This is a genomic window from Kitasatospora sp. NPDC051853 (genome assembly GCF_044452665.1).
Taxonomy (GTDB): domain Bacteria; phylum Actinomycetota; class Actinomycetes; order Streptomycetales; family Streptomycetaceae; genus Kitasatospora.
In genome coordinates this window covers 208822-324164 of sequence record NZ_JBITBY010000001.1, presented here as the reverse complement: position 1 = coordinate 324164, position 115343 = coordinate 208822, and the positions used below count along the sequence as shown (strand labels likewise).

Annotated in this window: 102 protein-coding genes, 2 pseudogenes and 1 riboswitch (1 of these 105 running past the window's edge); of the genes and pseudogenes, 68 read left to right on the top strand and 36 right to left on the bottom strand. The window is 73.5% G+C overall.

The window, feature by feature from the left end:
* Positions 1–1843: the 3' portion of a SpoIIE family protein phosphatase gene (locus ACIA8O_RS01515; RefSeq protein WP_396291457.1), read on the top strand. Its footprint begins 788 nt before the window's first position; only the last 1843 of its 2631 coding nucleotides appear in the window; its start codon lies beyond the left edge, outside the window; it ends in the stop codon at positions 1841–1843.
* A 13-nt stretch (positions 1844–1856) separates the two neighbouring features.
* Here ACIA8O_RS01515 and ACIA8O_RS01510 read toward each other — a convergent pair whose 3' ends face one another.
* A complete protein-coding gene (locus ACIA8O_RS01510) occupies positions 1857–2102 on the bottom strand; it encodes a cupredoxin domain-containing protein (RefSeq protein ID WP_396291456.1) in 246 nt (81 codons plus the stop codon).
* Between ACIA8O_RS01510 and ACIA8O_RS01505 the strand changes: the two genes are divergently transcribed.
* Positions 2095–2340 (top strand): hypothetical protein, encoded by a 246-nt coding sequence (locus tag ACIA8O_RS01505; protein ID WP_396291455.1) that lies wholly within the window; start codon positions 2095–2097, stop codon positions 2338–2340. The genes ACIA8O_RS01510 and ACIA8O_RS01505 overlap by 8 nt on opposite strands.
* A gap of 235 nt (positions 2341–2575) precedes the next feature.
* Here the strand turns inward: ACIA8O_RS01505 and ACIA8O_RS01500 are convergent, their stop codons facing one another.
* From ACIA8O_RS01500 to ACIA8O_RS01455, 10 genes are all read right to left on the bottom strand, one after another.
* Positions 2576–4435: a hypothetical protein gene (locus ACIA8O_RS01500; RefSeq protein WP_396291454.1), complete on the bottom strand. Its 1860-nt coding sequence runs from the start codon at positions 4433–4435 to the stop codon at positions 2576–2578.
* 334 nt (positions 4436–4769) lie between these two features.
* On the bottom strand, positions 4770–6155 hold the full coding sequence (locus ACIA8O_RS01495; RefSeq protein WP_396291453.1) for a hypothetical protein: 1386 nt from the start codon (positions 6153–6155) through the stop codon (positions 4770–4772).
* 38 nt (positions 6156–6193) lie between these two features.
* Positions 6194–6326, bottom strand: a riboswitch (cyclic di-AMP (ydaO/yuaA leader).
* Between the two features lie 200 nt (positions 6327–6526).
* Entirely contained in the window at positions 6527–6961 is a 435-nt protein-coding gene (locus ACIA8O_RS01490) for a GNAT family N-acetyltransferase (protein WP_396291452.1), read from the bottom strand.
* A 7-nt stretch (positions 6962–6968) separates the two neighbouring features.
* On the bottom strand, positions 6969–7607 hold the full coding sequence (locus tag ACIA8O_RS01485) for an HAD family hydrolase (RefSeq protein ID WP_396291451.1): 639 nt from the start codon (positions 7605–7607) through the stop codon (positions 6969–6971).
* Complete coding sequence (locus ACIA8O_RS01480) at positions 7589–8587, bottom strand: dTDP-glucose 4,6-dehydratase (protein WP_396291450.1); 999 nt, start codon at positions 8585–8587, stop codon at positions 7589–7591. Before ACIA8O_RS01480 ends, ACIA8O_RS01485 begins: the two co-directional genes overlap by 19 nt.
* Before the next feature lie 13 nt (positions 8588–8600).
* Entirely contained in the window at positions 8601–9893 is a 1293-nt protein-coding gene (locus tag ACIA8O_RS01475) for an aspartate aminotransferase family protein (protein ID WP_396291449.1), read from the bottom strand.
* A 159-nt stretch (positions 9894–10052) separates the two neighbouring features.
* Positions 10053–11189 (bottom strand): hypothetical protein, encoded by a 1137-nt coding sequence (locus tag ACIA8O_RS01470; RefSeq protein WP_396291448.1) that lies wholly within the window; start codon positions 11187–11189, stop codon positions 10053–10055.
* A gap of 30 nt (positions 11190–11219) precedes the next feature.
* The gene (locus tag ACIA8O_RS01465) at positions 11220–12395 is read right to left on the bottom strand and encodes a glycosyltransferase family 4 protein (RefSeq protein WP_396291447.1); all 1176 of its coding nucleotides are present in this window, start codon (positions 12393–12395) and stop codon (positions 11220–11222) included.
* Complete coding sequence (locus ACIA8O_RS01460) at positions 12392–13603, bottom strand: DegT/DnrJ/EryC1/StrS family aminotransferase (protein WP_396291446.1); 1212 nt, start codon at positions 13601–13603, stop codon at positions 12392–12394. The genes ACIA8O_RS01465 and ACIA8O_RS01460 overlap by 4 nt, the downstream gene beginning before the upstream one ends.
* A gap of 94 nt (positions 13604–13697) precedes the next feature.
* Complete coding sequence (locus ACIA8O_RS01455) at positions 13698–16016, bottom strand: lantibiotic dehydratase (protein WP_396291445.1); 2319 nt, start codon at positions 16014–16016, stop codon at positions 13698–13700.
* Between the two features lie 262 nt (positions 16017–16278).
* Here ACIA8O_RS01455 and ACIA8O_RS01450 point away from each other — a divergent pair, with 262 nt between their 5' ends.
* The 6 genes from ACIA8O_RS01450 to ACIA8O_RS01425 all read left to right on the top strand — a co-directional run bounded on the left by ACIA8O_RS01450 (position 16279) and on the right by ACIA8O_RS01425 (position 23924).
* Entirely contained in the window at positions 16279–18060 is a 1782-nt protein-coding gene (locus ACIA8O_RS01450) for an AMP-binding protein (protein ID WP_396291444.1), read from the top strand.
* Between the two features lie 7 nt (positions 18061–18067).
* A complete protein-coding gene (locus ACIA8O_RS01445; protein WP_396291443.1) occupies positions 18068–19141 on the top strand; it encodes a GNAT family N-acetyltransferase in 1074 nt (357 codons plus the stop codon).
* Positions 19142–19210: 69 nt separating this feature from the next.
* Positions 19211–20521, top strand: a complete 1311-nt coding sequence (locus ACIA8O_RS01440) for a condensation domain-containing protein (protein ID WP_396291442.1) — start codon at positions 19211–19213, stop codon at positions 20519–20521.
* A 35-nt stretch (positions 20522–20556) separates the two neighbouring features.
* Complete coding sequence (locus ACIA8O_RS01435; protein WP_396291441.1) at positions 20557–21831, top strand: ATP-grasp domain-containing protein; 1275 nt, start codon at positions 20557–20559, stop codon at positions 21829–21831.
* Between the two features lie 63 nt (positions 21832–21894).
* Positions 21895–23019, top strand: coding sequence for a non-hydrolyzing UDP-N-acetylglucosamine 2-epimerase (wecB, locus tag ACIA8O_RS01430; RefSeq protein ID WP_396291440.1), 1125 nt, complete (start codon positions 21895–21897; stop codon positions 23017–23019).
* Complete coding sequence (locus ACIA8O_RS01425; protein WP_396291439.1) at positions 23016–23924, top strand: TIGR03560 family F420-dependent LLM class oxidoreductase; 909 nt, start codon at positions 23016–23018, stop codon at positions 23922–23924. Before wecB ends, ACIA8O_RS01425 begins: the two co-directional genes overlap by 4 nt.
* 51 nt (positions 23925–23975) lie before the next feature.
* Here the strand turns inward: ACIA8O_RS01425 and ACIA8O_RS01420 are convergent, their stop codons facing one another.
* The 4 genes from ACIA8O_RS01420 to ACIA8O_RS01405 form a co-directional block, all read right to left on the bottom strand.
* Complete coding sequence (locus ACIA8O_RS01420; RefSeq protein WP_396291438.1) at positions 23976–24503, bottom strand: hypothetical protein; 528 nt, start codon at positions 24501–24503, stop codon at positions 23976–23978.
* A 32-nt stretch (positions 24504–24535) separates the two neighbouring features.
* On the bottom strand, positions 24536–25678 hold the full coding sequence (locus ACIA8O_RS01415) for an NAD(P)/FAD-dependent oxidoreductase (protein ID WP_396291437.1): 1143 nt from the start codon (positions 25676–25678) through the stop codon (positions 24536–24538).
* 24 nt (positions 25679–25702) lie between these two features.
* A complete protein-coding gene (locus ACIA8O_RS01410; RefSeq protein ID WP_396291436.1) occupies positions 25703–25975 on the bottom strand; it encodes a phosphopantetheine-binding protein in 273 nt (90 codons plus the stop codon).
* Positions 25976–26089: 114 nt separating this feature from the next.
* On the bottom strand, positions 26090–27382 hold the full coding sequence (locus tag ACIA8O_RS01405) for an FAD-dependent oxidoreductase (protein ID WP_396291435.1): 1293 nt from the start codon (positions 27380–27382) through the stop codon (positions 26090–26092).
* 274 nt (positions 27383–27656) lie between these two features.
* On the opposite strand from ACIA8O_RS01405, the gene ACIA8O_RS01400 reads away from it, so the two are divergent.
* The 18 genes from ACIA8O_RS01400 to ACIA8O_RS01315 all read left to right on the top strand — a co-directional run bounded on the left by ACIA8O_RS01400 (position 27657) and on the right by ACIA8O_RS01315 (position 44089).
* Positions 27657–28613, top strand: coding sequence for an ATP-binding cassette domain-containing protein (locus tag ACIA8O_RS01400; protein ID WP_396291434.1), 957 nt, complete (start codon positions 27657–27659; stop codon positions 28611–28613).
* Entirely contained in the window at positions 28610–29383 is a 774-nt protein-coding gene (locus ACIA8O_RS01395; protein WP_396291433.1) for an ABC transporter permease, read from the top strand. Before ACIA8O_RS01400 ends, ACIA8O_RS01395 begins: the two co-directional genes overlap by 4 nt.
* Complete coding sequence (locus ACIA8O_RS01390) at positions 29380–30171, top strand: ABC transporter permease (RefSeq protein ID WP_396291432.1); 792 nt, start codon at positions 29380–29382, stop codon at positions 30169–30171. The genes ACIA8O_RS01395 and ACIA8O_RS01390 overlap by 4 nt, the downstream gene beginning before the upstream one ends.
* 184 nt (positions 30172–30355) lie before the next feature.
* Positions 30356–31555, top strand: a complete 1200-nt coding sequence (locus tag ACIA8O_RS01385; RefSeq protein ID WP_396291431.1) for a cytochrome P450 — start codon at positions 30356–30358, stop codon at positions 31553–31555.
* 89 nt (positions 31556–31644) lie between these two features.
* On the top strand, positions 31645–32412 hold the full coding sequence (locus ACIA8O_RS01380) for an amino acid ABC transporter ATP-binding protein (protein WP_396291430.1): 768 nt from the start codon (positions 31645–31647) through the stop codon (positions 32410–32412).
* A gap of 31 nt (positions 32413–32443) precedes the next feature.
* Positions 32444–33277: a glutamate ABC transporter substrate-binding protein gene (locus tag ACIA8O_RS01375; protein ID WP_396291429.1), complete on the top strand. Its 834-nt coding sequence runs from the start codon at positions 32444–32446 to the stop codon at positions 33275–33277.
* Between the two features lie 10 nt (positions 33278–33287).
* A complete protein-coding gene (locus tag ACIA8O_RS01370; protein WP_396291428.1) occupies positions 33288–33953 on the top strand; it encodes an amino acid ABC transporter permease in 666 nt (221 codons plus the stop codon).
* A complete protein-coding gene (locus ACIA8O_RS01365; RefSeq protein ID WP_396291427.1) occupies positions 33950–34849 on the top strand; it encodes an amino acid ABC transporter permease in 900 nt (299 codons plus the stop codon). Before ACIA8O_RS01370 ends, ACIA8O_RS01365 begins: the two co-directional genes overlap by 4 nt.
* 136 nt (positions 34850–34985) lie before the next feature.
* Positions 34986–35963, top strand: a complete 978-nt coding sequence (locus ACIA8O_RS01360; RefSeq protein ID WP_396292101.1) for a cytochrome c oxidase assembly protein — start codon at positions 34986–34988, stop codon at positions 35961–35963.
* Positions 35964–36139: 176 nt separating this feature from the next.
* Positions 36140–36382, top strand: a complete 243-nt coding sequence (locus ACIA8O_RS01355) for a hypothetical protein (protein ID WP_396291426.1) — start codon at positions 36140–36142, stop codon at positions 36380–36382.
* On the top strand, positions 36379–36747 hold the full coding sequence (locus tag ACIA8O_RS01350; RefSeq protein WP_396291425.1) for a hypothetical protein: 369 nt from the start codon (positions 36379–36381) through the stop codon (positions 36745–36747). The genes ACIA8O_RS01355 and ACIA8O_RS01350 overlap by 4 nt, the downstream gene beginning before the upstream one ends.
* A 67-nt stretch (positions 36748–36814) precedes the next feature.
* The gene (locus ACIA8O_RS01345) at positions 36815–38218 is read left to right on the top strand and encodes an FAD-binding oxidoreductase (protein WP_396291424.1); all 1404 of its coding nucleotides are present in this window, start codon (positions 36815–36817) and stop codon (positions 38216–38218) included.
* Between the two features lie 13 nt (positions 38219–38231).
* The gene (locus tag ACIA8O_RS01340) at positions 38232–39005 is read left to right on the top strand and encodes an SDR family NAD(P)-dependent oxidoreductase (protein WP_396291423.1); all 774 of its coding nucleotides are present in this window, start codon (positions 38232–38234) and stop codon (positions 39003–39005) included.
* A gap of 177 nt (positions 39006–39182) precedes the next feature.
* Positions 39183–40361: a cytochrome P450 gene (locus ACIA8O_RS01335; RefSeq protein ID WP_396292100.1), complete on the top strand. Its 1179-nt coding sequence runs from the start codon at positions 39183–39185 to the stop codon at positions 40359–40361.
* A 6-nt stretch (positions 40362–40367) separates the two neighbouring features.
* Positions 40368–40556 carry a ferredoxin gene (locus ACIA8O_RS01330; protein ID WP_396291422.1) on the top strand — a complete coding sequence of 63 codons (189 nt, stop codon included), beginning with the start codon at positions 40368–40370 and terminating at the stop codon, positions 40554–40556.
* Positions 40557–40626: 70 nt separating this feature from the next.
* Positions 40627–41589, top strand: a complete 963-nt coding sequence (locus ACIA8O_RS01325; protein ID WP_396291421.1) for a GNAT family N-acetyltransferase — start codon at positions 40627–40629, stop codon at positions 41587–41589.
* 23 nt (positions 41590–41612) lie between these two features.
* Positions 41613–42464: an ester cyclase gene (locus ACIA8O_RS01320; protein WP_396291420.1), complete on the top strand. Its 852-nt coding sequence runs from the start codon at positions 41613–41615 to the stop codon at positions 42462–42464.
* Between the two features lie 29 nt (positions 42465–42493).
* On the top strand, positions 42494–44089 hold the full coding sequence (locus ACIA8O_RS01315) for an FAD-dependent oxidoreductase (RefSeq protein ID WP_396291419.1): 1596 nt from the start codon (positions 42494–42496) through the stop codon (positions 44087–44089).
* Between the two features lie 51 nt (positions 44090–44140).
* On the opposite strand, the gene ACIA8O_RS01310 is transcribed toward ACIA8O_RS01315, so the two are convergent.
* Positions 44141–44617 carry a MarR family winged helix-turn-helix transcriptional regulator gene (locus ACIA8O_RS01310; protein ID WP_396291418.1) on the bottom strand — a complete coding sequence of 159 codons (477 nt, stop codon included), beginning with the start codon at positions 44615–44617 and terminating at the stop codon, positions 44141–44143.
* Between the two features lie 127 nt (positions 44618–44744).
* Between ACIA8O_RS01310 and ACIA8O_RS01305 the strand changes: the two genes are divergently transcribed.
* From ACIA8O_RS01305 to ACIA8O_RS01285, 5 genes are all read left to right on the top strand, one after another.
* Positions 44745–46250, top strand: coding sequence for an FAD-dependent monooxygenase (locus ACIA8O_RS01305; protein WP_396291417.1), 1506 nt, complete (start codon positions 44745–44747; stop codon positions 46248–46250).
* 94 nt (positions 46251–46344) lie between these two features.
* Positions 46345–47322, top strand: a complete 978-nt coding sequence (locus ACIA8O_RS01300; RefSeq protein ID WP_396291416.1) for a zinc-binding alcohol dehydrogenase family protein — start codon at positions 46345–46347, stop codon at positions 47320–47322.
* Between the two features lie 351 nt (positions 47323–47673).
* Positions 47674–49284 carry an MDR family MFS transporter gene (locus tag ACIA8O_RS01295; protein WP_396291415.1) on the top strand — a complete coding sequence of 537 codons (1611 nt, stop codon included), beginning with the start codon at positions 47674–47676 and terminating at the stop codon, positions 49282–49284.
* Between the two features lie 187 nt (positions 49285–49471).
* Positions 49472–50512: a methyltransferase gene (locus ACIA8O_RS01290; protein WP_396291414.1), complete on the top strand. Its 1041-nt coding sequence runs from the start codon at positions 49472–49474 to the stop codon at positions 50510–50512.
* The gene (locus tag ACIA8O_RS01285; RefSeq protein WP_396291413.1) at positions 50509–52113 is read left to right on the top strand and encodes an FAD-dependent monooxygenase; all 1605 of its coding nucleotides are present in this window, start codon (positions 50509–50511) and stop codon (positions 52111–52113) included. Before ACIA8O_RS01290 ends, ACIA8O_RS01285 begins: the two co-directional genes overlap by 4 nt.
* 94 nt (positions 52114–52207) lie before the next feature.
* On the opposite strand, the gene ACIA8O_RS01280 is transcribed toward ACIA8O_RS01285, so the two are convergent.
* Positions 52208–53800 (bottom strand): FAD-dependent monooxygenase, encoded by a 1593-nt coding sequence (locus ACIA8O_RS01280; RefSeq protein ID WP_396291412.1) that lies wholly within the window; start codon positions 53798–53800, stop codon positions 52208–52210.
* 199 nt (positions 53801–53999) lie between these two features.
* Here ACIA8O_RS01280 and ACIA8O_RS01275 point away from each other — a divergent pair, with 199 nt between their 5' ends.
* The 17 genes and pseudogenes from ACIA8O_RS01275 to ACIA8O_RS01195 all read left to right on the top strand — a co-directional run bounded on the left by ACIA8O_RS01275 (position 54000) and on the right by ACIA8O_RS01195 (position 69170).
* A complete protein-coding gene (locus tag ACIA8O_RS01275) occupies positions 54000–54449 on the top strand; it encodes a DUF1772 domain-containing protein (RefSeq protein WP_396291411.1) in 450 nt (149 codons plus the stop codon).
* On the top strand, positions 54446–54949 hold the full coding sequence (locus tag ACIA8O_RS01270; protein ID WP_396291410.1) for a hypothetical protein: 504 nt from the start codon (positions 54446–54448) through the stop codon (positions 54947–54949). The genes ACIA8O_RS01275 and ACIA8O_RS01270 overlap by 4 nt, the downstream gene beginning before the upstream one ends.
* A 37-nt stretch (positions 54950–54986) precedes the next feature.
* Entirely contained in the window at positions 54987–56858 is a 1872-nt protein-coding gene (asnB, locus tag ACIA8O_RS01265; protein ID WP_396291409.1) for an asparagine synthase (glutamine-hydrolyzing), read from the top strand.
* A 320-nt stretch (positions 56859–57178) separates the two neighbouring features.
* A complete protein-coding gene (locus ACIA8O_RS01260; RefSeq protein ID WP_396291408.1) occupies positions 57179–59119 on the top strand; it encodes a BTAD domain-containing putative transcriptional regulator in 1941 nt (646 codons plus the stop codon).
* Between the two features lie 199 nt (positions 59120–59318).
* Positions 59319–59690: a TcmI family type II polyketide cyclase gene (locus tag ACIA8O_RS01255; protein ID WP_396291407.1), complete on the top strand. Its 372-nt coding sequence runs from the start codon at positions 59319–59321 to the stop codon at positions 59688–59690.
* The gene (locus ACIA8O_RS01250; protein ID WP_396291406.1) at positions 59687–60112 is read left to right on the top strand and encodes a cupin domain-containing protein; all 426 of its coding nucleotides are present in this window, start codon (positions 59687–59689) and stop codon (positions 60110–60112) included. Before ACIA8O_RS01255 ends, ACIA8O_RS01250 begins: the two co-directional genes overlap by 4 nt.
* Positions 60109–61380, top strand: a complete 1272-nt coding sequence (locus ACIA8O_RS01245; protein ID WP_396291405.1) for a beta-ketoacyl-[acyl-carrier-protein] synthase family protein — start codon at positions 60109–60111, stop codon at positions 61378–61380. Before ACIA8O_RS01250 ends, ACIA8O_RS01245 begins: the two co-directional genes overlap by 4 nt.
* Positions 61377–62639: a ketosynthase chain-length factor gene (locus ACIA8O_RS01240; RefSeq protein WP_396291404.1), complete on the top strand. Its 1263-nt coding sequence runs from the start codon at positions 61377–61379 to the stop codon at positions 62637–62639. Before ACIA8O_RS01245 ends, ACIA8O_RS01240 begins: the two co-directional genes overlap by 4 nt.
* 26 nt (positions 62640–62665) lie before the next feature.
* Positions 62666–62929 (top strand): acyl carrier protein, encoded by a 264-nt coding sequence (locus tag ACIA8O_RS01235; RefSeq protein ID WP_396291403.1) that lies wholly within the window; start codon positions 62666–62668, stop codon positions 62927–62929.
* Positions 62929–63372, top strand: a pseudogene (locus ACIA8O_RS01230) (SRPBCC family protein); the annotation flags it as partial. The gene ACIA8O_RS01235 and the pseudogene ACIA8O_RS01230, both read left to right, overlap by 1 nt.
* Positions 63358–64125 carry an SDR family NAD(P)-dependent oxidoreductase gene (locus tag ACIA8O_RS01225; protein WP_396292099.1) on the top strand — a complete coding sequence of 256 codons (768 nt, stop codon included), beginning with the start codon at positions 63358–63360 and terminating at the stop codon, positions 64123–64125. The pseudogene ACIA8O_RS01230 and the gene ACIA8O_RS01225, both read left to right, overlap by 15 nt.
* Before the next feature lie 46 nt (positions 64126–64171).
* Positions 64172–64921 carry an SDR family NAD(P)-dependent oxidoreductase gene (locus ACIA8O_RS01220; protein ID WP_396291402.1) on the top strand — a complete coding sequence of 250 codons (750 nt, stop codon included), beginning with the start codon at positions 64172–64174 and terminating at the stop codon, positions 64919–64921.
* Complete coding sequence (locus tag ACIA8O_RS01215; protein WP_396291401.1) at positions 64921–65247, top strand: antibiotic biosynthesis monooxygenase family protein; 327 nt, start codon at positions 64921–64923, stop codon at positions 65245–65247. Before ACIA8O_RS01220 ends, ACIA8O_RS01215 begins: the two co-directional genes overlap by 1 nt.
* Positions 65244–65591 carry an antibiotic biosynthesis monooxygenase family protein gene (locus ACIA8O_RS01210; RefSeq protein WP_396291400.1) on the top strand — a complete coding sequence of 116 codons (348 nt, stop codon included), beginning with the start codon at positions 65244–65246 and terminating at the stop codon, positions 65589–65591. The genes ACIA8O_RS01215 and ACIA8O_RS01210 overlap by 4 nt, the downstream gene beginning before the upstream one ends.
* Positions 65588–66841, top strand: coding sequence for a cytochrome P450 (locus ACIA8O_RS01205; RefSeq protein WP_396291399.1), 1254 nt, complete (start codon positions 65588–65590; stop codon positions 66839–66841). Before ACIA8O_RS01210 ends, ACIA8O_RS01205 begins: the two co-directional genes overlap by 4 nt.
* Positions 66842–66885: 44 nt before the next feature.
* Positions 66886–67689 carry an SAM-dependent methyltransferase gene (locus ACIA8O_RS01200; protein WP_396291398.1) on the top strand — a complete coding sequence of 268 codons (804 nt, stop codon included), beginning with the start codon at positions 66886–66888 and terminating at the stop codon, positions 67687–67689.
* Positions 67686–69170 carry a peptide MFS transporter gene (locus tag ACIA8O_RS01195; protein ID WP_396291397.1) on the top strand — a complete coding sequence of 495 codons (1485 nt, stop codon included), beginning with the start codon at positions 67686–67688 and terminating at the stop codon, positions 69168–69170. The genes ACIA8O_RS01200 and ACIA8O_RS01195 overlap by 4 nt, the downstream gene beginning before the upstream one ends.
* Positions 69171–69209: 39 nt before the next feature.
* On the opposite strand, the gene ACIA8O_RS01190 is transcribed toward ACIA8O_RS01195, so the two are convergent.
* Positions 69210–69932: a TetR/AcrR family transcriptional regulator gene (locus tag ACIA8O_RS01190; RefSeq protein WP_396291396.1), complete on the bottom strand. Its 723-nt coding sequence runs from the start codon at positions 69930–69932 to the stop codon at positions 69210–69212.
* 80 nt (positions 69933–70012) lie between these two features.
* Here ACIA8O_RS01190 and ACIA8O_RS01185 point away from each other — a divergent pair, with 80 nt between their 5' ends.
* On the top strand, positions 70013–71479 hold the full coding sequence (locus ACIA8O_RS01185) for an MFS transporter (RefSeq protein ID WP_396291395.1): 1467 nt from the start codon (positions 70013–70015) through the stop codon (positions 71477–71479).
* Between the two features lie 128 nt (positions 71480–71607).
* Complete coding sequence (locus ACIA8O_RS01180) at positions 71608–72528, top strand: hypothetical protein (protein ID WP_396291394.1); 921 nt, start codon at positions 71608–71610, stop codon at positions 72526–72528.
* 24 nt (positions 72529–72552) lie between these two features.
* On the opposite strand, the gene ACIA8O_RS01175 is transcribed toward ACIA8O_RS01180, so the two are convergent.
* The 8 genes from ACIA8O_RS01175 to ACIA8O_RS01140 all read right to left on the bottom strand — a co-directional run bounded on the left by ACIA8O_RS01175 (position 72553) and on the right by ACIA8O_RS01140 (position 80660).
* Positions 72553–73878 (bottom strand): DUF2254 domain-containing protein, encoded by a 1326-nt coding sequence (locus ACIA8O_RS01175; protein WP_396291393.1) that lies wholly within the window; start codon positions 73876–73878, stop codon positions 72553–72555.
* 50 nt (positions 73879–73928) lie between these two features.
* The gene (locus ACIA8O_RS01170) at positions 73929–75863 is read right to left on the bottom strand and encodes a serine/threonine protein kinase (RefSeq protein ID WP_396291392.1); all 1935 of its coding nucleotides are present in this window, start codon (positions 75861–75863) and stop codon (positions 73929–73931) included.
* A gap of 82 nt (positions 75864–75945) precedes the next feature.
* Entirely contained in the window at positions 75946–76695 is a 750-nt protein-coding gene (locus ACIA8O_RS01165) for an urease accessory protein UreD (protein WP_396291390.1), read from the bottom strand.
* Positions 76692–77372: an urease accessory protein UreG gene (gene ureG, locus ACIA8O_RS01160; protein ID WP_396291389.1), complete on the bottom strand. Its 681-nt coding sequence runs from the start codon at positions 77370–77372 to the stop codon at positions 76692–76694. The genes ACIA8O_RS01165 and ureG overlap by 4 nt, the downstream gene beginning before the upstream one ends.
* The gene (locus tag ACIA8O_RS01155) at positions 77362–78006 is read right to left on the bottom strand and encodes an urease accessory protein UreF (RefSeq protein ID WP_396291388.1); all 645 of its coding nucleotides are present in this window, start codon (positions 78004–78006) and stop codon (positions 77362–77364) included. The genes ureG and ACIA8O_RS01155 overlap by 11 nt, the downstream gene beginning before the upstream one ends.
* A 313-nt stretch (positions 78007–78319) precedes the next feature.
* Entirely contained in the window at positions 78320–80041 is a 1722-nt protein-coding gene (locus ACIA8O_RS01150; RefSeq protein ID WP_396291387.1) for an urease subunit alpha, read from the bottom strand.
* Positions 80038–80346, bottom strand: a complete 309-nt coding sequence (locus ACIA8O_RS01145; protein WP_396291386.1) for an urease subunit beta — start codon at positions 80344–80346, stop codon at positions 80038–80040. Before ACIA8O_RS01145 ends, ACIA8O_RS01150 begins: the two co-directional genes overlap by 4 nt.
* A gap of 11 nt (positions 80347–80357) precedes the next feature.
* The gene (locus tag ACIA8O_RS01140; RefSeq protein WP_396291385.1) at positions 80358–80660 is read right to left on the bottom strand and encodes an urease subunit gamma; all 303 of its coding nucleotides are present in this window, start codon (positions 80658–80660) and stop codon (positions 80358–80360) included.
* A 316-nt stretch (positions 80661–80976) separates the two neighbouring features.
* Between ACIA8O_RS01140 and ACIA8O_RS01135 the strand changes: the two genes are divergently transcribed.
* The 3 genes from ACIA8O_RS01135 to ACIA8O_RS01125 all read left to right on the top strand — a co-directional run bounded on the left by ACIA8O_RS01135 (position 80977) and on the right by ACIA8O_RS01125 (position 84194).
* A complete protein-coding gene (locus tag ACIA8O_RS01135) occupies positions 80977–82221 on the top strand; it encodes a glycerophosphodiester phosphodiesterase (RefSeq protein WP_396291384.1) in 1245 nt (414 codons plus the stop codon).
* 278 nt (positions 82222–82499) lie between these two features.
* Positions 82500–83072 carry a TetR/AcrR family transcriptional regulator gene (locus ACIA8O_RS01130; RefSeq protein WP_396291383.1) on the top strand — a complete coding sequence of 191 codons (573 nt, stop codon included), beginning with the start codon at positions 82500–82502 and terminating at the stop codon, positions 83070–83072.
* An 87-nt stretch (positions 83073–83159) separates the two neighbouring features.
* Complete coding sequence (locus ACIA8O_RS01125) at positions 83160–84194, top strand: SDR family oxidoreductase (protein ID WP_396291382.1); 1035 nt, start codon at positions 83160–83162, stop codon at positions 84192–84194.
* 7 nt (positions 84195–84201) lie between these two features.
* On the opposite strand, the gene ACIA8O_RS01120 is transcribed toward ACIA8O_RS01125, so the two are convergent.
* From ACIA8O_RS01120 to ACIA8O_RS01105, 4 genes are all read right to left on the bottom strand, one after another.
* A complete protein-coding gene (locus ACIA8O_RS01120; RefSeq protein WP_396291381.1) occupies positions 84202–86043 on the bottom strand; it encodes a hypothetical protein in 1842 nt (613 codons plus the stop codon).
* A gap of 300 nt (positions 86044–86343) precedes the next feature.
* Positions 86344–87855: an SDR family oxidoreductase gene (locus ACIA8O_RS01115; RefSeq protein ID WP_396291380.1), complete on the bottom strand. Its 1512-nt coding sequence runs from the start codon at positions 87853–87855 to the stop codon at positions 86344–86346.
* A gap of 77 nt (positions 87856–87932) precedes the next feature.
* Positions 87933–88697 carry a L,D-transpeptidase gene (locus tag ACIA8O_RS01110; protein ID WP_396291379.1) on the bottom strand — a complete coding sequence of 255 codons (765 nt, stop codon included), beginning with the start codon at positions 88695–88697 and terminating at the stop codon, positions 87933–87935.
* The gene (locus tag ACIA8O_RS01105; protein ID WP_396291378.1) at positions 88690–89229 is read right to left on the bottom strand and encodes a SigE family RNA polymerase sigma factor; all 540 of its coding nucleotides are present in this window, start codon (positions 89227–89229) and stop codon (positions 88690–88692) included. The genes ACIA8O_RS01110 and ACIA8O_RS01105 overlap by 8 nt, the downstream gene beginning before the upstream one ends.
* Before the next feature lie 254 nt (positions 89230–89483).
* Between ACIA8O_RS01105 and sph the strand changes: the two genes are divergently transcribed.
* Positions 89484–90461: a sphingomyelin phosphodiesterase gene (gene sph / locus ACIA8O_RS01100; RefSeq protein ID WP_396291377.1), complete on the top strand. Its 978-nt coding sequence runs from the start codon at positions 89484–89486 to the stop codon at positions 90459–90461.
* 12 nt (positions 90462–90473) lie between these two features.
* Here sph and ACIA8O_RS01095 read toward each other — a convergent pair whose 3' ends face one another.
* Positions 90474–91556, bottom strand: a complete 1083-nt coding sequence (locus tag ACIA8O_RS01095; protein WP_396291376.1) for a polysaccharide deacetylase family protein — start codon at positions 91554–91556, stop codon at positions 90474–90476.
* Positions 91557–91835: 279 nt separating this feature from the next.
* Between ACIA8O_RS01095 and ACIA8O_RS01090 the strand changes: the two genes are divergently transcribed.
* Positions 91836–93206 carry an MFS transporter gene (locus ACIA8O_RS01090; protein ID WP_396291375.1) on the top strand — a complete coding sequence of 457 codons (1371 nt, stop codon included), beginning with the start codon at positions 91836–91838 and terminating at the stop codon, positions 93204–93206.
* Positions 93207–93240: 34 nt separating this feature from the next.
* On the opposite strand, the gene ACIA8O_RS01085 is transcribed toward ACIA8O_RS01090, so the two are convergent.
* Positions 93241–93498, bottom strand: coding sequence for a hypothetical protein (locus tag ACIA8O_RS01085; RefSeq protein ID WP_396291374.1), 258 nt, complete (start codon positions 93496–93498; stop codon positions 93241–93243).
* Positions 93495–93845 (bottom strand): hypothetical protein, encoded by a 351-nt coding sequence (locus tag ACIA8O_RS01080; protein ID WP_396291373.1) that lies wholly within the window; start codon positions 93843–93845, stop codon positions 93495–93497. Before ACIA8O_RS01080 ends, ACIA8O_RS01085 begins: the two co-directional genes overlap by 4 nt.
* Before the next feature lie 213 nt (positions 93846–94058).
* On the opposite strand from ACIA8O_RS01080, the gene ACIA8O_RS01075 reads away from it, so the two are divergent.
* From ACIA8O_RS01075 to ACIA8O_RS01060, 4 genes are all read left to right on the top strand, one after another.
* Positions 94059–95237, top strand: a complete 1179-nt coding sequence (locus tag ACIA8O_RS01075) for a hypothetical protein (RefSeq protein ID WP_396291372.1) — start codon at positions 94059–94061, stop codon at positions 95235–95237.
* A gap of 78 nt (positions 95238–95315) precedes the next feature.
* On the top strand, positions 95316–96482 hold the full coding sequence (locus ACIA8O_RS01070) for a winged helix DNA-binding domain-containing protein (protein WP_396291371.1): 1167 nt from the start codon (positions 95316–95318) through the stop codon (positions 96480–96482).
* Between the two features lie 25 nt (positions 96483–96507).
* Positions 96508–97929, top strand: a complete 1422-nt coding sequence (locus ACIA8O_RS01065; protein WP_396291370.1) for a hypothetical protein — start codon at positions 96508–96510, stop codon at positions 97927–97929.
* Positions 97930–97940: 11 nt separating this feature from the next.
* Positions 97941–99398, top strand: a complete 1458-nt coding sequence (locus tag ACIA8O_RS01060) for a hypothetical protein (RefSeq protein ID WP_396291369.1) — start codon at positions 97941–97943, stop codon at positions 99396–99398.
* 7 nt (positions 99399–99405) lie between these two features.
* Here the strand turns inward: ACIA8O_RS01060 and ACIA8O_RS01055 are convergent, their stop codons facing one another.
* Positions 99406–99717 carry a hypothetical protein gene (locus ACIA8O_RS01055; protein WP_396291368.1) on the bottom strand — a complete coding sequence of 104 codons (312 nt, stop codon included), beginning with the start codon at positions 99715–99717 and terminating at the stop codon, positions 99406–99408.
* Between the two features lie 179 nt (positions 99718–99896).
* Between ACIA8O_RS01055 and ACIA8O_RS01050 the strand changes: the two genes are divergently transcribed.
* The gene (locus ACIA8O_RS01050; RefSeq protein ID WP_396291367.1) at positions 99897–100400 is read left to right on the top strand and encodes a hypothetical protein; all 504 of its coding nucleotides are present in this window, start codon (positions 99897–99899) and stop codon (positions 100398–100400) included.
* A gap of 65 nt (positions 100401–100465) precedes the next feature.
* On the opposite strand, the gene ACIA8O_RS01045 is transcribed toward ACIA8O_RS01050, so the two are convergent.
* A complete protein-coding gene (locus tag ACIA8O_RS01045; RefSeq protein WP_396291366.1) occupies positions 100466–102196 on the bottom strand; it encodes a ricin-type beta-trefoil lectin domain protein in 1731 nt (576 codons plus the stop codon).
* Positions 102197–102937: 741 nt separating this feature from the next.
* On the opposite strand from ACIA8O_RS01045, the gene ACIA8O_RS01040 reads away from it, so the two are divergent.
* Together ACIA8O_RS01040 and ACIA8O_RS01035 are read left to right on the top strand one after the other, a co-directional pair.
* Positions 102938–103138, top strand: a complete 201-nt coding sequence (locus ACIA8O_RS01040; protein WP_396291365.1) for a hypothetical protein — start codon at positions 102938–102940, stop codon at positions 103136–103138.
* Between the two features lie 446 nt (positions 103139–103584).
* Positions 103585–107388 carry a DUF4365 domain-containing protein gene (locus ACIA8O_RS01035; protein WP_396291364.1) on the top strand — a complete coding sequence of 1268 codons (3804 nt, stop codon included), beginning with the start codon at positions 103585–103587 and terminating at the stop codon, positions 107386–107388.
* 38 nt (positions 107389–107426) lie between these two features.
* Here ACIA8O_RS01035 and ACIA8O_RS01030 read toward each other — a convergent pair.
* Positions 107427–107945: pseudogene (locus ACIA8O_RS01030) on the bottom strand (transposase); the annotation flags it as partial.
* 18 nt (positions 107946–107963) lie between these two features.
* Between ACIA8O_RS01030 and ACIA8O_RS01025 the strand changes: the two are divergent.
* The 6 genes from ACIA8O_RS01025 to ACIA8O_RS01000 all read left to right on the top strand — a co-directional run bounded on the left by ACIA8O_RS01025 (position 107964) and on the right by ACIA8O_RS01000 (position 115207).
* Positions 107964–108146, top strand: a complete 183-nt coding sequence (locus ACIA8O_RS01025; RefSeq protein ID WP_396292125.1) for a hypothetical protein — start codon at positions 107964–107966, stop codon at positions 108144–108146.
* Between the two features lie 407 nt (positions 108147–108553).
* Positions 108554–109081 carry an ATP-binding protein gene (locus ACIA8O_RS01020; RefSeq protein ID WP_396291363.1) on the top strand — a complete coding sequence of 176 codons (528 nt, stop codon included), beginning with the start codon at positions 108554–108556 and terminating at the stop codon, positions 109079–109081.
* A gap of 5 nt (positions 109082–109086) precedes the next feature.
* Complete coding sequence (locus ACIA8O_RS01015) at positions 109087–111957, top strand: ATP-binding protein (protein WP_396291362.1); 2871 nt, start codon at positions 109087–109089, stop codon at positions 111955–111957.
* 180 nt (positions 111958–112137) lie between these two features.
* Positions 112138–113451 (top strand): extracellular solute-binding protein, encoded by a 1314-nt coding sequence (locus ACIA8O_RS01010; protein WP_396291361.1) that lies wholly within the window; start codon positions 112138–112140, stop codon positions 113449–113451.
* Between the two features lie 2 nt (positions 113452–113453).
* Entirely contained in the window at positions 113454–114389 is a 936-nt protein-coding gene (locus tag ACIA8O_RS01005) for a carbohydrate ABC transporter permease (protein WP_396291360.1), read from the top strand.
* Positions 114386–115207: a carbohydrate ABC transporter permease gene (locus ACIA8O_RS01000; protein ID WP_396291359.1), complete on the top strand. Its 822-nt coding sequence runs from the start codon at positions 114386–114388 to the stop codon at positions 115205–115207. The genes ACIA8O_RS01005 and ACIA8O_RS01000 overlap by 4 nt, the downstream gene beginning before the upstream one ends.
* Positions 115208–115343 lie beyond the last annotated feature (136 nt).

Here is a 115343-nt window from a genome sequence, read left to right as displayed (position 1 = left end):
GGGCCTCGACCCGCGGACGGCCGGGCTGCTCGCCGCCGGACGGCCCGTCACCGACGAGGTGCTGGCCGCCGGGGACCGGCTGCTGGCGGTCAACCTCCGGCCCACCGACCGGCACGGCGGCCCGCCGGGCCTGGTCGCGACGCTGCGCGACACCACCGAACTGCGCGCCCTCACCGGGCGGGCCGAGCTGGCCCGCAGCCGGCTGGAGCTGCTGTACCACGCGGGCATGGCGGTCGGCACCACCCTGGACGTGAACCGGACCGCCCAGGAGCTGGCCGAGGCGGCCGTCCCCGCCTTCGCCGACCACGTCACGGTCGACCTGGCGGAGCCCGTCCTGCACGGCGGGGAGCCCGCGCCCGAGGCGCCGATGCGCCGGGCCGCCCTGAGCCCCGCCCACCCCGACGGCCCGTTCATCCCGGTCGGCGAGCCGGTCCCGCTGGTCCCCGGCACCCCGCGCGCCCGCAGCCTGCGGAGCGGGCACGCGGTGGCCGAGACCGACCTCACCGAGGCCTTCGAGGCCTGGCGCGCGTACGACCCGCAGCGGGCGCTGCGGGTGCACGGGCACGGGGTCCACGCGCTGCTCGCGGTGCCGCTGCGCGCCCGCGGCGTGGTGCTCGGGATCGCCACCTTCTGGCGGGCCGGGCGGCCGGAGGCCTTCGACGAGGAGGACGTCGCGCTCGCCGAGGAGCTGGTCGCCCGCGCCGCCGTCTGCATCGACAACGCCCGCCGCTACACCCGCGAGCACACCATGGCCATCACCCTCCAGCGCAGCCTGCTGCCGGGCGGCCTGCCCGAGCAGGACGCCCTGGAGGTGGCACGCCGCTACCGGCCCGCGCAGGCCGGCGTCGGCGGCGACTGGTTCGACGTCATCCCGCTGCCCGGCGCCCGGGTCGCGCTGGTGGTCGGCGACGTGGTCGGGCACGGGCTGCACGCCGCCGCCACCATGGGCCGGCTGCGCACCGCGGTGCACACCTTCTCCTCCCTCGACCTGCCGCCCGACGAACTCCTCGGCCTGATGGACGAGTTGGTCAACCGGATCGACCAGGACCAGGCCACCGACCACGGCCAGGCGCCGATCACCGGGGCCACCTGCCTGTACGCGGTCTACGACCCGGTCGCGCGGCGCTGCACCCTGGCCCGGGCCGGCCACCTGCCGCCCGCCGTGGTCCGCCCGGACGGCACCGTGGAGTTCCCCGACGTCCCCGCCGGCCCACCGCTCGGCCTGGTCGGCCTGCCCTTCGAACGGGCGGAGCTGGACCTGCCCGAGGGCAGCAAGCTGGTCCTCTACACCGACGGCCTGGTCGAGGCCCGCGGCCACGACATCGACCTCGGGCTGGACCTGCTGGCCACCGCCCTGGCCCGCCCCGACCGCGACCCGGAGCAGACCTGCGAGGACGTGCTCGGCGCGCTGCTGTCCGACCGCACCACCGACGACGTCGCCCTGCTGGTCGCCCGGACCCGCGTCCTGCCGGAGGACCGGGTCAGGGTCTGGGAGGTGCCCGCGGAGCCGACCGCCGTGCGCCGGGTCCGCGCGGAGGCGGCCCGTCTGCTCGCCGACTGGGGCCTGGACGAGCTCGCCTTCAGCACCGAACTGATCCTCAGCGAGCTGGTCACCAACGCCGTCCGCTACGGCCGGCCCCCGATCCGGGTCCGCCTGCTCCACGACCGCTTCCTCACCTGCGAGGTCTCGGACGGCAGCAGCACCTCGCCCCACCTGCGGTACGCGGCGAGCACCGACGAGGGCGGGCGCGGGCTCTTCCTGGTCGCCCAGTGCTCCGACCGCTGGGGCACCCGGTACACCGACAGCGGGAAGGTCATCTGGTCCGAGCAGCGCCTGCCCTGACCACCTGCCCTGATCAAGCGACCGTCAGGGTGCCCTTCATGGTGATCGCGTGCGGAATGCAGATGAAGGGGTAACTCCCCGGTGCGGACGGGGCCGTGATGGTCTTGGACTGGCCCTTGCTCAGGAGCCCGGTGTCGAAGCCGCCGCTGCCCGTCGCGGTGAGCGTGTGCGCGATGCTGTCCTGGTTGGTCACGGTGATCCGGGCCCCGGGCGCGACGGTGAGCTCGGCCGGGGCGAACGCGCCGTCACGGATGATCACGGCGGCGGTCGTCGCGGGCGAGGAGGCACCGGCCGACGGACTCGCCGAGGCACTGGCGCTGGGCGTCGAGCTGGGCGTGGGGCTGGCGCTCGCCGAGACGCTGGGGCTCGCCGAGGCAGTGGGGCTGGGCGTGGGGGTGGGCGTCGCGCTCGGCCCGCCCCCGCCGCCGTTGTCGTCCGAGCAGCCGGCCGCCCCGAGCAGGAGCAGGGCGGCCGCGACGGCCGTGGCGCACCGGTGACGGGGACGGCTGGGGGCGGAGCGGATCAGCATCGGAACGTCCTCCACGGCGTGGCCGGCGGGCAGTCGCCACCATCAGCGCACACCCGCCCCGCCGCCCTGCCGCCGCCCCTCCGGCCGTCGCGGAAGTTCACCCGACCGGCCCGCCGCCGCACGGCGGGGTGCGGGGCCCGAGCTGTTCTCGGGCCCCGCACCCCGGCCGGTGTCCGCTCCCCTGACGAGGGGTCAGCGGGCGGTCAGCCGTTGGCGATGGTCAGGGTGAAGCTCTCCGTTCCACAGGCGCTGGTGGAGCCGTTGTGGCTGCTGTCGCCGCCGTAGACGACCTTCCAGCGGTACACGTCACCGTTGGCCGTCGCCACGCCGAACGTCGAGTTCGTGGTGGTGGCGCTGCCGTTGGTGAGGGTCACCGTCTGGCTGTAGACGGCGGCCTTGCTGCAGTCGGTGTCGTTCGGACCGTACAGCGAGAAGGTGACGCTGCCGGTCGGGGTCCCGCTCGCGGAGCTCACGGTCGCGCTGTCCTGCGGGAAGACCTGCTGGGTGGTGGCGATGCTGGTGCTCGCCGTCACGACCAGGATCTCGGTGGTGCAGACACTGGTGGCGCCCAGGTTGTTGACGTCACCGCTGTAGACGGCCTGCCAGTAGAAGGTGCCGGGGGTGGCGAAGGTCAGGGCGTCGGAGTCGGTGACGACGGCGTTGGTGACGGGCTTGGTGCCCGCGTCACGCGCGCCGGCCGAGCACTTGTCGTCGGTGAAGACGGTGTAGGTGACCGTGCCGCCCGCGGTGGCGGTCGCGCCGCTCAGGGTGGCCGAGTCGTGGACCGCCGTACCGGTGGTGGCCGTCGACGCCGAGAGCAGGGTCGCGATGGTGGGTGCCTTCGGGTTGATCACGCTCGATTCGTTGGGATCGCCGCAGGCCGTGGTGGCGGCGGAGTTGTTGTTGTCACCGCTGTAGCTCGCGGTCCAGTAGTACGTGCCGGCGGTGGCCGGCTTGAAGTTGCCCGAGCCGTAGTCGCCGGGGCCGCTGACGGTGACGGCCGGCAGGCCGGTGTTCACCTCGGTGGCGCAGAGCGCGTCGCTGTACAGGTGGAAGGTGATGGTTCCGCCCGCGGTGGCGGCCGCCCCGGCGAGCGTGGCGGTGTCGGAGATGTTGTCACCGATGCTCACGTTGGTCACCGCGTTGGTGGTCAGCGAGGTGCAGTTGCTGATCTGCACCTGCTCCGGCGCGACGAAGTCCTTGAGCTCCGAGCTGAAGGAGTCGGAGGAGCGGGACTTCAGGTACGCGGAGCCGAAGGTGGTGCAGCTGCCGCCGGACGGGAAGATGGCGTCGAAGTCGATGGCCGCCTCGCCGAAGGTGTACGGGTCCAGCTGGGGGTTGCCGAGGCCTCCGGTCTCCGCCGCCGGGATGGTGCTGGTGTTGACCGTCCCCAGGGCGTCGGCGTTCGCGCCGCCGCTGATGACCGTCGGGGGCTGGCTCCACGCTCCGGCCGCCGTCCAGGTCTGGATGGAGATGGTCGGTACGGTGCCGCCCTTGGAGAGGTCGTAGGTGATCAGCTTGTCGCCCGCGGTCCGCAGCGGTGTCTTCGGTGTCACGCCCTTGCCGTTGTCGGCGCAGTTGGTGGGCACGGCCGCGGGGTTGCAGAACTTCTGGTTCAGCTCGAAGTCCATGTTCGTCGTGCCCTGGGGGTTGTTCACCCGGGTCCAGAACAGTTCGAGGAACTTGCCGTTGGGGGTGGTCTCCTTGAAGACGCCGAACTGCTTCAGGTCACTCTTGTTCGGCGGGATGGAACCGTCCACGATCGTGGGGTTCGGGTTGTCCTCGGCGGTGCCCTTGCCGAACGAGTCGTCGCCCGCACCGGTCGCCAGGTCCGCCTTCGCCAGGACTCCGTTCCGCAGCTCCCACCCCGTGTTGGCCGCGTTGCGCTGGAGCCAGTCGACGCAGTCCTGGTCGTCGACCTTCAGGTTGCCGTTGGCGTCGATCTCGAAGTTGCTCTGGGACAGGACGTTCGACGTCGTACACGCGGGATTGCTCGCGGCGGTCGCCGTCGTGTCGATCCTCGCCGGGATGGCTATCGCGGCGGTGAAGACGGCGGCGAGCACCGCTGTTCCGACTGGATGTCTGCTCCTCATGTCACTACACGTCTTTTCGACGAGGGCTCACCGCGCGCGGGGCCTCCTCGCCTCCGATCGGTCACGGAGAGTGGTACCGGGCAACGAACTGCCCGTACCCCTGACAGAGCGTCCGACATCAGGGCCGGAGGGCTGAAAACCCATCCCTACCGGCCGGTTCGGCATCGACCCCGTGCGCTTCTCCCGATCCAATGGTCAGACCACCCTAGCTCAATTGTGACAATCTGTCACCAATCTCCGCCGTGCCCCTTCATGCCCGTGGCCCGCTCCCCGGCGACGGGGAGCGGGCCACGGGTGGTCGGGATCAGCCCTGGAGCGCCGTGTTGAGCGTCTGCCAGAGCGGCTTGGTGCTGTAGGGGATCATGTCCTCGGCGTAGTACCACCAGAAGTGGCCGCCGACGTAGTACGGCAGGTCGATCTTCAGGCCGTAGTAGTACGTCAGCATCGACTGGGCCGCCGCCTGGGTGCCGCTGGTCGCGGCGTCGGGCAGGCCGATCTCACCGAAGGCGAGCTTGGCGTTCGGGTAGAGGGCGTGCAGCTGCTGGAAGTACGAGGTCCACGTGGCCGCACTGGGGCGGATGTTGTTGCACTGGCCCTCGTAGTAGCTGAGCGTCACGTAGTCCAGGCCGTTGCGCATGTCCTCCGGCACGTACTGCTTGGTGAAGGTCAGCGGGTCGAGCTCGGAGGGGCCGTTGCCGCAGCCGATGTCGTAGTAGAGGGTCAGCGCGCTGCGCTTGCCGGCCGCCTCGACCTGCCGGTAGGCATCGGTGATCTTCGTCGAGACGTCGGCGTAGCTGCCCAGCCAGTTGCCGTTGACCTCGTTGCCGATCTCCCAGAGGTCGACCTTGTCGCCGAAGGCCTTCAGGTACTGGGCGACGCGGTCGTGGTAGGCCTGGGCCGAGAAGTTCTTGACGTACTCCGAGTCCAGGATCTCGCCCATCAGGTAACTGACCGGCTGGAGTTGGTCGACCGCCTCGGTGTAGGAGCTCGGGCCCTCGGTCTCGTCGAAGACGATCCGGGTGGTCGGGGTCCGGGCGAGGTGGCGCGAGGCGTCGACGATGGCGGAGAGCTTGGAGACGTCGTCGACGGTGACCCCGTAGAGGGGGTCCGGCAGCGCGCGCATGCCGGCGGGCACGGTGGGCGTCGGGGACGGCGTGGGACTCGGGCTCGGCGTGGGCGTCGGCGTGGGCGTCGGGGACGGCGTGACCGTGGGGGACGGCGTGGGCGTCGGCGTCGGGCTCGGCGTGGGAGTCGGGCTCGGCGTCGGCGTGGGCGTGGGCGTCGGGGACGGCGTGGGAGTCGGCGTAGGCGTCGGAGCCTGGCCGACGGTCAGCGTGTGCCCGGGGAGGTTGTGCCAGCGGCCGTCCGGACCACGCCAGCGGCCGAACTCCGTGTAGGTACCGGCCGGGAGGTCCAGCGCGCCGGTGGTGACGGTGGTCCCGCCCGGGCAGATCCGGACGTTGCGGGCCGCGCCCGGGAAGTCCAGTCGGCGGCCGGCCGCGTCGCGGACGGCGACCCCGAGGCTGTCCGCGGTGAAGCAGCGCGAGGAGTGCACGGCGAGCGAGGCCGTGACCGAGGGGCCCGCGACCGCCGGGGCCGGGGTGATCCGGTCCTCGACCACGGTCGGGCCGCTGGCGGACGCCTGGGTGCTGACCAGGAGCGGGATGGCGAGCAGGCCGGCTGCGGCCACCGCGCCGACCCTGACAGGTGTGGCGGAAAAGCGCATGGACAGGTCCTCTGCGACGCCTGCGAGGTGAGCTGTCGGGTTCGGGCCGGAGGTACGGCCCGGCCGGCTGTGGGCGCGGCTTCACCCCGAGCCCGCGGCCACCGCGGAACGCACGTGCGCGGGCGGAGGCAGCAGGCGGCTGACCTGGTTCCCCCGCTCCCGTCCGTGTCCGTGCTCGAGTGACCGCCGGCGGGTGGACGGGATTCGGCGCCCCACCGGAGGGGCCCGCGCGGAGCGGGCGACTCGGAGCAGGCTAAGCAGCTGACCCGGTACCGACAAGTCAGCTCGGGGCGCTGTAGCGCAACTCACAGGGGCGGGTCCGGCGGGTCCGGGGTTCAGGCCGTCCAGTGCCGGGAGCGCAGGCCGGCCGGGGTGGCGCGGAAGCCGCAGGCGCCCTCGTAGAAGTCGACGTGTTCGGGGTCGTAGTCCACGTGCACCCAGTCGCAGCCGGCCCGGAAGGCCTCCTCGGTGACCTCGTCCACCAGGCGCTTGCCGATGCCCAGGCGTTGGTACGCGGGGTGGACGGCGGTGTCCAGCACGAAGGCGTGCTTGCCGCCGTCCCACACCGCGTGCACGAAGCCGACCAGCCGGTCGGAGTCGAAGGCGCCGATCCAGGTGAGGCTGTGCCGCTCCAGGCGGCTGGCCCACGGGGTGACGGTGGTCTCCCCGTCCGGGAGGTCCGTGGCGTCCGGGCTGAAAGCCCGTTCGTGCAGTGCGGACAGCTCCTTGTCGTCGACCCCGAACCGGACCTTCAACTCGACCTCGGTCACGCCGATTTCACCTTTTCTGCTCCGAACGTGCTTCCAGCAACCGGGCGATCCCCGCAGCGAGGGCCTCCGGTGTGTCCGCGAGCAGCGTACCGATTCCCAAGCGCCCGGCCGCGCCGGTGACTTCGGGGTTGTCGTCGATCAGGACGGCCCGCTCCAGTGTCCGGCCGCAGCGCTCGGCGACCGCGGCGAAGAACTCCGCCGTGGGCTTGACCCGCCCGACCCGCCAGGAGGAGGCGACCACGTCGAACCTGCCCAGGTGGCCGTGGGCGCGGTCCTTGACGGCGTCCCAGTGCTCGGCCTCGTTGTTGGCCAGTACCAGCAGCAGGTCGGGCCGGTGGCGGCGGAGTTCGGCGATGGCGGCGAAGGCACCCGGACGGGGGACCACGCAGTCCCGGTAGAGGGCGTCCAGCCACTGCGGGTCCACCCGCAGGCCGGTCGGCGCCCCGGCCGCGACCAGCGCCTCGGTCAACACGTCGTGGACGTGGGCCCGGCCGACCTCGTAGGCGGCGTCCCGGGCGTCCAGCTCGGCCAGGAGCCGTGCGGGGTCCGCGTGGTGACGCTCCGCCAGCCGCTCCAGGAAGTCGGTCTCCTCGGTGACGTTGTTGAAGATGACGCCCCCGGCGTCCATCAGGATCGTGTCGGCCACACCCGCTCCACGTTCTCGCGCATCCACTCCAGGTTGGCGGCCAGCCCGGCCGCGAGGTCGTACTTGGCGGCCCAGCCGGTGGTGCGGGTCAGCTTGGCCGGGTCGGCCTGGAGCTTCATCACCTCGCCGGGGCGGGGCGGACCGTACCGGACCTCGCTGCGGGAGCCCGTGAGTTCGACCACCAGGCGGGCGGTTTCGGTCACGCTGTGGTCCACCCCGGTGCCGATGTTGTAGGCCTCGCCGGTGCCGGGGAGCCGGCCGAGGGCGAGGAAGGCCTCGACGGTGTCGGCCACGTAGGTGAGGTCGCGGGTCTGCGCGCCGGTGCCGTTGATGGTGATCGGCTCGCCGCGCAGGGCCTTGGCGAGGAAGAGCGGGACCGCGTCGTAGACGTGCCGGGGGCCGTAGCAGTTGAACGGCCGGACGATGGTCAGCGGCGTGCCGTAGGTGTGGTGGTAGGACCAGGCGAGCCGGTCGCAGGCCACCTTGGAGGCGGCGTACGGGGTGGCCGGCATCAGCGGGTGCTGTTCGGTGATGGCGTCGGGCTGGGTGCCGTAGACCTCGCTGGAGCTGGTCACCAGCAGGTGCTCGGGGCCGCTCAGCCGGGCGGCCTCCAGCACGTTGAGGGTGGAGCCGAGGTTGGTCTGCACCACGCTGGCGGGCTGCTCCAGCGAGGCGGGGACGTAGGCGTCGGCGGCCAGGTGGAACCAGGTGGCGGCCTCCAGTCCGCTGAGCACCGTGACGGCCGAGGGGCCGGCCAGGTCCAGGTGGACCAGGCGGTGCAGGGCCGCGACGGCGGGGGCGGGGAGGTTGCGCAGGCGGTTGGTGACCTGGGTGCCGGAGACCCGGCGGACCACGGCGGTGACCTGGGCGCCGAGGCCGACCAGGGCCTCGGTGAGGTGCGAGCCGACGAAGCCGTCGGCCCCGGTGACCAGGACCGGGCGGTCGGCCCAGTACCGCTCGGGCGGTTCGGTGGACGACATCAGGTGGGGTGCCTCACTCGCTCGCAGGGATGCGGGACAGCGCCGTGCGGGCCGCCTCCGCCAGGAAGCCGATCTCCTCGGACGTACTGGTCAGCGGCGGGGCGATGATGACCCCTTCGCCGCTGCCGTCCGGGTTGAAGCCGTTGAACGGGTAGAGCAGCAGCCCGGCCTCACGGCCGTGGGCCAGTGCGGCCCGTTGGCCGCCGGGCACCAGCTCCACCGCGTGGAAGTACCCCACCCCCCGGGTCCGGACCACGGCCGGCAGGTCTGCCAACCTCCGGACGGCGGAGGTCAGTTCGCCGCCACGCAGCACCCCGGCCTCGAGTGCTCCGAGGTCCTGGAGCACATCGAGCACCGCGAGGCCGACGGCGGCCTGGAGCGGGCTGGCCGACATGGTGCCCATCAGCGGGAGCGGGCGCCCCGAGGAGCGCAGCGCCTCCGTCCCCGCCTCGTCGACCAGGACGGCCGAGAGCGGCAGGTACCCGGCGGACAGGCCCTTGGCCAGCACCACGAGGTCGGCGGCGCCGCCGGGGTCGTGGTCGGCGCCGAGCGGCAGGCCGGTCCGGCCGAGGCCGGTGAGCACCTCGTCGTGGATCACCAGCACGCCGTGCTCGTGGCAGAGCCGGCGCAGCGCGGAGAGGTAGCCCGGCGGGGGCGTGTAGGCGCCGCCGGTGGTGCCGTTGACCGGTTCGACCAGGACGGCCGCGACGGTCTCGGGGCCGCGCTCCAGGATGGCGTCGCGCACGGCCGACACGCACTCGGCGCGGCAGTGCCCGTACGGGCAGCCGCGGTGGTGGCCGGGGTAGGGCGGGTCGAAGGCGGGGCCGAGGCCCAGCGCGTCGACGGGCTCGGGGCGGCGGCGCCGGTGGCCGGAGAGGCCGAGGGCCAGCGCGCTGTTGCCGTGGTAGCCGAGGGTGGCGGTCAGGACGTGGTGGCGGCCGGTCTCGCCCCGGGCACGCTGGATCGACTTGGCGTAGCTGACGGCCAGTTCGACGGCGGCGGTGCCCGAGCAGGCCAGGCTGACGCCGTCCCCGGCCCGTCCCACGGCGGCGCCGAGCCGGACGGCCAGCTCCTCCTGCAGGGCCGGCCGCAGGGCGCCGGGCGAGGCGTAGGTGGCGACGGCGGCCTGACGGGTCATCGCCTCCAGCACGTGCGGGTGGGCGTGCCCGATGTTGACGCAGACCAGGCCGCTGGCCGCGTCGAGCAGCCGGCCGCCGTCGGCGGTGTGCACCCAGGCGCCCTCGGCGTGGGTGTAGTCGACCGGCGGGACGGGTTGGAAGGTGGACAGCAACACGGACTTGCTCACGGTGGGGGTCTCCTTCCGGCCGGCGCGGACCGGCGGCTGATCGGGGGCGGGGCCCGTACGACGGCGGGCGTCAGCGGCAACGGCAGCGGCAACGGCTGCGACTGCGGCTGCGGCAACGGCCGGGACGGAGCACCTCCCCGCCCCGGGCGCCGTTCGGTCTCAGACCAGCGCGTGCCAGGCCGGCGCGGGCCGGCCGCTGAGCAGGAGCAGCGCCTGGTGGGCGAACATGCTGCTCCAGCTGTTGCTGTGGGCCTCCTCCGCCCGGGGCCAGTAGAGGACGGCTGACCGCCCGTCAGGATGCGTGGTGGTGCTGGCGGCCAGTGCCTCCGCCGCGGCGCTCAGGCCCTTGGGCTCCAGCCCGAGCAGCAGGGCCAGCCGGATGGCCTGGGAGAGCACGTCGGACTGCCAGCGGTCGCCGACCGGGCCGCCGTCGCGGTGCGCGTAGGTGGGGAAGCCGCCGTCGGGGAGCTGCTGCTGCCAGACCCACTCGACGATCCGGGCCGCCTGCTCGCGCGCCCGCGGGTCACGCCGGGCCTCGGCCCAGACCCAGAGCCCCTCGGCCGCGTAGCAGGCGGCGTGCAGGCTGACCAGCTCGCTGCCGGGGCAGGTCTCGACCGGGGCGGTGCCGCTCGGTGGCCGGAGCTCCTCGGCGCCGGCGGCCAGCCGCTCGGCCGCCTCGGCGGCGCCGGGGACGCCGTGCAGGTCGGCGGCGACCAGGGCCTGGAGCAGCTTGAGCAGGTGGGCGCGGCCCTCGGTGGACCAGGTGGGCCCGGGGCCCCCGGGCCCGGCCCCGCCGACCATCGGGCCCTCGCCGAGGTGCTCCAGCAGGTAGGCCGCGACCGTCCGGGCGGCGGCCACCGTCCGGCGGTCGGCGGTCCGCCGCCCGTGGGCGAACAGGCCGTTGGTGATCATCGCGAGGTCGAACAGGTAGACCCCGTCGGGCCGGTCGAAGCGGCAGGTGTGGTCACCGCGTTCGATCCGCTCGACCAGCCAGCGGGCCGCCGCGTCGGCCCGGGCCCGCTCGGCCTCGTCCAGTTCCTCGTTGGCGAGGAAGGTGAGCACGTAGCCGGTGATCTCCGGGTACGGCGTGGAGAGCCGGCCGTCGGCGGTGTGCCAGCCGGCGTAGGCTCCGTCGGGGTGCTGGGCCTGGCCGCCGCGCAGCCAGCGGGACACGCCCTCGGCCAGCGCGGCGGAGCGGCCGGCCGGGTCGGTGGCGGCCCGGCGGTCCGGGGCCCCCGGGTCCGGGTGGCCCGGTGCGGGGCCGTCAGGGGTCAGGGTCTGGTCGGTCGTCGTCATCTCACGTCTCCTCGGCCGGCTGCGTCCGCGTCAGTTCTTCGCCAGCGCCGACAGGTAGGCGCGTTCGTGTCCGGCGGCGACCGCCGCGGAGGAGAACCGGGCGACGGCCTCCGCCTGGGCGTCGTCCAGCAGGGTCCCCAGGTCGGTGCCGATCACCCGGCCCATCTGCCGGGCGAGCGCCTGGACGTCGCGGGCCGGGTAGAGGAAACCGGTGCGCTCGTGCTCGATGACCTCGTCGTGGCCCTCCACGTCGGAGGTGATCACGGGCTTGCGGCTGGCCATGCCCTCGACCAGGGCGATCCCGAAGCCCTCGTGCGAGGAGGGCAGCACGACGGCGTCGGCGGCCGCGAAGATCTCCGGCATGCCGTGCCAGGAGACGCCCTCCTCCCACACCACCCGGTCCGCGACGCCGAGTTCGCCGGCCAGCGTGCGCAGCGACTCGACGTAGGCGTCCACGCTGCGGCCGGTCGGGGCGGTCAGCACCAGCCGGACCGACGGGTGCTCGGCCGCGACCACGGCCAAGGCCCGGACGGCGTCCTCGATGCACTTGCGCGGGACGGGACGGGCGGGCACCAGGAAGAGCGTCTCCTCCTCGCCGATCCCGCGGCGGTGGCGCCACTCGGCCCGGGCCGCCTTGTCCTCCCGGAAGCGGTCCAGGTCGGTGCCGAACTCGACCACGCTGATCGACTCGTCGGAGAAGCCCGCGTCCAGTGCCCAGCGCCGGTAGGCCTGCGAACCGCAGACCATGGCGTCGGCCCGCAGGTTGTCCACCAGGCCGCGCTGGAGGGCGCGCTCGATGCCGTACTCGCCCCAGAGGTCGAAGATCCGCTGTCCGGGCATGTGGGTCTCGAAGAGGGAGACGGCGAGCTTGGCGTCGATCACCGGACGCAGCCAGCTGACCAGCAGCGCGGGCACGTAGTTGAAGACGTGGACCACGTCGGCGTCGGTCGCGGTCAGCTCGCGGTGCAGGCTGGTGAGCGCCTCCTTGGCGTCCATCCGCTGGCAGGCGGCCACCAGTCCGGTCACCTCGCGGACCCGGACCGGGCCCTCGCGGTAGAGCGCGCGGTCCGGTCCGTCCTCCACGGCCTCGGTGCAGACGGTGACGGTGTGTCCGCGCGCGGCCAGGCCCTCGGCCAGCTGCTGGAGGTGGGTCTCCCCGCCGCCGACCACGGGCGGGTACTTCTCGGCCACCAGAAGGATCTTCATGCCAGCGCCTCCAGGGCTGCACGGAGCGCGGCGACGGCCGCCGCGCGGTCGATGCCGGGCGGGCAGCCCAGCAGGAGCCCGCGCTCGGCCACCTCGACGGCGTGCCGGTAGGGCTGGTGGACGACGGTCTCGTACCGGTCGAAGCAGGGCTGGTGCGCCTGCGAGGCGCCCAGGAAGCCGCGGAAGTCGATGCCGTGGCGCAGCAGGACCTCGGCCACGTCGGTGTTGCGGCGCCCCGGCGGGACCAGCACGGCGACGGCGAACGGCGAGGCGGTGGGCGCGCAGGGGTCGCCGAGCACCTGCCAGCCGTGGTCGGCCAGCACCTTGGTCAGCGCCCGGGCGGTCTCCCGGCGGGCCTCGGCCAGTTCGGCGTGGCGGGTGAGCTGCACCCGGCCGAAGGCGGCCTGGAGGTCGGTCAACTTGCCGTTGTAGCCGAGCCGGAGGTGGACGTAGCGCTCCTCGGGGGCCAGCGCGCGTCCGTCCACGGGGTAGGCGAATCGCCCGCCGGCGTAGTCGGGGCTGCGGCCGAAGGCGCGCAGGCTGCGCAGCATGGCGTCGGTCTCGGCGTCGTGGGTGGCCGCGACCCCGCCCTCACCCATCGTCAGGTGGTGGCCGGCGTAGAAGCTGAAGGTGGCCACGTCGGCGGCCGCGCCCACCGGGGTTGCCCCGTGGGCCGCGCCGAGGGACTCGCAGCAGTCCTCGATCAGGAAGACACCGTGCCGGCGCCTGATCTCGGCGAGGCGGTCGACCGGGAGGGCGACGCCGAGGGCGTGCGGGACCAGCAGGCCGCGGGCCCCGTGCTCGGTGACGGCCCGCTCGACCAGGTCGAGGTCCAGGTTGAGGTCGCCCTCCGCGAGGTCCACGAAGACCGGGACCAGGCCGAGTTGGACCACCGGGGAGACGGCGGCCACGAAGGTGGCGCCGGAGACCACCACGCGCTCGCCGGGGGCGATCCGGCCGAGCTCCAGCATGGCGGCGAGGGCCAGCAGGTTGGCGGTGCTGCCCGAGGTGACGGCGGCGGCATGGGCGAAGCCGAAGGTCTCGGCGAACTCGGCCTCGAAGGCCTTGGTGATCCGGCCGGTGGCGAGGTCCCCGGAGCGCAGCGCCCCGACCACGGCCTCGATCTCCCGGTCGTCGTAGACCGGGCCGCCGAACGGGAGGTGTACGTCGTCCGACGAGTTGTCGGAAACTTCCAGAGCACGGCTCACACAGGACCCCCAAATCTCCCGGCGCCACCGGTGGGCGCGCGGACACGACAACGGGACAACTGCTGCGGTGGCGCCAACTGCCTTGCTGCGGAGCTCAGTCCGTGAGGTCGACGCAGGGTCGCGGGTCGACCACGTGCATCCTGATCTCGCCGAAGTAGGACTCGCCGCCGGGGCCGGGCACCCAGGCCTGGTCCGGGTCGGGCAGCATCTCGGTCACGGTCACCGTGATGTCCTCCCTGGTGGACCTGCGGGCCGCCCGGAGCCCGGCGCAGAACGAGGAGACGAAGAGCGGGCTGGTCAGGTCGAGGTAGAACGGCTTGGTCTCGGTGGAGATCTTCACGAAACAGCGCTCGGGCAGCCCGTGCCGGTGCCGCCAGCGGCGGGCCGCCAGGAACTCCTCCTGCTCGCTGCGGACCGGCAGCAGGTCGGTCTCCTCGGCGGTGGTGCGCCAGGTCTCGCGGAACAGCACCAGCCGGTCCAGGGTGATCCGGGGCGTGTGCTCGCCGGCCGAGACCAGCTTGAAGGCATCCGCGGTCTTCATCGCCAGGAAGGCCGAGAGCACGTCCAGCAGCGGCAGTTCGCGCTCCCCCACGGTGGCCAGCACCCGGCCGTCCCGCTCCGACAGCCGCACCCCGGCGATCGAGCTGGTCCGGTCGAGCTCCGCGCCGGGCGCCGGGGAGAAGCCGAGCAGGTGGTCGTCGGCGGCGTACTCCACCGGCACCGTCCGCCCGGCGTTGCGGGGCCACATCACCGGGAACAGCGGCAGCACCCGGCCACCGCCCTGGTCCTGTGCCAGCCGCTCCACCACGCTCTGCGGATCGTCCAGCGACCAGCCGAACAGCCGGCCCTCCATGGTGCCCACCGAAGCGTGCAACTCCCCCAGCACCACCAGGAAGTCACCGTCGTTCAGGGCCCGCACCGAGGGGGCGCAGACGTGCAGGTCGGGGCTGTGCACCCGGCCGCCGGCCCATCCCGGCCCGGTGGCGGGGAACAACTCGCTTGCTCTTCCTGCCAGTTCGGCCGAGGAGAGCAGCAGATCGGGCTGCTCCGTCCCGGCCCCGTCCAGGCCGAGCAGCTCCGCCCAGCGGTCGACGAACTCCTTCATCACCACGTCCGCCGGCTTCTGGCCCGCGCCGAGGAAGAGCCGCAGCGTCGGCGTCCAGATGTCGGCCAGGGTGAGGCCGTCCGCCCCGTCCGGGTGCTCCCGGACCAGCCGGGTGAGCTCGCGGTCGTAGGCGGTGGCCATCGCCACCGAGAGCCAGCGGGCCGCCTGCAGCACCACGTCCAGCGGGGCCGCCACCTCGTCCAACAGGTCGGCGCCCAGGGTGAGTTCGAGGTCGCGGTTGGTGTCCTCGTAACAGAGGCCGCGCCCGGCGTAGGCCACGCCGCTGCGCCGCCGCGCCTCCCGGCCGGTGATGGCGGTGAACTCGCTGCCGAGCCGCTCCTGCGCGGCCGCCAGCGCCGCCGGGTCACCGGCGGCCGCGGCCACCGCGTCCCGGGCCGCGCGCAGCCGCGCCAGCCCGGCGCCGGCCCGCTCGCGCAGGGCGGGATCGCCGATGGCCGCGATGCGCGCGTCCAGCACGTCCTCACCGGCCGAGCCGACCGGTACGTTGGCGTCCCAGGTGAGCAGTCTGCGGCGGACCAGGCCGGCCAGCACCCGGTACACCTCGTCCTCCGTCAAACCGGTTGCCCCGTCGGCGAGTTCACGGGCGATCAGGACCGCCGGACGGGTGCCGTCACAGCTGTCCAGCACCGCTGCCTCGCGTTCGGTCACCGGCGCCGCGGACTGGCCCGGCCTGGTCACCCGGCCCCCCTCCAGCAGGTGGTGCGGGTGCCGGGCCGGCGGCAGCCAGCGGCGCAACTCGGGTTCGGTGGCCAGCCATTCGCCGTACGCGATGACCGCCCAGGGCTCCAGGAACACCACCCGGCGGTCCACCAGCCCCGGGCCGGGCACCGCGGTGGTCCGGGGCCGCTCCGGGGCGAGGGTGATCCACCGCGACGGCCCGAAGAAGCCGATGGTCTCGGCCTTGGCGCAGTAGCGCTGCCAGAACCTCGACAACTGCTCCTCGCGGTACCGCCGTTTGGCGTTGCGCCGGATCGGTTCGGGGTTGCGCAGCAACGAGTCCAGCAGCCCCGCCACGGCGGGGCTCTGCCAGGTGATGGCCTCGCGCAGCAACGGCTCGGCGGCCACCCGGTTGACCTCGGTGGAGAGTGCCGCCACGGTCGCGGAGAAGACCGCCTCGAAGGCCTCGCGGTCCGCCCTCCCGTCGAGGAACTCGTCCGCGCCGCGGGCGCACGCCGGGGAGGCGAACCGGACCAGGCCGGAGGAGGGGAAGCCGGTGCTGCGCAACAGTGCCTCGCGCCAGGCCGACCACTCAGTGTTGCCGAGCCTGACGTGGAACGTCGGTGTCATGCGTGACTGCCCATCCTCGGCGGGTTCGATTCGAGCTGATGCCAAGGGAGTTGGACCATCAGATCGTCGGTGACAGACGCTCGCTACAGACTAACCTTTGATCACCGAGTGTCAATCCCCTTCCGAGAGAAGGCCCATGGGACCCTCGACGGCCACCCGACCTCGTGTTTTCGCCATGTTCGGACCAATCGCGCTCCGCTGTCGTACACTGGCCGCTCGTGATCATGTCCGGCAGCACCGCTCCTCGTTAGGAGAGATCTGCGTGGCACACGCCGAGCCTTCCGGCCCCGGCCGCATCATCGACGAATTCCTCCTCGCCGCCGAGCGGCACCCCGACCACCCCGCCCTCATCGGCCACCCGGGCCCCACCGGCACCCTGACGTACGGTCAGCTCGCCGTGGCGGCCGGGGCCGCCGCCGCGGTGCTGCGCGCACACGGCGTCGGCCCCGGCGTCCCGGTGCGCCTGCGGGGCCCGGTCGGCGGGCCGCTGGCCGCCCACCTGCTCGGCGCCTGGCGTCTCGGCGCGGTGGTCTGGCTGGACGGCGACGGCCCGGCGGCCGCGGCCGGCCCGACCGAGGAAGTCCCGCTGCTGACCGTGTCGTCGGGCCGCACCGAGGAGACCGGGTACAGCACCGACCGGCCCCTGCCGGCCGACCTGGCCGCCGCACTGCGCCAACTCCCCGCCCACCGCGCCGAGATCGCCGCGGCGGGCGGCGGCTACCTGGTCCGCACCTCCGGCAGCACCGGCCACCGCAAGGTGATCCTGGGCAGCCAGTCCGCGCTGGCCGCCTTCGCGGCCTGGCAGCGCACCGCGTACGACTGGTCGCCCGAGGACCGGGTGCCGGCCCTGACCGGCCTCGACTTCGACGTGGTCTACCGGGAGTTGGTCACCACCCTCACCAGCGGTGCCACCCTGCTCTGCCCACCGCCCGAGGTGGCCCCGAGCCGGGTGCTCGGCTGGCTGGCCGAGCAGGGCGCCACCGTGCTGCACGTGGTGCCCTCGCTGGCCCGCTACTGGCTGACCGCCGCCCGGGCCGCCAAGGCCGCCGGCACCCCCGCCCTGCGCGCCACCTTCTTCGCCGGCGAGCCGCTGGACGCCCAACTGGCCCGGCGCTGGCGGGCGGAGACCGGCCCGGCCCAGCAGGTGGTCAACCTCTACGGCCCCTCGGAGACCACCCTCGCCAAGTTCCACCACCGCGTCCCGGCCGACCAGGCCGACGGCGCCGTCCCGGTGGGCCGTCCACTGCCCGGCACCCTCGTGACCGTCGTCGACCCCGAGACCGGTGCCGGGCAGCCGGAGGGCGCGCCGGGCGAGGTGGTCATCACCACCCCCCAGGGCTCCTTCGGCTACCTCGGCGACCCCGGTCCCGAGGTGGCGGCGCGGTTCCGCCGCGACGCCGGCCTGGTCACCTTCCGCACCGGCGACCTCGGCGTCCTGCGCCCCGAGGGCCTGGTGCTGCTCGGCCGGCTGGACAGCCGGGTCAAGCTCAACGGGGTCTGGGTCAACCTCCACGAGGTGGAGGGCGTGCTGCGCACCCACCTCGCCGTGGCGGAGGCGGTGGTGGTCGGCGAGCGCACCGGCCCGGCCCTGCGCCTCGGGGCGCTGGTCGTGCTGCGCGAGCCGGTCGATCCCCAGGCCCTGCGCACCCACGTGCTCCACCGGCTCGGCAGCCCCGCCGTCCCCGCCCGCGTGGTGCCGGTGGACCGGCTGCCCCGGCTCGCCACCGGGAAGACCGACCGCACCGCCCTGCGCCGCCTGCTGGCCCGCACCCCGTCGGGCCCAGCCGAGCCCGCCGCCGCCACCCTGGAGGCACTGGTGCGGCGGATCGGCCTCACCGCCGCGCAGCTCTCCGGGACCACCGCCGACCCCGGCCGCGACCTGATCGACGGGGGCCTCGACCTCACCGGCGCCGCCGAGCTCTGCGCGGTGCTGGCGGAGGAGTTCGGCGTGGACTGCTCCCCCGGCGACGTCTTCGCCCACCCCGATCCGCAGGAGCTCGGGCGGCTGCTGCTGACCCGGGCCCGGCCCGGCCGGGAGGGGTGAACGGCCCGTGACGCACACCGGTCCCCGGTCCCGCACCGGCCCCGCGACGCACGGCGAGACGGTCGACGGCCTGCGCCGGGTCGACCCCCGGGAGTGGGACGCGCTGGCCGGCGAGGGGGCCTTCCACTCCTCCCACCACTGGCTGCTGGCCCACGAGTCGATGCCCGGCCTCGCCACCCGCTACGTCCTGCTCCGCTCCGGTCCCGACGAGGGCTCCGAGCTGCTCGCCGCCGCGCCGGTCAGCTTCACCAAGTACGAACTCACCGAGTCCTACGGCCAGCAGCGCTTCGCCGAGGCCTTCGGCCCCGGGGTCCGGTACGCCCTGTTCGGCGCCCGCCGGGGCTACCGCAACCCCCTGCTGGTCTCCGGCGCCGTCCCCGCCGAGCGGCGCCCGGCCGTGGTCGCCGAGCTGGTCCGCGCCGCCCTGCGGGCCTGCGAGGAGCTGGGGGCGCAGGCCCTGGTCGCGCCGTACCTGCCCGAGGAGGCGCTCGGGGCGCTGACCGCCGCGGGCACGGTGCGGTGCTCGGCCCCGGCGCCCTCCGAGGCGGTGCTCGCACTGGCGGGCGGCGGCTTCGAGGACTACCTGTCCACGCTGCCCAGCCACCGGCGGGTGAGCATCCGTCACGAACGCGCCGCGCTACGGGAGTTGGGCCTGACCCTGGCCGTCGAGGAGGTCCGCCCCGGCTGCGCCGGGCAGCTGGCCGGCCCGCTCGCCCAGGTGGAGCGCAAGTACGGCAGCCGGGCCACCGTCCCGGGCCTGCGCCGCTACCTGACCGACACCTTCGAGGACGACCCCGGGCACGCGCGGCTGTTCACCTGCCGCGACGCCGAGGGCGCCCTGGTCTCGGCGATGCTCGGCTACGAGTGGGAGCGGGGCCTGTACGCCCGGGCCACCGCGACCGACTACGAGCGCCTCCCGCCGGGGGCCTTCGCCTACTTCAACGTGGTCTACTACGAGCCGGTGGAGTACTGCCTCTCCCGCGGCCTGTCCACCGTCTACTTCGGCCTGGGCGCCCTCGGCACCAAGCGGGCCCGGGGCTGTCGGGAGCTCCCGCTCCGGCACGCCCTGCTGCACGCCTGACCGGGCGGTCCCTCCCGCCCGGCCGGACACCTGACCCCGCGTCAACCCACCACCTGGGAGTCTGCCACCGTGAACAGCTCAGCCAGCCGTGTCGTCCCGCTCCTGCCCGAGCAGTCCCGGTTCCTCACCCGGGGCCTGCCCGGCGCCCACCACTGGAACCAGGTCGCGCTCTACTCGGTCCCCGCCGAGCTGACCGCCGGCATCGCGGCCACCGCCATCCGCTGGGTGGTCAACCGGCACGAGGGCCTGCGGCTCCACCTCGGCCCCACCGGCGGCGCCGACGGGACGGGCCTGGTGGTGCCGGAGTACGAGGAGTTCCCGGTCGAGGACGTCGACCTCTCCGGGGCCACCGACCCGGAGGCGCTCACCGCCTACTGCACCCGGGTCCAGGAGAGCCTGCGCCTGGAGCGGGCCCCGCTGGTCCGGCTCGCCCGGATCGCCTGGCGGGACGGCACCTTCCGGTTGCTGGTCGTGGTGCACCACTTCGTCGCGGACGGCGTCGGCTACGGCGTGCTGGCGAGCGAGTTCGAGACGGCCTGCCGCGAGTTGATCGCGGGCCGCCCGCTCCCCGGGCTCGCCCCCGCGGTCGGCGCGCACGAGTACGCCGCCTGGCTGTACGAGTACGCCCACTCCCCGGAGATCGTGGAGCAGCACGGCAGTTGGCTGAAGATCGGCCGCCCCTGCCCGCCGGTCGTCCGGGAGAAGCCGGGCGAGAACACCATGGCCACCACCGGGATCGCCACCGTCTCGATGACTCCGGAGGAGACCGCCGCGCTGATCCGCGGCGCCAGCGTGGCCGGGCGCTCCTCCGGCCTGCTGGAGACGGTGATCGCGGCGCTGGTGCCGGTGCTGGACGACGGCTCCGGCCGGCTGCGGACCAACATGATCGGCCACGGCCGGCACGGCCTGCCCGGCCAGCCGCAGGTGCGGCGGACGGCCGGCTGGCTCTCCACCCGCTATCCCGTCACCCTGGAACTCCCTCGGGGAGCTGGGCTGTTGGCCCAGCGCGACAGCATCGGCGAGCAGCTGGCCGCGGTGCCGCTGGCGGGCAGCGGCTTCGGGCTGCTGCGCTACGTCAACGAGGACCGGGAGCAGCGGGCCGACCTGGCGGGCCTGGGCGAGCCGGACGTCACCGTCAACTACCAGGGCCGCACCAAACCGACCGATCCGGCCGCGCTGCTCCAGCCGGCCCCGGAGTCGCCCGGCCCGGACGAGACCAGCACCGGCCTGCGCGAGCACGTGCACGGCGTCGACCTGCTGGTGGACGAGGGCAGGTTCACCGTGGTCTGGTTCTACAGCACCAACCAGTTCGAGCCGGACACCGTCACCGGCTACGCCACCGAGCTCTGCGACCGTCTCCGGTCGGGCCTGGGCCTGTGAGCGGGCCCGGTGCCGGCCCGGCACCCGGCGGACCGGTGCTCCTGCTGGTCGGGACCGGGCCCCGGGAGTACCGGGAGGCGTTGCTGCGCTCGCTCGCCGGGCAGCGCCTGTGGCTGCTCACCGACCGGGCGCCGAGCTGGCAACTCCCGTACCTGGCCGGGCACACGGTGGTCCCCGCGCTCAACGCGGCCCGGGTGAGCACCAAGCTGGACTTCCTCACCTCCGTGGTCGACGGGCTGGCGGAGGAGCACGGCGTGCGGGGCGTGCTGACCTTCGAGGAGATGTTCCTCTCCGCCGCCTCCCGGCTGGCCGACCGGCTCGGTTTGCCCTCGCTCGGCGAGGGCGTCGCGGAGAACTGCCGGGACAAGCGCCGCACCCGGCAGCTGCTCACCGCGGCGGGCGTGCGCCAGCCCGGCTACGGCTCCGCCGCCACGCCGGAGGAGGCCGCCGGGCTGGCCGAGCGGTTCGGCTACCCGGTGGTGGTCAAACCGCGCGGCCTGGCGGGCAGCATCGGCGTCGTCCTGGTGCGCTCCGCCGAGGAGTTGACGCAGGCCTTCCGGACCGCCGCCTCGGCGTCCCGGACCGGGGCGCGGCACCACGGCGACGTGGTCCTGGTCGAGGAGTTCCTGGACGGGCCCGAGGTCTCGGTGGACTCGGCGGTGGTGGACGGGCGCCTCGAGCCGCTCTACGTCGTGCTCAAGCGCTTCGGCCCCGCCCCGTACTTCGAGGAGACCGGGCAGACCGTGCACGCCGACGATCCGCTGCTCGACGACGAGGAACTGATCGGGACGGTCCGCGAGGCGGTGGCCGCGCTCGGCCTGCGCAACGCGATGACCCACACCGAGATCAAGCTGACCTCCCGGGGGCCGGTCATCGTCGAGGTGAACGGGCGGCTGGCCGGCGACTTCATCCCGCACATCGCCAAGCTCGCCACCGGCCTGGACGGCGCGGCCATCGCGGCCGCGCTGGCCTGCGGCGAGCCGCCCGACCTGCGCCGCACCGAGCACCGCAGCGCGGCGCACCAACTCCTGTACGCGGACCGGGACGGCACCGTCGACTCGGTCACCCTGCCCGCCCCCGGGTCGCTGCCCCGGCTGGTGGACAGCGGCCCGCTGCTCGCCCCCGGCACCAGGGTGGCCGTGCCGCCCCGCGGCTACATGGCGCGCTGCGGCTACGTGATCGTGGCCGCGCCGGACCGGGGGTCCTGCGACGCGGCCCTGGCCGAGGCCGTCGGCGCCATGTCGGCGCGGATCACCCCGGCCGGGGCCGGTGCGGCCGGGATCACCGCGGCCGCGCGCGGCGGCGCCTGACAGACCGTCGCACCGCGTCCGGCGGTGCGGCCCGCAACGGTGTGACGCTCGGGGAGGAAGCGGATGCCACTGCGCGTTGGTGTGGTCTACGGCACGCGGCCGGAGGCCATCAAACTGGCCCCACTGGCCCTGGCCCTGGAGGCCGACGAGGGCTTCGACCCGGTGCTGGTCTCCACCGGCCAGCACCGCGAGGTGTTGCAGGAGATCGGGGAGCTGTTCGGCCTGAAACCCCGTCACGACCTGGCGGTGATGCAACCCGGCCAGAGTCTGAGCGCGATGGCGGGCCGGGTGATCCGGGAGATCGCCGAGGTCTTCCGGCAGGAGCGGCTGGACGTGGTGGTCGTCCAGGGGGACACCAGCAGCGCGTTCGCCGCCGCCTACGCCGCCGTCTGCGAGCGCATCCCGGTCGCCCACCTGGAGGCCGGGTTGCGGACCGGGAACCGGCAGGAGCCGTTCCCCGAGGAGATCAACCGGCGGCTGATCTCCCAGGTCTCCGACCTGCACTTCGCCCCCACCGAACAGGCCGCCCGGCACCTGCTCGCCGAGGGCTTCGACCCGGCCGGCGTCCACGTCACCGGGAACACCGTGATCGACGCCCTGCGCCTCACCCTGGACCGGCCGGTGCGGTTCCGCGACCGGGCGCTGGCGCGGATGGCCACCGAGCCCCGGCTGCTGCTGCTCACCATGCACCGGCGCGAGTCCTGGGGCGCCCCGATGCGCCGGGTGGCCGGGGCGGTGGCCCGGCTCTGCGAGGCCGACCCGGACCTACGGGTGGTCGTGCCGCTGCACCCCAACCCGGCGGTGGCGGAGGTGTTCCACGAGGAGCTCGGCCACCACGAGCAGGTGCTGCTCTGCGAGCCGCTCGGCTACTCCGAGTTCGTCGCCGTGATGGAGCGGGCCGCCCTGGTGCTCACCGACAGCGGCGGCGTCCAGGAGGAGGCCCCCTCGCTCGGCACCCCGGTGCTGGTGCTGCGCTCCACCACCGAGCGGCCCGAGGGCGTCGCGGCGGGCTGTGCCCTGCTGGTCGGCACCGATCCCGGGGCGATCGTCCGCGAGGTCACCCGGCTGCTCGGCGACCCGGTCGCGTACGAGGCCATGCGCCGGCCCGGCATCACCCTGTACGGGGACGGGAAGGCGGCCCAGCGCTGCCTCGACGTCCTGCGAGAGCTACCGAGAGGAACGGCATGACGCTCCGTCTGCTGCTGGAACCACAGCAGGGCACCACCTACGCCGAGGTGCTCGCCTTCGCCCGCCGGGCCGAACTGCTCGGCTTCGAGGCCTTGATGACGGCCGACCACCTGGTGCGGATCGGGGACCGCGCCCCCGGTCCGGGGCCGCTGCACGCCTGGACCACACTGGCCGGGCTGGCCCGGGAGACCGAACGGATCCGGTTGGGCACCATGATGTCGGCGGTCACCTTCCACCAGCCCGCCGTGCTGGCGCTGGTCGCCGCGCAGGTGGACGAAATGAGCGGCGGCCGGCTGGAGTTCGGCCTCGGGGCGGGCTGGTACGAGCGCGAGCACCGGGCCTTCGGCCTGCCCTTCCCGCCGGTCAAGGAGCGCTTCGAGCTCCTGGAGGAGGCGCTGGAGGCGATCACCCGGCTCTGGGACGCGCCGGGCGAGCTCGACTACCACGGGCGGCACGTGCGGCTGGAGGCCAACCCGGCACTGCCGAAGCCCCGTCAGGGCCCGCGTCCGCCGCTGCTGGTGGGCGGCACCGGCAAGCGGGTCACCCCGTGGCTGGCCGCGCGCTTCGCGGACGAGTACAACGTGCCGTTCACCGACCCGGACGGGGTGCGCGCCGCGCGCGGCCGGCTGCTCGACGCCTGCGCGGGGACCGGCCGCGACCCCGGGGCGGTGGTGCTCTCGGCCTCCCTGGTGCTCTGCCCCGCGCGGGATCCGCGGGCGCTGGCCCGCCGGGTCTCGGACACCGGCGAACCGGTGTCCGAGATCGAGGGCTACGGGGCGGTCGGCACTCCGGAGGAGATCGCCGAGGTGCTCGCGGAGTACCGGGCGGCCGGGGCCACCCGGTTCTACGCCCAGATCAACAACCCGCGCGACCTGGAGATCCTGGACCTGCTGGCCGAACTCTGAGGCTCCGGGCGGAGTCCGGGGCCCGGCCGGGGCGCGGCCGGGCCCCGGCCGTCAGTCGGACTCGCGGATGCCGAGCACGTGCGCCACGGTCCCGGTCTCCGGCGCCAGCACCAGGCTCTGGAAGAACAGCCACGAGAGCGTGGCCGACGGTGGTTCGGGGAACAGGGGCGAGGCCGGGAAGAGCCGGTCCGCCGCCGTCCCCACCAGCCAGTCCGGCAGGAACAGCCGGCGGGTGTCCGGGGCGTACCCGGCCACCGGCCCGTCCGGCACCACGGTGACGGTCAGGTCGTCGACCCGCCCCTCGGCCAGCGAGGCGGCGTACATCAGCAGGTCCCGCTCCAGGTCGTCCAGGAAGCCCGGACGCTCCGCGGGCCGGACGGGCTGCTGCCAGCCGTCCCCCGGGGGCTGCACCGCGTCGGCGTAGCGGCGCCGGATGCCGGCCAGCACCCGGTCGGGGTAGGCGACTCGGCGGCGGAAGGCCCAGCGCTCCACCTCGGGGAGGTGGGCGGCGCTCCAGGCCTGGAGCGCCGCCGTCTCGTGGGCGTCCGGCTCGGCGGCGTGCACACGGAATGAACTCACCGGAAGCTCCTGTGGGTCGGTCCTCGGAGTGCTCAGTACTTGGTGGCGAACCGGGTGTGCGGCCGCAGCGGCCGGCCGTGGGCGAACCGGGACAGGTCCAGGCCCGGGTCGGTGCCCTCCAGCAGGTCGGCGACCACCCGGCCGGTGACCGGCGCGAGCAGGACGCCGTTGCGGTGGTGACCGGTGGCCACCACGATCCGGTCGTCGTGGACCAGGTCCAGCACCGGGAGCTCGTCCGAGGTCATCGGCCGGAACCCGCTCCAGGTCTCCTCGATCCGCCACTCGGCGGCGGCCGGGATGACGGTGCAGAGCCGGTGGAGGATCGCGCCGATCACCCCGGCGGTGTTGTCCGCGGTCGGCCGCAGGTACTCCTCGCTGGTGCCGACCACGTACTCGCCGGGCGAGCGCTCGACGACCGAGCCGCAGCCGCCGCTCGGCATGAAGATGACGCTGTCGATCAGACCGGGTTCGCCGGAGAGCCGGATGATCTGCCCCTTCACCGGGCAGACCGGGACGTCCAGGTCGAACATCCGGCCCACCGTGCCGCTCCACGCCCCGGCGGCGAGCACCACGCGCTCGGCCACCACGTCGTCACCCTCTCCGGTGGTGAGCCGGAACCGGGCGCCGTCGTCGGCCACCCGCACCAGGCCGCCGCCCAGCAGCGGCACCCCGGTGCCCGCCCTGAGCGCGCCCAGCAGCGCCCGCGGGTTGACCACCGCCTCGTTCCCGATCCGGATCGCGCCGTGGAACGCGACCGGCGTCAGGGCCGGTTCGCGCTCGCAGACCTCGGCCCGGCCGAGCCAGTCGCAGGTGATGCCGAGCTTCTCCATCCACCCGATCCGCTCGCGGAGGCTCTCCTCGCGCTCGGCCAGGTCGAGCAGGGTGAAGTCGGTCGGCCGGTGGCCGACCTCCTCGGGGGCGAGCCCGAGCTCCTCCAGGAAGCGCGGGTAGTGGTCGAGCCCCGCCTTCAGCAGGTCGTAGAACTCGCCCGGCATCCACGGGTCGTACTCGCACGCCGGGGTGAGCATGCCGACCGCGGCGTGCGAGGCCTGGCCCTCGGCCGGCCCTCCGATGACCGCGGTGGAGATGCCCCGCCGTTCCAGCTGTACGGCGGTCGACAGGCCGATCAGCCCGTCCCCGACCACCGCGGTGTCCACCTGGGTGTAGCCGTTCATCACGTCCGCCCCTTCACCCGTGCGCTAGCGGGCACCCGCCCCGACGATGTAACCGGCCAACTCGCGGACGGTCGGCTGCTCGTAGAGCTCGGTGATGCCGACCTCGGACTCGATGGCCTCGTCGATCGCCACCAGGATCTCCAGGGCGACCAGCGAGTCGCCGCCGAGCTCGAAGAAGTTGTCCTCCACGGTGATCTCGCCGACGTTCAACGCCCGTGTCCAGACGGCCAGGAGGAACTCCTCCACGCTCTCCCGGGAGGTGCTGTCGACCGAATCGGGAATCGCCGGTACGCCCACTGCTGCTCCTTGTTCGACTGAACGACGCTTCAACGACCTTGTGCAAAAAGGCTGTTCGATCTCCCTCGGGTCACCCTAGCCCAGCCGCGCACCAGTTGTCCGGTACACATCCGATCAGATCCGGGAGGCGACCGATCCGGCCACGTACCGGGCCAGCGCGAGGCTGGTCAGGGTGGGATTGGCGGCACCCGCCCGGGGGAACAGGCACGGGCCCACCACGTGCACCCCCGGGGCCGCGCGCAGCGCTCCGGCCTCGTCCACCAGGGCCCCGCCGAGCGCCAGACCCGAGCTCTCGTGGTCCAACTCGCCTATTCCGGCCAGGTATCCGACCGCCATTCCCGGTTCGGCGGCGGCCCGCGCCAGCGCCTCGTCGAAGCCGGGACCGGCCCCTCGCACCGCCCCCAGGCCCAGCCCCTCGGCCAGCCGGGCCAGCAACTCCCGCTGACCCCCCGTCACGGCGTCCAGCAGCACCCGGGCCGGACCGTCCAGCGACACCCTGCCCTCCGCCAGCACCCCGGCCGCCTCCGGCACCTGCTCGCCCATCGCCCAGGCGTCCAGCAGCGTCCCGCCCTCGGCCGGCAGCGACTCGACGAAGAGGTTGGAGGAGGCCGCCGGGTGGAAACCGGCGTACACCGAAGCGTCCCGGGGGCCGTGCTCCACCCCCGGGCGCACCGCGACGAACCCGCTCGCCACGTGGTCGACGATCCTCAACTCGCCGCGCCGGCCCAGCAGTCCGTCCACCAGGCGGGCGTTCTCGAACAGGCCCGCCGCCAGCACCACGCCGTCGGCGGCCAGCCGCTCGCCGGGCAGGTCCAGCAGGAAGCCGCCGCCGGGCCGGGCGGCGATCCGGGAGACCCGGCTGTCCGCCCTGATCCGGGCCGGGTCCACCGCGCCGACCGGCGCATAGGCCGACCAGCGGCCGCCCTCCCCGAAGCGCACCGCGCGCGGCGTCGGCACCGCCCGGTGCCCGGCCTTCTCCACCTCGGCCAGCAGGCGCTCCTCGTCCGCCGACCTCGGCGCCGCCAGGGCGCCGCCGGACCACCGCGCGAGTTCCTCCTCGACCTCCGGGTACCACCGCTCCTCCAGCGCCCGGCGGACGGGCTCGGGCCAGTCGGCCAGCGCCCGCTCCTCGATCCGCAGGCAGATCCCGCGCCAGTACAGGCCCCGGCCGCCGACCCGGGCGCGGTAGCCGGCCAGCGGCCCGTAGGGCGAGCCGGGCGAGCCGTCGAAGGGCCGGAAGCTCGGGTCGGCGGCCGGATCGGCCAGCCCCTCGGTCTCCGCGGCGGCCCCGACGTGGGCGGTCCCGAGGTCGGGGCCGGCCTCCAGGAGCAGGTACTCGACCCCCCTCCCGTCGAGCTCCCGCGCCACGGCCGCACCGCTCAGGCCCGCCCCGACGATCGCCAGCATCCCGTCACTCCCCACCCAGGCATCGGCTGTCGGACCGAGTCCACGGCAATTCCGACGCCCCGTCAACCATGTCCCGGGAGACGGCCGAAACGGAACGATCTCCCCCCGAAGTGTCCCCAACGAGCCTGTTGAACAAGGAGGTTGACATGTTACAGTTCACGCCGCCGATCTTGCTCGACGACGGCTGCCCGGGAGGACCCGGGCACGGCCGGCCGGGCAACGCAGAGCATGGGGGTCGTGTGATTCGTGCACTGAACACTCCAGGATGTGAGCCATGATCGAGGTCGAGAAGCTCCGGCGCGAGTTCCAGACCGGCAAGGGGCGGCGCAGAGGCAGCGCGGTCGCCCTGGACGACATCAGTTTCACCGTGGGGACGGGCGAGACCCACGGCCTGCTCGGCCCGAACGGTGCCGGCAAGACCACCCTCACCAAGATCCTGAGCACCATCCTGCTGCCGACCTCCGGCTCCGCCCGGGTCGACGGACTGGACGTCGTCTCCGACACCGTCCGGGTGCGGCAGAAGATCGGCATCGTGTTCGGCGGCGACCGCGGCCTCTACGACCGGATCACCGCCCGGCAGAACCTGACCTTCTGGGCCACCCTCTACCGGGTCAAGCCCGCCGTGATCAAGCCACGGGTGGCCGAGCTGCTCGAGCGCCTGGGCCTGTCCGAGCGGGCCGACGAGCCGGTCGAGCGCTACTCCCGGGGCATGCGCCAACGGCTGCACCTGGCCCGGGGGTTGATCGGCGACCCGAGCGTCCTGCTGCTCGACGAGCCGACCGTGGGCATGGACCCGGTGGCCGCCCGGGAGTTCCGCGAGCTGCTGCTGCAGCTGCGCTCCGACGGCCGCACGATCCTGATGACCACCCACGACATGCGCGAGGCCGAGGCGCTCTGCGACCGGATCACCCTGATCGACCACGGACGCATCCTGCTCACCGAGCGGACCGACCGGGTCGGCCGGGTGCTCAGCGGCCACGACCGGATCGACGTCACGCTGGAGCCCGAACAGGCCTCCATCGCCGACGACCTGAAGGCCCTGCCGGGCGTCGAGCGGGTCGACCGGCTGGACCAGGACGGGGTGCACCGGGTGCACGTCCACTCGGCCGAGGACCTCACCGGCACCATGCGGTACCTGCTGGACCGCGGCGTGACCGCCATCCAGACCGGCCGCCCCAGCCTGGAGGACGTGTACGTGCAGCTGGTCGGCGGGCGGGGTCTGACGGTATGAGCCTGCGCGTCATCGCCGCCGCCGCCCTGGTCCAGTGGCGCACCAGCATCCGTGCCCCCGAGCACCTGATGATCGTCCTGATCAGCCCGGTCTTCTCGGTCATCTTCCTCTCCATCGTCGACCAGGCCGGCCGGCCCGACCTGATGACCTCCACGGTGATCGGCACCGGCCTGATGGGCATCTGGTTCGTCGCGGTCTACGTGGCCGGCGGCGTCATCCTCAACGAGCGCTACATGTCCACGCTCCAACTGGTGCTCGCGGCACCGCGGTCGTTCACCCTGGTGGTCTGCGGCCGCATCCTGCCGGTGATCCTGATCGGCGCCTTCGCCCTCTTCGAGTCGGCGCTGATCGCCAACCTGGCCTTCGGCGCACCGCTGACCGTCGAGCACCCGTGGATGGCGGCCGGCGCCCTGCTGGCCACCGTCTACGCCACCGCCGCGACGGCCACCGCGCTCTCCGCGCTCTTCATCCTGAGCCGCAACATCCACTCGCTCGAGAGCATCATGACCTACCCCTTCTACATCCTCGGCGGGGTGCTCTTCCCGGTCACGGTGCTGCCGGACTGGACGGAGCCGATCGCCCGGGCCTTCTTCCTCTCCTGGGGGTCGGACCTGCTGCGCGACTCCGTGACCCGCACCGCCGTCGAGGACGTGCCGGCCCGGTTCGGCGCGATCCTCGGGCTCGGCACCGCCGCCCTGGTGATCGGCGTGCTGGCCGTCAACCACACGGTCTCCAAGGTCCGCCGGACGGGCTCGGTGAGCCTGGCATGAGCGACCTGCGCGTCCTCGCCGCCTCGGTCAAGGTCGGCCTCTCCGAACTGCCGACCACCTACACGCCGCTTTCCTGGCTGACCAGTTGGCTGATCCGCTCGATGTTCCAGGTGATCTTCTTCGCCCTGCTGGGGAAGTTCGCCAGCTCCGACGCGCAGGCCCAGTACATCCTGCTCGGCAACATCGTCGGGGTGATCGCCCTCGAGGTCATGATGATCAACACCACCGCGGCGCTCGACTGGTACCAGGGCACCCTGCCCTTCCTGGTCTCCGCCCCGGCCAACATGGGGGCGATCTACCTGGGCCGCGGCCTGCAGTGGGTGTTCACCGGGACGGTCAGCTGCAACCTGATCTTCGTGGTCACCTCGCTGTTCTTCCCGGTGCCCTGGTCCTGGTGGCAACTCCTGCCGCTGACACCCCTGTTGCTCCTGATCGGCCTGAGCACCTACTGCTTCGGCTGCATGACCGCGGCGGTCGCCTTCCGGCACCCCAAGTACCGGGGCTTCTTCACCAACCTCGGGTTCCTGGTCCTGGCCGTCTGCTGCGGGGTCAACGTGCCGGCCTCCTCCTTCCCCGCCCCCGTCGAGTGGCTCTCCCAGGTCCTGCCGCTCACCCACGGCCTGGCAGCCGTCCGGGCCGCGATCCACGGCGGCCAGGCCTCCACCGCGATCAGTCAGGCCCTGCTCGAACTCGCCGTCGCCGCAGGCTGGTTGCTGCTCACCCGGCTCACCTTCCAGGCGCTCGCCGCCCGCGGCCGCCGGGACGGCTCGCTCAGCTTCACCTCCTGACCGGGCGTCACTCCCCCGCGCCGCCAGGGGTGGTGGCGCGGGGGGCGTCCGGGAGCACCGGCCGAGCCCCCCGCGCTTCCGTGAGCCGCCCCGAGCCGTCTGGACCGCGTGCCCGCGCTCGGCGAACCTCCCTCCAGGGGGTCGATCACCTTCCCCTGCAACGGACTTGACCTGGGGGGACCACGTGAGACCGACCGTGCTGGACACCACCGGAGCCCGGCTCTTCGAGCAGGCCGAGGAGTTGAGGGCGGCCGGTCCCGCCGTCCGGGTCGCGCTCCCCGGCGGGCTGACCGCCTGGTCGGTCAGCCGGGGCGAGCTGGTGCGCCGGCTGCTGGTGCACCCGGACGTCTCCAAGGACGCCCGCAAGAGCTGGCCCGGCTACCGGCCGGGCGCCGTCCCGTGGTTGACGGTCTGGGTGGACCTGGTCTCGATGTTCACCAGCGACGGCCCCGACCACCACCGCCTGCGCTCACTGGTCGGCCAGGCCTTCACCCCGCGCCGGATCAACGCCCTGCGCCCCGCCGTGGAGAAGATCACCACCGAACTCCTGGACACCATGGCCGAGTTGCCGGCCGATCAGGAGGCGGACCTGCGGGCCCTGTTCGCCTACCCGCTGCCGACCAGGGTGATCTGCGACCTGTTCGGCGTGCCCGAGGAGCAGCGCCCCGCGATGCTCCGGGTGATCGACTCGGTGCTGGACACCACCGTCACCCCGGAGGAGGCCGAGCGGATCGGCCGGGACCTGTTCGCCGCGATGGACCGGCTGATCACCGCCAAGCGGGAGCGCCCCGGCGACGACCTGACCAGCGTCCTGCTGGCCGTGCACGGCGAGGACGGCGACCGGCTGAGCGAGCAGGAGCTGGTCTCCACCCTGGTCCTGCTGATCGGCGCCGGCTCGGAGACGACCGTCTCGCTGATCGGGCACGCGGCGCAGGCCCTGCTCGCGCACCCGGCGCAGCTGGCCGCCGTGCTGGCGGACCCGACCCGCTGGGACGACGTGATCGAGGAGACCCTGCGGCTGCACTCCCCCGTGATGCACCTGCCGCTGCGCTACGCCACCGCCGACATCGACCTGGAGGGCGAGACCGTCCGGGCCGGGGACCTGCTGATCCTGGCCTTCGGCGCGCACGGCCGCGACCCCGGGGTGCACGAGCGCCCGGGCGAGTTCGACATCGACCGGGCCGACAAGCAGCACCTGGCCTTCGGCCACGGCATCCACTACTGCCTGGGCGCCCCGCTGGCCCGGCTGGAGGCGAAGGTCGCCCTGCCCGCGCTGTTCGCCCGCTTCCCCGGGCTGCGCGCGGCCCCGGGCGCGGAGTCGGCCCCCGCCCAGCCCTCCTTCATCACCACCGACCGGCTGAGCCGCCCCGTCCTGCTCGGCTGAGGCCGCCCGTCCCACCGGCGCCCGCACCCCTTCCCGGGTGCGGGCGCCTTCGCGCGGACGGACCATGAAAGCCGAGGAGCGCGGTGGCCATGACGAACGAGCAGCAGCCCATTCCGGCCACGGACGACCTGGTCGTGCTGAGCGGCGTCGACAAGCACTTCGGCGAGCTCCACGTCCTGCGGGACATCGACCTGACGATCGCCCGGGGCGAGGTCGTGGTCGTGATCGGGCCCTCCGGCGGCGGGAAGTCCACGCTCTGCCGCACGATCAACCGCCTGGAGACCATCGACTCCGGCACCATCACCATCGACGGGAAGCCGCTGCCGGCCGAGGGCCGGGCGCTGGCCGCCCTGCGGGCCGACGTCGGGATGGTCTTCCAGTCCTTCAACCTCTTCGCCCACAAGACCGTGCTCGGCAACGTGACGCTCGGTCAGGTCAAGGTGCGCAAGAAGGACCGGCGCGCCGCCGAGACCCGGGCCCGGGAGCTGCTGGAGCGGGTGGGCGTGGCGGCCCAGGCGGACAAGTACCCGGCCCAGCTCTCCGGCGGCCAGCAGCAGCGGGTGGCCATCGCCCGGGCGCTGGCGATGGACCCCAAGGTGATGCTCTTCGACGAGCCGACCTCCGCCCTCGACCCGGAGATGATCAACGAGGTGCTGGAGGTGATGCGCCAGCTCGCCCGGGACGGCATGACGATGGTCGTGGTCACCCACGAGATGGGCTTCGCCCGGACCGCCGCCAACCGCGTGGTCTTCATGGCGGACGGCTCCATCGTCGAACGCGCCGAGCCCGAACGGTTCTTCACCGACCCGCAGAGCGAGCGGGCCAAGGACTTCCTCTCCAAGATCCTTCACCACTGACGGACTCCTCCGACCGGCAGGGACGATCACCATGACGCACCGGAAGACAGCCCTCGCGGCGGCGGCCGCGCTCCTCCTCCCCCTCGGGCTGGCCGCCTGCGGGGACGACAAGGACGACGCCGCCGGCGGCGGCGACCACAAGATCACCGTCGGCATCAAGTTCGACCAGCCCGGCATCGGCCTGAAGACCCCGGACGGCACGTACACCGGGTTCGACGTGGACGTGGCCACCTACGTGGCTCAACAGCTGGGGCACGATCCGAAGGACATCGTCTGGAAGGAGGCCAAGAGCGCCGACCGCGAGACCCTGCTCCAGCGCGGCGACGTGGACTTCATCGCCGCCTCCTACTCGATCACCGCCGCCCGCTCCGAGAAGGTGGACTTCGCCGGCCCGTACCTGCTGGCCCACCAGGACGTGCTGGTCCGCGCCGACGACACCTCCATCACCCAGCCCTCCGACCTGAACAGCAAGAAGCTCTGCTCGGTCACCGGCTCCACCTCGGCGCAGAACGTCAAGACCAAGCTGGCCCCGCAGGCCCAGCTCCAGGAGTACGGCGGGTACTCCGAGTGCCTGACCGGGCTGGAGAACAAGGTGGTCGACGCGCTGACCACCGACGACTCGATCCTGGCCGGCTACGCCTCGCAGGCCCAGTTCAAGGGCAAGTTCAAGCTCGGCGGCTTCAAGATGAGCAACGAGAACTACGGCATCGGCGTCCAGAAGGGCAGCGCGCTCAAGGCCCAGATCGACACCGCCCTGCAGAAGATGGTCTCCGACGGCTCCTGGGACAAGGCCGTGCAGAAGAACTTCGGCCCGGCGAACTACAAGAACGAGCCCGCGCCGCAGATCGGCGTGGTCGTCCGCTGAGGCGAGTCCGGTGTTCGACTTCCTCGACGGCTACGACCTGCTCGGCGCGTTCTGGGTGACCGTGCAGCTCACCCTCTACGCCGCCGTCGGCTCCCTGGTCTGGGGCACGGTGCTGGCCGCACTGCGGGTCAGCCCGCTGCCCCTGATGCGCGGCTTCGGCACCGCGTACGTGAACGTGGTCCGCAACATCCCGCTCACCGTGATCATCGTCTTCACCTCGCTGGGCCTGTTCCAGACCCTGGGCATCTCGCTCGGCGCGGAGGACTTCACCTCCGTCAACTTCCGGCTGGCGGTGCTCGGCCTGACCGCCTACACCTCGGCCTTCGTCTGCGAGGCCGTCCGGGCCGGGATCAACACGGTGCCCACCGGCCAGGTCGAGGCGGCCCGCGCGCTCGGTCTGACCTTCCCCCAGGTGCTGCGGCTGGTGGTGCTGCCGCAGGCCTTCCGCTCGGTGGTCGGCCCGCTGGCCAACGTGCTGATCGCGCTCACCAAGAACACCACGGTGGCCGCCGCGATCGGGGTCGCCGAGGCGGCCGCGCTGATGCGGGAGATGATCGAGAACGAGGCCCAGCTGATCCTGATCTCCGCCGTCTTCGCCTTCGGCTTCGTCTGTCTCACCCTCCCCGCCGGGCTCGTCCTCGGCTGGGTGGGCCGGAAGGTCTCGGTGAAGCGGTGAAGTCCTCCTCCACCCTCTACGACGTGCCGGGCCCCCGGGCCCGGCGGCACAACCGGCTGCTGGCCCTGGCCTTCCTGCTCGCCCTCGGCGCGCTGGTCTGGTGGGTCGTCAGCTCCCTGGCCGCCAAGAACCAGCTGGAGTGGGAGAAGTGGCGGCCGTTCTTCGCCGACGGCCGGGCCTGGGAGACCTACCTGCTGCCCGGGCTGGAGAACACCCTGATCGCCGCCGCCCTGGCGATGGCCATCGCCCTGCCGCTCGGCGCGCTGTTCGGCATCGCCCGGCTCTCCGACCACCGCTGGGTGCGGCTGCCCGCCGGGGTGGTGGTGGAGTTCTTCCGCGCCGTCCCGGTGCTGATCCTGATGCTCTTCGCCAACGCCGCCTACTCCGAGTTCACCGACGTCGGCCCGGACAGCCGCCCGCTCTACGCGGTGGTCACCGGCCTGGTCCTCTACAACGCCTCGGTCCTGGCCGAGATCGTCCGGGCCGGCATCCTCGCCCTGCCCAAGGGCCAGGGCGAGGCCGCGATGGCGATCGGCCTGCGCAAGGGCCAGGTCATGCGGTCCGTGCTGCTGCCGCAGTCGGTGACGGCGATGCTGCCCGCCATCGTCAGCCAGCTGGTGGTGATCGTGAAGGACACCGCACTCGGCGGCGCCCTGCTCGGCTTCTCCGAACTGCTCGCCTCGGTCCGCCCGATGAGCGCCAACTACGGCGCCAACACCATCGCCAGCTTCACCGTGGTCGCCGTCCTCTTCGTGATCCTCAACTTCGCCCTCACCTCCTTCGCCTCCTGGCTGGAGCGCCGCCTGCGCCAGGGCCGCCGCTCCACCGGCGCGGTGGTCACCGCCGACGCCGTCGACGACCTGGCCGTCCCGGGCGACCGCCTCGACAAGCCGTGACGCCCCCGGGTGCGGCCGGAGGATAAGCGGCGCCTAGGCTGGCCCTCGAAGCAAAATCGGACGAACCGGACCTGACGGGCCGTCCGGCAGTGACGAGGGAAAGCAGGACCCGCCGATGGGCGACGGTATGAGCGGGATGGACCACTCCGGGATGCACCACGGGGGGATGGAGCAGCTCGGCCCGTTCACCCCCGGCTCCGCGCTGGCCTGGTCCACCGACTGGCCGTTCCTGATCGGCTGCCTGCTGGCGCTCGGTCTGTACGGGGCGGGCGTGGTCCGGCTGGCCCGCCGCGGCGACCGCTGGCCGGTGGGCCGGACGCTGGCCTGGGTGCTGGGCGTCGGCACCGTGCTGCTGGTGACCAACACCGGGCTGAACGACTACGGCATGGCCCTGTTCAGCGCCCACATGATCCAGCACATGGTGCTGTCCATGCTCTCGCCGATCCTGCTGCTGCTCGGCGCCCCGATCACCCTGGCGCTGCGCTCGCTGCGCCCCGCGCCCAAGGGCAGCGGCCGCGGCCCGCGCGAGCTGCTGGTCGCGCTGCTGCACAGCCGGTACGTGCGGATCGTCTCGCACCCGGCGGCCACCATCCCGCTCTTCGTGGCCAGCCTGTACGCGCTCTACTTCACCCCGCTGTTCGACTTCCTGATGCAGTACCGGATCGGGCACATCGGGATGATGGTGCACTTCCTCGCGGTCGGCATGCTGTTCTTCTGGCCGATCATGGGCGTGGACCCGGGCCCGAACCGGCCGGGCCACGTGATGCGGATCATCGAGCTGTTCATGGGGATGCCGTTCCACGCCTTCTTCGGCGTGGCGGTGATGATGGCCACGCACCCGCTGGTGAAGACCTTCGACGGCACCATGGCCCCGGCCGGCACCGACCTGCTCGACGACCAGAAGATCGCCGGCGGCATCACCTGGGCGTTCGGCGAGATCCCGACCGCGATCGTGCTGATCGCGCTCACCCTCCAGTGGGCCAAGTCGGAGGAGCGCCAGGCCCGCCGCCGCGACCGCAAGGCGGACCGGGACGGCGACGCCGAGCTGGCCGCCTACAACGCCTACCTGGCCTCCCTCGACAAGCGCGGCCAGCGCGCCGCCGAGGCCGGCTGACCCGGCACCACCCCGCACCACCGCACCACCGGGCCCCCGTCACGGACACTCCGTGACGGGGGCTCAGGCGTTCCGTGCGTGCCGGAGCGGTGGTTCGAGCAGGCCTCGACCGCCGGTCGAGGGTTCCGGGCGAGCGTGAGCCGGGTCAACAGGGCCCATCGGCAGAGGAGCCGCCCATGCCCCACCACGTGACGCCCGGGGACGTCCTGCGCTGGGCCGTACGGGCCCTGGCCGCGTTGGGCAGCGTCTGGTACTTCACGCCGCTGCCGCCGCCCTGGCCGCCGACCGACCAGTACCCGGCCGGGCCGCCGCTCGGCGCTCCAGGCCCGTTCGAGCCCGGCTCCAGAACCGTGCAGCAGCCTGTCCGGCACCGGACCACGCACCCGACGACCCCAGCACCAGAAGGAGAGCCCTCATGACCGACGCACGCCTGGTGGGGACCTGGACCACCGAGTTGGACGACGGCGGCAAGTCCGTGCCCGGACTGGTCGCGTTCACCGCGGACGGCCGGGTGACCTCGACCCAGGTGAACACCAAGAGCATCGGGCTGGGCAACTGGGAGAGCACCGGCGACGGCACCTTCAGCTACAACTTCCACATCCTGGCCGTCAACGACGAGGGCGTGCACGTCGGCGAGGCGCACGTGCACGTCGAGGGGAGGCTGACCGCGGACGACCGCTGGGAGGGCACCGGCGGCGCCAACTTCTACGACCCGCGGGGCCAGCAGCTGCGCGGCCACGACGGCGCGAAGGTGACCGCCCGCAAGTTCGGCATCGACAAGTAGCCACCCGCTCACCGCGCCGCCGGGCCGGTACCCGACCGGGTGCCGACCCGGCTCCACTGGAGGGACCATGCTGCGCGACCGGCTCCAGGGCGAGCTCGTCCTGCCGTCCGACCCGGGCTACCCGTACGCCCGCCAACTGCAGAACACCGAGTACGACACCGTCACCCCGTACGGGATCGCGTACTGCGAGGGCGCCGAGGACGTCCGGCACTGCCTCCGGCACGCCCGGGACCACGGGCTCGCGGTCCACCTGCGCAGCGGCGGGCACAGCTTCAACGGCTGGTCGACCGGCCCGGGGCTGGTGGTGGACGTCTCCCGGATGAACCGGGTCTCGGCCGGCCCGGGCACCGTCCGGCTGGGGGCCGGCACCCAGTCCCTGGACGCGCTGGACGCGGTGGGCCGGCTCGGCCGGCAGATCGTCACCGGCACCTTCCCGACCGTCGGCGCCGCGGGCTTCCTGACCGGCGGCGGCCTCGGCTGGCAGACCCGCGCGTTCGGCGTCGGCAGCGACCGGATGGCGGCCGCCACCGTGGTGCTGGCCGACGGCCGGATCGTCCGCTGCTCGGCGGACGAGGAGCCGGACCTGTTCTGGGCGCTGCGCGGCGGCGGGGGCGGCACCTTCGGCGTGGTCACCGAGTTCGAGGTGCGGCCGGTGGACGCGCCGGAGCTGACCGGGTTCGAGACGCTCTGGGAGTACGGGGACGCGGCCGGGCTGCTGGCTGCCTGGCAGGAGTGGTGCACGGCCGCCCCGGACGGGCTGGGCTGCTCGCTGGTGGTGCTGCCCGGGATGTTCGGCCCGGCCGGCGAGCCGGTGCTGAAGATCTGGGGGGTGCACCTCGGCCCGACCGCGGAACTGGAGCTGCTGCTCGACGAGTTGGCCGAGCGGGCCGGGCGCAAGCCGATGGTCCGCACGGTCGGCGAGCGGGCCGGGTACTCCCGGGTGATGCACGAGGCGCTGTGCGACTCCAAGACGGTGCAGCAGTGCCACCGCACCGGCCACAACCCCGAGGCCGAGGGCCACCGGCACCCGTACACCCGGCAGAGCTACCGGCTCACCGACCGGGCCGCCACCCGGGCCGAGGCGGCCGCGCTGCTGGCCGCCTGGGACCCGTCGATCGACCGGGAGCGCTACCTGCTGTGCATCGCGCTCGGCGGCGCGGCCAACCGGGTCCCGGTGGGCGAGACGGCCTACCCGCACCGCACCGCGCGGTTCCTGACCGGCTATCAGATCGCCAGCCGCGCGCCGGAGCCGGGCACCGCCGCCGAGCTCACCGCCTGGGCGGACCGGGCGGAGGCCGCGCTGGCCCCGCTCTCCTGCGGCTCGTACGTCAACTTCCCCAGCTCCCGGGTGGCCCCGGACCGGGAGCGGGCCCACTTCGGAGCGAACGCGGCCCGGCTGCGCGCGGTGAAGCGGGCCTACGACCCCGAGGACTTCTTCCGGCACGGACAGAGCGTCCGGCCCGGCTCATGACGGAGGCAGCACCGTGATCACAGCTCTGCGGGACAAGGTCGTCCTGGTCACCGGCGCCTCCTCGGGCATCGGCCGGGCGACGGCGGTGGCGTACGGCGCGGAGGGCGCCCGGGTGGCGGTCACCTACCACAGCAACCGGGAGGGGGCCGAGCTGACGGCGGCCCGGGTGGCCGAGGCGGGCGGCACCGCGCTGGTGGTCCGCTACGACCTGACGGACGAGCACTCGATCCGGCAGGCGGTCGGCCGGGTCGCCGAGGAGTGGGGCGGCATCGACGTCCTGGTGGCCAGTGCGGTGGTGTGGAGCGAGGCCATCCCCCGGCCCGGCCTGCCGGTGCCCCGGTTCGAGGACGTGCCGGCCAAGCAGTGGCAGGAGGTGCTGCACAACTCGCTGGACGCCACCTTCCACACCCTGCAGGCGGCACTGCCCGCGATGCGCGGCCGGGAGTGGGGCCGGGTGGTGCTGATCGGCGCCGGGCTGGCCGACACCGGCAAGCCCGGGGCGGGCGCCTACGGGGCCGGCAAGTCCGGGCTGTACGGCCTGATGCGCAGTCTGGCCTGGGAGTTGGGCCCGGAGGGGATCCTGGTGAACATGGTGGTCCCCGGGCAGACCCTGACCGAGACGGTCCGCGCGCACGTCCCGGCCGGCTTCCCGGAGGAGAAGGGCCGCACCCTGCCCTCGGGCCGGATGTCGGTGCCGGAGGACGTGGCCCGGGCCGTGGTGTTCCTCGGCTCGGCCGCCAACGGCAACGTCAACGGCGAGACCCTGCGGGTCACCGGCGGCGCCTGACGGACCGTCGGCCGCCGGGGCGGGCCCCGCGGTCCTCGAGGGTCCTTCCAGGGTTCCTTGAGGGCCGCGGGGCTCAATGGCGTTCGCCGAGCACACCCGGCGGACCGTTCACCCAGGAGGAAGACCGTGTCGGAGACCCCCGCTCAGCCCACCGCGGCCGAGGCCCCCGCCTACCCGATGGAGCGCACGTGCCCGTACCGGATGCCCGTCGGCTACGAGCAGCTGCGCGAGGGCGCCCCGCTGTCCCGGGTGACGCTGTACGACGGCCGCCAGGTCTGGCTGGTGTCCGGGAACGCCGAGGGCCGGGCGCTGTTCCCGGACCACCGGCTCTCCTCGTACGTGCTGGACCCGGCCTTCCCGTTCCTGGCCCCCCGGATCGCCGCGCAGACCCAGCAGCACGCCGCGCCGCCGCTGGTCGGCGTGGACGACCCGGACCACGGCCGCCAGCGCCGGATGGTGATCCCCGGCTTCGGCATCCGCCGGGTCGCCGAGCTGCGGCCCGAGATCCAGCGGATCGCCGACGAGCTGGTCGACACCATGCTGGAGAAGGGCGACGAGGCCGAACTGCTGACCGCCTACGCGCTGCCGCTGCCCTCGGCGGTGATCTGCGCCCTGCTCGGGGTGCCCTACGAGGACCGCTCGTTCTTCGACGAGCGCTCGCGGCAGGTGCTCTCCTCCTCCGGCGAGAACGAGGCGGAGCTGGCCCGGCAGTCCTTCACCGAGATCCTGCACTACCTGTACGGGCTGATCGCCCGCAAGGAGCGGGAGCCGGGCGAGGGCCTGATCGACCAGCTGATCGCCCATCAGCTGGCCGAGGGCGCGCTCGACCGGGACGAGCTGGCGATGATCTGCTCGCTGCTGCTGGTCTCCGGCCACGAGACCACCTCCAACATGATCGCGCTCTCCACCATGACCCTGCTCGACCACCCGGACCAGCTCGCCCTGCTGCGCACCGACGAGTCGCTGATGCCGGGCGCCGTGGACGAGTTGATGCGGTTCACCTCGATCGGTGACGTGCTGCCCCGGGTGGCCGCCGAGGACATCGAGATCGCCGGGACCACCATCCGGGCCGGCGAGGGCGTGATGATGTCCACCATGCTGATGAACCGGGACCCGCGGGCCTGGGACCGGCCGGACGAGCTGGACGTCACCCGGAAGGCCGGCCGGCACGTCGCCTTCGGCTACGGCATCCACCAGTGCATCGGGCAGAACCTGGCCCGGGCCGAGATGGAGATCGCGCTGGCCACGCTGTTCCGGCGGATCCCCACCCTGCGGATGGCCGTCCCCGGCGACCAGGTGCCGCTGAACGCCCCGTACGTCCTGCAGGGCGTGGCGGCCCTGCCGGTCGCCTGGTAGCCCGCGGTGGGCATCGAACTGGACACCGGTCGGTGCATCGGGGCGGCGATGTGCGTGCTGCACGCGCCCGCCGTGTTCACCCAGGACGAGGGCGGCGTGGTCGCGCTGCTGCCCGGCGGCGCGGTCCGCGACGAGGACCCGGAGGTCGAGGAGGCCGCCCAGGCCTGCCCGGTGCAGGCCATCGAACTGCGTTGACCCGGGGCCACGGGGCGCCGTCCAGCACTCCTGGACGGCGCCTCGAGAGCCGGCCGCCAAGGTGGCGGCCATGGAGATTCGCAGTCTGGACGGAGACGATCCGGCCACCATCAGCGCACTGCTGCCCGGCTTCCGGGCCACCATGAGCCTCGAACTGCCCGACGACCCACCGGTCTCCGAACAGCTGCTGGCCCGGCTGTTCCAGCGCCGGCACGGCGCCGACCGGGTCCTGCTGGCCGCCTACGACCGGGGCGAACCGGCCGGATGCGTCAAGCTCGGCCTCGACCTGGGCGATCCGGCCGGGCCGGGCCACGGCTCGCTCTGGGTGTTCCCGGCCTTCCGCCGCCGGGGCGCCGGCACGGCCCTGGCCGACCGGGCCCGGGCCGAACTCCGTTCCCGGGGACGGTCGTTGCTCCTGGTGGACGCCCCGGCCGGAGCGGCCTCCCGGGCCTTCGCGGACGTGCTGGGCGCGGAGTGCACCGCCACCACGCTGCGCAGCCGGCTGCGGCCGGCCGGCCCGGACCGGGCCGCGCTGGCGGAGGCCGCCGGGCGGCCGGTGCCCGGCTACCGGCTGGTCCGCTGGACCGGCCGCTGCCCCGACCCGCTGGTGGCCGGCTACGCCCGGGCCTGGGCCGCGCTGGACGCGCCGGTGAACGGGCAGGCCCGGCTGTCCGCCCCCGGCGTGGCCGACGTCCGGGCCCGGGAGGCCGAGGCCGAGCGGGCCGGCCACCGGCTGCACGCGGCGGCCGCGGTCACCGAACAGGACGGTGAACTGGTCGGCTACAGCACGCTGTTCGTCCGCGACAGCCCGATGGCGGACGCGGGCGAGACGCTCGTCCTGCCCGGCCACCGGCGCCGGGGGCTGGCGTCCTGGCTGAAGGCCGGGCTGCTGCTCGACGCGGCCGCGCGCGAACCGCGGCTGGCCCTGGTCCAGGTGTTCAACGACGTCGGCAACGAGGCGGTGGTGGCGCTCAACCGCCGGCTCGGCTTCACCACCGACTCCACCTGGGCCACGTACGCGCTCAAGGCCTGACCACCCGACCCACCGGAGGACCGATGACCACCGAGAGACGCACCGACGCCCCGGCCGCGAACGAGCGGACCGTCCGCGAGCTCTACCGGGTGCTGCACGGCGAGCACCAGCTGGACCGGACCGAGGAGTTCTTCCACCCCGGCTACACCGACCACGACGCGCTGCTCGGCGGCGGCACCGAGAACTTCCGCCGGTACTGGAAGGAGCTGACCACCCGTCACCCCGGTCTGGCCGCCACCGTCGACCACCTGGTGGCCGGCCCGGACCGGGTGATGCTGTTCGCCACCTGGCGCAGCCCGGGCGGCTTCCTGCTGCACACCGCCGAGCTGTACCGGCTGACGGACGGCCGGGTCGCCGAGCACTGGAACGTGGTGGACCGGGCCGCGCTGGCCGCCCGGGGCACCGGCCCGGCGGAGCCCGGCCAGCCGGCCTCGCCCGGCCTGCACGGGCCGCACACCGCGGCCGAGCGCGCCAACGCGCAACTCGTCCTGGACGCCTACCGGGAGGTGTTCAGCGAGCACCGGCTGGAGCTCGCCGAGCGGTACTACCACCAGGACTACAAGCACCACAACGTGCGGACCGACGCGGTGCCGGACGGCCTGGAGGCGTTCAAGGCCTTCTTCGCCGACAACATCGCCGCCTTCCCCGACCTGGTGACCGACGTCGACCACGTGGTGGCCTCCGGCGACCGGGTGATGGTCTTCGTCACCTGGCGGGGCACCCTCACCGGCGCCTGGAGCGGCGGCGGGCCGTCCGACGCCCGGCTGGAGATGCGCACCTGCGACCAGTTCAGGATCGAGCGCGGCAAGGTCGCCGAGCACTGGGAGGTGGTCGACTACCTGGCCCTCCAGGAGGCCGGACTCCCCACCCCCTGAACACCAACCGCGCTACGAGAGGGACTTCGATGAGTTCGACGGACGCACCCGTACTGATCGTCGGCGGCAGCCTGGTGGGCCTGTCGACCGCGCTGTTCCTGGCCCACCACGGCGTGCGGGCCACCCTGGTGGAGCGTCACCCCTCCACCTCGGTGCACCCCCGCGCGGTCGGCTACTACCCGCGGACCGCCGAGCTGCTGGCGCAGGCCGGGGTGGCGGCGGCCGCCGAGCGGGCGGCGGCCGGCTTCGAGCGGCACCGGACCAGGGCCGGGGTGGTCTCGCTGGCCGGCGAAGTGCTGTTCAGCCGCGAGGAGTTGGAGGGGGCCGACGAGCTGGCCGGGCTGACCCCGCACCGGCTCCTGCTGCTGCCCCAGGACCGGCTGGAGCCACTGCTGCGGGCCCGGGCCGAGGAGCTCGGGGCGGACCTGCGGTTCGGCACCGAGCTGCTCTCCTTCGACGAGACCCCGGACGGGGTCACCGCCGTGCTCGGCTCCGACGGCGGCCCCTCCACCGTCCGCAGCCAGTGGCTGGTGGCCTGCGACGGGCCGCGCTCGACCGTGCGGGAGGCGCTCAAGGTGCCCCGGCACGGGCGCGGCGTGCTCTCCCGGCACGTCAGCATCGCGTTCCGGGCCGATCTGGCGGCCGCCCTCGGCGAACGCCGGTACAGCGTGGTCCACGTGAAGAACCCTCAGGTCACCGGCATCCTGGTGCACGACGACACGCTCACCGAGGGCACCCTGATCGTCGGCTGGTCGCCGGAGGAGGGCGAGGGCCTGGCGGACTTCACCGACGAGCGCTGCCGCGAGCTGGTGAGCGCGGCGATCGGCGACCCCGGGGTCGAGGTGACCATCCGCTCGCGCTTCCCCTGGGACATGGCCGAGCAGGTCGCCGAGGGCTTCCGGCACGGCCGGGTGCTGCTCGCCGGGGACGCCGCCCACGTGATCCCGCCGACCGGCGGCTACGGGGCCAACACCGGGATCGCCGACGCGCGCGACCTGGCCTGGAAGCTGGCCCTGGTGGTGCGCGGCCAGGCCGGCCCGGCACTGCTGGACAGCTACGACGCGGAGCGCCGCCCGGTCGGCGAGCACACCGCCGCCCAGGGGTCGCTGCAGCTCGCGGTCCGCTCCGGCAGTGCCACCGAGGAGCAGCGGGCGCAGGTGCAGGACGCGCTCACGGTGACGATGGGTCAGTCCTACCGCTCGGCGGCGGTGGTCGCCGAGGACGGGGCGGAGCCGCTGCCGGTGGCCTCCGACCCGCGTGCCCTGGGCGGGCGGCCCGGCACCCGGGCGCCGTACCTGGCAACGGCGGGCGCGGACGGGCCGGCCGGCACGCTCGGCCTGTTCGGGCGGGGCTTCGTCCTGCTGACGGGCGAGGGGGGCGCGGCGTGGGCCGCGGCCGCGGCCGGGGTGGCCGAACGGCTCGGCATCGGCCTGACCGCGCACCGGATCGGTGCCGAACCGGCCGGTCCGGAGGGCGGGTTCGGCCCGGCGTACGGGATCGGACCGGCGGGGGCGGTGCTGGTCCGCCCGGACGGCTTCGTCGCCTGGCGGGCCGTCGGGGCGGCCCCGGACGGCGATCCGGACGGCGCCCTGGAGCGGGTGCTACGGCGGGTGCTGGCCCGCTGAACGAGGTCCGCGCACCGGCCCGGGAGTGGGCCGGTGCGCGGACCTCCTCCGTCAACTGCCGTTCTGCAGCTCGCTAATGGAGTCGACGTACTTGATCAACAGCCGGGCGAACTCGACCCGCTCGCCGTCCGGCCAGTCCCGGGTGATCCGCTCGAAGGCGGAGCGCTGGTGGGCGCGGAAGCGATCCAGCATCCGGTCGCCGTCATCGGTGAGCCGCAGGATGGTGCGGCGACCGTCCGCCTGCGAGGCGGCCCGCACCAGGTAACCGGCCGTGATGCAGTCGGAGACCATCCGACTGGCCACCGACGGGTCGACCGCGAGCCGTTCGGCGACCACGCCGACGGTGATCTCCTGGCCGTCGTGCTCGGGGCCGTCCTGGACCACGTTGAGCACCAGGGTCCGGGTCATGTCCTTGCGGGACACCCCCTCCTCGACGTTCAGCGCCGCCGTTCGGCGCAGGCGCGAGAACGCCGGGCCCACGGCGTCGAGGACGGCCGTCCGCCGTGTGCTCTCGGTCGAAGTCTCCATGCGTCACATCCTAAGCGACTTGATTACAGCAAGCGAGCATCTGTATGCTCGCAAATGACTGCATGACAGAAAGCATATATCTGAGAGCATGCATCTAGATGCTCTCCCGACGACTGAAGGAGGGGTCATGTCATCGGATCAGGACTACGACGTCCTCGTGGTGGGCGGCGGGCCGGTCGGCCTGCTGCTCGCCGCGGAACTGCGGATCGCCCGCGTCCGGGCCCTCGTACTGGAGCGGCTGCCCGAGCCCTCGCCGCACTCCAAGGCCTTCGGGCTGCACGCCCGCTCGCTGGAGTCGCTCGACCGCCGCGGCCTGCTCAAGCGGTTCAAGGAGGGCGCCCGCTCCTGGAACAACGGCCACTTCGCCGGGCTGGACGTCTGGGTGGACTTCTCCACCCTGGACAGCGCGCACGGCTACGCACTGCTCTCCGAACAGGCCCGCACCGAGCGGCTGTTGGAGGAGCGCGCGGTCGAGGTCGGCGCCGAGATCCGGCGCGGGCACGAGGTGACCGCCGCCCGGCAGGACGCGGACGGCGTCGAGCTGGACGTCACCGGCCCGGACGGCCCGTACACCCTGCGCGCCAAGTACCTGGTCGGCTGCGACGGCGGGCGCAGCCTGGTCCGCAAGGCGGCCGGCATCGCCTTCCCCGGCACCGGCGGCCGGGTCACCGCCCGGCTCGGCGACGTCAAGCTGGCCGACCCGGAGAACGCGCCGATGGGCATGGAGCGGACCGCACGCGGCCTGCTGTTCTGCGTCCCGCTGGACGACACCTACCACCGGGTCGCCACCTTCGACTTCGAGCAGGGCAAGGAGCCCGGCTCGGAGCTCGCCCTGGACGAACTCACCGCCAGCCTGCGGGAGATCTGGGGCGACGACCTCGGCGCCCGCGACGCCCGCTGGCTGTCCTGGTTCACCGACTCGGCCTGCCAGGCCGACCGCTACCGGGAGGGCCGGATCCTGCTGGCCGGCGACGCCGCCCACACCCACTTCCCGGTCGGCGGCCAGGGCCTCAACCTCGGCCTCCAGGACGCGCTCAACCTCGGCTGGAAGCTGGCCGCCACCGTGCACGGCTGGGCCGCCGAGGGCCTGCTGGACAGCTACGACCGGGAGCGGCAGGAGCCGGCCCGCCGGGTGCTGGCCAACACCCGGGCCCAGATCGCGCTGATGAACCCCGACCCGTACGTCACCGAGCTGCGCGAGCTGTTCACCGACCTGATGCGCAAGGACCAGGTCAACCGGCACCTGGCCGAGATGCTCAGCGGCGTCACGGTGCGGTACCGACTCCCGGGCCCGGAGCACCGGTTGCTCGGCGACTTCGCCCGCGACCTGGAGCTGCGCACCGCCGACGGCAAGAGCACGCTGCCCGAGTACCTCAAGCGCGGCACCGGCCTGCTGCTCGACCTGGCGGCCCGCCCCGAGCTGGCCCGGGTCCACGAGGAGTGGGCCGAGGGCGTCTCCTGGGGCGGCCGGGTGCGGCACGTGGTGGCCGAGTGCGACCAGGAGCCCGGCCTGGCCGGCCTGCTGGTGCGCCCCGACGGCTACGTGGCCTGGGCCGCCGACCGGGACGCCTCGGCCGAGGAGCTCCGCGACGGGCTGCGCGAGGCGCTCGCGCGCTGGTTCGGCACCGTCTGACCCCGGCCGGTCTTGCGCGGCCCACCGAAATATGTAGACTCGCAAACGCATGCATGCCAACATACAAGTGCATACGTCATCAAAGGAGAACCACATGCGAATCGTCCGCCACTACGAGCACGGAGCTCCGTCGGTGCTGCGTGTCGAGGAGGCGGAGAAGCCGCAGCCCGGGCCGGGCCACGTGCTGATCCGTTCCGAGGCCATCGGCGTCACCTTCGCCGAGGTCCAGCGCCGCCAGGGCATCCCGATCGGCGGTCACGCCGGTCTGCCCGGCGCCCCCGGCGGCGACGTCGCCGGCACCGTCGAGGCGCTCGGCGAGGGCGTCACCAACGTCAAGGTCGGCGACCGGGTGGTGGTGGACGTGGACCACAGCGCCTACGCCGACTACGTCACGGCCGACGCCGCCTGGCTGATCACCATCCCGCAGGACATGGACGCCGCCGAGGCCACCCTGCTGCCCAGCCCCGCCCAGACCGCCTACCACGCGCTCAAGGAGGCCGGCCAGCTCAAGCCCGGCGAGACGGTGCTGATCGACGCCGCCTCCGGCGGGGTCGGCCACCTCGCGGTGCAGATCGCCAAGGCGATGGGCGCCGGCAAGGTGATCGCCACCGCCAGCACCGCGGCCAAGCTGGACTTCGTCCGCGCGCTCGGCGCCGACGTGGCGATCAACTACACCGACCCCGACTGGGACGACCAGGTCCGGGCCGCCACCGACGGCCGCGGCGCGGACGTGGTGCTGGAGACCGTCGGCGGCGACATCCTCACCAAGAGCGTCGCGCTGACCGCCCAGTTCGGCCGGCTGGTCTTCTACGGCTCGGCCAGCGGCGACATCCAGCCGGTCAACCCGCTGATGCTGAGCCGGATGAAGACCGTGGCGGGCTTCGCGCTCTACGCCATGCTCTACAACCGGCCGGAGGCCATCGCCGCGGGTCAGCGCGACCTGCTGGAGATGATCCGCTCGGGCCGGGTCAAGCCGGTGGTGCACGAGCGCCTGCCGCTCGAGGACGCCGTCAAGTCCCACGAGTTGATGGAGGCCCGGGCCCAGCTCGGCAAGGTCGTCCTGGTCCCCTGACGCTCCCTCAGCCGGTGGCCGGTCGCGGCACCCCCGTACGCGACCGGCCACCCCCCAGCCCCACTCCCCTGGTCGGACACATCCGAAATGACACCGGTCGCACCACGGCCGGCAGGTCGGGGACCGGGGCTGTCTCCTTGATGGGGTCGGATCAGGCCGCGTCGTTGGGGTGCGTGGCTCGGCGGCGCCGAGGAGGGAGCCCATGCGGAGCATCGGCGACCGACGAGAAGCCGGCGAGGTGCGTGCCCCGGCGGCGCGGCCCCGGCCCCATCGAGGAGACAGCCCCTAGCTCCATCCGCGGCGGCACAGGCCGCCGCACCACCCTGATCACACCGCTCGAAAGGCAGACCCGTGTCAGCTCCGACCACCCGCCCCGGGGAAGGGCCGCCCGCGGCCGGCCCGCCGCCCGGCACCCGGATCAAGCCGGTGATCTTCGCCTGCATGCTCGCGATCTTCCTGGCCATGCTCGACTCCCAGGTGGTGGCCACCGCGCTGCCCAGGATCGTCGGCGACCTGGGCGGGCTCGACCTGTTCGCCTGGGTCACCACCGCCTACATCATCACCAGCAGCGTCACCACGCCGGTCTACGGCAAGCTCGGTGACCTGTTCGGCCGCAAGACCGTCTTCCTGGCCGCCGTCGTGATCTTCATCCTCGGCTCGCTGCTCAGCGGCGCGGCCCAGTCGATGGAGCAGCTGATCGCCTTCCGGGTCGTCCAGGGCCTGGGCGCCGGCGGCCTGTTCGTCTCGGTGCTGGCGATCATCGGCGAGCTGTTCAGCCCGCGCGAGGGCGCCAAGTACTACGGCATGTTCGGCATGGTCTTCGCCGGTGCGGCGGTGGCCGGCCCCGCCGTCGGCGGGGTGCTCACCGACCTGCTCAGCTGGCACTGGGTGTTCCTGGTCAACCTGCCGCTGGGCCTGCTGGTGCTCGGCATGCTGGCCGCCTTCCTGCACCTGCCGCCGAAGACCAGGCGGGCGAAGATCGACTACGCCGGGTTCCTCACCCTCAGCGGCGCCATCGTCGCGCTCACCCTGGTGGCGAGCTGGGGCGGCGGGAAGTACGACTGGACCTCGCCGCAGATCCTCGGCCTGGGGGCCGTCGCGGTGGTGCTCGGCGGGCTGTTCGTGGCCGTCGAGCGGCGGGCCGCCGAGCCGGTGATCCCGCTGCACCTGTTCCGCGACTCGACCTTCTCGGTCAGCGTGCTGGTCAGCGCCGCCGCCGGGGTGGTCTTCCTCGGCGCGGTGGTCTTCCTCGCGCTGTACGTCCAGGTCGCCACCGGCGCCACCCCGACCATGTCCGGGCTGGTGCTGCTGCCGATGATGGCCGGTCTGGTCGCCGCCTCGGTGGTCTCCACCAAGCTGATCACCAGGAGCGGCCGCTACAAGTGGTACCCGGTGGCCAGCATGGCCACCGGCATCGTCGGCGCGCTGCTGTTCTCCACCATGGACACCGGGACGCCGCGGGCCGTGGTGATCGGCTACATGCTGGTCTTCGGCGTCGCGGCCGGCCTCAACATGCAGGTGCTCACCATGGCCGCGCAGAACACCGCGCCGCGCGACGACATCGGCGCGGTGCACGCCACCGTCGCGTTCTCCCGCCAGCTCGGCAGCACGCTGGGGATCTCGGTGTTCGCCGCGATCTTCTACAACCGGCTCACCGAGGAGCTCACCGCCCGGGTGCCGGCCGGCGGGCTGAACGGGGTGAGCACCGACTCGCTCGCCTCGCACGAGGTGCTGGACCGGCTCGCGGACACCACCCGCCAGGCGGTCGAGCAGGCCTACGCCGCGGCGCTCAGCCCGGTCTTCCTGGCCACCGTCCCGGTCCTGGCGGTCGGCCTGGTCTGCGCCCTGCTGATGAAGGACCTGCCGCTGCGCACCTGGGGCGGCGGCGGCGAGGGCGGCCACGGCGAGGGTGAGGGCGGCCACGGTCACGGCCACGAACAGCCCGCCGAGCAGCACTCCTGACGCACCGTCGACCCGCACCACGGGCCGCCCGCCGGACACCTCCGGCGGGCGGCCCGTCGGCGTTCCGGCCGGCCCCGGCCCGCCCCGCCCACGGCCCGCCGGAGTTACAGCGGGCTTCGAGCCCGCCTCGACGGCCGCCCGCGAAGGTCGGGGCAGGACCCGACGGCACCGAGACCAGGAGGCGTGCGTGACGACGACCGAGGACCCGAGGACGGCCGGCCGGGTGGACCCCGGCCCGCTGATCCGGCTGACCATCGCGGACTGCGCGGCCAAGGTGCTGCACAGCGCCGTCACGCTCGGCGTGTTCGACGCACTGGCCGCCGGGCCCGCCGGAGCCGCCGAGGTGACCGGGCGCACCGGGCTGCACCCGCGGATGGCGGACGACTTCCTGGACGCGCTGACCGGCCTCGGCCTGCTGGAGCGCACCGGCGACCGCTACCGCAACGGCCCGCTCGCCGAGGCCTACCTGGTACCGGGCTCCGGCTCCTACCTGGGCGGCTTCGTGGAGCTCACCAACGAGACCCTGTACGGGACCTGGGGCCGGCTCGGCGAGGCGCTGCGCACCGGCGAGCCGCAGCACCTGGACCCGGACAAGGGCGGCTTCGTCGGCGACCGGCACCGGGACCCGGCCAAGATGAAGCGCTTCCTGGCCGGGCTGGACGCGTACAGCGACCGGATGGGCGCCGAGCTGGCCGGCCGGATCGACTGGGCCCGGCACGGCTCCTTCGTGGACCTGGGCGGGGCCCGGGGCAACCTGGCCGCCGTCCTGGCCGGGGCCCATCCGCACCTGAAGGCGGTCTGCTTCGACCTGGAGCGCACCAGGCCGCTGTTCACCGAGCACATCGGCCGGCTCGGCCTGGCCGACCGGGTCTCCTTCGTCGGCGGCGACTTCTTCACCGACGAGCTGCCGCAGGCCGACGTGGTGGTGCTCGGCCACATCCTGCACGGCTTCTCCGACGAGCGACGGCTGGAGCTGCTCCGCCGGGTGGCCGGGGCGGTCCGGCCGGGCGGCGCGGTGCTGGTCTACGACCGGATGATCGACGACGAACGACGGGACCCGGAGCGGCTGTTGAGCAGCCTGCACATGCGCCTCGTCAGCCCGGAGGGCTCCGAGTACCGGGTCGGCGACTGCCGGTCCTGGCTCCGCGAGGCCGGCTTCACCGGCGACACGGCCGAGCCGCTGCTCGGCACCCACACCCTGGTGACGGCCCGCAAGGAGGCGGCGTGAACGCGGAGCGGCCCCCGGTCCTGATCGTCGGCGGCGGGCTGACCGGCCTGTCGGCGGCGGTGTTCCTGGCCCACCACGGCGTCCGGGCCATCCTGGTCGAGCGGCATCCGGACACCTCCACCCACCCGAAGGCCCGGGCGATCAACCCGCGCACCATGGAGCTGTACCGCGCGGTCGGCATCGAGGAGCAGGTCCGGGCCGGGCGCTCGCCGATCTCCGGCAACACCGACCTGGTGCACGTGGAGACGCTGGCCGGGGCGGAGCGGGTGCGGATGCCCAACGCCACGCCCGAGGACATCGGCCGGATCAGCCCGACCCAGTGGACCCTGATCGACCAGAACCAGCTGGAGCCGATCCTGCGGGCGCGGGCCGTCGAGGTCGGCGCCGACGTCCGCTTCCACACCCGGGTGGACGCGGTGACGGAGGATCAGGACGGGGTACGGGCCCGGGTGACCGACCTGGCCACCGGCCGGTCGGAGGAGCTCCGGGCCGCGTACCTGATCGCGGCGGACGGCAGCCGCAGCCCGGTCCGCGAGCTGCTCTCGATCGGCGCGGCCGGCCCCGGCACCATCACCAACCTGGTCTCGGTGTTCTTCGAGGCGGACCTGACCGAGGCGCTGCGCGGCCGCCGGATCATCGCCGCGTACGTCAACAACCCGGAGGTCCGGGGCACCCTGATCCCGATCGACAACGACCGGCGCTGGGTGCTCAACGTCTCCTACTTCCCGGACCGCGGGCAGCGGGCCGAGGACTTCACCGAGGAGCGCTGCACCGCGGTGATCCGGGCCGCGGTCGGGGTGCCGGAGCTGGCGCTCAAGGTGGAGTCGACCCACCTGCCGTCCTGGGACATCTCGGCCCGGGTCGCGGACGCCTTCGCCACCCGCCGGGTGTTCGTGGCCGGCGACGCGGCCCACGTGATGCCGCCGACCGGCGCGTTCGGGGCCAGCACCGGCATCCAGGACGCGTACAACCTGGCCTGGAAGCTGGCCCTGGTGCTGGCCGGGCAGGCGGGCCCGGGGCTGCTGGAGAGCTACCAGGCCGAGCGCCGCCCGGTCGCCGAGCAGACGGTGCGTCAGGCGATGCTGCGGTTCGCGGTGCGGGAGGGCAAGCAGTTCCAGGAGGTGGCCGCCGACCTGCTGGACGAGACCACGGTGACCTTCGGCTACCGCTACCCGGCGGGGGCGTTCGCCGCCGAACCGGGCGCCGACGCCGGACCGTTCGAGGAACCCGCCCGGCCGACCGGCCGGCCCGGGGCCCGGGCGCCGCACCTGGTGCTGGGCGGACCGCACGGCCCGGTCTCCTGCCTGGACCTGTTCGGCGACGGCTTCGTGCTGCTGGCCGACGGCGCGGCGGGCGACTGGACGGAGCGGGCGGTGGCCGGGGCCGGCCGGCTCGGCGTGCCGCTGGCGGTCCACCGGATCGGCCCGGACGGGGAGTTCACCGATCCGGAGGGGGCGTTCCGGGCCCGGTACGGGCTGCCGCTCGGCGGTGCCTCGCTGGTCCGGCCGGACGGCTTCGTGGCCTGGCGCTCCACCGGCCGGGACACCGCCCCCGACGAGGCGGTGACCGGCGCGCTGCGCACGCTGCTCGACCGCGACTGACGCGGGTACGACGGAAGGGGCGCCCGGTTGCCGGGCGCCCCTTCCGTCGTGCCGTCGGGCCGCGAGGCCGCCGCACCGCCGACCCGACGGGCCGTCAGGGCCGCAGCAGCCTGGCCAGTACCGTGCCCAGGGCCTCGGCCGGGTCGGCCGGGAGCGCGGTGGTCCGCCAGCCGATGAACCCGTCCGGCCGGACCAGCGCGGCGCCGGCCGGGCCGACCCCGTACGCCTTGAGGAAGCGCTCGACCGTCTCCGGCGGCTCCTCGGCGCCGACCCGACGGGCCGTCAGGTCCAGCCCGGTGGCGGCCCGGACGGCCGCCGCGGCGGGCTCCCAGCCGGCCCCGGCCGGGCCGGCCAGCAGCAGGAAGCCGCCGGTCAGCAGGTCGTGCAGCGGGACGGTGCGGCCGTCCACCACCAGCGGCAGGTGGGCGGCCCGGGTGCCGGGGCGGCCGGAGGGCACCACCGGGTCCTCGACCGGGGCGCCGTCGTCCGGGCCGTCCTCGGCGAGCACCGCGCCGGAGCGGTAGACGTGGCCGAACAGCACGGTGGTCTCCGGGCGGTGACGGGCCGCCACCTCGGCGTCCAGCCCGCTGCGCTGGAGGTAGCGGATCACGCCCTGCTCCACGGTGAACCCGGCGACCGGCGCCCGCTCCTGCTCGTAGCTGTCCAGCAGCTCGGGGCCGGCCTGGCCGCGCAGCACCAGGGCCAGCTTCCAGGCCAGGTTGTGCGCGTCCTGGATGCCCGTGTTGCCGCCGAAGCCGCCGGTGGGCGGCATCACGTGCACGCAGTCCCCGGCCAGCAGCACCCGCCCGTCCCGGAACCGGTCGGCGACCCGGGCGGCGATCTCCCAGCTGGTCGAGGACTCCACCTCGACCGCCAGCTCCGGCACCCCGACGGCGGCCCGGACCAGCTCCACGCACTCCTCGGCGGAGTACTCCCGGTGGCTGGCCCCCGGCGGCAGGCTCGGGGCCAGCACCCAGCGGTCCGAGTCCGGCCCGCCGAGCCGGCCCAGCACGCCCTTGACCCGGTCGTTGCTGACGAAGCAGAGGAAGAAGCTGCGCCCGGCGACGTACGGGCCGAGGTCGGCGTGGAAGACCACGCTCATCTGCTGCCCCAGCACGCCCCGGCCGTGCGTGCCGATCCCCAGGCCCTCCCGGATCGCGGCCCGGAAGCCGTCGGCGGCCACCAGGTACCGGCTGCGCACCGTCCGCTCGCTGCCGTCGCGCAGGTCGCGCAGCACCGAGGTGACGCCGTCGGCGTCCTGACGGTGGCTCACCAGCTCGGTGCCGAACCGGACGTCCGCGCCCAGCTCGCGGGCCCGGTCCAGCAGCACCGGCTCCAGCCGGTCCTGCCCGATCAGGGTCCAGCCGGTGGTGCCGACCTCGTTCGGGTCGTGCCGGAACGGGCCGTCGAAGCGGCCGAGTTCGGCCCCGGCCAGCGTTTCGACCTGGAGGATGTCGCCGTACTGGGCGCCGGGCGTCTCGCGCTCGCGCACCCGCTGCTCCAGGCCGAGCGCCCGCAGCAGTTCCATGGTGCGCGGGCTGGCGGCCTGCGCCCGGGGGTGTGCCGAGACCTCGGTGTGCCGTTCCACCAGGACCGGCCGGATGCCCTGCCGGGCCAGGAAGAGGGCCTGGGCCAGACCCACCATGCTGCCGCCCACGATCAGGACCTCGGTCGTCTCGTCGGCCATGTCCGCTCCCTTCGGTTGCCTGTGATGCGAGCCCTGCCGGGCGAAGCGAACACCGGGGCGCTGGAACCGGGCTGGTGGCGCGGGCGAGCCGCCGGCCCCGGCGCCCTACCACGTCCCAGGCGGATTCGAGCGCTGCCCCAGCCGATCCGGTGATGCTTCGTCAGGTACCGGCCGACGGACGGAGAGGGTGACGGGGAGCGTGCTGGAGACCATGAGCGTGGCGGTGCTGGTGGGCACCGGCCTGGTGGCGGGGGTGCTGTTCGCGGTGGCGGTCAGCGTGGTGCCCGCGCTGATCGCGATGACGCCGGAGCGGTACGTGGCCACCCACAAGCTGCTCGGGCGCCGCTACGACCGGATCATGCCCTTCGTGGTGGCCGGGTCCGTCCTGGTCGACCTGGTGCTGGCCCTCCGGGCCGACGGCGCCCCGCGGCTGCTGTTCGGCGCGGCGGTGCTGTGCATGGCGGGGGTGGCGGTGGTGTCGCAGACCAGGAACGTGCCGATCAACCGGCGGGTGAAGGCCACCGGGCCGGCCGACCTCGGCCCGGACTGGCAGGACCCCCGGCCGCAGTGGCGGGACTGGCACCTGGTGCGCACCTGCTGCGCGCTGGCCGGCTGCACCCTGACCGCGGCCGCGGTGGTGCTGTCGTGACCGGCGGCACCGTCCGGCGGGCGCTGCCCGGGGGGCCGGACCGGGACGGCGCGGACGACCGGATGCGCGAGCTGCTCGCGCTGCCCGATCCGGGCCCGGTGGCGCGGCACCTGGCACTGCTGCACTTCACCGGGCGCCGCAGCGGCCGCCCGTACACCGTGCCGGCCGGGGTGCACCGGCTGGACGGGGGCCTGGTGGTCGCCACCGGCAGCGGCTGGCGGCACAACTTCGCGGGCGGCGCGGCGGGCGAGCTGACCTGGCAGGGGCTGCGCGGCCCGGTCCGCTTCCGGCTGGACGGGGACGCCGAGCGGACCGCCCGGGGCTACCTGGAGCTGTACCGGCGCTACGGCGACGCGGCCGGGCGGCGGCTGGGCGTCGTGGTCACCGCCGTCCCGGACCTGGCCGCGTTCCGGGCCGCCGTGGCGGCCGACGGCCTGGCCCTGGTGGACGTGGTGCCGGAGGCGGGCACCTGGGGCCCGGCCGCCGGCGAACGGCCGTGAACCGTACCGGAATCGGACGCGACGAGAGGACTGCACGATGAGCGGGATCACGGGCTGGGTGGACTTCGAGCGGGACGCGGCCGGGCAGGCCGGCACCCTGCGGGCGATGTCCGCGGTGCTGGCGCACCGCGGGCCGGACGGCGCCGGCGAGTGGACCGGGGGGCCGGCCGCGCTGGCGCACCGGCGGCTCGCGCTGCTCGACCTCGAACGGGGCGCGCAGCCCGCGGTGTTCGCCGACGACGGCCGTCCGGTGGCGGTGCTGACCCTGGACGGGGCGGTCACCAACCACGTCGAGCTGGCCGCCGAACTGGCCGCCCGGGGCCACCGGCTGACGGGCCGTTCGGAGGCCGAGGTGGCGCTGCACGCCTACCTGGAGTGGGGCACCGGGTTCCTCCCCCGGCTGGAGGGCCTGTTCGCGCTGGCGCTCTGGGACGTCCGCCGGCAGGAGCTGCTGCTGGCCCGCGACCGGCTCGGCGTCAAGCCGCTCTGCTACTACCCGACCGCCACCGGGGCGCTGTTCGGCTCCGAGCCGAAGGCGCTGCTGGCCCATCCGGAGGTGCGCCCGGTGGTGGACCCGGACGGGCTGCGCGAACTGTTCGCGCACAGCCGCAAGCCGGGCACCGGCGTGTTCCGGGGCATGCGCGAGGTGCTCCCGGGCCACCTGCTGACGGTCCGTCGGGAGGGCCCGGTCGAGCAGCGCTACTGGTCGCTGCCGGCCCGGCCGCACACCGACGACCTGCGGACCACCGTCGCCACGGTGCGCGAGCTGCTGGCCGGCTCGGTGGCCCGGCACCTGCGGGCGGACGTCCCGGTCGGCGCGATGCTCTCCGGCGGCATCGACTCCAGCGCGCTGACCGCGCTGGCCCGGCGGACCCTCGGTGAGTCCGGCGGCGGCCCGCTGCGCACCTTCTCGGTGAACTTCACCGGCTACACCGAGAACTTCCAGCCGCACCCGACCATGCGGGCCACCCCGGACGCGCCGTTCGCCGAGCTGGCCGCCCGGCACATCGGCACCGAGCACACCGAGGTCCTGCTGGACACCGCCGCGCTGGCGGACCGTCAGGTGCACGCGGCCGCGCTGCGCAGCCAGGACGGGCCGTCGCCGCTCGGCGACATGGACGTCTCGCTGCTGCTGTTCTTCGCCGCGCTGCGCCGGGCGGGGGTGACGGCGGTGCTGTCCGGCGAGACCGCCGACGAGGTGTTCAACGGGTACTTCTGGGCGTACGACCCGGGCCACAGCAACTCCCGCACCTTCCCGTGGGTCTCCTTCGAGCGCGGGCACGACGCGGCGGCCGGCGGGCTCGGCTGCTCGCTGGTGGACCTCGGGCTGCGCAAGGAGCTGGACTTCCTGGAGTACGCCGACCAGCACTACCGCGACGCGCTGGCCGAGGTGCCGCACGTGGCCGGCGAGAGCGCGGCCGAGCGCCGGGCCCGCGAGGTCAGCTACCTGGCGCTGACCCGCTGGGCGCCGACCCACCTGGACCGGGCGGACCGGATGAGCATGGCGCACGGCGTGCAGCTGCGGCCGCCGTTCTGCGACCGGGCGCTGGTGGAGTACGTCTACAACGTGCCGGCCGAACTGAAGCGGGTGAACGGCCAGGAGAAGAGCCTGCTCCGGGCGGCGGTCGCCGACCTGCTGCCGGAGCCGGTGCTGAACCGGCGCAAAAGCGCCTACCCGACCACCCAGGAGGCCGAGTACGGGGAGCGGCTGCGGGCCCGGTTCGCCGAGCTGGCGGCCGACCGCGGGGCGGCGGTCGCGCCGCTGCTGGACACCGCCGCGACCAGGGCCGCGCTGGCCGCCGGCAGCGCGCCCAGCGGGGCGTTCGCCTGGGTGGAGCGGGCCAGCATGGAGATGATGATCCAGCTCGACACCTGGCTCACCGAGTACCGGGTCGACCTGCGGATCTGACATGGAGGCGTCACACCTCGGCCACCACATTCGTCCGGATTGCATTCCCCGGTGACTTGATTTTGAGCCGCCCTTGCCATATATGCATCCGGCCGAATATGGTGGCAGACGAACTCGGGGGAGAAAATAGCCAGGTGGAGGCACAATCTCCGGTTGCCTCCCACCGGCTTCCGGCGGCGCAGAGCCGCTCATCTCCTGGTGCGAGGCGGCCACCGCCTCCCGGGAAACGAACATCGAAAAGGCAATTGGCGGACTTTTGATTTCACGCTCGACTCTACCCTGATTGCCAGGTGCGAATGTGGCTGAAATGAGGATGTGCCATGCTGGAGATCGGAATTCTGGGCTCGCTCCGCGTCCATCGTGACGGCGAGGACGTCACTCCGTCCGCCCCCAAGCTCCGCCAGGTGCTGGCGCTGCTGGTGCTCAACGCCAACACCCTGGTCAGCGTCGACCAGCTGTGCGAGGAGCTCTGGGAGGACCACCCCCCGCTCAGCGCGCTGACGACCCTTCAGACCTACATCTACCAGCTGCGCCGCCGGCTGCGGCTGGCCACCGGGCAGGCCGGCGCCCCGTTCGCGTCCTGTCCGCCGACCGGCCGCCCCGCCCTGCTGACCAGGGTCGGCGGCTACGAACTCCAGCTGGAGGACAACCGGACCGTCGACGCCTACCGCTTCGAGCGGCTGGTGGAGCGCAGCCGGGGCGAGCACCGGGCCGGCGGGGCACGGCAGGCGGCCGACACCCTCGCCGAGGCCCTGGGGACCTGGCAGGGCGCGGCCCTGGTCGACGTGACCGGCAGCCGGCGGCTGGCCGCCTGGTCCACCCAGCTGGAGGAGCACCGCCGCAACGCGATGGAGCGCCGGTTCGCGATCGAGCTGGAGCTCGGCCGGCACCACGCGGTGCTGGACGAGCTGTCGACGGCCTTCCGGGCCCACCCGACCCACGAGGCCTTCGCCGACCAGTTGATGCGGGCCCTGCACCGCAACGGCCGACGGCCGGAGGCACTGGACGTGTTCCGCACCCTGCGCGCCCGACTGGTGGACGACCTCGGACTGGAGCCCTCGGCCGCGCTCCAGCAGCTGCACCAGGAGGTGCTGGCCGACCGCGGCCGGCCCGCCACCCCGGCCAGAGCCGGCGCCGGCCGGACCGCGCCGCAGCGGCCGGCCCTGCTCAGCCCGGCCCAACTCCCGGCCGACATCGGGGACTTCGTCGGACGCCAGGAGGAGCTCGCCGAGCTGGAGAGCTACCTCGGCGACTCCCGGCGGGCCGAGCCCGGCACCCGGGTGGTGGAGGTGCACGGCGCCCCCGGCGTGGGCAAGACCGCGTTCGCGATCCGCGCCGCCCACCGGCTCCGGCGCTACTTCCCGGACGGCCAGCTCTACGTCGACCTGACCGCGGTGGGCAACGGCACGGCCCAGCTCACCGAGGTGCTGGCCGCCGCCCTGGGCTCCCTGGGCCTGCGCCGGGACGAGCTGCCGACCGGGCTGGACGACCTCAGCCGGCTGCTGCGCAGCTGGACCGCCGACCGCCGGGTGCTGGTGGTGGTCGACGACGTGCTGGCCGCCTCCCAGCTGCGCGCGCTGATCCCGGGCGGCTCCGGGTGCGCGGTGATCGCCACCAACCGGTACCGGGCGCACACCCTCGGCATGGGACGCAAGGTGGTGCTCTCCGCGCTCTCCACCGACGACTCGCTGCGGTTGTACAACCGGGTCGCCGGCGGGCGGCGCTGGGAGGACGAACCGGCCGCCGCGCACGAGTTGCTGCGGATGTGCGAGGGGCTGCCGCTGGTGGTCCGGGCGGTCGCGGCCCGGCTCGCGGCCCGGCCCGGCTGGTCGGCGGCGCGGCTGGCCGAGCGGCTGCGCAGCAACCAGTCGGTGCTGCTGGGCCTGCCGGCCGGCACCCAGTCGCTGGCCGGCACCGTGGGGTCGAGCTACCGTCACCTGCCCGAGCCGCACCGCAAGTTGCTGCACCTGCTGGCGGAGCGCAACCGCCGGTGCTGGCGGGCGGACGACGCGGCGAAGCTGCTGTCTCGGCGAGCGGAGGACGCCGAGACGCTGCTGGAGGACCTGGTGGACGGGCACCTGGTCGACGAACTGCCGGTCAGCGCCGAGGAACGGGAGTCCGGGGCCGCCCCGGTGTACATCGTGCCGCGGCTCACCCGGCAGGCCCTGCTGCTGCTGTGGGGCGACGACGACCCGGCCCCGGCCGCCCGCTACGAACCGGTCACCGCCGTCCTGCTCTCCCGCCCGGTCAGCCGCGGCTGACCGCACCGCGCACCGCACCCCCACACCCGCACCACCCTCCAGGCCCGTCGCGCCGCCCGGCGCGACGGGCCCGGCTGCGTCCGGGGCCCAAGGGCGTCCGCGCCCACCGGCCGCGCCCGTCGGCCCTCCAGAGGGCTTCGAGAGTCCCTCGAACACCGCCCACCAGCATGGGTCGGGTAGCGACGAGCAAGGAGGCACCGTGCATCGAACGCTGATCGTGGCGAGGATGGACCTCGCCGACGCCGAGGGCGTGGCGCAGGTCTTCGCCGACTCGGACGGCACCGAACTCCCCCATCTGGTGGGCGTGTCCAGGCGGACCCTGTTCGCCTTCCACAACCTGTACTTCCACCTGGTCGAGGCCGAGCAGGACATCGCGCCCAACCTCTACCGGGCCCGCAGCCACCCGAGGTACCACGAGATCAACACCCGGCTGGGCGAGTTCATCACGCCGTTCGACCCCGACTGGCGCGAGCCCAAGGACGCGATGGCCGTCCCGTTCTACTCCTGGACGCCGGACGGCGGTGCGGAGATCACCCGGCCGACCCGCGCCAACCTGGGCGGTGGCGCGTGACCGGGCCCGTGGTCAAGGTGGCGGCCGCCGCGGTCGAGGCGAACACCAAGCGCGGCGGCGACATCCGGGTGACGCTCAGCCCGAAGACGGTGGGCTGCAGTTCGGGCTTCGGCGGCCGGCTGACGCTGGCCCCGGGCGAGTACGTCACCGAGCACCTGCACCCGTACTCCGAGGAGTTCCTGCACGTGGTGCGGGGCCGGCTGGAGATGACGCTGGACGACGAGCCGGTCCAACTCACCTCCGGGGACTCGCTGTTGGTCCCGATCGGGGTCCGGCACCGGCTGGTCAACACCGGGACCGTCCCGGCCGAGGCGGTGTTCCACCTCTCGCCGCTGGCCCCCCGGCCGGAACTCGGCCACATCGACACCGAGCAGCCGCTGAACGCCGGCGCCGGCAATCCGGACGTCGGGGGCGCACGGTGACCCGACGGGCCGTCATCACCGGTGTCGGGGTGGTCGCGCCGGGCGGCATCGGCAAGGAGGCCTACTGGGACCTGCTGGCCTCGGGGCGCACGGCCACCCGGCGGATCAGCCTGTTCGACCCGGCGGGCTTCCGCTCGCAGGTCGCCGCCGAGTGCGACTTCGACCCGCGGGCGGCCGGGCTCGGCCCGCGGGAGGTCCGGCGGATGGACCGGGCCGCCCAGTTCGCCGTGGTGGCGGCGCGGGAGGCGGTGGCCGACAGCGGCCTCGACCTGGCCGCCGTCGAGCCCGGCCGGGTCGCCGTGTCGGTCGGCAGCGCGGTCGGCTGCACGATGGGCCTGGAGGAGGAGTACACGGTGCTCTCCGACCACGGCCGGGACTGGCTGGTGGACCACAGCTACGGCGTCCCGCACCTGTACGGGTACATGGTGCCCAGTTCGCTGGCGGTCGAGGTGGCCTGGCAGGTCGGGGCCGAGGGGCCGGTGGCGCTGGTCTCCACGGGCTGCACCTCGGGGTTGGACTCGATCGGGCACGGCGTGCAGCTGATCGAGGAGGGCAGCGCCGACGTGGTGCTCGCGGGGGCCACCGACGCCCCGCTGTCCCCCATCACCCTCGCCTGCTTCGACGCGATCAAGGCGACCACCCCCAACAACGCCGACCCGGAGCACGCCTCGCGGCCCTTCGACGGCCGGCGCGACGGGTTCGTCCTGGGCGAGGGCTCGGCGGTGCTGGTGATCGAGGAGGAGGCGGCGGCCCGCCGCCGGGGCGCCACCGTGTACGCGGAGGTGCTCGGCTTCGCCGGGCGCAGCAACGCCTTCCACATGACCGGGCTCAAGCCGGACGGCCGGGAGATGGCCGAGGCGATCCGGGTCGCGCTGGACCGGGCCAGGACCGACCCGTCCGCCATCGACTACGTCAACGCGCACGGCTCCGGCACCAAGCAGAACGACCGGCACGAGACGGCCGCGTTCAAGCACAGCCTCGGGCACCGGGCCTACGAGGTGCCGGTGAGCTCGATCAAGTCGATGATCGGTCACTCGCTGGGCGCCATCGGCTCGTTGGAGATCGCCGCCTGCGCGCTGGCGCTGCGTCACCAGGTGGTGCCGCCGACCGCCAACCTCGCGGTCCCCGACCCGGAGTGCGACCTGGACTACGTGCCGGTGACCGCGCGCGAGCACCGGATGGACCGGGTGCTCAGCGTGGGCAGCGGGTTCGGCGGCTTCCAGACCGCGATGGTGCTGGGCCGGCCGGCCGCGGGGGCGGCCCGGTGAGCGCCTCGGGGATCGGCACCGCACGGCCCGGGCGGGCCGTGGTGACCGGGATCGGCGTGGTGGCCCCGACCGGGACCGGCACCCGGCAGCACTGGGAGTCGGTGCTCGCGGGCAAGAGCGGCCTGGGCCGGATCACCCGGTTCGACACGACCGGCTACCCGGTCACCGTGGCCGGGGAGGTGCCCGGCTTCGCCACCTCGGCGGAGGTGCCGGGCCGGCTGGTCCCGCAGACCGACCGCTTCACGCACTTCGCGCTGGCCGCCGCGGCCGCCGCGCTGGACGACGCCGGTGCCGATCCGGCCGCCCTGCCCGAGTACGAGATGGCGGTGGTGAGCGCGAGCTCCTCCGGCGGCACCGAGTTCGGCCAGCACGAGATGGAGCGGCTCTACCAGCGGGGCCCGTCCTGGGTGACGGCCTACCAGTCGATCGCCTGGTTCTACGCGGCGACCACCGGCCAGGTCTCCATCCGGCACGGCATGCGGGGCCCGTGCGGGGTGCTCTGCTGCGAGCAGGCCGGCGGCCTGGACGCGCTCGGGCAGGCCCGGCGGCTGCTCTCCTCCGGCTCCCGGCTGGTGCTCAGCGGCGGCACCGACGCCTCGCTCTGCCCGTACGGGCTGGTGGCCCAGCTGTCGACCGGCGGGCTGTCCACCGGGACCGACCCGGACCGGGCCTACCTGCCCTTCGACCAGAACCCGACCGGCTTCGTGCCGGGCGAGGGCGGCGCCTTCCTGGTGGTGGAGAGCGCCACCGGGGCGGCCGAGCGCGGGGCCCCGCACCACGGCGAACTGCTGGGCTACGCGGCCGGGTTCGACCCGCCGCCGGGCTCGGACCGGCCGCCGGTGCTGGCCGCCGTGATCCGGCGCGCGCTGGCCGACGCGGGCCTGGCCGCCGCGGCGGTGGACATGGTGTTCGCGGACGCCTCCGGCCTGCCGGAGCAGGACGCGGCCGAGGCCCGGGCGATCGCCGAGGTGTTCGGCCCCGGCGGGGTGCCGGTGACGGCGCCGAAGACCCTGACCGGCCGGCTCTACGCCGGCGGCGCGGCGCTGGACACCGCCACCGCACTGCTCGCCCTGCGGGCCGGCGTGGTCCCGCACACCGCCGGCCCGGTCCGCCCGGCCCCCGGCCTGGAGATCGACCTGGTGCTGGACCGGCCCCGGCCGACCGGGCCGCGCACCGCCCTGGTGCTGGCCCGCGGCCACGGCGGCTTCACCTCCGCGCTGCTGGTCGGCGCCGGTGACGGCCCGCACCCCCCGAAGTGACCCGAGACGACGAGAGGCGGCTGCTGATGGCCGAGTTCACGGTGGAGGACCTGCTGCGGATCCTGCGCGCGGGTGCCGGTACGGACGAGCGGAGCGAACCGGAGGGGCGGGACCTCGCGGACGTGGCGTTCGACGAGCTGGGCTACGACTCGCTGGCCCTGCTGGAGCTGGCCAGCCGGGTGGAGCGCGCGTACGGGTTCAGGATCCCGGACGGCGAGTTCGAACAGAAGGAGACGCCGCGTCAGGTGGTCGACTACGTCAACTCGCGGCTGGCCGAGGTGGTGCGCTGATGGCCGGGCACACCGACAACGCGATCACCATCGACGCCCCGATGGAGCTGGTCTGGTCGATGACCAACGACGTGGCGGAGTGGCCGCGGCTGTTCAGCGAGTACGCGAGCGCCGAGATCCTGGGGCGGGACGGGGACACCGTGACCTTCCGGCTCGCGCTCCACCCGGACGAGAACGGCCGGGTGTGGAGCTGGGTCTCCGAGCGGACCCCGGACCCGCGCACCCGCACGGTCCGGGCCCGCCGGGTGGAGACCGGCCCGTTCGAGCACATGGACATCCGCTGGGAGTACGTCCAGCAGGCCGACGGGGTCCGGATGCGCTGGCTGCAGGACTTCGCGATGAAGCCCGGCGCCCCGCTCGACGACGCCGGGATGACCGACCGGCTGAACCGCAACACCCTGGTCCAACTGCGCCTGATCAAGGCCAAGGTGGAGGCCGCCGCCCGCGCCGACCGGCAGCTGGCCGGCCGCCGCTTCCTGGTCACCGGCGGCACCCGGGGCATCGGCCGCGGCGTGGTGCTGGCCGCCGCCCGGGCCGGCGCCGACGTGGTGACCTGCCACCGGCAGGACGGCGAGGCCGTCGACTCGCTCCAGCGGGAGCTGGCCGCGACCCCCGGCAAGCACCGGGTGCTGCGCGCCGACGCCGCCGACGAGCGGGACGTCGAACGGCTGCTGGACGAGTGCGACGCCGGCCTCGGCGGGCTCGACGTGGTGGTCAACAACGCCGGCGCGTTCCGGCCGGTGCCCTACCCCGAGCTCGACCCCGCCGAGTGGGCGGCCACCGTCCAGGGCAACCTGACGGCCGCTCACCTGGTGACCCGGCGCGCCCTGCCGCTGCTCGGCCCGGGCTCCTCGGTCGTCAACCTCGGCTCCACCGTGGCCCGGATCGGCATGGCCGGCGGCGCCCACTACACCGCGGTCAAGGCCGGGCTGGTCGGGCTGACCCGCTCGCTGGCCCGGGAGCTCGGCCCGCGGGGCATCCGGGTCAACACCGTCTCCCCCGGCCGGATCGCCACCGAGGCCCTGGACGAGCTGCCGCCCGAGGCCGCCGAGCACCAGCGCCGCCTGTTCTCCTCCTTCACCGCACTCGGCCGGCTCGGCACCGTGGAGGAGATCGCCCGGCTGGTGCTCTTCCTGGGCAGCGACCGGGCCTCCTACATCACCGGCCAGGACATCCACGCCGACGGCTGCGTCTGACCCCGGCACCCACGCCGACCCCGACACCCCCGCAGGAGGAAATCCCATGGACATCGCACTGCACGGCAGGAAGATCCTGGTCACCGGCGGCACCCGCGGCATCGGCCGCGGCATCGTGCTGGCCGCCGCCCGGGCCGGCGCCGACGTGCTCACCTGCTACCGGCAGGAGGGCGAGGCGGTGGACAGCCTGGTCCGGGAGCTCAAGGAGACCCCGGGCGAGCACCACGTGGTCCGCGCCGACGTGGCCCGGATCGACGAGGTGGACGGGCTGGCCGCGCTCGCCCAGCAGCGGTACGGCCGGCTCGACGGGGTGGTCAACAACGCCGGCGTGATCAGCCACGTCCCGTTCGCCGAGCTGCCCGCGGACGAGTGGTCCCGGATCATCGACACCAACCTGACCGCCGCCTACCGGGTGATCCAGCAGAGCCTGCCGCTGCTCGGGGCCGGCTCCTCGATCGTCAACATCGGCTCCCGGGGCGCCGCCGCGGGCATCCCGCTGCGGGCCCACTACACCGCCGCCAAGGCGGCCATGACCGGGCTGACCCGCTCGCTCGCCAAGGAGCTCGGCCCGCGCGGCATCCGGGTCAACGTGGTGGCGCCCGGGGTGATCGAGACCGAGGCCTTCGACGCGATGCCGGCCGACCGCGCCGAGGCGCTGCGCGCCACCTACGCGCAGAAGACCTCGCTGGCCCGGCTCGGCACGGTGGCCGAGCTGGCCGCCCCGGTGCTGTTCCTGCTCAGCGACCTGTCCGGCTACGTCACCGGCGAGACCGTCAACGTGGACGGGGGCATCTGATGGACGACCAGGTCTTCCGGGTGATGCTCCGGATGCAGATCAACCCCGGCATGGAGGCCGACTTCGAGCGGGTCTGGCGGGAGGTCGGCGACTCGGTCACCGACCACCCGGCCAACCTCGGCCAGTGGCTCTCCCGCAGCGCCGAGGAGAGCGGCGTCTACTGGATCGTCAGCGACTGGACCGACGAGCCGCGGTTCCGCGAGTTCGAGACCAGCGACCGGCACCTGACGCACCGCCGGAAGCTGCACCCGTACCGCAGCGCCGGCTCGATGACCACCATGCACGTGGTGGCCGCCCTGGCCGGCGCGGCCGACGGCACGCCGTGACGGCCGGCGCCGTCGAGGTGGTGCTCTACCACCTGAGCGACGACCCGGCGGCGGTGCTGACGGCCTATCACGAGTCCAGCCGCCGGATGGCCGGCACCCCGGGCCTGCTCGGCAACAAGCTGCTCGCCGCGCCGGGCCGGCCGGACTGCTTCGTGGTGGTCAGCCGCTGGGACGGCTGGGAGGCTTTCGAGCGCTGGGAGGGCGGGGCCGCGCACCGCGAGCAGACCGCCCCGCTGCGCCCCTTCCGCGACACCGGCCGGGACCGGCCGTTCGAGATCTACCGAGAGCTCGCGAGCTACGGCGCGACCAGCCGCGAGCCGGACCGGACAGGAGCCGGCGCATGACCCGTCCCACCACCCCGGCGGCCCCGCTCGACCTGTTCACCCCCGCCTTCCACCAGGACCCGTACGCCGTCCTGGCCGAGCTGCGCGAGGCGGCGGGCGCCGTCCCGGTGCTCACCCCGAACGGGCTGCGCACCTGGCTGGTGACCAGGTACGAGGACGCCCGCGCGCTGCTCGCCGACCCGCGGCTGAGCAAGGACATGCGGGTCGGCTTCCAGCTGGTCCCGAAGAACTTCGTGGACCCGGCGAAGCGGGAGGAGTTCCTCCGGGAGGCGGGCGAACGCAGCCAGTTCCCGCAGGAGTTGGCCGCCCACATGCTCGACAGCGACCCGCCGGACCACACCCGGCTGCGCCGCCTGGTCGGCCGGGCCTTCACCGCCCGCCGGGTCGAGTCGCTCCGGCCCCGGATCACCGCTTTGGTGGACGGGCTGCTGGACGGCTTCGCCGGGCGGGAGCGGGTCGAGCTGATGGAGGCGCTGGCCTTCCCGGTGCCGTTCACGGTGATCTGCTGGCTGCTCGGAGTGCCGCCGGACGACCGGGCCGACTTCCGCCGCTGGTCCAACCTGCTGGTCTCCGGCGCGGGCACCGAGGAGGTCCGGGACGCCAACGTGGCGATGATCGGCTACCTCCGGGCGCTGATCGCGGCCAAGCGCGCCGAGCCGGCCGACGACCTGCTCAGCGACCTGGTCCACGCCGGGGACGAGGGCGACCGGCTGGCGGCCGAGGAGCTGATCCCGATGGCCTTCCTGCTGCTGGTCGCCGGGCACGAGACCACCGTCAACCTGATCGGCAACGGCGCCCTGGCCCTGCTCACCCACCCGGGGGCCCGGGCCCGGCTGGCCGAGGACGAGTCGCTCTGGCCCGCCGCGATCGAGGAGTTCCTGCGCTACGACGGGCCGGTCTCCAACGCCACCTGGCGGTTCACCACCGAGCCGGTGAAGGTCGGCGACGTGCTCATCCCGGCGGGCGAGTTCGTCACCGTCTCGCTGGCCGCGGCCGGCCGCGACCCGGCCCGCCACCAGGACCCGGACCGGCTGGACCTGGACCGGCCGAACACCGCCGGCCTGGCCTTCGGCCACGGCATCCACCACTGCCTGGGCGCGCCGCTGGCCCGGCTGGAGGGGCAGATCGTGCTCGGCCGGCTGTTCGAGCGCTTCCCCGGCCTGCGGCTGGCCGGCCCGGCCGACGGGCTCCGCCGCCGGCAGAGCCTGATGATGCGCGGCCTGGAGGAGCTCCCGGTCCACCCCGCCTGACCCCGCCCCGACCCCTCGCACGCACTCACCGCCAGGAGACTCCCATGGCACGTCCCAGCTGGGCACCGGCCGAGGTGGACATCGACACCCCGAGCATCGCCCGGGTCTACGACTACTGGATCGGAGGCACCCACAACTTCCCGGTCGACCGCGAGCTCGCCGAGCGGGTCTCGGCCGGCAACCCCGAACTGGTCCGCACCCTGCGGGCCAACCGCGCCTTCCTGCGCCGCTCGGTCCGCGAGCTGTCGCGGCTCGGCGTCCGGCAGTTCCTGGACATCGGCTCCGGCATCCCGGCCGAGGGCAACGTCCACGACGTCGCACTGGCCGCCCACCCGGCCAGCACCGTGGTCTACGTGGACATCGACCCGGTCGCGGTCGCGCACGGCCGGGCCATCCTGGCCGACGAACCCCGGGCCGCCGTCTTCCAGGGCGACCTGTACCGGCCCGAGCAGATCCTGTCGGCGCCGGAGACCGAGGCGCTGATCGACTTCGACCGGCCGGTCGCGCTGCTGCTCGCCGCCGTCCTGCACTTCGTCCCCGACGGGGACGACCCGCTGAAGCTGATCCGGCAGTACACCGACCGCCTGGCGCCCGGCAGTTACCTGGTGCTCTCGCACGCCGGCGCGGACCGGGTGCCGCAGGCCGCCCCGCAGGCCGCCGAGAACTACCGCAGCGCCGTCAGCCAGGTGATCTGGCGCAGCACCGAGGAGCTGACCGCCCTGTTCGCCGGGCACGAGCTGCTCGCGCCCGGCGTGGTCCGGGCCCCGCTCTGGCGGCCCGAGCCCGGCGAGCAGCCGGACGCGGACCTCCCGATGCTGGCGGGGGTGGCGGTCAAGGCCGCCGGGTGACCGGGGTGGACACCTCGCTCACCCCGGTGACCGGGCCCGCGCGGCCGGCCGGCCGGGGCAGCCGCCCCGGTGACCGGCCGCGCGGGCTCGGCACCCTGCTCGCGGTCGACCTCTGGGAGCGGTTCAGCTTCTTCGGCATGGCCGCGATCCTGGTGCTCTACCTGACGGCGGACCAGGACCGCGGCGGGGCCGGCCTGTCCGCCCAGAACGCCACCGCGGTGTTCGCGGCGTACATGGCGCTCGGCTTCCTGGCCGGCCTGCCGGGCGGCTGGCTGGCCGACCGGGTGCTCGGCGCCCGCCGCGCGGTGCTGCTCGGCGGCGCGCTGATCGCCGCCGGGCACGCCGTGCTCGCCACCCCCTGGACCGCCTCGCCGTACGGCGGGCTGCTGCTGGTGGTGGCGGGCACCGGTCTGGTCAAACCGGCGATCGCCGCGCTGGTCGCCTCGGTCAGCGGGCCCGACCCGGCCCGCCGGGAGGCCGCCTTCGCCCGGTTCTACCTGTGCATCCAGGTCAGCGCGCTCATCGCGCCCGCGGTCACCGGGCTGCTCGCGGAGCAGGTCGCCTGGCACCTGGGCTTCGCCGTGGCCGCCGCGGGCATGCTGGCGGGGCTGGCCCAATTCGCCCTGGGGCTACGGCGGTTCGGCGAGCACGGGCGGCGCCCGGCGCGTCCGCTGACCCGCCCCGAGGCGCTCCGGGTGCTGCGCCGCACGGTGCCGGTGGCCGGCCTGGCCGGCGGGCTAGCGGCGGCGGCCGCCGCGGCCGGGGCGGTGCCCGGCGCGCTCGCGGTGCTCGGCCTGGGCACCGTGCTGCTGCCGTTCTGGTACCTGCGCACGCTGCGCCGCGGCCCGGCCCCCGTCCGGCTCGGCGGGTTCACCGCGCTGATGACGGCGTCCTCCGCGTTCTGGATGCTGTTCGCCCAGGGCGGCTCGGTGCTCAACCTGTTCGCCGAGCGGCACACCGACCGCCAGGTGCTCGGCTTCGAGGTCCCGGCCGGCTGGTTCCAGTCGGCGCACCCGCTCTTCGTCCTGCTGGCCGCCCCGCTGGTGGCCCGCGGGTGGCGCCGGTTCGGGCCCCGGGCCGACGCCCCGGTGAAGTTCGCCGCCGCCCTGCTGGCCGCCGGCCTCGGCTTCGTCCTGATGGCGGGCGCCGCGCTGTCCGCGCTGCGCGCCCCGGTCGGGCCGCACTGGCTGCTGCTGGTCTACCTGCTCCACTCGCTCGGCGAACTCTCGCTCGCCCCGGCCGCGTTGGCCCTCGCCGCCACCGTCGCCCCGCCCGGCAGCACCGGCCGCTTCCTCGCCCTCAACGGCCTGTTCGCCGCCGTCGGCGTGGTCGCCGGCGGCCAGCTGTTCCGCCTCACCACCGTGCTGCCGCTGCCGCTCTACTTCCTGCTGATGGGCACCGCCGTGCTCGGCACCGGCGCCGCGGTCGCACTGGGCGCCGGCCGACTGCGCGTCAGCTCCCGTCCCCCCGACGGGACCTGACACCCCGTCCGCCGCCGCGCCCCCGTCACCGGGCCCCCGTCACGGAACCTCCGTGCCGGGGGCTCCCGCCGTTCCGGCCCGGCGGGCCAGCCCGGCCACCAGGATGTCCAGCCCGAACTCGAAGCGCTCGTCGCCGACGTTGCGGGTCAGCTCGCCCGCCAGCGCCGTCACCAGCGGGTAGCGCCCGGCCGGGATGGACGCGAAGTAGGAGCGGACCCGGTCCGAGTACTCCTGCACCTGCCCGGCGTCCAGGTCGCCCCGGGTGGACTCCTCGACCGCCGTGGCGGTGACGTACATCGAGAGCACGTCCACCCCGTAGGAGGCGGTGCGGTCGTCCAGGCCGCCGGCCTTGAGCAGGCCGAGCACCGCCTCGGCGTTGTCCAGCGCGTGGGGGCTGACCGGCACGGTGGCCGCCATCGCCGCCCGGGCCAGGTCGCCGTGGGCGGTGAGCACCGTACGGGCCCGGCGCAGGTGGTCCTTCAGCTGCTCCTGCCAGCGCTCCGGGTCCGGCCGCTCGACCGCGATCTCGCCGTAGACCCGGTCGAGCAGCTGCTCCAGCAGCTCGTCCTTGTTGCTGACGTGCGCGTACAGGCTGGCCGCCCCGGTCTCCAGCTCCTGGGCGACCCGGCGCATGGAGAGCGCGTCCAGGCCCTCGGTCTCGACGATGGCCAGCGCGGCCTCGACGATCCGGTCCCGGCTGAGCGGGCGCCGCTTGGACGCGGCCCGCTCCGGGCCGGACCAGGACTCGGGCAGACGGGTCATGCGCGCAACCTCCGGGTTCACTGCTGGACGCCCCTCACCTTACTTGACACGAACGCCGTTCCATATCTAGAACAGTGTTCGTGACGACAGACACCGTTCGACAAGACGAACACCGTTCCACGACCCCCGCGCCCCACCCCTACCGCTGGGCCGGGCTCGCCCTGGTCCTGCTGGTCGAGGCCATGGACCTGCTGGACGCCACCATCACCGGGGTCGCCTCCCCGGCGATCCTGCGCGAGCTCGGCGGGAGCGAGTCCCAGGTCCAGTGGATCGCCGCCGCCTACACGCTGGCCTTCGCGACCCTGCTGGTCACCGGCGCCCGGCTCGGCGACATCTTCGGCCGCACCCGCCTCTTCGTCCTCGGCGCGGCCGGCTTCACCCTGGCCTCCGCCGCCTGCGCCGCCGCCACCGGGCCCGGCCCGCTGATCGCCGCCCGGGCCGTCCAGGGCGGCTTCGCCGCCCTGCTGATCCCGCAGGGGCTCGGGCTGATCCGGGCGATGTTCCCGCCGAAGGAGCAGGGCGCGGCCCTCGGGCTCTTCGCCCCCGTGCTCGGCCTCTCCTCCGTGCTCGGCCCGACCCTCGGCGGCCTGCTGGTGGACGCCGACCTGTTCGGCACCGGCTGGCGGCTGGTCTTCCTGGTCAACCTGCCGCTCGGGGTGGCCGCCGTGCTCGCCGGGCTGCGCATCCTGCCCGCCAACCGGCTCACCAAGGCCGAGCAGACCGTCCGCCTCGACCTGACCGGCGCCGCCCTGGTCGGCCTGGCCTCGGTGCTGCTGGTCTACCCGCTGGTGCAGGGCCGCGAGGCCGGCTGGCCGCTCTGGACGTACCTGAGCATGGCCGCCGCCGTCCCCGTCCTGCTGCTCTTCGCCCGCGCCCAGCGCTCCGTCGAGCGGCGCGGCGGCTCCCCGCTGGTCGAGCCCTCGCTCTTCCGCCGCCGTGCCTTCACCGGCGCGCTGGCCACCGGCACGGTCTTCTTCGGGGCCGTCGCCGGGCTGATGCTGGTGCTCACCCTGCACCTCCAGCTCGGCCTCGGCTGGACCTCCCTGCACGCCGGTCTGACGATGATTCCGCTCTCGGCCGGCCTGGTCGCCGGGGCGGTCCTGTCCGGTGCCCTGCTGGCCCCGCGGTACGGACGCCGGGTGCTGCACGGCGGCCTGCTGACCGCGGCCCTCGGCGCGCTCGCGCTCTGGCTGGTCGTCGGGTCGGGCGGCTCCGAGCCGACCAGCTGGCAGCTGGCGCCCGCGCTGGCCTTCGCCGGTGCCGGCCTCGGCGCGATCATGGCGCCGTTCTTCGACATCGCGCTGGCCGGGGTCGAGGAGCACGAAGTCGGCTCCGCCTCGGGCGTGCTGAACGCGGTCCAGCAGCTCGGCGGCTCGATCGGCGTCGCGGTCCTCGGCACCGCCTTCTTCTCCTGGGCCGCCGCCGACGGCTCCGCCCCCGGCGCGGGCCGCACCCTCGGCCTGAGCGCACTGGCCCTGCTGGCCGCCTTCGCCCTGGCCTTCCTGCTCCCCCGACGCGCCAGGCCCGAGCAGCCGCAGCACCGGTGACGCGCCGACCGACGGGTGGACGGACTGGTCCGGCCGGGCCAGTCCGTCCGCGCGTCGGAGCGCGCCCGCGCACCGCGGGTGGTGACCTGCCGGAGGGGTCCGTCCCGACCCGAACCAGAAGGAGATCCATGCGCACCGCACTGCTCCGGCGAGGACTCAGAGCCACGGCCGTCGCCGCCCTCGCCCTCACCACCACCCTGACCGCCGCCGCCCCGTCGACGGCGGCCGGCCCCGGCCCGCACCGCACCGCCGACACCGCCCCGGTCCCGATCGAGGTCACCATCGGCCCCGACGGCATCCAGGCGCCGGACAGCGCCCCGGGCGGCCTGGTCGCCTTCCGCCTGACCACCACCGACCCGGCCGGCCGCTCCCTCCAGGTGCTCCGCCCGAAGGACGGCTCCACCGTGGACCAGCTGCTGGAGGGCCTCGCCCAGGCCGTCTCCGCGGACCCGGCGGCCGCCGCCCACGGCATCACCCTCGCCCAGGAGCGCGGCGAGGCGCTCGGCGGCGTCCACGCCACCCCGGCCGTGCCCGGCACCGCCACCACCGAGATCGGCCCGGGCACCGTCCACCTGCTGGACTTCACCTCCTTCCTGAGCGACCCGCAGCACCCGGTGCTGCGCTCCCTGGAGCTCTGTGACGGACCGTCGGCCACCCTGGCGCACTACCCGGACGGCATCGTCATCACCCACGAGACCCCGGGCGGCCCGCGCTTCCTGACCGAGGGCGTGACCCGCGCCGACGGCCACTACCTGGTCCGCAACGCCTCCGACGAGATCCACGAGATGGCGCTGCAGCGGGTGCCGGACGGCACCACCGACGAGCAGCTCCAGGCGGTCTACGACGCCATCCTGGCCGGCAACCCGCCGGCGCCCGGCCCCCAGCAGCCGATCATCGGCCTGGGCGCGATCTCCCCCGGCCGCAGCGCGCTCTACCACGCCGAGGGCCTGCCGCCCGGCACCTACGTGCTGCTCTGCTTCGTGCCGGACCACGAGAACGGCCTGCCGCACACCTTCCTCGGCATGCACCAGGTGGTCGTGCTGTCCTGACCCCCCGTCAGCCCCGCCCCCGGCTCAGCCGATGCCCTGGCGGTCGGGGGTGAGGGCGAACCCGCGGTCCTCCGCGTCGGCCACGTGCCGGGCCACCGCCCGCTCCAGCAGGTCCCGTTGGACCAGCAGGGGCGGGCGGCGGTCGTCCGGGGTGATCCGCAGCAGGTCGTCCAGGGCGGCGGTCAGCCGACGGGTCACCTGGGGCTGGCCGGCCCCGCAGATCCGGATCTCGGTGAAGGCCAGGTCCACCGTGCACTGCCAGTCCGGGATCGGCTGCACCAGCCGGACGGCACCCTCCCTGTCCCGGTAGCGCAGCTCGCCGAACGGGTACCCGGCCAGCAGGGCCAGCAGCTGGTGCAGGCGGTCCACCGCCTGCACCGCCGTGGTCGGGTCGTTGACCGCCGGGGAGAGCGCCCGGATCGCGATGTCCACCAGCTGCCGGAAGCCGAAGCTGAGGTCCTGGTGCATGGTGCGGTCCACCCCGATGTTCAGCGCCCCGGCGATCCGGCGCGGCCGGGGCGGGGTGCCGCCGGAGACCACCACCGTCGGCGTCCCGGGGGCGATGAAGTCCCCGATCCGGGGCACCAGGTGGAGCACCGCGCCGTGCCGCCGGGCGATCCGCACCAGCCGCCCGAGGCTGACGTCGCGCAGCACCCCCGAGTCGCCCTGGTGCAGCAGCGTGACGGCGTTCTCGGGCAGCTCCAGCCGGGGCCCGGCCTCGGGGGCCATCCAGCGGTAGGTACCGAGCACCGCGACGGATTCCCGGGTCACCCGGTCGATCACGTGCGGCACCCGCAGCAGCCGCATGGTGGACTGCACGTAGAGCACGAACAGCCCCAGGCTCAGCAGCACCAGCAGGATCGCCACCAGGGTGGAGACCACCGGCACCGTGGTGACCTTGGTCGGGTCGGTGGTGTCGTCGTAGCCGAGCTGCACCAGCAGGGTGAACAGGAAGGTGGCCAGGCAGGTGGAGAAGGTCGCCTTGGTGATCCGGGAGCGGACGTACAGCCGCAGCACCCGGGGGCTCATCTGACTGGCCGCCATCTGGAGCGCCACCAGCGAGATCGAGAAGACCACGCCGATGAAGGTCAGCATCGCCGAACTGACCGTGGAGACCACCGCCTTGGCCCCGCTGGCGAAGCTCAGCAGCCCCTCCGCGCTGCCGGTCCGGCTGATCTCCTCGTGCACCACCTCGGCGTCGACCCAGTTGGTGGCCAGCGCGAGCAGCACCGCCCCGACACAGGTCACCAGCGGCGCCACCCAGAAGGACTCCCGCAGGTGCTCGCGGAGCGGGGAGAGCGGCCGGTGCCGCAGGCGGCCGGGCGGCGTGGGCGGCTGACGGTCGGTCATCCCCTCACGCTAACCCGGCCGGTGGCACCGGCCCCGGTCAACGCGCCCGGCTACCAGGGCAGGGACCACTCCTGCGACTTGTTGCCGGGGGTGCAGGTCAGCATGGTGGCCTGCACCCCGGCGCCGTTGTCGGTCAGGCAGGTCTGGCTCCCGTGGTCGCGCAGGGTGTACCTGCCCGAGCCCGCCGACACGATCGACCAGCGGTAGGTGAAGCTGAACCCGGTGCTGAGCGAGACCGTGTACGTGCCGCCCGGGTTGAAGTCCTGCACCATCGACGGCTTGTCCAGGCTGCACGGGTGGATCTCGTACCAGCCGCCGGAGTCCGCGCCCGAGCGGACCCAGCCGTACGAGGTGGTGCCGCCGGAGACCACGGCCGCGCCGCCCTCGGGGGTCCCGGTGGAGAGCCCGAGCCTGCGGCCGCTGGCACCGTTGGTGATGGCGCCCCAGCCGTTGCCGCCGCAGCCCGCGGGCGGGTTGGTGGACGGCTGGGTGGGGGTCGGTGCCGGGGCGGTCGGCTGGGTGGGCGGCTGCGAGGTCGTACCACCGCCGGTGTTGGTGCCGCCGGACGCCGCACCACCGCTGCCCGAACCCCCGCTGCCCGAACCCCCGGAGACCGCGCCGCCGCTCGCCGCTCCCCCGCTGCCCGAGCCGCCGCCGGCCGCACCGCCCTTGGTGGTGCCGCCCGCGACCGCACCGCCGCCGGACGCCGCACCGCCGCCCACCGCGCCGCCCTGGGACGGCTGCTGACCGTTCGTCGGCTGCCCGTTCGGCGTGGCCTGCGCGTTCGGATCGCCCGGGACCGGAGCCGAGGGCGTGGCCGAGGCGGACTCCGATGCCGAAGCGGAGGGCGAACCGCTGTCACTCGCACTGCCCGTGCCCGGGCCCGGCACCTGCGGACCGCTCGCCGCGCCCGAGGGCCCCTTGCCGGAGGCCTCCGCGTGCCAGGGCGCCTTGTCGATCAGGTACGCGCCCCCGGCCCCGCCGGCTATCAGCACGGGAACGACGATCGGCACCAGCACCCGGGTGCGCCGCCGCTGCGGCTGCCGATCCTGGTGGGAGACCGTCACCGGGGTCTCGGCCTGCGCCGGGTCGCGCCGCACCGGCGTGAAGGAGGTGGCGATCACGGTGGGCTCGCGGACCGGCTCGGAGGCCTCCGGCCGCCCGGCCGCCGCGCGGGCGGCGGCGGCCATCGCGGCGGCGTCGGCGTAGCGCTCGGCCGGGTCCTTGCGCAGCGCCCTGGCGACGAACTCCCGCACCGGCTCCGGGAAGGACTCGCCGAGCTGCGGGGCGGGCTGCTGGATGTGCTTGAGCACGATCTCCAGCACCGTCTCGCCGGTGAACGGCAGCTGCCCGGTGAGGAGTTCGAAGGCCACCACGCCGAGCGAGTAGAGGTCGGAGGCGGGCGAGGAGGAGCCGCCGTCGGCCTGCTCGGGGGCGATGTAGAGGGCGGTGCCGAGCACCGAGTTGGTGGTGGTGATCTTCGTGCCGGCCATCGCGTGGGCGATGCCGAAGTCGGTCACCGTGACGCCGCCGTCGCTGCGCAGCATCAGGTTGGAGGGCTTGATGTCGCGGTGCACGATCTCCCGCCGGTGGGCGGCGTGCAGCGCGTCCAGGGCGTCGGCCATCAGGCCGAGCGCCTTGGCGGGCACCATCGGGCCGTCGGCGGCGAGCACGTCGTTGAGCGGCTTGCCGTCGATGAACTCCATGACGATGTAGGCGATCCGCTCGCCCTCGCCCTCACCCGGCTCCCCGTAGTCGTGGACGTGCACGATGCCGGGGTGCTTGAGGGTGGCGAGGATGCGGGCCTCGCGGCGGAACCGCTCGGTGAAGTTGCGGTCCTCCAGCAGGCCGGGATGCATGATCTTGACCGCGACCTCGCGCTCCAGCACGTCGTCCTCGGCTCGCCAGACGTCGCCCATACCGCCGCCGCCGACGCGTTCGGTGAGCTTGTACCGCTCGCCGAGCACGGTCCCCCGACCCCACATGCCGCTGCCCCCTTGTCATGGCCGGTACCGACTACTGACCGACCGTCAATTCGCGCACAGTCTGCCAGAAGCCCTCCCGGCCTCAACCCCCCAGGAGCCCCCGCAGTGCCAGGGCATCCGGTGCCACCGCCGTGACCAGCGAGGACGCCGCCCCCGGCAGGGCCATCAGGGCCGCGTCCACCCCCTCCGGCACGGCCGGGACGGGCAGGCCGACGACCAGCAGCTGACCGACGGCCCGGTGCCCGCCCAGGCAGGCCGGACCGTCCCACCCCGGGGCGCCGGGCCCCAGGTCGGTCTGCTGGTCCAGCACGGTCCGGCCCGCCTGACGCACGGTCAGGCGGGAGGTGAGACGGCCGGGCGGGGCGCCCCGGTTCCAGTCGTGCGCCCGGCCCAGCACCTGCTCCTCCCGGTACCGCAGCCGCGCCCCGGCGGCCAGCTCGACCACCGTGGTCAGCACCAGGTGGCTGCCGCTCGCGGCCACCACCGGCTCCGGCCGCCAGTCCAGCAGCGCGTCCTCCCCCACCGTCAACTCCACGGCGTAGTACGCCTGCCCGCCCTCCCGCCCCGGCAGGCTCACGGTCGCGGCGGCACTGGTGACGTGCAGCGCGGCGCCCGGCCGGACGGTGGCCCGCACCGCCAGCCGGTCCCCGCCCAGCGGCGCGGCCATCGCCCCGACCAGCACCACGTGCGCACCGGGCGCCGCCCCCAGGGTGCGGCGCACCGCGATCGGGCCGGCCCCGGCCAGCACGGGGAGCGCGGTGCCGCCGCGGCCGTCCGGCTCGGCGGTGATCCGGGTGACCGCCGCCACGGCCGGGGCAGCCACCACGGTCACCGCCGCTGCCAGTCGGCCAACCGCGCCCGGACCCAGGCCGCCACCGGAGCGATCCCGTCCGGCGCGGTCAACGCCGTGAACAGCGTGGGCAGTTCGCCGCGCTGTGCCTTGGCGTCCCGGGCCATCACCTCCAGGTCGGCGCCGACCAGCGGGGCCAGGTCGGTCTTGTTCACCACCAGCAGGTCGGAGGTGGAGACGCCGGGGCCGCCCTTGCGCGGGATCTTGTCGCCGCCGGAGACGTCGATGACGAAGATCTGGTGGTCCACCAGCCCACGGCTGAAGGTGGCCGTCAGGTTGTCCCCGCCGGACTCCACCAGGACCAGGTCGAGCGGGCCGAGGGCGGCCTCCAACTCCTCCACCGCCTCCAGGTTCGCCGAGATGTCGTCCCGGATCGCGGTGTGCGGGCAGCAGCCGGTCTCCACCGCGGTGATCCGCTCGGGCGGCAGCACCGCGTTGCGCAGCAGGAACTCGGCGTCCTCGGTGGTGTAGATGTCGTTGGTCACCACCGCGAGCGACAGCTCCCCGCGCAGCTCGCGGCAGAGCGCGGCCACCGTCGCGGTCTTGCCGGAGCCGACCGGCCCGCCGAGGCCGATCCGCAGCGCACGGGGCTCGGCCCGGACGGCGGAGTGGGTGTGACGGACGGAGACGTCGTAGGGGTCGACGTGGTCACGATGCAAAGAGACGCACCTTCCAGGAGTTGTGCCGCTCGGCGTAGACGTCGAGCAACGGGGATGAAGCGGCCGGGAGTTCCCCCCGGCCGACGGCCGCGACCGCCGCGGCGGCGACCGCGTCCAGGTCCGGCGCGAGCCGGGCCAGACGGGCGGTGACCTGGTACGGGTCCAGGCCGAGCAGCCGGACGCACGCGGTGGCCGGACCGTTGACGCTCTCGTACACGGCCACCGCCGCCGCGTCCCGGGGCCCGAGGCCCGCCGCGTGGGCCGCGACGCCGAGCACCACCGGCTGGTGCACCCCGCCGGGATGACGCTCCCCCAGACCGTCCAGCACCGGATGCGGCCACGCCGCCCGCGCGGCCCGCAACAACTGCCGCCCGAGCCTCCGGCCCACCGCCCGCTGCGCGGGCGAAGGCGTCCGCACCTCGGCCGCCTCGTCCCACTCGTCCACCCGCCCCGGCTCCGACGCCGCCGCAGCGGCCAACCCGGCCGAGGTCAGCCCGACGGTGTGCAACCGCCCGAGCAGGAACGCCGCCATGCTCTCCGCATCCCGCACCCGCCCCGCCCGCACGGCAGCCTCCGCCCCACCCGAGTGCGCATGCCCCCCGGCGGGAAACCGCCCGTCGGCCAGCAACAACAACGCGGCAACGCCCGACGACCCGCCACCCCCCGCGGACGACCACCCCGCCCCGGACGGGAGCCCAGTGAGCGGCAGACCCTCCCCCACCCCAGACGACCGGGCCCCGCCCCGCAGAACTTCCGCCGATCCCACCGCAGGCGACAGCCCCGCCGAGCGAGAGCCACCCGGCAGCACCTCGTCCACCCCCGCTCCCTCTAGCGAGCCCGCTGAGCCCGCCGCAGGCGAAAGCCCCGCCGGAAAGGCGGCCGCACGTCCCCCCACCAAGCCCGCCGCAGGCGAAGGCCGCATTGCAGCGTCCGTCATCTCCCCCTCCCTAGAACAGGAAGTACCGCTGCGCGAGCGGCAGTTCGTCGACCGGCTCGGAGGTGACGACCTCGCCGTCGATGGTGACGGTGAAGGTGTCCGGGTCCACCCGGACGTCCGGGCGGGCAGTGTTGTTGACCAGGTGGTCCTTGGTGACGCCCCGGGTGTTGCCGATCGGGACGAACCGCTTCCCCAGGCCGAGCCGTTCGGCGATGCCGTCCTCGATCGCGGCCGGCGCGGTGAAGTTCACCGAGTTCGAGCCCGGCGCCCGCCCCATCGCCCCGAACATCGGCCGCGGCAGCACCGGCTGCGGCGTCGGGATCGAGGCGTTGGCGTCCCCCATCTGTGCCCACGCGATCTGCCCGCCCTTGACCACCAGCTCGGGCTTGACCCCGAAGAAGGCGGGGGACCAGAGCACCAGGTCCGCCAGTTTCCCGGCCTCCACCGACCCGACCAGTCCGTCCAGCCCCTGTGCCACCGCCGGGTTGATCGTGTACTTCGCCACGTACCGCCGGGCCCGGTGGTTGTCCGCCGCCCCGTCCCCCGGCAGCGTGCCCCACCGCGCCTTGCCGACGTGCGCCGTCTGCCAGGTCCGCAGCACGACCTCCCCGATCCGTCCCATGGCCTGCGAGTCCGAGCTGATGATGGAGATGGCGCCCAGGTCGTGCAGCGCGTCCTCCGCCGCGATGGTGGACGGCCGGATCCGCGACTCCGCGAACGCCAGGTCCTCCGGCACGTGCGGGCTGAGGTGGTGACAGACCATCAGCATGTCGAGGTGTTCGGCCACCGTGTTCCCGGTGTGCGGCCGGGTCGGGTTGGTCGAACTGGGCAGCACGTTCAACTCCGAGACCACGCTGATGATGTCCGGGGCGTGTCCGCCGCCCGCGCCCTCGGTGTGGTACGCGTGGATGCCCCGCCCCGCGATCGCCGCCAGGGTGTCCCCGACGAATCCGGCCTCGTTCAAGGTGTCGGTGTGGATGGCGAGTTGGGCCCCGCTCTCCTCGCACACCCGCAGGCAGGCGTCGATCGCCGCCGGCGTCGCGCCCCAGTCCTCGTGGATCTTGAAGCCCAGCGCCCCGCCCCGCAGCTGCGCGCGCATGGCCTCGGTGCTGACGGTGTTGCCCTTGCCCAGCAAGCCGACGTTGACCGGCAGGCCGTCCATCGCCTCGAACATCCGGGCCAGGTGCCAGGAGCCGGGGGTGATGGTGGTGGCCTTGGTCCCCTCCGCCGGTCCGGTGCCGCCGCCGACCAGCGTGGTGATCCCCGCGGCCAGCGCCTCGTCCGCCAACTGCGGGCAGACGAAGTGCACATGGGTGTCGATCGCCCCGGCGGTGAGGATCTTCCCGTTACCGGAGATCACCTCCGTCTCCGGTCCGATCACCAGCTCCGGGTGGACACCGTTCATGGTCTCCGGGTTCCCGGCCTTGCCCAGCGCGGTGATCCGGCCGTCCCGGATGCCCACGTCGGCCTTGACCACGCCCCAGTGGTCCAGCACCACCGCACCGGTGATCACCGTGTCGGGGGCGCCCTCGGCCCGCGAGGCCCGGCCCTGGCCCATCGACTCCCGGATCACCTTGCCGCCGCCGAAGACCGCCTCGTCGCCGCCGGCGCAGCGGTCCTCCTCCACCTCGACCAGCAGGTTGGTGTCCCCCAGCCGGATCCGGTCCCCCACCGTAGGCCCGTACAGCGCGGCGTACCGCTCCCGGCTCAGTCTCAGCGCGTACCCGCTCATGCCAGCACCCCTCCGACCTCGCCGCGCAGCCCGTGCACCTCGCGCCGCCCGCCGATCGGCACCAGCTCCACCGCGACCGGGATGCCCGGTTCGAAGCGGACGGCCGTCCCGGCGGGGACGTTCAGCCGCAGGCCGTACGCGGCCGCGCGGTCGAACTCCAGCCCCGGGTTGACCTCGGCGAAGTGGTAGTGCGAGCCGACCTGCACCGGGCGGTCGGCCGCGTTCAGCACCGTCAGCCTCGTCACCGGCGCACCGGGGTTCAGCCCGATCTCCCCCTCCCCGTGGAGCACCTCTCCGGGCACCACCTCCCCGGGCGTCACCGGATCGGCCCGTGCACGGTGACCAGCTTGGTGCCGTCCGGGAAGGTGGCCTCCACCTGGACGTCGGGGATCATCTCGGCGATCCCCGCCATGACGTCCTCGCGGCGGAGCACCTCGCGGCCGGACTCCATGAGCTCGGCGACGGTCCGCCCGTCCCGGGCGCCCTCCAGCACGTGCGAGGTGATCAGGGCGACCGCCTCGGGGTGGTTGAGCAGCAGTCCGCGGGCCTGCCGGGAGCGGGCCACGTCGGCCGCGACGTGGATGAGCAGGCGTTCCTGCTCATGGGGAGTGAGCCTCATCTGCACACACCTCGGGAGAGATTTTTCGGCACACCGTAGCGGACCGGCGGGGCACGCACCACCCGTCCCCACCAGGGCATCTGACGTTCTTTTAGTGGAATTTACGATCAGATTTCCAAGCGATTTCCAGACCCTCTCCACACCATTCCCCGGGAGATGACGGAGCTTTTCCCCGGGCCCCCGAAGCTCCGACCGCACCGCACCGCCCGCCGGGCCGTCACTGGAGGTTTCCACAGGGTTCGCCCGGAGTGCACCGACAACGGGAGGGCCGCCTCCTACGGTACGGACGGGTAACGACACCGACCGGGGAGACGACATGACGGACCTTCACACCTCAGGGACCTCTCGCCGCTGGTTCCTCCGGGCCGGCGGCGCGATCGGGGTCGGCGCGGCCGCACTCGGGGCCGGCGCGGTGCCGGCCGCCGCGGCCGACGGCGACGCCCAGGGCCGGGCGCGGGGCGCGGAGGACGGCCCCCAGGCCCAGCGCGCCACCGGCACCCGCCCGCCCGTGCGCACCGGCACCGGCCTGGACCGGCTCCCCCACCCCCTGGTGGTCGCCCACCGCGGCGCCAGCGGCTACCGCCCCGAGCACACCATCGGCGCCTACGAACTCGCCCTGGACCTCGGCGCCGACGTGATCGAGCAGGACCTGGTGCCCACCAAGGACGGCCACCTGGTGGTCCGTCACGAGAACGAGATCGGCGGCACCACCGACGTCGCCGACCGCAAGGAGTTCGAGGGCCGCAAGACCACCAGGACCATCGACGGCAAGGCCGTCACCGGCTGGTTCACCGAGGACTTCACCCTCGCCGAGCTGCGCACCCTGCGCGCCAAGGAGCGCCTGCCGCTCCAGCGCCAGCGCAACACCGTCTACGACGGCCGCTGGTCCGTGCCCACCTTCCGCGAGGTCGCCGAGTTCGCCGCCCGCCGCGCCCGCACCACCGGCCGGGACGTCTGGCTCTACGTCGAGACCAAGCACCCCTCCTACTTCCGCTCCATCGGCCTGCCGCTGGAGGAGCGCCTCGCCACCGAGCTGCGCCGGGCCGGCCTGGCCGGGCGGCACGGCCGGGCGATCCTGCAGTCCTTCGAGCCGAGCAGCCTCCAGCGCCTGGCCGGGCTGGTCGACAACCCGCGCATCCAGCTGCTCAGCGACGCCGCCACCCAGCCCTACGACTTCGTACTGGCCAAGGACCCCCGCACCGTCGCCGACCTGGTCACCCCGGCCGGCCTGCGCTGGATCTCCGGCTTCGCCCACGGCATCGGCCCCACCACCAACCTGATCGCCCCGGTCGACCCGGCCACCGGCAAGCTCCGCCCGGTCACCACCCTGGTCACCGACGCCCACGCGGCCAACCTGCTGCTGCACCCGTACACCCTGCGCAACGAGAACTCCTTCCTCCCCGCCGACTTCCGCCGCGGCACCGACCCCAACGCCTACGGCGACTCCATCGCCTGGGCCCGCTTCCTGATGGACCAGGGCGTCGACGGCTTCTTCACCGACCACACCGACACCAGCCGCCTCGCCCGCAGCGACTTCTGGGCGGCCAAGGGCGTCTCCTGACCGGCGTACCTGGTGAGGCCTCCGGGGGGCGCGAGGAACGTACATGGTCCCCCCAGTGGCGCGAGGAACGTACGTGGTTACACCAGGGGCGCGGGGAACTGCGCGAGTCGGAAGGCGGCTCACCTGCAACTGAGGGCACGTCAGCCAGTTGCAGGTGCTGCCGTTCCCCTACGCGCAGTTACCCGCGCCCCGGTGCAACCACCTTCGCCAGCCACGCATTGCCTCGTGCACAGCCCCGGACTGGACGCGAATATGACGACCGGTCTAGTCTTCCCCGCATGGGAGCCAAGGGCGAGGAGACCCGGGCCCGGCTGGTGCGCGCCACCCGGGACCTGATGGAGGCGCACGGATACTCGGGCACCGGCCTCAACCTGGTGCTCGCCGAGAGCGGAGCCCCCCGCGGCTCCCTCTACTTCCACTTCCCGTCCGGCAAGGACCAGTTGGTCGCCCAGGCGCTCACCGAGGCCGGCCGGGAGATCGGCGGCATGATCGAAGCCGTCGGCGCCTCCCACCAGGACGGCGCCGCCGCGACCGTCACCGCCCTGATCGGCCTGCTGGCCGACCGGATGGAGCAGTCCGAGTACCGCAAGGGCTGCCCCATCGCCACCGTCGCCCTGGAGGTCGCGGCCACCAACGAGCCGCTCCGCCGCCTCTGTTCCGACACCTACGCCGAGTGGCAGTCCACCCTGGCCGACCTGCTCACCGCCGAAGGGCGGGACCCGGCGGGCGCCGACGCCACCGCCGGGGCGGTCCTCGCACTGATCGAGGGCGCCCTCCTGCTCGCCCGCGTCCAGCACAGCCGCCTCCCGCTCGACCAGGCAGCCCGCTCGGCCGCCCTCCTCCTCGCCTGACCCACCCTCACCCCACCCCCTCACCCCACCCCTTGGCCTTTCCCTCTCCTAAAAATATGTAGACCGGTCCACCCATAAGGAGCACCCATGTCCGCACTCGTCCTCGGCGCCAACGGCTTCATCGGCCGCTGGCTGGTCCTCGAACTCCTCACCCAGGGACGCCCGGTGGCCGCCGCCACCCGCCCCGGCCGGGCCGCCGCCCTCACCGACTGGCTGTCCGCCCACGGTGCCCCGGCCGACGGCCTCACCACCGTCACCGCCGACATCACCCGCCCGGACCTCGGCCTCTCCCCCGCCGACGACGAGCGCCTCGCCGACGTCCGCGACGTCTACAACCTCGCCGCCCTCTACCGCTTCGGCCTCACCCGGCCCGAGGCCCGCGCCGCCAACCACGACGGAGCCCTGCACGTCGCCCGCTGGGCCGCCGGCCGTCCCGGCGTCCGCCGCCTGGTGCACCTCTCCGGCTACCGGGTCGGCGACCGCCCCGTCCCGCTGCCGCCCGCCGAGGCCGAGCGGCTCTACCGCACGCTCGGCGCCTACGAGGCCTCCAAGTCCGAGGGCGACTCCGCCCTGCGCGCCCTGGCGCCCCAACTCGGCCTGCCGCTCAGCGTGGTGAGCCCGAGCGCGGTGATCGGGCACTCCGTCACCGGGGAGGCCGGCCAGTACCTCGGCCTGGCCACCATGGTCGACCAGCTGCACCAGGGGCGGCTGCCCGCCCTGCCCGGCAGCCGCCGCACCTTCGTCCCGGTGGTGGCCGTCGACCACCTGGCCCGCTTCCTGGCCGCCACCCCCGAGCACGACCGGGACCCCCTCGCCCGGCACACCGTGCTCGACCCCGCCACCCCCGAACTCCCGGGCCTGATACACCTGCTGGCCACCCACCTGGGCGTCCGCCCGCCCCGCCTCCGCGTCCCCGTCGGCCTGGTCCGCCGCCTCCCGCAGTCCCTCACCGGCGCCGACCCGGAGACCCTGTCCTTCCTCTCCGAGGACCGCTACGACACCGCCTCGGCCGAACGGCTGGCCCGCGCCGCCGGGCTCGACCAGGCGCCGGTCGCGGACGTCCTGCGCCGCTGGGCGGACCGTCTGGTCGCCGAGGACTTCGGCCGCCGGCCCGCCGCCTGACGGACGGTCAGGGGAGCGGGACGAGACGGGTGCCGTTGCGCTGGACGGCCTCCACCTCGACCTGCTCCCGGCGGGGCCGCGGCATCGCCGAGGTCCGGTCCGCCGGGGTCTGGTCCAGCACCCAGCCCGGGCCGCGCAGCCGGATCCGCTCCACCCGCCGGCTGGCCGCCGCGAGCACGTACTCCACCCCCTGCGGGGAGCGCCACCAGGCCCACCCCAGGGTGTCCTGCTCGTAGCGGCTGCAGGCCCGCCCCTCGGCCCGCCCGGTCCGCCGCGCCGCCCCGGCCCCCGGCAGCAGCACCGCCGTCGTGGCACTGCCGTCCCCGCCCCACCGGTCCGCCCGCAGGCAGAGCCACTCCGCCCGCCCGGCGTTCTCCGGCAGCTGCTGCCCGGCGAACGCCCACAGGTTCAACTGCCGTACGCCCGCCGTGACATCGGGCGCCACGCAGCCCGCCGACGCCCACAGCCGCAGCGCCTCGGCGCTCACCGCCTCCCGCGGCGAGCGCGCCGGGCCCTGCTCCGGCGGCGGGGTGTAGCTCAGCCGGGCCGGCCGCAGCCCGCCCACGTCGGCGAGCAGGAAGGCGTGCTGCTCGGCCACCACCGGCGTGGAGCGCAGCTGGAGCAGCACCGGCGCCGGGCACCCGGTCGCCACCGCGGCCACCGGGACCGGCCCGGTGACACCGTCCACCGCCGCCAACGGCCTTGCCGCGACGGCAGGTTGGTCGATCCTGCGGGTCTCGCTGGTGTCGATCCACGGCGCCAGCAGGTACCGCACCCCGGCGGCCGTCCTGGTCAGCACCACCGCCGCCGCACTGGTCACGTCCGAGTCCTCGGCGCGCCCCAGCAGCAGCCCGCCGCCCGGCCCCTCGGTGTACCGGGCCAGCCGGACGCCGTCGTACAGCACCACCACCGTGACGCCGTCCACCGTCCCGGCGTACATCAGGTGCGGCACCTCCACCGGCGGCCGGGCCACCGTCCCGGCCTCCACCGGCGTCCCCGGCCCCACCGCCCGCCAGGCGGCCACCGCCCGCTCCACCAACGCCCCGTCGTCCCGCCGCCCACCCCGGCCCGGCCAGGCGGTGAAGTCCACCCGGGCGGTCCGCCGCCACAGGTCGTCCGCCACCCGGGTCACCTCCGCCCGGGCGGCGGCGGCCGGCGGCGGCCCGGACGGAGCCCGCACCGCCGTGGTCGACGAGGGCGCCACCACCCCGAACCCGGCGGCGGCCAGCACCAACGCCCCGGCCGCCCCGCCCGCCACCCGGCGCCGCCGCAGCAGATCGCTCGGCTGCACCCGCACCCGGCAGGCGTCGAACCCCGGCCAGTGCTCCGGCCCGTCCCCCCGTGCCCTGGCCGCCGCCAACGAGGGCCCCGCGGCCCGGACGGCCCGCGCCGCCTCCCCCTCGGCCACCCCCGCCCCGACCAGCAGCCCCACCACCTGATCCGGCGTCAGCCCGTCCACCCACGCCAGCGCGAACGCGGCCCGCGCCGGCCGCTCCAACGCCCCCAACTCCCGGTCCAGCATCAACTCGTCCGGATCGCCGCCCAGACTGAACAACCGCAGCCCCAACACCACCGGCCCCGGCCGCAACCGGTCCCGCCGCCGCGGCCGCAACACCCCCCTGAGCAGCCGCGACCGCAGCACCGCGTACGTCTCGGCCGGCCCCTCGGTCTCCGGCCCGCGCAGCGGCAGCGCCCGCTGCACGGCCGCGTGGGCGGCCAGCACACGGCGGTGCCGCGTCCTGCCGTCCGGCAGCACCAACCGGGCGATCCCGACCAGCCGCGGGTAGTTGGCCACCAACGCCGCCTCGGCATCGGTGAGGCGGACCGATTCTCCGCTCAGCCCCAGCACCCTCAGCTCCCCCCGTCGCAACCGTCCCGGACCCCTCGTCCAACGACGCGGATCATCCGACGGTTACGCCGTTGGGGGCGCAGCCCGGCAGTCGGTCACCCCAGGGGCGCGAGTTCAGCAGGCGGCCCGGCAGTCGGTCACCCCAGGGGCGCGAGGAACTGCGCGAATTCGGAAGGCGGCCCACCGCTGGATCGGGGCAGTCGAGCCAGTTGCACGTGCTGCCGTTCCCCCGCGCGCAGTTCCTCGCGCCCCCGGTGTAACCACGTTCGCCCGCGCCCCGGTTCAGCCACGTTCGCCCGGCTACTCCACCCGCCGTGCGTGCTCCGTGATGTTCCGGGCCATCCCCCCGAAGACCGCCGCGTGGAACGGCGCCACCGCCCACCAGTACGCGTGCCCCGCCAGCCCGTGCGGGTAGAACGTCGCCCGCTGCCGGTACACCGTCCCCCCGTCCTCGGCCGGCCGCACCGTCATCTCCAGCCAGGCCAGCCCCGGCAGCCGCATCTCCGCCCGCAGCCTCAGCAGCCGCCCCGGCTCGATCTCCTCCACCCGCCAGAAGTCCAGCGAGTCCCCCGCCCGCAGCCGCCCCGGGTCCCGCCGTCCGCGCCGCAGCCCGACCCCGCCGACCAGCCGGTCCAGCCACCCCCGCACCGCCCACCCCAACGGGAAGGAGTACCACCCGTGTTCGCCCCCGATGCCCTCCACCACCCGCCAGACGGCGTCCACGGGGGCGTCCACCGTCCGTTCCCGGACGTCCTCGTAGAGGCTGCCGCCCGCCCAGTCGGGGTCCGTCGGCAGCGGGTCGCTCGGCGCACCCGGCACCGACGCCGAGGACCACCGCGTCACCACCTGTCCCTCGCCGATCCGCTGCAGGGCCAGGCCCACCGCCCGGTCGAACCCGATCAGCCCCTCCTCCGGGTCCGGCACGTACCGCGCGACGTCGTGCTCGGTGCAGACCACCTCGTGCCGCAGCGACTCCACCAGCGGCCGCGCCAGCCCGCTCGGGACCGGCGTCACCAGCCCCACCCAGTGGCTCGACAGTCCGGGCGTGAGCACCGGCACCGGCAGGATCACCCGCCGGGGCAGCCCGGCCACCCGGGCGTAGCGGTGCATCATCTGCCGGTACGTCAGCACCTCGGGCCCGCCCAGGTCGAAGCTCCGGTTGACCTCCCCGGGCATCGAGGCCGCCCCGACCAGGTAGCGCAGCACGTCCCGCACCGCGATCGGCTGGATCCGGGTGTCCACCCAGCTGGGCGTCACCATCACCGGCAGCCGCTCGGTCAGGTACCGGAGCATCTCGAACGAGGCCGAGCCGGAGCCGATCACCACCGCCGCCCGCAGGTCGGCGGTGGGCACGCCGCTCTCCCGCAGTACCCGGCCGACCTCGGCCCGGGAGCGCAGGTGCGCGGAGAGCCGCTCCGGCGGTACGCCCTGCGGCAGCAGTCCGCCGAGGTAGACGATCCGGCCGACCCCGCCCTGCCGGGCCGCCCGCCCGAAGCTCCGGGCGGCCTCGCGGTCGACGGTCTCGAAGTCCCGTCCGGTGCCCAGCGAGTGGACGAGGTAGTAGGCGGCGTCGATGCCGTCGAAGGCCCCGTCCAGGGTCTCGGGCCTGGTCACGTCGCCGGTCGCGGTCTCGACCCGGGCCCGCCAGGGGTGGTCGCGCAGCCGTCCGGGGTCGCGGACCAGACAGCACACGGTGTGGCCGGCGTCGAGCAGTTCCGGCACCAGCCGTCCGCCCAGGTAGCCCGTGGCCCCGGTCACCAGACAGTGCACCCGCCCACTCCGTTTCCTACGCCTCCGGTCCCTCCGCCCCATCAGACACCGCCCACGGCCCGCACGCCCGCCCCGCCCCACCGGCCCGCCGCCGCACCACCCACCCGGCCCAAAGAAGCCTAGTTCCGCACCTCCACCGTGTCCCCGACCGCCACCCGTTCGAAGAACCAGCGCGCGTCCTCCGCCCGCAGCCCGATGTCCCCGCTGGTGGCCGCCTTGCCGCCCACCGGGCGCCAGGGCATCTCCGCGACCCAGGTCGAGGTGCCGTCGGCGGCGGAGAGTTCGACCGCCCACTTCAGTTCGAGGTGGTACCAGGTCTCGCCGCGCTCGTTCAGGAACGGGCCGGTCTGCGAGTCGACCACCACCACCCGCTGACGGGAGATCACCGTCATCCGCCCCGCCGGGGTGGGCGTGCCGGGCCCGCCGACGCTGCAGGGCCTGGCGGCGTCCGTCCCGTTCACCCGCAGGTCGGCCGAGGAGAGGTCCACCACCGCCCGCACCTGCCCGGGCGGCAGCGGCGAGGGCCCGAGGCCCTCCACCGGTGCGGGCACGGCCGCCTTCTCCTCTGCGGCCTTCTCCTCTGCGGCGGTCGGACTCGGCGGCGGTGTGCCGAGCACCGTGGAGACCACCGGCGCCGGGCGCCCGCTCAGGTCCTCCGTCCCCGCCCCCGGCCCGCCCCCGGGCCAGAACACCGCGCCCCCGCCGATCGCCAGCACGGTGCCCAGCGCCGCCAGTCCGGTCTGCCGCCGTCGCCGCCGGGCCCGCCCGTTGCGGCGCAGCACCTCGTACGGCAGCGGCAGGGCGGTCGGCGCCTCGGCCGCCAACCCCCTCAGCAGGACGGTCAGTTCGTCGTGCTGCTCCGGCGTTCCGTCACCCTCATGCACAGTGGTTGGCCTCCGTCCGGCGTCCGCCCTCGACCACGGTCAGTTCCTCCGGCTGTTCGCGCAGGTACCCGGCCAGCGCCGCCCGGCCCCGGGAGAGCCGGGCCTTGACGGTGCCGAGGGCCGCCCCGGTCTCGGCGGCGATCTGTTGCAGCGACAGGTCGCAGAGGTGGTGCAGCACCACGGCCTGCCGCTGCGCCGCGGGGAGCCGCCGCAGGGCGGCGACCAGTTCGGTGTGCTCCAGCCCGGGGGCCGCGGCCACCTGCGGGGCGAACCGCATCCGCTCCTGCTCCAGTTCGCGTCCGCGCCGGGCGCGCCGCCAGCGGCTGACCGCGAGTCGCCAGGCGACGGTGCGGATCCACGCCTCGGGGCCGCCCTCGTCCCGGCTGAGCTTGGACCGCCGGTCCCACCCCCGGACGAAGGCCTCCTGGACGGCGTCCTGCGCCTCCCCGAAGTCACCCGTCATCGCGTACAGCTGACGCACCAACAGGGCGAAGGAGGCGCGGTAGAACGCGCCGTACTCCTCGTCCGTCATCTTCCGTCCCGCCCCGTCCACTCTCTCCGCCCCGCTGACACACCTGTCTACGCACGGCCCCGGAAGAAGGTTGCACGGACTTCCGCCGGGTCTGCCGATCGTGCGTACCGGACAGTAGGTCTAGTTCCAGCCGAGTTCATCTGATGCTCCCCCGGCGTCTTGCCGCCGGTGACCGGCCGCAAGTTGACTGCACAACACCTCGTCGGTTGACGAGCCCCCGTCACCCTCACGCCCACACTCACCACGGAGCCTCGATGCCCCACCGGTCCTTCCGCCGTGCCGTCACCGCCGCCGCCGCTGCCGCCGTGCTCGGCAGCCTGGCCGCCCCCGCCGCGCACGCCGAGTCGGCGCCCGTCACCGTTGCCCCGCTCAAGGTCCTGACCTACAACGTCTTCCTGATGAGCACCAGCCTGTACCCGAACTGGGGCCAGGACCTGCGCGCCAAGGAGATCGCCGCGGCCTCCTTCTTCCAGGGCAACGACGTGGTGGTGCTCCAGGAGGCGTTCGACAACGCCGCCTCGGACAAGCTGCAGTCGCTCGCCAAGGCGGCCTACCCGTACCAGACCCCGGTGGTCGGCCGCTCCACCTCCGGCTGGGACGCCACCTCCGGCAGCTACTCCTCCACCACCCCGGAGGACGGCGGCGTCACCCTGCTCAGCAAGTGGCCCATCCTGCGCAAGGAGCAGTACGTCTTCAAGGACGCCTGCGGGGCCGACTGGTGGTCCAACAAGGGCTTCGTCTACGCCGTGCTGAACGTCAACGGCCAGCGCACCCACGTGCTCGGCACCCACCTGCAGTCCACCGACTCGGGCTGCTCCAGCGGCCAGCCGGCCACCGTCCGGGCCGCCCAGCTCACCGCGATGAAGAACTTCGTCGACGCCAAGAACATCCCGGCGAGCGAGCCGGTCATCGTCACGGGCGACCTGAACGTCAACGCGCACGACTCCGAGTACCCGTCGATGCTGGCCAACGGCAACCTCGCCCCGGCCACCGACCGCACCGGCTGGGCCAACTCCTTCGACACCACCGAGAACTCGATCGCCGCCTACCGCTACCCGGGCGAGCCGAAGGAGGACCTGGACTACGTGCTCTACCGGGCCGACCACGCCCGCCCGCAGAGCTACACCAACAACGTGCTCCGCTTCCACAGCACCCCGTGGACCGTCTCCAGCTGGGGCAAGAGCTACACCTACAACGACCTCTCCGACCACTACCCCGTGATCGGCGGCTGAACGGCCCCTCCCTCAGCCTGAGCCGACCGCCCCCGGGGCCGCCTGCACGCGGTTCCGGGGGCGCAGCAGCTCCTCCGGCGTGACGAAGCGGTAGCCCCGCCGCCGCAGCCCGTCGATCATCAGCGGCAGCGCCGCCACGGTCTGCGAGCGGTCGCCGCCGCCGTCGTGCATCAGCACCACCGAACCGGGCCGCACCTGCCGCAGCACCCGCTCGGCGATCACCTCCGCCCCGGGCCTGGCCCAGTCGTTGGTCTCCACGTCCCAGAGCACCGTGGTCAGCCCCAACTCGGCGACCCTCTGCATCAGTTCGGGGCTCCGTCCACCGTAGGGCGGCCGCATCAGGGTGGGCAGGCCGGCCCCGGATGCCTCGGCCAGTGCCTCCCCGGTGGAGCCGAGCTGGTGGCGCAGCCCGGCCGGGCCGAGGTCGGGCAGGTAGGCGTGCGACCAGGTGTGGTTGCCGAGCACGTGGCCCTCGGCGACGATCCGGCGCACCAGCTCCGGGTGGGCCAGCGCGTGCAGGCCGATGCAGAAGAAGGCCGCCCGGATGCCGTGCCTGGCGAGCAACTCCAGGACCTGCGGCGTGTGTTCGGGGTGCGGCCCGTCGTCGAAGGTGAGCGCCACGGTCGGCTCCCCGTCCCCTCCGCCCCCTCCTCCGCCGCCGCCCAGCAGGCAGCGCCCGGCCGCCGCCAGACCGCGCTCGACCGGCCCGGACGCCGTCTCCGCCTCGGTCATCTCCCCCTCCCGGCCGCTCATGATCCAGCCGCCGGGCCCGAGCGGCACCAGCTCACCGAACCGCGAACTCCCCAGCCGGGCAAGCGCACCGCCCGAACTCCAGCCGTCCGCGAGCAGCGGCGGATCGGCCCGGTAGACCGCCACCCCGGCCCCGGCGAGCAGTCCGTCCAGCAGTCCGTTGGCGCTGTCGACCACCACCGCCAGACCCTCCGGCGCCCGCGCCGCGAGCTCCACCAGCCGGGCCACCGGGCGCTCCGGCCCGCACCGCCCGTACAGCTCCTCCGGGCCGACCGGCCGGCCCCCGCCGTCCGTCACGGCGATCCGGTAGCCGTCCCGGGCCAGGCCCACACCGGCGAACCACATCCGACGCCCTCCCGGGAATCCGTCCGTCCCGGCACCCCCGGGCGGTCCCGATCATAGGAGCGAATGGCCGGATCCCGCCCCTGCCGGAACATCACGATCCGATCCAACTCGCCTGCCCCGCACACGAACTGACGCACCACCAACAACACCCAATTCGCTTGCCCCGCCGGGGTCCCGCCGTCCTACAGTGCCGACATCGCCTCGGACCGGGCGCCGCGCCCCGCGCGGTGCCGCTCCGCCGCGCCCTCCCCCGTCCCCTCCCACTCCCGAGGACCCCTCATGACCCGCGACAGCCCGCTCCCCGTGCCCTCCCCCTCCCCCGCACCGTCCCTCACCCCCGGGCGCGATCGCAGACCCCTGACCGGCGTCCTGGCGGCGGTGACGGCCGGCCACCTCGGCACCGCCCTCGCCCTCGTCACCCTCCCCTGGTTCGTCCTGGTCAGCACCGGCAGCGCCACCGCCACCGGACTGGCCGCCTTCTGCGAACTGGTCCCGTACGTGCTCTGCAAGGGCCTCGGCGGCGGCCTGGTCGACCGGCACGGCGCCCGCACCGTCTCCTGGACCACCGACACCGCCAGCGCCGTCGCCGCCGGGCTGATCCCGCTCCTGCACTGGCTGTCCCTGCTCCCGCTACCCGTGCTGCTCGCCCTGGTCGCGGTGACCGGCGCCGTGCGCGGGCCCGGCGACCTGGCCAAGGACGTCCTGCTCCCCGAGACCGCCGACCACGCCGGCGTCCCCCTCGAACGGGCCACCGGCCTGCTCGGCTCCGTCCACCGCCTCGCCGACACCGCCGGCCCCGCCGTCGGCGGCCTGCTCGCCGCCCTCACCGGCCCGCTCACCGGCCTGGCGGTCAACGCGGCCTCCTTCGGCCTCGGCGCCCTGCTGGTCGCCCTCCTCCACGGCCCGGTCGGCCGGCCCGCACCCTCCCCCGCCACCCCCGAACGGCCCAACCGCGCCCAGGGATTGGCCTTCCTCCGCTCCGAACCCCTCCTCCTGCTCCTCACCCTGCTGGTCTCCTTCACCAACCTGGTGGACGCCGCCCTCACCGGAGTCCTGCTCCCGGTCTGGGCCCGCGAGTCCGGCCACGGACCGGCCGGGATCGGCCTGGCCGGGAGCGCCTTCGGCCTCACCGCCCTGCTCGGCAGCCTCCTCGCCGCCGCCGTCGGCGCCCGCCTCCCCCGCCGCCCCGTCCTCCTCCACGGCTACCTCCTGGCCGGCGCCCCGCCCTTCCTGGTGCTCGCCCTGGACGCCCCGCTCTGGCTGGTGCTCGCCGTCTTCGCCCTGTCCGGCTGCGGCGCGGGCTTCATCAACCCGGTGATCGGCGCCGTCCTGCTCGAACGGACACCCCGTCACGTGCTCGGCCGGGTCCGCGCCGTCCGCGACTCCGTCGTCTGGGCCGGCATCCCCCTCGGCGGCCTCCTCGGCGGCCTCGCCGTCACCACCGCGGGCGCCACCCCCACCCTCCTCACCGCCGCCGCCCTCTCCACCCTCGCCGTCCTCCTGGCCGCCCTCCACCCCGCCTGGCACCACCTCGACCGCACCCCCGCCGACACCCCACCCCGCCCCCACCCCTGCACCACACCCCCCTGCCGCCCCACCCGCCCCTCCGACCGCTGCACCCTCCCGGCGGCCCCCACCCCGATCCGCTGACACCCCCAGCGGGCGCGCGGGCCGGATCCCGGCGTCACACCGGCGGAGTCGTCACCTGGCAGAGGAAAACCCGCTGGAGTCGCGGCACGACGAAGTACGCGAAGAAACCTCCCGCAACGTCGAGGTACGCCATCGGTTCACCACTCCCCTCGTACGTGGTGCCGTCGAGGTAGAGGGCTTCGGCGGCACGCACGAGCTCGTCGGCCTTCGTCTCGACCGCTCCCAGGAACTCCGGCGGCGCACCCCCCGCGACCCCCTCCTCGTCGGGCAGGTACTCCCACGCCCAGCTCACTCGGCCACTGCGGCGGAGGCCTGCCGGTACAGCTCCGCGACCCTCAGAGCCGCCTGCCGCTGCTCCCCCTCGGTAGCCGCGTGGTTGGCGAGGTAGTTGGCGCGACGGTACTCCTGCGCGCGCTCCGGCATCCGTTCGATCTCCACCACGGCGGCCCAGTGCGCGAGGAACGCGCGGATCGGAGCGAGACCGTTCTGCTCCATGGCTCTCGCCATGGCGGTGGTCTGACCGTCCACCAGCTCCGGCAGTCTGCCCGGCGCCACGATCGCGACCGCCGCCTTCAACGCGGCAGGCGTCCGATCCGGACGGGGGATGAGCTCACTCACCTCGTGTGCGGCCTGGCTCATGGCGGCACTCCTCTCCACTGTCCCGAGCCTACCGCCGACGCACTGCCCACCGGCCGAACGACCCCAGGTCGGCCGCCGGGTCCGGGTCCGGTCGGGTTACGATCCACCCGTCGCAGCGCGGACGGCCATCGGTGCACGTGGCGGTGCTCGGTACGGTGCGCGCAGGCCGCGACACGCCTGGTTCGAAGAGCACGTCGCAGAGGGGGAAGTCGCGTGGATGTCAGCGGAGTTCCGAACGCCGTACCGGCCGAGGGTGGTCAGGGGGCCGAACCGTCCGATCTGTTCGCCCGGCACCCGGTGATGGAGGAGCTGGCCCGCCTCCTGCAGACGCTCGACACCGAGGCCGCCGCGGCCGCCGGCTCCGGCGGCACGGACGGCACCCCGTCCGTCGAACGGCGGATCGGCGGCCCGCTGACCGGCTTCGCCCTCGGCCGCCCGCCCCGGTCCGAGTCCACCGCCGTCTGGGAGTTCGCCCCCACCGGGGAGAGCGGCGGCCCGGAGGAGGAGAAGACCGTCGCGGACCGCCGCCGCCTGGCCGCCCGGATCGCCAAGGCCACGCCCGCACTCCCCCTCCTCGCCCGGCTGCTGACGGCCCGTCTGCTGCTGGAACTCGTCGCCCGCGGCACCTGGCCCCCCGGCGACCGCGCCCCCTTCGCCCTGCTCTCGGCCGCCGTCGACCCCCTCGGCGCCCTCGACCCGGACACCCTCCCGGGCGAGGAGCTGGAGGCCACCGCCAGCCTGGCCGTGCTGGTGCTCTCCGTCCTGGACTTCCAGGCCGCCGACCAGGCCGAACAGGCCCGTTACGAGCACCTGGTGGAGTCCTTCGGCACCCTCATCCTGGCCGCCTCCCCCGAGCGGATCACCGCCTACACCTCCCCCGAGCTGTCCAAGGCCTTCGGCGTGATGGTCGACGTGGACCACGTCATGGACCTCGCCAACCACACCCTCCTGGACCCGGTCACCCGCGCCGTCGAGGCCATCACCGAGGCCGGCGACGCCACCGCGCAGAAGCACTCCCGCCAGTTGCTCTCCGTCCACGGCCGCTTCCCCGATCTCACCCGTGCCGCCCTCGACGCCATCGGCCGCACCGAGCTGACCGGCCCGGTCGGCGCCTGGGCCGTCGACGAGGCCAGTGGCAACTGGACCTTCGTCGCCTGGCGCAAGCCGGACCTCTTCGAGGTCACCCAGAGCGGCCGCCGCCCCGGCTGGCGCCACTTCCAGCTCCCCCCGGTCACCAACCCGGCCGGCCTGGCCCGCGGCCTCGGCCTCAAGGGCCGGCAGCCCAAGGCCTCCGGCACCCTCACCCAGCCGACCCCGATCGGCCAGGAACTCCTCGACGAACTCGGCCTGAGCCACCCCTTCCCGCCCTCCGAGGACGACCAGCCGAGCTGACCCCGCCCCGCCGTCACCCCTCACCCACCTGACAAGGTGGACGGCCGACCTGACAGAGCATCGGGTTAATCTCGGCCCATGCCCCTCCTGATCACCGACGACCAGCGCCGCTCCCGGCTCGGCCACCGCCACCTCCTGCGGGCGGCCGACCGGGCGGCCACCGTCCCCCAGGTGGCCGACGCCCTGGCGGGCCTGCACTCCACCGACGCCGCGACGGTGTACCTCTCCGTCTGCGCGCGCCTCGCGGAGCCCTCCGCCGCCGCAGTCGACCGGGCCCTCTACGACGACGTCACGCTGGTCAAGCTGCTCTCCATGCGCCGCACCATCTTCGCGGTGACCGAGGAGTTCGCCCCGTACGTCAACTCCTCGACGGCGAAGGCGATCGCGGTCAAGGAGCGGGCCACCCTGCTCAAGCACCTGCGCGAGGGCGCCGAGGGCTGGGACGAGGCCCGGCTGGCCGTGGCCGAGCGCGACACCCTCGCCGCCCTGACCGCCCGCGGCCAGGCCACCACCGCCCAGGTCTCCGAGGACGTCCCGGCCCTGCGCGAGACGATCCTGATGTCCCCGGGCAAGCCGTACGAGGGGCGCCAGAGCGTCGGCAGCCGCCTGCTGCGCCTGCTCGCCTCGGACGGGCACGTCCGCCGCTGCCGCCCGCGCGGCTCCTGGCTGAGCAGCAGCTACCCCTGGGCACCCGTCCCGCAACTGCCGGACGTACCCGTCCGGGAGGCCAAGGCCGAGGTGGCCCGCCGCTGGCTGGCGGCCTTCGGCCCGGCCACCGAGGCCGACCTCAAGTGGTGGACGGGCTGGACCCTCGGCGACACCCGCAAGGCCCTCGCCGACCTGGCGGCCGTTCAGGTCCGGCTCGCCGACGGGGCCGTGGGCCTGGTCCTCCCCGGCGACGAGGAGACCCCCGACCCCACCGGCCCCTGGGCCGCCCTGCTCCCCGGCCTCGACCCGACCACCATGGGCTGGCGCGGCCGCGACTGGTACCTGCGTCCCGAGGACGTCCCCGCCCTCTACGACCGCGCCGGCAACGCCGGCCCCACCGTCTGGTGGAACGGCCGCATCATCGGCGGCTGGGCCCAACGCCCCGACGGCGAACTGGTCTGGCGCCTCTTCACCGACCCCGGCACCGAGGCCGTCGCCGCCGTCACCGCCGAGGCCGAACGCCTCGCCTGCTGGCTCGGCGAGGTCCGCGTGACCCCGCGCTTCCGCACCCCGCTGGAGCGCGAACTGGTCAGCTGAGAGCGCCACCTGGGAAGATCACCGGATGCCCTCCGCCCTCCACGAGTCCTGGCTGCACGGCGTCGCCGTCAACCCCGCCGCCCCCGCCGACGTCCTGCTCCGCCTCCTCTCCCCGGAGGCCGGCTCCGCCGGGAAGACCATGTGCTCCGAGGGCCACCTGTCCCCGGGCCTGGTGGAGACCCTGCTGCACCACCCGCAGCCGCGCGTCCGGATGGCCCTGGCCAGGAACCCCCGCGTCGCACCCGACCAGCGCGGACGGCTGGCCGACGACCCCCACGCACTGGTCCGGGCCCACCTGGCCGGCGGCCCGTGGCCGCGCTTCGGACGGCCCGTACCGCTGCCCGACGACGTGCTGGAGAAGCTGCTCACCTTCGAGGACCCCGAGGACGGCGAGCCCCCGCTCCTCACCGCCGGCGAGATCCGGGCCGAGCTCTCCGGCTCCCGGCAGATCCCCCGCTCCTTCCAACGCCGGATGCACACCCACCCGCACCCCGCCGTGCGCGTGTACGCCACCCACCACTGGACGCTCCTCACGGACCGTCAGCGCGACGCCCTGCGCACCGATCCGGACGCCGGCATCCGGGAGTCCGCACGCCGGATGGACCGGTACTACTTCGACCCGGCCGCCACCGACGAGGACCTGCTGACGGCCAGCCCGCGCTCCCGGCGGACCATCCTGTGGGGCCAGGCCCTCTCCGACGCCGCCGTCGAGGCCGGTCTGCTCGATGACGCCATCGCCCTGGCCCACAACCCGAACACCCCCGCCCCGGCCCTCGCCACCCTGGCCCGGGACCCCGACCCCGAGGTCCGCCTCGCCGTCGCCGGCCGGGCCGACCTCACCACCGAACTCTGGGACCTGCTCGCCGCCGACCCCGACCAGGACGTCCGCACCCGGGCCCTCGTCCAGCCGCTGCCCCGCACCACGCCGGACTGCGCCGCGCTCAACCGCTCCTTCGGCCCCTCCTACATCTGGCCGCACGGCGAGCTGTGGAACGAGCCGAGCGCCGACCGGTACCGCGCCATGGCCACCTCCCCCCACCCCCGGGCACGCCGCGCCGCCGCCCTCGCCGCCCACCTCGCCCCGGACCTGGTCGCCCTCCTCGCCGAGGACCCCGACCCGACCGTCCGTCACCTCGTGGCCCACCACCAGGACCTGGCACCGGCCGCCACCGTGCTGGAGGCCTTCCTCGACCTCCCCGCCCTCCGCGAGCACCTGCTCCGCTCCCCGAACCTCCCCCGCACCGGCCTGGCCCACCTCCTCGACCACGAGGACCCCGAGGTCCGCGCCCTCGCCGCCACCGACCCCACCCTCCCGGCCGAGGTCCTCGAAACCCTCCTCCACGACCCCGACCTCGCCCGCCCCGCAGCATCCAACCCCGCCCTCACCCCCACCCGCCTCCACACCCTCCTCGACGCGGCCGGCCTCCCCCACCCCGTCACCCCCTGATCGGACGCCGCATGCCCTCCTCCCTCCCCGAGTCCTGGCTGCACGGCATCGCCGTCAACCCCGCCGCCCCCGCCGACGTCCTGCTCCGCCTCCTCACCGCCCCGGAGGCCGGCGAGGCACGCATGACCCTCTGCGGCGAGGGCCACCTGCCGCCCGAGGTCTGGGAGGCCGCGCGACACCACCCCGACTTCCGGGTCCGCCGCCACCTCGGCCGCAACCGCAACCTCCCGCCCGAGCAGCGCGGGTTGCTGGCCGACGACCCCTCCGCCATGGTCCGCGCCTGGATGGCCACGGGGCCGCGCGACTGGGTCTGGCCGCGCACCCCGCTGCCGGAGGAGGTCGTGGTGAAACTGATGACCGCCCGGACCGACCCGGACGACCTCCTGACGGCGGACGAGATCGCCTCGCAGCTCCCCTTCTCCCGGCAGATCCCCGACTCCTACCACCGCAAGCTGCCCACCCACCCGAACCCCAAGCTGCGCCTCCAGGCCACCTGGAACTGGCAGAGCCTCACCGAGGACCAGCGCGCCGCCCTACGGACCGACCCCGACCCCACCATCCGGGCCGCCGCACAACGGGGCGACCGGCAGTACGACCCGGCGGCCACCGAGGCCGACCTCCCCGAACAGGACTGCCACGCCCGCGTCGACCTCCTGCTGCACCACGCACTCCCGCAGTCGGTGATCGACCGCTGCCTCGCCGAGCAGCGAGACCTCCGGCTCCTGGCCCACAACCCCCACACCCCCGCCGACGTGGTCACCCGCCTGGCCCGCGACCCCGACCGCGCGGTCCGCCTCGCGGTCGCGCAGCGGCTCGACGCCACCACCGACGTCCTGGCCCTCCTGGCGGACGACCCCGACGAGGAGGTCCGCGCCCACGCGGCGGTCCGCCCGCTGTTCCAGGCCCGTCCGGACCGCTCCCCCCGGCGATGGCCGTCCGACCCGGTCAGCCCCGAACTCGCCGCCTGGTACCGGACCTGCGCCACCTCACCCCACCTGCTGGCCCGTCAGGCCGCGGCCTCCTCCCCCGCCCTCCCCCCGGAACTCGTCCCGCTGCTGGCCGCCGACCCCGATCCGACCGTCCGTCACCGGATCGCGGAGTACCAGGGAACCGCCCCCGCCGCGACCGTCCTGGAGACCTTCATCACCCGACCCGACCTGCGCGACACCCTTCAACTGACAGACCGTCTCCCCCGCACCGGCCTGGCCCACCTGCTCGACCACGAGGACCCCGGCGTCCGCGCCCTCGCCGCCACCGACCCCACCCTCCCCGAACCTCCGGTCCCCCTCCTCGACGACCCGTCCCCCGAAGTCCGCCGGGCCGCCGCCACCAACCCCCTCCTCCCGGCCCCCGTCCTCTCCCCCCTCCTCCACGACCCCGACCTCGCCCGCTCCGCCGCCGCCAACCCCTCCCTCACCGGCCCGCACCTCCACGCCCTCCTCGACGCCGCCGGCCTCCCCCACCCCTGACCCGCCCTCAGAAGCCCCCGCCCCACCCGAAGGTGAGCCCGTACGCCCGCCCCATCGCGTGCCACCCCCGGCCGCCGTCGTACTGCACCCAGGCCCGCGCGACACCGAACCACACCCCGAACACCCCGAGCACGACCCCCGCCCCCACCAACGTCCCGAAGCACACCAACACCACCACCCCGACCACCACCAGCCCCGCACCGACGTGGGCGTCCCCCAACTCCAGCGGCGCCACCCCCCGCGCCCGCCGCCGCTCCTCCCGCTCCCCCGCGAGCCGCCGGTCCCGCACGTCCTGCGGTTCGTCCTGGTCGAAGTACACGGCCTCTCTCCACCCATCCTCGGCATTCGATCGCCCCCGAGGCTACCCGCGCCCGACCACCCGCCGGCCCGCCCTCCACCGCAGTACCCGTAAACGACCGTGCCGCCCGGAACGCCACGAGTACGGTGATCCCCAACTCGTCGCCGTCGACCCCGAGAACGCGGAAGGAGACCGCCACCGTGGGATCAGTGCTCAAAGGCCTTCACACCGTCCGCTGGCACGAACTCCAGGGCGCCCTCGGCTCCGCCCGCGAGATCCCCGGCCTGCTCTCCCGGGCCGCCTGGGGCGACGGGCCGAGCTCACGGGACGCGATCGACCGTCTCAAGGACCACGTCTGTGAGCTCGGCTTCGTCGTGAGAGAAGCAACAGCTCCGACCATCCCCTTCCTGGTGGAACTGGCCGAAGCCCCCCATGTCCGCTGCAAGCCCGAGATCGTCGACCTCCTGCTGAGCATCACGCTGTCCTCGCAGTGGAGCAACACGGCCGCAGCACTACCACCAAACCGCATCACCCACTACGAAGAACCACTCCGCTGGGAACGCGCATGCCGTACAGCCACCCTCAACGCCCTGCCCGCCCTGCACCGGCTCGCCTCCTCCTCGGAACCGGACACGGCACAACCGGCCGCCCGGATCATCCGGTTCCTGACCGAGCCGGATACGTCTGGCCACCGGCCAATCTGACCCGGGAACGACGAACGGGCACCATCCCTTCAGGGGGTGATGCCCGTTCGGTGTGTGACGGGAGGTCAGGCCACTGCGGTCGTGGACCAGACCTGGTTGGCCTGGCCGCTGATGCAGTGCCAGATCGTCGGGCGGGTGCCCGACCCGGTGTCGAAGCCCGACAGGTCCAGGCAACGGTCCGTCAGCGGGTTGTAGAGCGAACCGTCCGCACGGACCAGCCACTGCTGCGCTCCGTTGCCGCCGAGTCCCTTGCAGGTGAGCAACTGGACCTGGTTGCCGTCGAAGGCCTGGGCGTTGATGACGTCCATGCACTTGCCCTGCACACGGAGGCTGCCGTCGTCCGTATTGGCCACCCAGTGCTGTGCCACGTTGAACTGACCGATGGGCGAGCAGGTCCAGACGTGGATCGGGTTGCCGTCAACGGGCTGCGCCTCGGAATTGTCCAGGCAAACACCGGAGTTGACGCCCGAGGTCACCGTACCGGCCACGCTGCCCGGCACGGTCGGGGAGGTGTACACGCTGAAGTCGCTGACCGCGCCCCGGTAGTAGTTCTGCTCCTGTCCGGCATTCCTGTAGCGGCCGAACACCACTGTGCCGGTGGGGGCCGTCTTGGCGGTGTGGCGGCCGGAACCCGCGAGCGTCCCGTTGACGTACAGCGCCATCTCTCCAGTGGCGGCGTTGTAGCTGGCCGTCAGCTTGGTCCAGACGTCCGGGACCACCAGCGCGGCGGAGTTGGTCAGGATCGTGATGTCGTAGGGCCAGCCCGTGGCGTCGTCGCCCCTGGCCATGCCGAACCGCCAGACCGCCTTGGCCCTGTTGTTGTCGCTATCCGGCCACACCATGAAGTTGCTGGTCCCGACACCGTCCTGGCTCAGCACCGCACCGGCCTGCTGCTCCGTACCACCGGCCACCTTGGTCCAGACATCGAGTGTGAACGACTTGCCGGTGTCCACCTGGACCCGTGTCTGCAGCTGGGAGTGCCGGCCGGCATCACCGTCCAGTTGCAGGTAGTCGGTGGCACCGTTGATGTCACCGTTGACGATGGTGGCGCCACCGACCGCAGTGCCGCCCACCGGGATCTCGTCCAGCCTGAGCCGAGTGGCGGGGGCACGGGTCTCGGAGGCGCCACTGGCGAGTTTCAGCCCGGTCATCTTGTTCGGGTCGGCCGCATCCACCTCACCGGTCCAGTACAGCAAACGCCGCTGACCGTCGAGCGCCCAGAGGTCCGGCGCCTTGTCGCCGTTGAGGTCGCCGGCCGACGACACAGTGGGGTAACTGGCAACAGGAAAGAAGCCGTTGAGTGCGATGCCGTTCCCAGGGGCTGCCAGCCTGCCGAGGTCCGGGACGGTCACGCCGGTGGCCGGTACAGTGCGCAGCGTGATCGGGAAGGAGAGCAGTCGGCCGGTGCTCCGCTCCCTGGCCCAAACCTGGGGCTGCTTGTCGTTACCACCCAACGGGCCGGGACCGATCAGGTCGTAGTCGTCCCAGTTGGTCGCATTGGACACCTTGATCGCCGGTGCGTTGAAGGTGCTGCTCGACTTGGCGCGGTAGAGCCAGAGTTGACCGTCCTCGACGGCCAGCAGGGCCGTGGTCTGCTTCACCAGTCCACCCCAGCTGTTCTCCTGCGCGTTGAAGCCGGAGTTGAGCGGACCGATCGCCACCACCTGGGTCGCCTTCGACCAGTCCGAGCTGTAGCCGGTGGGTTGGTCGACCAAGTTGCCGTCCAGGTCCAGCCAGGACCCGGGCTTGGCAACTTGCAGCAACGGGGCGGTGAACCTTCCCGTGCCGTCGTTCACATATACGGATAGCGAAGGAAGTGAATCATGTCGCACCCAATCGGCTGGGAGTGGCTGGACGAGCCGCGGGAACAGTGGGAGATTCCGAACTCTCTGCTAGGCCCAACCAGATCGACTCCATCCAATCTCGCCATCGTAATGCTATCCTGCGAATTCCTGGATCACGAGACTCGCGCACTGGTCGGCAGGTTCGTTTCAGAGCACTCTCTGCTATATTTGCGCCCCCCGAGCAAGGGATTCAGTTTTCGAGAACAAGCGCAGCTTTCCGACGTTCTCAATCGCCACACACGGCGCACATTCGAAGCGTGGGAGAAGTTTAGACTTTCCATAGATCAGGATGGCCCGCCCGAGGTGGTTCGCCGAGACATAGATGACTGCCACAAGAAACTAACAGATGAGCTCAAGAGTGCAATCACGGCCTTCGAAGGACTCCCAGACAGCGCCATCTGACCCCAGTCGGCACCAATAAGCCTCTCCCGTACTTCCACTGCAGGCGACAGTTGATTGCCCATCAGGCGACATGGCAGAACCAGCTCCTCTGGCGATTATCATCGGGCTTTCAAAAACTTCCCCTTGGAGTGGGATGCGTGACTCTGAAGAGCCCCGCCGAACTTCGCTTCGGCGGGGCTCCTTGGATTCAGCGTGGCACCACCGACTTCAGCAGAGCGGCCCGACCAAAGCCGAAGCACACGATCGTGCTGCGAGCTCGGAAAGCAGCACCTCCAAAAGACCTCACTGTTCATGCCGGTATCCGAGCCGGACCGCCCCCGGCGCCTCGACCAGCTGAGAACCCGTCAGATGCCCCTGACGGTCCGCCACCCGATCGGCGTGCTGCGGGTGCGACGCGCCCGAGGCCCGTCCTACAGTGCCGGGGTGGGGGCGGACCTACGAGAGGTGAACAGTTCCATGGCAGCGAAGTTCGAGCTCTACACCGACCTCTGAATCAGCTGCCTTGGGCCACCTGGCCAGGAGGCCACCATAGGGCATCTGACCTGCGAAAACTTCTCTCGCAAGCTCTCGCCACTACTCGCCGCTCCTCGCCCTCATGTGAAATGAGTGTGAAATGGCGACACCCGTAGCTGACGACAAGTCAGCCGGAGCGGACGCAGTTGGGGCCTGTCAGCTTCCTCACGGAAGGTGACAGGCCCGACTCGTCGCCTCTTGACCAGCGACCCGCCTCAGTTGCCCCTCGCGCTGATCGTCCTTGCCTCGGACGGGTCACCACTGCCTCCTTGCTCCGAGAGGTCGCCAGGGCCTCCGCAGGTCGACGACGGCCTCTGCCTGCAAGGCCTCCGGTCGTGCCAGCTTGCGCTATCGGGTGTCGCACTCAGCTCCTACCATGGCCACTCACCGGCCATGAGCGCCGGCGAGGGATCAGGGAGTGAGCGGTGAAGGTAGAAGCCACCCACCAGATAGACCGCACTGGCGCGAGCAGCATCGCTCTCCTGGCAACTAGGGAACTCAACTGGCTCTGCCGTGAGCAACCAATCAGTGACATCGGAGTGGACGCACATCTCGAGGTCGTGACCGAGGACGGTTACGCCACTGGGCGCCTCCTCGCCGTACAGATCAAGTCCGGCTCCAGCTTCTTCTCCAGACCAGCGGATGGTGGATGGTGGTTCGCCTGTGACGACGAGCATGTCACGTACTGGCTCAATCATTCCCTGCCAGTCGTCGTCATGCTGTACGAACCCGCATCCCAGACCGCCTATTGGCAGCACGTAGCGGAGGACCATCTAGTCCGTACTGGCAAGAACTTCAAAATGCTCATCCCGGCCACGCAAGTACTTAACGCGGACGCACGCGACGCACTCTCCTCGCCTGCACGACAAGACTCGGCACCGGAGCCACTTCAGAAGGCAGTTGACTGCCTACCGGCAACTGTCCGAAGCATCCTCTTGCGCGCCGACCTTGACGACCCACAAGCCCGATCCGAAATTTTGCGCCTTGCCCGAGACCTCTCCGAAGCATCCGACGCTGCTGAAGTCGTAGCTGGCCTCCTCAACCGGACGCCCCGCTGGCTTGAGCAACTGCCTTCCGAACGCGCAGCGTGGGCCTGGCATGCTGTGGCGTCCTACACAGTCGCCCATCAATTGCGGGCGCTGCTGGTGCCGGCACTGGTCAAGGCTGCCGAGTCGGCTACAACCCACCGCGCACGTTTGAAGGCCATCGCGGCCCTGGCTGCTAGCCACCACGACCGTGACCGGGCACCCGCGCTGATCGCCGCAGCCCGAAGTGAGCAGCCACTAATCACCGCCATCGCCCAGCACCTCTTGGATTTTCCCGACCGCGACCATGGCAGGATGCCCGAGGCGGTGACTGAAGCCGTACGCTGCAAGGATCCTGCCGCTGAAAGCGCACAAGTGTGGTCCTTCATCGCCGAGACACATCTCGCGGGCCATCGAGACGCTGACGCCGTCGAGGCTTTCCGCCAAGCCCTCGAATTCGCCCCCCAAGACCCGGCCATTCAGGAGTCTTTGGCCGCAGCTCTCGTGCGTCACACGGCCTCGGGGGGCCCGGCGCTGTCCCACGTCGACCTCCGGCAGGCGGTAAGCCTTGCCACCGCGGCCCGGGCGGAGTTCCGGCGTTGGAAGGGGCCAAGCGGTTCAGCAGCCACTTCCTTGCTCCGGGCCCGCGTGATGGCCGACGACGTCGCCCAGGCGCTACGCACCGCCCTGGCAGCGCCAGCTGGAGAAGCTGAGGGACTTGAAATCGACTATCAGCCACTCCTGCTTGAGGGCGCTCGCATGGCCCACCATGCCGGACTCACAGCCGAGGCAGCTAAGCTGACAGCACGTATTACGGATACCGGCGCCATCGCTCAGCTACGAGCCGTCGCTCTCCAATCCCTCCCTGACGCTGACCGACAAGCGGTCGCCGACGCCTGGGAGCAGGCTCTCGAAGCCGCGTGTGACGATGAGCAGACATTCATCGCGGCCAGCGCCATCACCAGCTCCGGCACCTGGCCAGTCCCCGCACTCGAAGCCCTCCACCACGCTGGGGCCCTATCCACTCCTGTTTACGAGATCCAGCACGCCCGAGCGGAAGCCGCCCAAGGTGATACAGCTGCGGCCGTCAGACGTCTACGCCAACTGGAGAGCACCAGCGTTGCAGCTGCCGCAGAGCTAATCCTGCTGTTGCGCATCACGGAAGACTTCCCCGCTGCAGCCCAGACAGCCGACACGGCGGGCATCCGATACCAGGACCTGACACTGCGCCAGCTCGCAGTACAGCTATGGCATAAGGCGAAGCAACCAGACCTTGCGCGACTGAAGGCCGTAACTCTCCTGTCACGCCCAGACCTTCCTCGCGGCTCGCGCCATAACCTCCGCCGTCAGCTCGTCGAATGGGCCTACGAGCGTGAGGACTGGACAGACATGGAGGACCACGCCCTAGCCGGCGTTGTCGAGGGTCAAAGCGCCCCCATCTCAGCATCCAGTGCGGCAGACGCAACACCTCTTTCAGACGATGCAACCGCCTTCGCATGGGCGGCGATTCGCGCTCAGATCGGGTCGCGTCGCCTTGACGCCGCATGGCGAACCTACGCCTCCTTCGGCCCGGTGCCCCACCGGGTCACCGAAGTGCACCTTTGGCTCATCACCATCCAATGGCACGGCTGGAGCCCAGTCCTCGCCGAACTAGCCCTCACCCTGGCTGAGCGATTCCGTGAAGACACCGACCTCACCAGCAAACTGCTGGGCTCACTCCTGCACGGGACGGGCAGCCCAGAGTCAGACGAAGCACCCGACGCCAGCCCCAGCGTCGGCTCGCCAAGCCCACTGGTCCTAACACCGTCCCAACGCACCCGACTTCAGACCCTCCTCGGGCAGCTACCGCTCACAACTCCAGGGCTACGCCAGATACCCGCCGATATCGAATCACTACACCAGTTCGTACTGGATACATATGGTCCCAGGAAGGCCCTTATCGACGCTACTGCCGACGCGACCCGCATGGGCATCGCCCCTATGGGGCTACTCGCTATGGCAGCAGGCCGCCCTGTGGCACTTGCCTATGCACAGTGCGCTGCTGGCCTCACTCCAATTGCCAATTTCGCCAGCCCACACCACCAGGCCGAGATTCGTACGGCGAGCACTGCTCTCAATGGCATCGTCACACTAGACATCAGCGCCATTGCCGTGGCCACCCTCATTCCTGAGCGCTTTGACGAACTCCGTGCCGTCTTCTCTGGCACTCCAACCACCACTGCAGCTCGCGACGACCTCATCAACACCCGCTACGCCATCGACAGCCTGCTGCACTCATCGGGGCATGTCGGGCTTCACAACGACCAGCTCACCTTCACCACGCTGGCCGCTGCAGACAGAGCGCACCTGAGCGAGCGCCTGCAGACACTCAGCCCAGTCATCCAGTCGCTGTCGACTCATGACAGTGGCGACCTGAACCCCATGCGTGCGCTGCTCAGACTTCCCACGGGACAGCCCGCCGCGAATGACGCGCCCTGGTTGGGAGCCGCCAGTCTCGCCCGGGAGACCGGGAGCCCACTCTGGTGCGACGATGCGGCCCTGCGCCGCCTACTCCATCAAGCAGGAATATCAACGTTCAGCACGCTCGCTCTTCTCCACGTCCTTACCAATGACAACGCCTACCCAGGATTCACAACCGAGCGGCATCGTAGGGACATCAACACTCTGCTCCGCGCAGGCGCTGCAGACCTCCCTTTCCGAATCGATGATCTCCTAGCGCTCGCCAAGGATGACAGATGGCAGCCAAAGGCAGCCAGCCTCTTTTTGCTAAGTCCATCGCACTGGCGACGCCCTGACTGCGAGCAAATCTGGTCCCACCTGGTTACAGCGATATGGGAGAACGCCCCTGAACAATTGCCAGGTTGGTACGAACGCTCCGTGTACGGTTTTACCGCTTTCGCGCATCCCGAGGCTGTCCTAGACAGTCTTTCGGCTCTAACTGCTAGCACCATCACCGCCATCGGGGTCGGCCCCGAACCAGTGCAAGCAATCCGGGAAGCGGTAGCCGGTAGTCTGGATACCTGTTTCAAAGAGGCGATAAGGCGCCACAGTCCACTTGGCACGGACCTACTGGATGTGCAAACCCCACCGAGCGAGGATCGGCTATGGTCCCGCGTCCGCAGCCTTATCGTGCAGAATCTGACAGAAAGTCAGGGTTTCGCGAGCCAGACCGCCAATGTCATCGCCGACCAAGCTTGTCTGTAAAAGAGCGTTTTGTCCTGTGGATCGTGTTTGATCCTGGGTCAGGTGCCTCGCCAGTTTGGGGTGGATTCTGCGGTGAGGCGTCGAGCCATGAGGTCGATCATGGCGATCTGGATCATGGCTTCGGAGCGGTGCGGGTGGGCTTCGTAGTCGCGGGCGAGGCGGCGGTGGTGCATGAGCCAGCCGAAGGTCCGCTCCACGGTCCAGCGTCGAGGGAGGATCTTGAATCCCTTGACGACTGGGTCGCGTTGGACGATGTGGACGTCGATGCCCAGGCGGGCGCCGTGGTCGATGGCGGTGGTGCGGTAGCCGCTGTCGGCCCAGGCCTTGGTGACTTGCGGGCAGGCGGTGGCGGCGGCGGAGAGCAGGTGGATGCCGCCCGCGGTGTCGCTGACGCCGGCGGCGGTGACCCAGACGGCGAGCAGGAGGCCGAGGGTGTCGACGCCGATGTGCCGCTTGCGGCCCACGATCTTCTTCCCCGCGTCGATGCCCTGGCCGGCCGCAGGGACGTTGGCGGAGGTCTTCACGCTCTGGGAGTCCAGCACGCATGCGCTGGGCTCGGGTGTGTCTAGTGACTGGTGTATCTGATGTTGTGTGAGTTACCGGCGGCCGATGGAGAGCCGGCCGTCGACGCCGCGCTCACGCTGCCTCACCACAACGGCCGCACCGAGGGCGTCAACTGCAAGATCAAATTACTCAAGCGCCAACGGTACGGCCGCGCCGGCCACCCCCTCCTGCGCCAACTCATCCTGCTCAACTGACGAGGCAGCGACCAACGCCTACGAGAATCTTGGAAGAGCCAGTCACTGGACACACCCACCGCCCGAAAAGGGCAACCATAGTCGCTGCAGCCAGCTGCGCGATGCGGGTCAGATGAGGCGGTCGCGGTGGGCGGCGGCGTTCGCACGCACGAGGCCAGCGAAGCGGGCGCGGCTGCGCCGGGTCCTGTCGGGCCAGCAGTCCCAGTCCGAGCAGACGCGCCGGGTGGTGCTGGTGCTCCGGATCACTGACCCGTTGCCCGGGGAGTCTCGCGCGCGCCATGTAGGTAGTCGGCAGGTCGGCGCAGTTTTTAGGGGACCTCAGCTATTGGGTACCGCATTGTTTGCGGCCGGCCGGGCCCTGACCGTGGAGAGCGGGGGATGCCCCCTCACCCCTCGGGGAGAATCCGATGGACACCACCACCCGACTCGACCGAACAGCCGCCCCGGCCGTTGACCGACCCGACCTGTGCGAGCCGCCGACCATGGGTTGGGCGATGGCAGCGGCCGAAGCATCCGTGCCCGCGCTGCGCGCCCTCGCCTGCATGACGGCGTCCCGATGGGGCCTCACGCTGAGCGACGACGGAGCACTGGCCCTCGTGGTCAGTGAACTGGTCGGCAACGCGGTGCGTCACAGCGGCGCCGCGCAGGTCCGCCTGACCGTCTCCGCCACGGCAACCACCTTGACCGTCGAGGTCCAGGACTCCGGTACGTGGCGTCCGCGCGGACCGGGTGCTTCCGCCGAGGACCTCGAGTGCGGAGGGCGCGGTCTGCAGTTGGTCGAGGCGTACGCTGTCGGGTTCGCCATCCGGTCCGGCGAGGGTGGAACGCGGGTGACGGCCGTGCTCGCGCTGCGGGGGCAGGCGGACGCCTGCCGCACGTCTCCTCGATTGCCCGGTGCTCGGCCCCGGGCTAGCGTGAGGGCGACGGGCAGGTGATCATCTTGAGCGACGCGTTCCACCGTCCCGACGCACCGGTCAGTGGTTTTCGGTTCGTCGGCCGCTCCCACGAGACGGAGTTGCTCCTCTCGGCCGCGCGGCGCCCGCCCGCCACGGTGCTCGTCGAGGGGGAGGCCGGCATCGGGAAGTCCCGCCTTGTCCAGGAGGCGGGCAGGATCCTGGCCGACGAGGGGCGGCACGTCCTGACCGGCTACTGCCACCCGCTGCGTGAACCGCTGCCGTACGGCCCGGTGGTGGACGCCCTGGAGAAGGCGCTCCCGTCCCTGCCAGCGGGTCGGCTCGCTCACCTGGCACCCGCCCTGGCCCGGCTCCTTCCCTCCGTGGCCGACTCGGCGGCGCACCGGGCCGGAGGGGTCACCTCCGGAGCCGACTCCCCTCCGGCGTCCGCCATCCGCTCCTTCCTCGCCTCGCTGGGGCCGACGGTCCTGATCGTCGAGGACGCGCACTGGATCGACGGAGCCACGCGCGACCTGGTCGTGCTGCTCGCCCGTGATCTTCCCGACCAGCTGTGCCTGGTCCTCACCTACCGGGCCGAGGACCTGCCTCCGGACACTCCGATCCTCGGAACCTCCCACCGTCCCCGGCCGGGCGCTCGCCAGTCGGTGCTCCGGCTGGAGCCGCTCACCGAGACCGCCGTCGCCGACCTCGCCGACGCCGCGCTCGGCAGCCGAGCCACCTCCGCGCTGGCCCGTGACCTGTACCGGCGCAGCGAGGGCCTGCCGTTGGTGGTGGAGGAGGACCTGATCACCTTGACCTCCCACCGGCTCGGCCGGGAGCCGTCCGACGACACCGCCCGGCTTCGGGTGGCGGAGGTGCCGCGCGGTCTGCGGGAGGCGGTCGTCGAACGGATCGCCGGGCTCTCGGCTCCGGCCGAGGCGGTGGTCTCGGCGCTCGCGGTGCTCGCCACGCCGGCGGCGGAGTCGCTGGCGGCCGACGTGGCCGGGTTGGACGAGGAGAGCGCCTACGCGGGACTGGTGGAGGCGTTGCGCGCCTCGGTCGTGCGGGAGGAGGGCCCGGACCGCTACGGCTTCCGGCACGCGTTGGCCCGGCAGGTCGCCTACGACCGGCTGCCCGGCCCGGTCAGGCGTCGTCTGCACGTGCGGGCCGGGCAGGTGCTCGAGCGGTTGAGTCCGCCTCCGTTGGTGCAGATCGCCCACCACGTCGGAGCCACCGGCGACCGGCAGGCGTGGCTGCGGCGGGCCGTCGAGGCCGCCGACCAGGCGGAGTCGCTCGGGGACACCGGGACGGCCGCCACCCTGTGGAGGCAGGTGCTCCAGGAGCCGGAGTGCGCACCGCAGTTGCGCTCGCGGGCCGCCCTGCGGCTGGCGCCGATCGCCGGCCAGGGCATCGACTTCGAGGCCGACGCCAGCACCCTGCGTTCCGTTCTGGCCGACCTGCGGCTGCCGGTCGCGACCCGGGGCGAGATCCGGGCCGGGCTCGGCCTGCTCCTGGTGAACCAGGCCTTCGAGCGGGAGGGCTTCGACGAGCTGGCCCGGGCCGTGGCCGAGATCGGCGACGACGCTCCCGAGGCCGTCCCGGCCATGGTCGCCCTTGCCCTGGACCAGACCGCCGGACCGCGGCGGGCCGACTCCTGGCTGGCGCTGGCCGAGCGGGCGCTCCGCGACCGGCCCGACGAAGCGCTGGCGGCCGATGCCCGGGCGACCCGGCTGAGCCTGCGCGGCATGGCCGGCGATCCCGGGGTCTGGGCCGCCCTGGAGGACCTGCCCCGGCACGGTGCGGCCCCGGCGGTGCTGAGGCAGACCGCGCGCGCCCTCTACAACGTGGGCGAGGGCGCGATCGACGTCGGCGACGACCGTCGGGCCGACGCGCTCATCGGCGAAGCGCTCCAGCTGTCCCGGAGGCTCGGGTTCCCGGCAGTGGACCTCCACGGCGCGGCGAGCCGACTCCGGCTCGAAGCGCTGGCCGGCCGGTGGGCCGGTCTCGAGGAGCGGTTCGAAGCCCTCCGTCTCGCCCATCCCGACAGCCCGGTGGTCGACATGGAGCAGGCGGTCTTCCTCGGGATGCACGAGTTGGCCCGTGGCCGCCGGAGCCGGGCGCGGGAGCAGTTCGACCGGGCCGCCGACCTCAGCAGGGGACGCCTGACCGCCGGCCTCGCCTCGCGAGCAGCCGCGGGAATCGCCGCGGTGCTGCTGGCGGACGGCGACCCGCGCGGGGCGTGGGAGGTGTCGCTCGAGGCCCTCGCGGCCGTCCGGTTGGCCGAGGCGTGGCGCACGGCGACCGGGCTGGTCCCGGTCGCCGTGGCGGCGGCGCTGGCGTGTGGTGAGCGTGATGCGGGGGCCGGTCTGGCCGACGAGGCCGAAGCGGGAAGCCGGGGCCGTTCCGCTCCCGGTGCGACGGCCGAGCTGCACACTGCCCGGGGATTCCTCGCCGAGGAGGCCGCACCGGCCCGGGCCGCCGCCGAGCACGCGGCGGCGGCCCGGCTCTGGCGGAGCATCGGACGCCCGTACCCGGCGGCCCAGGGCGCGGAGCGTCAAGCCCGGGCGCTGGTCGACGCGGGGTCCGAGGGGGCCGCCGACGTCCTGGCACCGGCTCTTGCGACCTTCGCGGAACTGGAGGCCGTGGCCGACCTCGCCCGGGCCCGGCAGTTCGGCCGGGAGGCCGGCATCCAGCGGTCCGGTTCCCCCGGACGGCGCGGTTACGGCAAGCGGTTGTCCCCGCGCGAGCGCGAGGTGGCGGCCCTGCTCGGCCGTGGCGCCACCACTCAGGAGATCGCCGACGCCCTGGTGCTGTCCCCGCGCACGGTCGAGCACCACGTCGCGAGCGTTCTCAAGAAGCTCGGGACGACCCGGGGCGCGGTCGGGTCCGCACTCGACGCACTGCCACCGAGTCCGTAGCGCTCGACCGTAGGAAACGAAACGGCAACGCCACTGGCGCTCATTTCGTATATCGCATACGTTGTCCGAGAGTTCAACTCCCTCTGCCGTTCCCCGGCCGGCCCCAGCGGTCCGGCTCCTGCCCGAACACCCAGGGGCGGCTTCACCCACCCGCCGCCCCGTCGTCCGAGGAGATCCACCATGGCACCACTCCGTCGCCGCCTCGCCTCCCTCGCCCTGGCGTCCGCCTGTGCCCTCTCCGCCGCGGCCTGCGCCACCGGCGGCGGCTCGTCGACCGCCGGCGGCCGGGCCACCGTCAAGTTCTGGTCCATGCCGTACTGGATCGGTGACGACAGCAAGATCAAGGACCTGGTGAGCCAGTTCAACGCCTCCCAGGACAAGGTCACCGTCGAGCTCACCCTGCTGGAGTGGAAGGACGGCCGGGACAAGATCAAGCAGGCGATCGCCGCAGGCACCGGCCCGGACGTCTGGCTGATGAACAACGGCCTCGAGCTCGACTACCTCAAGGCCGGATCACTCGCCCCGCTCGACGCCCTCGGCTACACCACCGCCGACACCGACAAGTTCCTGCCGCTGTCCAAGGTCGACGAGTACGAGGGCAAGCTGTACGGCGCCCCGCTCTACTTCGACGTGGACGTCATGCTCTACCGCACCGACGTCTTCCAGCAGTTCGGCATCGCCGGGCCGCCGAAGACCTGGGAGGAGCTCAAGTCCACCGCCGCCAGGATCACCACCGAGTCGGCCGCCGCCGGCAAGAAGGTCAGCGGCTGGCAGTTCAAGGGCATGGACGACCACCTGAACGCCATCAACTCCACCTGGGAGAGCTTCCTCTGCCAGGCCGGCGGCAGCCTCACCTCCCCCGACTTCAAGACCTCCACCCAGAACACCGAAGCCGGCCGTACCGCCATGAACTACATGAAGTCCTTCTACACCGACAAGGTCTCTCCCACCGGGACCAGCGCGCTGAACGGCTTCATCAGCGGCGACGTCGCGATGTTCCCCTTCTTCCAGTCCGTGATCGCCAACGTGCAGACCGGCGGCGCCAAGACCGAGGGCAAGTGGGCCGTCGCCCCGATGCCCACCGGCCCCAAGAGCGGCTGCTCGATGGTCGGCGGCCACAGCCTGGTCGCCAAGGCCGGCGGCAAGAACCTCGCCGCGTCCGGCACCTTCATGCGCTGGCTGGCCTCGCCCGAGCGCAGCGCCCAGTACATGGACTTCCACGCGATCTTCCCCTACGACCTCGCCAAGGTGGACCCGTCGGTGAAGGCCACCGTCGACGACAAGGTCAAGGCCGATCCCAACTGGAACGCGATCTTCGAGCAGCTCGGCCGCAACACCCCCGACCTGCTGCTCCAGGACCGTCACGCCTTCCAGGCCCGCTGGGACGCGCAGAAGGCCTCGGTGGTCGCCGGCGTCAACGGCCAGGTCCCGGTCGACAAGGCCCTGGAGACCATCGACGGCCAGGTCGGCAAGGCCCTGAGCAGCGAGAAGTGACCATGAGTACCGTGACCGACCTCCGCCCCCACCGTCCCCCCGCCGGAGCGGCCCCCCGACGACCCCGCCGGAGCCCGCGCCGCCGGTCCTCCGGCGCGCTGGCAGGCTGGCTCTCGGTGGCACCCGCCCTGCTGATCGTCCTCGGCTTCACCTTCTACCCGATGGTCCAGTCCGTCCTGCTCAGCACCGACCACTGGAACATGCTCGGCCCCCGCACCTTCGTCGGGGCCGAGAACTACCGCACCGTGCTGGCGGCCGGCACCTTCCGCGACAGCCTGGTCAACACCGCGGTGTTCACGGTGATCACCATGGCCGGCACCTACGTGCTGGCGCTGGGCACCGCGATGGCCGCCAACCGCGAGTTCCGCTCGGCCCGCCTGGTGCGGACCGTCACCGTGCTGCCGGCCGTCATCCCGATGGTCGTCGCCGGCCTGATCTGGAAGTGGCTGTACGAACCCGACCACGGCCTGGTCAACACCCTGGCCTCGCTGGTCGGCGTGGACGGCGCCCGCTGGCTGTTCGACAACCACCTGGCCCTGCCGGCCGTCGCCGTCGTGAGCATCTGGAAGGAGTTCGGGATCTACGCGCTGATCCTGCTCGGCGGACTCCAGCGCATCCCGGACGAGATCTACGAGGCCGCCACGATCGACCGGGCCGGCCCGTGGCGGCAGTTCCGCTCCATCACCCTGCCGATGCTCCGGCCCGCCACCGCCGCGGTGTTCCTGCTGCTGCTGTTCAACTCCTTCAAGGTCTTCGACCAGGTCTGGGTGATGACCGAGGGCGGCCCCGGCAACGCCACCATGACCGTCGTCACCTTCATCTACACCAAGCTGCTCAGCGACGTCGGCGTCGCGTCCGCTGCCTCCGTCGTGCTCTTCGCGATCCTGCTGGCCATCACCCTGGTCCGGCGCTGGCTCACCCCCAAGGAGGAGTCGTGACCAAGTCCGCCCGCCGGATCGCCCCGGCCCTGTGGCTGACCGCGGTCGCCGTCTTCGCCGGCCTGCCGGTGCTCTGGATGGTACTGACCTCCTTCCAGACCAACGAGGACCTGGTCGGCACCGGCCGCCACCTGCTGCCCGGCAGCCTGACCTTCGACGCCTACCAGGAGGTCGTCCGGGCCTTCCCGTTCGGCCAGTGGTTCCTCAACTCGGTGCTGGTGGCCGTCGCCGTGGTCGCCGGGAACCTGGTGTTCGACACCCTCGCGGCCTACGGGCTCAGCAGGATCAGGTTCCGCGGCCGGGGCGTCGTGCTGTCGCTGATCCTCGCCACCCTGATGATCCCCACCCAGGTCATCCTGGTCCCGCTCTACCTCGTGATGCGCGACCTGGGCTGGATCGACACCTACTGGGCGATGATCGTGCCCTTCCTCGCCAGCCCCACCGGCATCTTCCTGCTGCGCCAGCACTTCGTCACCCTGCCCGTCCAGCTCGACGAGGCGGCCGCCATCGACGGCGCCGGCCGTCTGCGCACCCTGGTCAGCATCCTGCTGCCCAACTCCTGGGCGGCGCTCGGCACCGTCGCGGTCCTGAAGTTCATGTGGACCTGGGGCGACTTCGCCTGGCCGTCGCTGGTCACCAACAACGAGCTGCTGCGGACCCTGCCGGTCGGCCTGGCCCGCTTCCAGAACCAGTTCGCCCCGCGCTGGGACCTTTTGATGGCGGGCTCAGTGCTGGCCGCGATCCCGGTGGTGCTCGGCTTCGTGCTCCTCCAACGCCTCTTCGTTCGCGGCCTGACCGGCGGAGCCGTCAAGGAGTAGCACCGACCGCTGAGACGAGGACGGCGGGGGGGGGGGGGGGGGGGGGGGGGGGCCGCGCGGGGGGGGGCGCCGCCGGGGGGGGGGGGGGGGGCGGGGGCGCCGGCGCGGGGGGGGGGGGGGGGGGGCGCGGGGCGCG

Bases quoted from the DNA above. Each gene is read 5' to 3' on its own strand.
- ACIA8O_RS01505 (WP_396291455.1), top strand. From the start codon at position 2,095: ATGATCACGGCGGCGGTCGTCGCGGGCGAGGAGGCACCGGCCGACGGA.
- ACIA8O_RS01480 (WP_396291450.1), bottom strand. From the start codon at position 8,587: ATGTCGTCCACCGAACCGCCCGAGCGGTACTGGGCCGACCGCCCGGTC.
- ACIA8O_RS01470 (WP_396291448.1), bottom strand. From the start codon at position 11,189: ATGACGACGACCGACCAGACCCTGACCCCTGACGGCCCCGCACCGGGC.
- ACIA8O_RS01465 (WP_396291447.1), bottom strand. From the start codon at position 12,395: ATGAAGATCCTTCTGGTGGCCGAGAAGTACCCGCCCGTGGTCGGCGGC.
- ACIA8O_RS01455 (WP_396291445.1), bottom strand. From the start codon at position 16,016: ATGACACCGACGTTCCACGTCAGGCTCGGCAACACTGAGTGGTCGGCC.
- wecB (WP_396291440.1), top strand. From the start codon at position 21,895: ATGCCACTGCGCGTTGGTGTGGTCTACGGCACGCGGCCGGAGGCCATC.
- ACIA8O_RS01425 (WP_396291439.1), top strand. From the start codon at position 23,016: ATGACGCTCCGTCTGCTGCTGGAACCACAGCAGGGCACCACCTACGCC.
- ACIA8O_RS01415 (WP_396291437.1), bottom strand. From the start codon at position 25,678: ATGAACGGCTACACCCAGGTGGACACCGCGGTGGTCGGGGACGGGCTG.
- ACIA8O_RS01405 (WP_396291435.1), bottom strand. From the start codon at position 27,382: ATGCTGGCGATCGTCGGGGCGGGCCTGAGCGGTGCGGCCGTGGCGCGG.
- ACIA8O_RS01400 (WP_396291434.1), top strand. From the start codon at position 27,657: ATGATCGAGGTCGAGAAGCTCCGGCGCGAGTTCCAGACCGGCAAGGGG.
- ACIA8O_RS01395 (WP_396291433.1), top strand. From the start codon at position 28,610: ATGAGCCTGCGCGTCATCGCCGCCGCCGCCCTGGTCCAGTGGCGCACC.
- ACIA8O_RS01390 (WP_396291432.1), top strand. From the start codon at position 29,380: ATGAGCGACCTGCGCGTCCTCGCCGCCTCGGTCAAGGTCGGCCTCTCC.
- ACIA8O_RS01380 (WP_396291430.1), top strand. From the start codon at position 31,645: ATGACGAACGAGCAGCAGCCCATTCCGGCCACGGACGACCTGGTCGTG.
- ACIA8O_RS01375 (WP_396291429.1), top strand. From the start codon at position 32,444: ATGACGCACCGGAAGACAGCCCTCGCGGCGGCGGCCGCGCTCCTCCTC.
- ACIA8O_RS01360 (WP_396292101.1), top strand. From the start codon at position 34,986: ATGGACCACTCCGGGATGCACCACGGGGGGATGGAGCAGCTCGGCCCG.
- ACIA8O_RS01355 (WP_396291426.1), top strand. From the start codon at position 36,140: ATGCCCCACCACGTGACGCCCGGGGACGTCCTGCGCTGGGCCGTACGG.
- ACIA8O_RS01350 (WP_396291425.1), top strand. From the start codon at position 36,379: ATGACCGACGCACGCCTGGTGGGGACCTGGACCACCGAGTTGGACGAC.
- ACIA8O_RS01345 (WP_396291424.1), top strand. From the start codon at position 36,815: ATGCTGCGCGACCGGCTCCAGGGCGAGCTCGTCCTGCCGTCCGACCCG.
- ACIA8O_RS01335 (WP_396292100.1), top strand. From the start codon at position 39,183: ATGGAGCGCACGTGCCCGTACCGGATGCCCGTCGGCTACGAGCAGCTG.
- ACIA8O_RS01325 (WP_396291421.1), top strand. From the start codon at position 40,627: ATGGAGATTCGCAGTCTGGACGGAGACGATCCGGCCACCATCAGCGCA.
- ACIA8O_RS01320 (WP_396291420.1), top strand. From the start codon at position 41,613: ATGACCACCGAGAGACGCACCGACGCCCCGGCCGCGAACGAGCGGACC.
- ACIA8O_RS01315 (WP_396291419.1), top strand. From the start codon at position 42,494: ATGAGTTCGACGGACGCACCCGTACTGATCGTCGGCGGCAGCCTGGTG.
- ACIA8O_RS01310 (WP_396291418.1), bottom strand. From the start codon at position 44,617: ATGGAGACTTCGACCGAGAGCACACGGCGGACGGCCGTCCTCGACGCC.
- ACIA8O_RS01305 (WP_396291417.1), top strand. From the start codon at position 44,745: ATGTCATCGGATCAGGACTACGACGTCCTCGTGGTGGGCGGCGGGCCG.
- ACIA8O_RS01300 (WP_396291416.1), top strand. From the start codon at position 46,345: ATGCGAATCGTCCGCCACTACGAGCACGGAGCTCCGTCGGTGCTGCGT.
- ACIA8O_RS01280 (WP_396291412.1), bottom strand. From the start codon at position 53,800: ATGGCCGACGAGACGACCGAGGTCCTGATCGTGGGCGGCAGCATGGTG.
- asnB (WP_396291409.1), top strand. From the start codon at position 54,987: ATGAGCGGGATCACGGGCTGGGTGGACTTCGAGCGGGACGCGGCCGGG.
- ACIA8O_RS01260 (WP_396291408.1), top strand. From the start codon at position 57,179: ATGCTGGAGATCGGAATTCTGGGCTCGCTCCGCGTCCATCGTGACGGC.
- ACIA8O_RS01235 (WP_396291403.1), top strand. From the start codon at position 62,666: ATGGCCGAGTTCACGGTGGAGGACCTGCTGCGGATCCTGCGCGCGGGT.
- ACIA8O_RS01220 (WP_396291402.1), top strand. From the start codon at position 64,172: ATGGACATCGCACTGCACGGCAGGAAGATCCTGGTCACCGGCGGCACC.
- ACIA8O_RS01215 (WP_396291401.1), top strand. From the start codon at position 64,921: ATGGACGACCAGGTCTTCCGGGTGATGCTCCGGATGCAGATCAACCCC.
- ACIA8O_RS01205 (WP_396291399.1), top strand. From the start codon at position 65,588: ATGACCCGTCCCACCACCCCGGCGGCCCCGCTCGACCTGTTCACCCCC.
- ACIA8O_RS01200 (WP_396291398.1), top strand. From the start codon at position 66,886: ATGGCACGTCCCAGCTGGGCACCGGCCGAGGTGGACATCGACACCCCG.
- ACIA8O_RS01190 (WP_396291396.1), bottom strand. From the start codon at position 69,932: ATGACCCGTCTGCCCGAGTCCTGGTCCGGCCCGGAGCGGGCCGCGTCC.
- ACIA8O_RS01180 (WP_396291394.1), top strand. From the start codon at position 71,608: ATGCGCACCGCACTGCTCCGGCGAGGACTCAGAGCCACGGCCGTCGCC.
- ACIA8O_RS01175 (WP_396291393.1), bottom strand. From the start codon at position 73,878: ATGACCGACCGTCAGCCGCCCACGCCGCCCGGCCGCCTGCGGCACCGG.
- ACIA8O_RS01170 (WP_396291392.1), bottom strand. From the start codon at position 75,863: ATGTGGGGTCGGGGGACCGTGCTCGGCGAGCGGTACAAGCTCACCGAA.
- ACIA8O_RS01150 (WP_396291387.1), bottom strand. From the start codon at position 80,041: ATGAGCGGGTACGCGCTGAGACTGAGCCGGGAGCGGTACGCCGCGCTG.
- ACIA8O_RS01140 (WP_396291385.1), bottom strand. From the start codon at position 80,660: ATGAGGCTCACTCCCCATGAGCAGGAACGCCTGCTCATCCACGTCGCG.
- ACIA8O_RS01135 (WP_396291384.1), top strand. From the start codon at position 80,977: ATGACGGACCTTCACACCTCAGGGACCTCTCGCCGCTGGTTCCTCCGG.
- ACIA8O_RS01130 (WP_396291383.1), top strand. From the start codon at position 82,500: ATGGGAGCCAAGGGCGAGGAGACCCGGGCCCGGCTGGTGCGCGCCACC.
- ACIA8O_RS01125 (WP_396291382.1), top strand. From the start codon at position 83,160: ATGTCCGCACTCGTCCTCGGCGCCAACGGCTTCATCGGCCGCTGGCTG.
- ACIA8O_RS01115 (WP_396291380.1), bottom strand. From the start codon at position 87,855: ATGGGGCGGAGGGACCGGAGGCGTAGGAAACGGAGTGGGCGGGTGCAC.
- ACIA8O_RS01105 (WP_396291378.1), bottom strand. From the start codon at position 89,229: ATGACGGACGAGGAGTACGGCGCGTTCTACCGCGCCTCCTTCGCCCTG.
- sph (WP_396291377.1), top strand. From the start codon at position 89,484: ATGCCCCACCGGTCCTTCCGCCGTGCCGTCACCGCCGCCGCCGCTGCC.
- ACIA8O_RS01095 (WP_396291376.1), bottom strand. From the start codon at position 91,556: ATGTGGTTCGCCGGTGTGGGCCTGGCCCGGGACGGCTACCGGATCGCC.
- ACIA8O_RS01090 (WP_396291375.1), top strand. From the start codon at position 91,836: ATGACCCGCGACAGCCCGCTCCCCGTGCCCTCCCCCTCCCCCGCACCG.
- ACIA8O_RS01080 (WP_396291373.1), bottom strand. From the start codon at position 93,845: ATGAGCCAGGCCGCACACGAGGTGAGTGAGCTCATCCCCCGTCCGGAT.
- ACIA8O_RS01070 (WP_396291371.1), top strand. From the start codon at position 95,316: ATGCCCCTCCTGATCACCGACGACCAGCGCCGCTCCCGGCTCGGCCAC.
- ACIA8O_RS01065 (WP_396291370.1), top strand. From the start codon at position 96,508: ATGCCCTCCGCCCTCCACGAGTCCTGGCTGCACGGCGTCGCCGTCAAC.
- ACIA8O_RS01060 (WP_396291369.1), top strand. From the start codon at position 97,941: ATGCCCTCCTCCCTCCCCGAGTCCTGGCTGCACGGCATCGCCGTCAAC.
- ACIA8O_RS01040 (WP_396291365.1), top strand. From the start codon at position 102,938: ATGCCGGTATCCGAGCCGGACCGCCCCCGGCGCCTCGACCAGCTGAGA.
- ACIA8O_RS01020 (WP_396291363.1), top strand. From the start codon at position 108,554: ATGGACACCACCACCCGACTCGACCGAACAGCCGCCCCGGCCGTTGAC.
- ACIA8O_RS01010 (WP_396291361.1), top strand. From the start codon at position 112,138: ATGGCACCACTCCGTCGCCGCCTCGCCTCCCTCGCCCTGGCGTCCGCC.
- ACIA8O_RS01005 (WP_396291360.1), top strand. From the start codon at position 113,454: ATGAGTACCGTGACCGACCTCCGCCCCCACCGTCCCCCCGCCGGAGCG.